This window comes from Stenotrophomonas sp. YJH_SMC_14-1 (assembly GCF_059372275.1).
Map to the genome: position 1 here is coordinate 1 of NZ_JCAFVK010000001.1, position 113369 is coordinate 113369.

Below are 113369 nucleotides of genomic sequence, written 5' to 3' on the forward strand. Positions count from 1 at the left end.
GAAATGGTGATGCCGGGTGACAACGTCAAGATGGTCGTCACCCTGATCAACCCGGTGGCGATGGACGAAGGCCTGCGCTTCGCCATCCGCGAAGGCGGCCGCACCGTCGGCGCCGGCGTGGTCTCGAAGATCATCGAGTAATCTGGTAGTATCTGCGCCCCGATGTTGCCTGGGTAGGGCATCGGGGCGTATCAAATGGGAAAGCAGGCACAGGATGTGCCTTGTGTTCCCCGGACCAGGAAGGGTCAATGCCATTCAGGCGGCGTCAACAGGCGACTGTTGACAGCTGCCTTGTGTGCCATTATGCTTCTACGTCTGGGCAGGCCGGGAAACTGGTCTGCCTACGTTTTTGAGGTCTATGGAGTGACCTTGTCGGCCTGCAGGAGTGTGGGCCGTCCGTATTCAGGAATTTCATGGGGCAAAGCAACCCAGAGGCTTTGTCTGTCGCTCTTTTAACGAAGGAACCTACCGCCATGGCGGACCAAAAGATCCGGATCCGGCTGAAAGCGTTCGATCATCGTCTGATCGACCGTTCGGCCAGCGAGATCGTTGAAACGGCAAAGCGGACCGGCGCGCAAGTGCGTGGCCCGATCCCGCTGCCGACCAAGATCGAGCGCTACACCGTTCTCGTCTCCCCGCACGTCGACAAGGACGCGCGTGACCAGTACGAGACCCGCACGCACAAGCGCGTGCTCGATATCGTTGACCCGAATGACAAGACCGTGGACGCGCTGATGAAGCTCGAACTGGCTGCCGGCGTCGACGTTCAGATCAAGTTGACCTGAGGACTACGACCATGACGAAGAAGTATTCGTTGGGCTTCGTGGGCCGCAAGGCCGGCATGAGCCGCGTGTTCACTGAAGATGGCCGCTCCATCCCGGTGACCCTGATCGAAGCAACCCCGAACCGCATCGCGCAGATCAAGACCGTCGAAACCGACGGCTACAGCGCCGTGCAGGTGACCGTCGGCGCGCGTCGCGCTGCCCTGGTCAACAAGCCGGAAGCCGGCCACTTCGCCAAGGCGAAGGTGGAAGCGGGTCGTGGCCTGTGGGAATTCCGCGTTGAAGACGCGCAGCTCGGCGATTTCGCCGTTGGCGGCGAAGTCAAGGCGGACATCTTCGAAGTCGGCCAGATCGTCGACGTCCAGGGTGTCACCAAGGGTAAGGGCTTCCAGGGCACCATCAAGCGCCACAACTTCCGTATGGGCGATGCAACCCACGGTAACTCGCTGTCGCATCGCGCGCCGGGTTCGCTGGGTCAGCGCCAGACCCCGGGTCGCGTTTTCCCGGGCAAGAAGATGTCGGGCCACATGGGCGCGGTGCAGCAGAGCACCCAGAACCTGGAAGTGGTCAAGGTCGACGTCGAGCGCGGTCTGATCGCCGTTCGCGGCGCCGTTCCGGGCGCGGCGGGTGGCGATGTGATCGTCCGTCCGGCGAGCAAGGCATAAGGAGAGATGACGATGGAACTCGTTATCACGGGTAGCAACAACAAGGTCTCGGTCTCCGAAGCCGTGTTCGGTCGCGATTTCAGCGAAGATCTGGTCCACCAGGTCGTCGTTGCTTACCGCAACGCCGGTCGCGCCGGCACCAAGGCACAGAAGACTCGCTCCGAAGTGGCTGGTACCACCAAGAAGTCGAAGAAGCAGAAGGGCGGCGGCGCGCGTCATGGCGCACTGACGGCGCCGATCTTCGTCGGCGGCGGTGTCACCTTCGCGGCCAAGCCGCGCAGCTTCGAGCAGAAGGTCAATCGTAAGCAGTACCGTGCCGCCATGTGCGCGATCCTGTCCGAGCTGAACCGTCAGGGCCGTCTGACCATCGTGGAGTCCTTCGACGTCGAAGTGACCAACACGAAGGGTCTGGTCGCCAAGCTGGCCGGCCTGGAGGTGGGCAAGCGCCCGCTGATCGTCACCGAAGAAGCGTCCGAGCACCTGTACCTGTCCGCCCGCAATCTGCCGTACGTGCAGGTGCGTGACGTCCAGGGCCTGGATCCGGTCTCGCTGGTGGGTGCCGACACGGTCGTCATCACCGCTGACGCGGTCAAGAAGGTCGAGGAGTGGCTGGCATGAACAGCAACGAAAAAATCTTCAGCGTGCTGCGTGCCCCGCGTGTCTCCGAAAAGACCGCGCGCCTGCAGGAACTCTCCAACCAGTATGTCTTCGAAGTTTCGAACGAAGCCACCAAGGCCGATGTAAAGGCCGCGGTTGAGCAGCTGTTCGACGTCAAGGTCGAAGCTGTCAACGTGGTCAACGTCAAGGGCAAGAACAAGTCCTTCCGTAACCGTGCTGGCCGCCGCGGCGATTGGCGCAAGGCGTACGTTCGCCTGGCCGATGGCCAGTCGATCGATGTAACGGCCAAGGCCTGAGGTACATCCCATGCCATTGATGAAATTCAAGCCCACTTCCCCCGGCCGCCGTTCGGCCGTGCGCGTGGTCACTCCCGACCTGCACAAGGGTGCTCCGCACGCTGCCCTGGTCGAGTCGCAGAGCCGCTCGGGTGGTCGTAACCACCATGGCCGCATCACCGTGCGTCACGTCGGTGGTGGTGCCAAGCAGCACTACCGCATCATCGACTTCAAGCGCAACAAGCTGGGCATCCCGGCGCGCGTGGAACGCATCGAATACGATCCGAACCGCACCGCCCACATCGCCCTGCTGTGCTACGTCGACGGTGAGCGTCGCTACATCATCGCCCCGAAGGGCCTGAAGGCCGGTGATCAGGTGATCGCTGGTTCGGATGCCCCGATCAAGGCCGGCAACACCCTGCCGCTGCGCAACATCCCGGTCGGCACCACCATCCACTGCATCGAACTGAAGCCGGGCAAGGGCGCTCAGATCGCTCGCGCCGCTGGTGCGGCCGTGCAGCTGGTGGCTCGCGAAGGCATCTACGCCACCCTGCGCCTGCGCTCGGGTGAAATGCGTAAGGTTCCGGTCGAGTGCTGCGCCACCATCGGTGAAGTCGGCAACGACGAGCACAGCCTGGAAAAGCTGGGCAAGGCCGGTGCCAAGCGTTGGCGCGGCGTCCGCCCGACCGTTCGTGGTGCTGCCATGAACCCGGTTGACCACCCGCACGGTGGTGGTGAGGCCAAGGCCGGCCAGGGTAACCCGCATCCGGTCACCCCGTGGGGTGTCCCGACCAAGGGTTACAAGACGCGCCATAACAAGCGCACTCAGCAGTTCATCGTCCGCGATCGTAGGGGCTAATCGACCATGGCACGTTCACTCAAGAAGGGCCCGTTCGTCGATCACCACCTCGTCAAGAAGGTGGAGGCCGCTGCGGGCAGCAAGAAGCCGATCAAGACCTGGTCGCGCCGTTCGATGATCCTGCCTGACATGGTAGGCATCACCATTGCCGTGCATAACGGCAAGAACCACATCCCGGTTCTCGTCAACGAGAACATGGTCGGCCACAAGCTCGGCGAATTTGCCATCACCCGGACCTTCAAGGGTCACGGTGGTGACAAGAAGTCGGGCAAGTAAGGAGAGATGACAATGGAAGCGAAAGCCATCCTGCGCACTGCGCGCATCTCCCCGCAGAAGGCTCGTCTGGTCGCTGACCAGGTGCGCGGTCTGCCGGCCGAACGTGCGGTCAACCTGCTGAAGTTCTCGGACAAGAAGGCTGCCCACCTGATCAAGAAGGTGGTGGAGTCGGCTATTGCCAATGCCGAGAACAACCAGGGCGCCGACGTCGACGAGCTGAAGGTTCAGACCATCATGGTTGATGAAGGTCCGACCCTGAAGCGTTTCATGGCGCGGGCGAAAGGCCGCGGTACCCGCATCCTCAAGCGCACCAGCCACATCACTGTGGTTGTGGGCGCCGCCAAGTAAGCGGATAAGGAAAAGACCATGGGTCATAAAGTTCATCCGATTGGTATCCGCCTCGGCATTTCCAAGGACTGGAACTCCAAGTGGTACGCCAACAAGGCCGAGTTCGCCGGTTACCTGGCAGCCGACCTGAAAGTGCGCGACATGCTGCGCAAGAAGCTGGCCCAGGCCGGCATCAGCAAGATCCTGATCGAGCGTCCGGCCAAGACCGCTCGCGTGACGATCCACACCGCCCGTCCGGGCGTGGTGATCGGCAAGCGCGGTGAGGACATCGAGAAGCTGCGCAAGGAAGTGAGCGAGATGATGGGCGTCCCGGCGCACATCAACGTCACCGAAGTGCGCAAGCCGGAACTGGACGCGCAGCTCGTTGCCGAGTCGATCGCCCAGCAGCTGGAGCGTCGCATCATGTTCCGCCGTGCAATGAAGCGCTCGGTCGGCAACGCGATGCGCCTGGGTGCCCTGGGCATCAAGGTCAACGTCGGTGGCCGCCTCAACGGTGCAGAAATCGCCCGTTCGGAGTGGTACCGCGAAGGCCGCGTGCCGCTGCACACCCTGCGTGCCGACATCGACTATGGCTTCGCTGAAGCCAAGACGACCTACGGCATCATCGGCATCAAGGTCTGGATCTACAAGGGCGAGGTCTTCGATTTCTCCCAGGTTGGCCAGGAAAAGCAGGACGACACCCCGTCGCGCAACGATCGTCACGATCGCGGCGACCGTGGTGACCGTCAGCGCCCGGCCCGTGAAGCGAGGTAACGACAATGTTGCAACCCAAGCGAACCAAGTACCGCAAGGTACACAAGGGCCGTAACGATGGCCTGAGCTGGAGCGCCAACGCTGTCAGCTTCGGCGAATACGGCCTGAAGGCAACCGCACACGGTCAGCTGACCGCGCGCCAGATCGAAGCGGCCCGCCGCTCGATCAGCCGCTACGTCAAGCGCGGCGGCAAGATGTGGATCCGCGTGTTCCCCGACAAGCCCATCACCAAGAAGCCCATCGAAGTCCGAATGGGTTCGGGTAAGGGTAACGTGGAATACTGGGTGGCCCAGATCCAGCCCGGCCGCATGATCTATGAAATCGAGGGTGTTTCCGAGGAAGTGGCTCGCGAGGCGTTCCGCCTGGCCGCCGCCAAGCTCTCGGTCACCACCACTTTCGTGACCCGTACGGTGCGCTGATGGATATCAAAACTCTCCGTGAAAAGTCGGCTGACGAACTCAAGGCCCACCTGATCGACCTGCGTAAGGAACAGTTCTCTGTCCGTATGCAGCAGGTCACCGGCCAGCTGCCGAAGACCCACGACATTCGCCGGGTCCGTCGCGAGATTGCTCGCGTCAAGACCCTGCTCGGCAGCACGAAGTAAGGATGGCCGCTATGAGCGACAATACTGAAAAGAAGACGCTGCGCACGGTCGAAGGCCGTGTCGTCAGCAACAAGATGGACAAGACGGTTACCGTCCTGGTTGAGCGTCAGGTCAAGCACGCGCTGTACGGCAAGTACATCAAGCGCTCGACCAAGCTGCACGCCCACGATGCCGACAACGCCTGCAAGGAAGGCGATGTCGTCCGCGTGACCGAGATTGCTCCGATGTCCAAGACCAAGAACTGGCGCGTGGTGGAAGTCATCACGCGTGCGGCTGAATAAGGAGTCTGAATCATGATCCAGATGCAGAGCTACCTTGACGTCGCGGACAATTCGGGTGCCAAGCAGGTGATGTGCTTCAAGGTGCTGGGTGGTTCCAAGCGCCGTTACGCCGGCATCGGCGACATCATCAAGGTCACCGTGAAGGATGCGATTCCGCGCGGCAAGGTCAAGAAGGGTGAAGTGTATGACGCCGTCGTGGTGCGTACCCGCAAGGGTGTGCGTCGCGCCGACGGTTCGCTGATCCGCTTCGACGGCAACGCGGCCGTCCTGCTGAACAACAAGCAGGAGCCGATCGGTACCCGTATCTTCGGGCCGGTGACCCGTGAACTTCGTTCGGAGAAGTTCATGAAGATCGTCTCGCTCGCTCCCGAAGTGCTGTGAGCGACAGGAGATAATCATGGCTAACCGTATCAAGAAGGGCGACCAGGTTGTCGTCAACGCTGGCAAGGACAAGGGCAAGCAGGGCGAAGTCGTCCGCGTCGACGGCGACCGTGTGGTCGTCGCCAACGTGAACATCGTCAAGCGCCACACCAAGCCGAACCCGCAGGCAGGTGTTGCCGGCGGCGTGGTCGAGCGCGAAGCTTCGATCCATATCTCCAACGTGAACGTGCTGAACCCGGCTTCGGGCAAGGGCGAACGCGTTGGCTTCAAGGTGCTGGAGGATGGACGCAAACTGCGTGTGTTCCGCTCCAGCGGTGAGGCGCTCGACGCCTGAGGAATGTGAAGATGACTTCCCGTCTCGAAAAGATCTACAAGGAAGAAGTGGTGCCGGCGCTGATGAAGCAGTTCGGCTACACCAATCCGATGGAAGTACCGAAGCTCGTCAAGGTCACCCTGAACATGGGTGTCGGCGAGGCTGCCACCAACAAGAAGATCCTGGAAAACGCCGTCGCGGACATGACCAAGATTTCCGGCCAGAAGCCGGTTGTCACCAAGTCGCGTATCTCGGTCGCGTCGTTCAAGATCCGTGATGGTTGGCCGATCGGCTGCAAGACCACGCTGCGTCGCCACAAGATGTACGAGTTCCTGGACCGCCTGATCAACATCTCGCTGCCGCGCGTGCGCGACTTCCGTGGTGTTTCCGGCCGTTCCTTCGACGGCCGCGGCAACTTCAACATGGGTGTGAAGGAACAGATCATCTTCCCGGAAATCGACTTCGACGCCGTCGATGCGATCCGCGGCATGGATATCGCCATCACCACCACTGCGAAGACCGATGCGGAAGCGAAGGCGCTGCTGGCAGCGTTCAAGTTCCCGTTCCGTAACTGATCTGTCGAGGAAACCGAAATGGCAAAGACCTCCATGGTCAACCGCGACATCAAGCGGGAAAAGCTGGCCAAGAAGTACGCTGAAAAGCGTGCGGCTCTGAAGAAGATCGTGTCCTCCGTGGACGCGACCTACGAAGAGAAGATCGAGGCCGCAACCAAGCTGGCCAAGCTGCCGCGCGATTCGTCGCCGAGCCGCCAGCGTAATCGTTGCGAGCTGTCGGGTCGTCCGCGTGGCGTCTACAGCAAGTTCGGCCTGGGCCGTAACAAGCTGCGTGAAGCCACCATGCGTGGCGACGTGCCGGGTCTGCGCAAGGCCAGCTGGTAACCCCAGCCGGCCCTGCGATCAGGAGCCCCTTCGGGGGTTCCTGAACCGGGCAGGGGAGGCATTCAGCTTTCCCGACGCAAAAAAACCGAGGAGCCCGGCGCAAGCCGGGCTCTTTTGGCGTATACTCCCGCGTCTTGCCCTGCGCAAACGGGGTCGTAGGAGTGGGCTTCCGGCCCGCTGCATCAAGGGACCTGGCCCGTTTCCAGGAGACAACAGATTTTCGCGAAAGCGGATATCGGTGCACTCAAAGGTACTCATATGAGCATGACTGATCCCATCGCCGACCTGCTGGTCCGCATCAAGAATGCGGCCGCGGTGGGCAAGCAGACGGTGAAAGCCCCGTCGTCCAAGATCAAGGTTGCGATCGCCCAGGTCCTGAAGGACGAGGGTTACATCGCCGACCTGCGCGTGACCCAGCTGGAAAACAACAAGTCCGAGCTGGAAATCGTGCTGAAGTATTTCGAAGGCAAGCCGGTCATCGCGACCCTGAAGCGCTTCTCGCGTTCGGGCCTGCGCCAGTACCGCGGCAAGAGCGAGCTGCCGAAGGTCATGAACGGCCTGGGTATCTCCATCATTTCCACCTCCAAGGGCATCATGACTGATGCGCAGGCGCGCCAGCTGGGCGTCGGCGGCGAAGTCCTGTGCTTCGTGGCCTAAGGCGAAAGGAGTAGAACTATGTCCCGCGTAGCCAAGAAGCCGATTACCCTGGGTAAGGTTGAACTGAACGTCCAGTCGGACAGCGTCACCGCCAAGGGCCCGAAGGGCACCCTGTCGCTGGCCAAGCCGGCCGGTATTGCCATCAACGTCGACAACGGCGTTGCCACCCTGAGCACCGAAAGCGCCGACCTGGTCGCACTGACCGGTACCGTGCGTGCGATCCTGTCCAACATGGTCAAGGGCGTGTCCGAAGGCTTCGAGCGCAAGCTGGAGCTGGTGGGCGTGGGTTACCGCGCTGCCATGCAGGGCAAGGACCTGAACCTGTCGCTGGGCTTCTCGCACCCGGTCGTGTTCGTGGCGCCGGAAGGCATCACGCTGTCGACCCCGACCCAGACCGAGATCCTGGTCCAGGGCGCTGACAAGCAGGTCGTCGGTGAAGTTGCCGCCAAGATCCGTGCGTTCCGCAAGCCGGAACCGTACAAGGGCAAGGGCGTGAAGTACTCCGACGAAGTCATCATCCGTAAGGAAGCCAAGAAGGCATAAGCGCGAGTCCCTCGCAAGAGCCCGCACATCCCTGTGCGGACTTCTCAGGGAAAAGCTCTTCCTTCAGCTTTCAAGGAATAATCAAAATGAACAAGAACATCGCCCGCCTGCGTCGCGCCAAGTCGACCCGTGCCCACATCCGTGAGCTCGGCGTCGCCCGCCTGTCGGTGCTGCGCACCGGCCAGCACCTGTACGCCCAGGTCTTCACCGCCGACGGCTCCAAGGTGCTGGCTGCTGCCAACACCACCCAGGCCGACGTCATCGAAGGCCTGAAGAACGGCAAGAACGCCGATGCTGCTGCCAAGGTTGGCCGCATCGTTGCCGAGCGCGCCAAGGCCGCCGGCATCGAGAAGGTTGCCTTCGATCGTTCGGGCTACCGCTACCACGGCCGCATCAAGGCCCTGGCAGAAGCCGCCCGCGAAGCCGGCCTGCAGTTCTAAGGGACAAAGGCAGGGGGCCATTGGCCTCCTGCCCACCTGCTCGCCAGCCTGAGTGAGGCTGGACGGCGCCGCTCTTCTGCAGCGGCCCACCGGAACGCCGCGTCACGCCACAACCATAAGCGGCTTCGAGCCGTACATACCCAAACAACCAAGGAATCAACATGGCAGAAGAGCGTCAGCAGCGGGGTCGCGATCGCGACCGTAACCGCGAAGAGAAGATCGACGACGGCATGATCGAAAAGCTGGTCGCGGTCAACCGCGTCAGCAAGACCGTCAAGGGTGGCCGCCAGTTCACCTTCACCGCCCTGACCGTCGTCGGCGACGGCGAAGGCAAGGTCGGTTTCGGCTATGGCAAGGCCCGCGAGGTGCCGGTTGCCATCCAGAAGTCGATGGAACAGGCCCGCAAGAACCTGGTCAGCGTTGACCTGAACAACGGCACCCTGTGGCACACCATCAAGGATGGTCACGGCGCAGCCCGCGTGTTCATGCAGCCGGCTTCGGAAGGTACCGGCGTGATCGCCGGCGGTGCCATGCGCGCCGTGCTGGAAGCCGTTGGCGTGAAGAACGTGCTGGCCAAGGCCACCGGTTCGCGCAACCCGATCAACCTGGTGCGTGCCACCGTGAAGGGCCTGGCTGCTGCACAGTCGCCGGCTCGCATCGCGGCCAAGCGCGGCAAGAAGGTGGAGGAACTCAACCATGGCTAATGAGTCCAACAAGACTGTCAAGGTCCGCCTGGTGCGTGGCCTGCGTGGTACCCAGTCGCGTCACCGCCTGTCGGTGCGTGCGCTGGGCCTGAACAAGCTCAACGATGTGCGTGAACTGAAGGACAGCCCGCAGGTGCGCGGCCTGATCAACAAGGTTCAGTACCTCGTCCAGGTTGAGGAGTAATCGACCATGACTCTGCGTCTCAATGAACTGAGCCCGGCACCGGGCGCCCGCACCGAGCGTACCCGCGTCGGTCGCGGTATCGGCTCGGGCCTGGGCAAGACTGCCGGCCGCGGCCACAAGGGTTCGTTCGCCCGCAAGGGTGGCGGCAAGATCAAGGCTGGCTTCGAAGGCGGCCAGACCCCCATGCAGCGTCGTCTGCCGAAGATCGGCTTCCGTTCGCCGATCGCCAAGGACACCGCTGAAGTGCTGCTGTACGCGCTGGACAAGCTGCCGGCCGGTGAGATCGACTTCGCCGCCCTGCGTGCTGCCAAGCTGGTCCCGAGCACTGCCAAGAAGGCCAAGGTCGTCGTCAAGGGCGAAGTGACCAAGGCGTTCACCCTGAAGGGTATTGCTGCCACGGCGGGTGCCAAGGCCGCGATCGAAGCTGCCGGCGGCAGCGTAACGGAGTAAGAAAATCATGGCGCAAGCTGGCATCGGTAACCTCGCGGGCGGAATGGGCAAGTTCACTGAACTTCGCCAACGTTTGCTGTTCGTCGTCGGGGCTTTGATCGTCTATCGCATCGGCTGCTACGTGCCGGTGCCGGGCGTCAATCCCGATGCCATGCTTGCCATGATGCAACAGCAGGGCGGCGGCATCGTGGACATGTTCAACATGTTCTCGGGCGGCGCCCTGCACCGTTTCAGCATCTTCGCGCTGAACGTGATGCCGTACATCTCGGCATCGATCGTGATGCAGCTGGCCGTGCACATCTTCCCCGCCCTGAAGGCGATGCAGAAGGAAGGTGAGTCCGGCCGCCGCAAGATCACCCAGTATTCGCGCATCGGCGCCGTGCTGCTGGCAGTGGTGCAGGGCGGCTCGATCGCGCTGGCCCTGCAGGGCCAGGTCTCGCCGTCGGGCGCTCCGGTCGTGTACGCGCCGGGCATGGGCTTCGTGCTCACCGCCGTGGTCGCGCTGACCGCCGGCACCATGTTCCTGATGTGGGTCGGTGAGCAGGTCACCGAACGCGGCATCGGCAACGGTGTGTCGCTGATCATCTTCGCCGGTATCGTCGCAGGCCTGCCGGGTGCGATCATCCACACCTTCGACGCCTACCGCGACGGCAACATCCAGTTCATCCAGCTGCTGCTGATCGCCATCGTCGTGCTCGCCTTCACCTTCTTCGTGGTGTTCGTCGAACGTGGCCAGCGCCGGATCACGGTCAACTACGCGCGCCGCCAGGGCGGTCGCAACGCGTACATGAACCAGACCTCGTTCCTGCCGCTGAAGCTCAACATGGCCGGCGTCATCCCGGCGATCTTCGCCTCGAGCCTGCTGGCGTTCCCGGCCACCCTGGCCATGTGGTCCGGCCAGGCTGCCAATCAGAGCAGCTTCGGCCAGGTCCTGCAGAAGGTCGCCAATGCCCTCGGCCCGGGCGAGCCGCTGCACATGATCGTGTTCGCTGCGCTGATCACCGGTTTCGCGTTCTTCTATACCGCGCTGGTGTTCAACTCGCAGGAAACCGCCGACAACCTGAAGAAGTCGGGCGCGCTGATTCCGGGCATCCGCCCGGGCAAGGCCACCGCCGATTACATCGACGGCGTGCTGACCCGCCTGACCGCAGCCGGCTCGGCCTACCTGGTGATCGTCTGCCTGCTGCCGGAACTGATGCGCACGCAGCTGAACGCCTCGTTCTACTTCGGTGGTACTTCGCTGCTGATCGTGGTGGTGGTGGTGATGGACTTCATCGCCCAGGTGCAGGCGCACCTGATGTCCCACCAGTACGAGAGCCTGCTGAAGAAGGCCAACCTGAAGGGCGGCAACCGCGGCGGTTTTGCCCGCGGCTGATTGGCCTGTTATACTTTCGTCTTCCTGACGTGATGGTCCCTCCGCTTCGCGGACTCCGGCCACACAAACGAAGGGCGGCCCCCGCAGCGGTTCCGGGTGGGGGTGTGATGAGGTGGTCCCGCGCTGGAGTAGCGCGGGCGGCCCCGGGGGGAACCCCAGGTCCAACCCCATCCGGCGCCGGAGCCTGGGCACACTCCCCAGGCCGGGTTCATGAAACCAATGGTTTCACGGGCTTCCATGTAAACCGGAACCTTGTTAGTATCGCTAGTTCACTTTTTTGATCCATCCCGCCGGATTGGCGTGCCCGAGGCGCGCTGTCGGCCATCACTCAGCTGGAGAACCGCGTCATGGCGCGTATTGCAGGCGTCAACCTGCCAGCCCAGAAGCATGTCTGGGTCGGGTTGCAAAGCATTTACGGCATCGGCCGTACCCGTTCGAAGAAGGTCTGCGAAGTCGCAGGCGTTGCTTCGACCACCAAGATCCGCGATCTGTCGGAGCCGGAAATCGAGCGCCTGCGCGCCGAAGTCGGCAAGTACATCGTGGAAGGCGATCTGCGCCGTGAGATCGGCATCGCGATCAAGCGCCTGATGGACCTGGGCTGCTACCGCGGCCTGCGTCACCGTCGTGGCCTCCCGCTGCGTGGCCAGCGCACCCGTACCAACGCCCGCACCCGCAAGGGTCCGCGCAAGGCGATCAAGAAGTAAGGGACTGAGAAATGGCTAAGCCCGCTGCTAAGACCAAGAAGAAGATCAAGCGCGTCGTCACCGACGGCGTTGCCCACGTCCACGCTTCGTTCAACAACACCATCGTCACCATCACCGACCGCCAGGGCAACGCTCTGTCGTGGGCGACCTCCGGTGGCGCTGGCTTCCGCGGTTCGCGCAAGTCGACCCCGTTCGCTGCCCAGGTGGCCGCTGAAAAGGCCGGTCGTGCTGCGCTGGACTACGGCGTGAAGTCGCTGGAAGTCCGCATCAAGGGCCCGGGTCCGGGCCGTGAGTCGGCCGTGCGTTCGTTGAACAACGTCGGCTACAAGATCACCAACATCATCGACGTGACGCCTATCCCGCACAACGGGTGCCGTCCGCCGAAGAAGCGTCGCGTCTAAAGGGAGCGATAAGAAATGGCTCGTTATATCGGTCCTACCTGTAAGCTCGCCCGCCGCGAAGGCGCCGACCTGTCCCTGAAGAGCCCGGCGCGTGCGCTGGACTCGAAGTGCAAGCTGGAGCAGAAGCCCGGCCAGCACGGCGCCACTGCCCGCAAGGGCAAGCTGTCCGACTACGCCACCCAGCTGCGTGAAAAGCAGAAGGTCAAGCGTATCTACGGCCTGCTGGAGCGTCAGTTCCGCAACTACTACAAGAAGGCCTCGACCAAGAAGGGCAACACCGGCGAGAACCTGCTGCAGCTGCTGGAAACCCGCCTGGACAACGTCGTCTACCGCATGGGCTTCGCCGTGACCCGTCCGGCTGCCCGTCAGCTGGTGTCGCACCGCGGCGTCACCGTGAATGGCAAGTCGGTCAACCTGGCTTCGTACCAGGTCAAGGCTGGCGACGCCATCGCTCTGTCTGAAAAGGCTGCCAAGCAGCTGCGCGTCCAGGAAGCCCTGACCGTCGCCGCCCAGCATGACCTGAGCCCGTCGTGGGTTGAAGTGGATTCCGGCAAGTTCACCGGCATCTTCAAGGCTGTTCCGGATCGTTCGGATCTGCCTGCGGACATCAACGAAGCGCTGATCGTCGAGCTGTATTCGAAGTAATTCACATTGGAGAGCCCCCGGCGACGGCCGGGGGTTCACTAGGAGAACCCGCAACATGACGGTTACCGCCAACCAGGTTCTGCGTCCTCGCGGTCCGCAGATCGAACGCCTTACCGACACCCGTGCAAAGGTCGTTATCGAACCTTTGGAGCGGGGTTACGGGCATACGCTGGGTAATGCCCTGCGTCGCGTGCTGCTGTCGTCCATCCCGGGCTTCGCCATCACGGAAGTCGAAATCGACGGCGTGTTGCATGAGTACACCACGGTCGAAGGTCTGCAGGAGGACGTGCTCGAAGTCCTGCTGAACCTCAAGGACGTGGCCATCCGTATGCACTCCGGCGACAGCGCCACCCTGTCCCTGTCCAAGCAGGGCCCGGGCGTTGTCACCGCTGCCGACATCAAGGTCGACCACAATGTGGAGATCCTGAACGGCGACCATGTGATCTGCCACCTGACCAAGGACACGGCAATCAACATGCGTCTGAAGATCGAACGTGGTTTCGGCTACCAGCCGGCTGCCGCGCGTCGTCGTCCGGACGAAGAAACCCGTGCCATCGGCCGCCTGGTCCTGGATGCCTCGTTCTCGCCGGTCCGCCGCGTCGCCTATGCCGTGGAAGCGGCCCGCGTCGAACAGCGTACCGACCTGGACAAGCTGGTCATCGATATCGAGACCAACGGCACCATCGACGCCGAGGAAGCCGTGCGCACCGCCGCCGACATCCTCAGTGACCAGCTGTCGGTGTTCGGTGACTTCACCCACCGCGACCGCGGTGCGGCCAAGCCGGCAAACAACGGCGTGGATCCGGTGCTGCTGCGCCCGATCGACGATCTGGAGCTGACCGTGCGTTCGGCCAACTGCCTGAAGGCTGAAAGCATCTACTACATCGGCGATCTGATCCAGAAGACCGAAGTGGAGCTGCTGAAGACCCCGAACCTGGGCAAGAAGTCGCTCACCGAGATCAAGGAAGTGCTGGCTCAGCGCGGCCTGTCGCTCGGCATGAAGCTGGAGAACTGGCCGCCGGCCGGTGTCGCCAGCCACGGCATGCTGGGCTGATATCGGTAATGCCTGAAGGCTCCACCGTTCGCGGTGGGGCCTTCAATGCAACACACCATGCCATGACGAACCGCAGGTTCGCGCGGCAGGTCGTCCAGGACGGGCGGCCAGGACCATCCGCAGTCCGCGCAGCAACGCCAGGATGGCGACAACGATCTACACAGCCACATCATTAACCAAGGAATATCACCATGCGTCACCAGAAGTCTGGCCGTAAGTTCAGCCGCACCAGCGCCCACCGCGAAGCGATGTTCAAGAACATGGCCGCCTCGCTGTTCAAGCACGAGCTGATCAAGACCACCCTGCCGAAGGCCAAGGAACTGCGCCGCGTTGCCGAGCCGCTGATCACCCTGGCCAAGGTCGACTCCGTCGCCAACCGCCGTCTGGCCTTCGCCCGCCTGCGCGACAACGAAGCCGTGGGCAACCTGTTCACCATCCTGGGCCCGCGCTACGCGAACCGTCCGGGCGGCTACCTGCGCCTGCTGAAGTGCGGCTTCCGCGCCGGCGACAACGCGCCGATGGCCTACGTTGAGCTGGTTGACCGTCCGGTCGTGGCCGAGGAAGTGGCCGAGTAATCGGACCGCTCCAACGCGACACAGCGAAAGCCCGGCCTCTGCCGGGCTTTTGCGTTTCCAGGGCTCGGATCCCTTTCCGCAGGAAAGGGCCCTGACCCCGGGCAGGCAGCACCGCAGGCCAGAGCCCTTTGCATTCGCACTGGGATCTGACCCGCACCGTTCCGACAGGCGTCACCTGTGGCGGTTCGAATGGCACGCACTCTCGGTTACGCTTGGCGCCTGATCCATTTGAGCGTTGACGATGAATCCACTGCGCTGGCCCTTCCGCGCCCAGTTCTTGCTGGGCTTCCTGATCTGCGCGGGCCTGCTTGGCTACGCGATCTTCCTGCAGTTGAAGATGGGCCTGGAGCCGTGTCCGCTGTGCATCTTCCAGCGCCTGGCCTTTGCCGCGCTCGGCCTGCTGTTCCTGATCGGTGCGCTGCACGGGCCCTCCAACCGCCCGGGACGCGCGACCTATGGCGTGCTGGCGTTCATTGCCGCCGCAGTGGGTGCCGGCATCGCCGCGCGCCACGTCTACGTGCAGATGCTGCCGCCGGAAATGGGCTCCACCTGTGGCCCGCCGCTGGCGTTCCTGAGCGAGACCATGGGACCGCTGGAAGTATTCCGCACGGTACTGACCGGTACCGGCAACTGCGGCAACATCGACTGGACCTTCCTGGGCCTGACCATGCCGATGTGGTCGGGCGTGTGGTTCGTGCTGCTGGCGTTGTGGGCGCTCGTGGTGTCGCTGGGCAAGGTCAAGCGCTGAAAGCGAAACGGGGTCGGGTCCCTTGGCATCGCAAAGGGCTCTGACCCCAATCGTTGACGAAGGGTAGTGCCGGCCGCTGGCCGGCACACCGTGAGGATGCCGGCCAGCGGCCGGCACTACCTCAGAAGTCCTGCTGCAGGCTCAGGTAAGCACCTCGGCGCGGTCCCCACTGCGGGGCGAAGACGCCGACACCGCCACCGTCGCGCAGCTGGTAGCTGCGATCCAGTGCGTTGATCACGGCCAGTTGGACGTGCAACGGATGGCCGCTGTCGGCATTGAAGTCGTGCCCGGCGCTGAGGTTCACCTGCAGGTACGACGGCAGCTCGCCGCCGTTGGGTACGCCCTCGATGTCCGAACGCAGGCCGCTGCCGAACACGTAGTTGGCACCGATCCGGTTGTGTCCGGCAAAGGCGTAGCTGAAGCCACCCGATGAGGTCAGTTTCTGGTCGTGGTCGAGGTGGATCCAGTGGTCGGCCACATAGGCCAGCGCGTCCGGATCGAGGTTGTACTGGCTGGTGATCACCTGGGTGCCGATGGCCTTGTTGTACGCCGCGTTGAAGTAGGCGCTGAACGGGCCGTTGCTGTAGTCGGCACTGAACTCCAGTCCACGGATGTGGCCACGGCGATAGTTGAACGTCGAGTAGATGTAGGCGGCGCCGAACTGGCCTTCGTCCTGCAGGCGTGCGACGCGTCGGTCATACGCGTCCAGGCCCAGGGTCAGGTGCTCGCCCAGTTGCTGCGAGACGCCGATGTCGTAGTAGTCGCTGCGCTCGGCCAGCGGCGTGTTGTTGCCGCCGCTGGGCTGCTGGTTGGTGGTGCCGTCGTACAGCGCGATGTCGCTGCTGGCAATCAACTCGCTGGCCGGTGGCGTGAAGTAGCGCGAATAGCCGGCGTGCACGGTGGTGCTGTCGCTGGCATTCCAGACCACGCCCACGCGCGGGCTGAGCTGGCCTTCGGTGCGGCCGAAGGCCTTGTAGCGGTCGCCACGCAGGCCGTAGTTCACGGTCCAGTCGTCGCCGATCTTCCACTCGTCCTGTACGTACAGTGCCAGCGTACTGGCGTGGAACGCGCTGCGGTCGGGGATCAACAGCGGTGTCGTGCCGGACTGCTGGCCGCCGTCATCAACCGGGAACACCCAGCTGTTGCTGCTGGCCCGCGCGTTCTCGTAATTGCCGTACAGGCCATAGCGCAGCGTGTGGTCGTTGCCCAACGGCGTTGAGAAGTCGGCCTGCAGGGTGTTGGCGCGGTTGCTGCGCTGGACCTGCGAGGCGACGCCACTGAACACCAGGTCGCCCACCACGTCCGGGTTGAACGCCACGTCGCTGTAGCGCTGTCCGGCCGATAGCTGGTACGCGGTGCCGCCCAGCGTGCCCTGCAGCACCAGCATGCCGAAGCGGGTGGTCTCGCGCTGGGTCTCATCCAGCTGGCTGGAGTCGAAGGTGGTGGTGTCCAGATAACCGAACTGTGGGGTCTGCCCGGGGTTGACCGGGATCTGGAAGCGGTTGTTGGCGAAACCGGCGAACACGCTCAGGCGGGTGTTGTCATTGACCAGGTAGGTCAGGTCGGCGAAGGCCTTGCCCTGGTGGGTGTCGTCGTGCAGCGGCTTGCGTGAGTTGGTGGGGTTCTCCAGGCCGACCTCGTTCTGGTCGTAATTGCCGGTCAGGAACCAGCTCCAGCGCCCCTGGCTGCCCCACCACGAGGCGTTCGGATTGATCTTGCCGAACGAGCCGGTGGTCAGCCCCGCGCTGCCGCCATTGCCCAGCCCGGCACCGTTGCGGGTGGTGATGTCGACCACCGCTGCGGTGCGCTCGCCGAACTGCGCCGGCAGTGCGCCGTCCATCAGGCGGATGCTCTTGATGGTGCGCGCGTCCAGGGTCTGGCCGAAGCCGGAGATCGATTCGGGCAGCAGCACGCCGTTGATGCGGTACTGCAGGTTGGCGTGGTCGCCACGCACATGCACGCCGCCATAGGAGTCCTGGACCATGCCAGGGGCCTGCAGCAGTACCTGGCTGAGTGGCGCGGAGGCACCCAGCGGCTGCTTCTGGATGTCCTCGGCGGTGATCTGGTACTGGCTGCTGCCGATGTCCGGCGACAGCGTGTTGCGGGCCTGGTCGAGCTGGGCGTGGACGGTGACCGCATCCAGATCCTTGACGGACGAAGCGGGGGCGTCGGCTGCCGAGGCGAAGGCGGGCAGGCTGGCCAGAGCCAGGGCGAAGGTGATGCCGGTAGCGAGGGGCGAGGGCTTCATGGTGGGAGAGGTGGCGGCTGGATGTGGAAGGGGCCGGTCCATGACATTGAAGTGTTACTCCGTAACAAATCATGCGCCTGTCCCGGGCGGCTGACCATGCAGGATCTGGCCGCTGGCGTCGGCCTTTCTCTGCCGTTCAGGCGAGCCGGTAGGCCGGACCGGCCCTTTGCGTCAGCGGCCGGCTCTGCGACCATGACCGCCCCCCATCCCGGAAGTCTGCAATGAGCCTGTCCGCCGTTCCGCCTGTGCCCGATCCCGCCGCGACCGCCGCTGCCTGGTCGCCGGAGAGCTGGCGGGGCAAGACCGCGCTGCAGATGCCGACCTATCCCGACCCGGTAGCCCTGGAGGCGGCCCTGCACGAGCTTAAGCGGCTGCCACCGCTGGTCACCTCATGGGAGATCCTGGCGCTGAAGCAGCAGCTGGCCGAGGCCCAGGAAGGCAAGCGCTTCCTGCTGCAGGGCGGCGACTGCGCCGAGAACTTCAGCGACTGCGAATCGGGCACCATCTCCAACCGGCTGAAGGTCCTGCTGCAGATGAGCCTGGTGCTGGTGCACGGCCTGCGCCAGCCGGTGATCCGCGTTGGCCGCTTTGCCGGCCAGTACGCCAAGCCGCGTTCGGCCGATACCGAGACCCGCGACGGCGTGACCCTGCCGAGCTACCGCGGCGATGTGATCAACGCCCCCGCTTTCACTGAAGCAGCGCGTCTGCCGGACCCGAAGCGGATGCTGCAGGCCCACGCGCATTCGGCGATGACGATGAACTTCGTGCGTGCGCTGATCGACGGTGGTTTCGCTGACCTGCACCACCCCGAATACTGGAACCTGGAGTGGGTAAGCCACTCGCCGCTGGCGGCCGAGTACCAGAAGATGGTGGCCTCGATCGGCGATGCGGTGCACTTCATGGAGACCCTGGCCGGGGCCCGCGTGCACAACCTCAACCGCATCGACTTCTACACCTCGCATGAAGCGCTGCTGCTGCCCTACGAGCAGGCGCTGACCCGCCAGGTGCCGCGCCAGCAGGGCTGGTTGAACCTGAGCACGCATTACCCGTGGATCGGCATGCGCACGGCTGCGCTCGATGGCGCGCACGTGGAATACCTGCGTGGCGTGCGCAATCCGATTGCGATCAAGGTCGGCCCGTCGGTGACGCCGGACCAGCTGCTGCGCCTGATCGATGTGCTCAACCCGCACGACGAACCGGGTCGACTGAGCTTCATCCATCGCATGGGTGCGGCGCAGATCGCCGAGAAGCTGCCGCCGCTGCTGGATGCCGTCAAGCGTGATGGCCGCCGCGTGCTGTGGGTGTGCGATGCGATGCATGGCAACACCGAAAGCACTGCCAATGGCTTCAAGACGCGTCGCTTCGACAACGTGCGTGGCGAAGTGGAGATGTCGTTTGATCTGCATGCGGCCGCGGGCACGCGCCTGGGTGGCGTGCACCTGGAGCTGACCGGCGAGGACGTGACCGAATGCACCGGTGGTGCGCGCGAACTGACCGAGCGTGACCTGGAGCGTGCGTATCGCTCAACGGTGGACCCGCGGTTGAATTATGAGCAGTCGCTGGAGATCGCGATGGCGATCGTGCGCAAGCAGGAGCAGGTGCGGTAAGGGGTTTTCGGCAGGGCTTGCAGCCCTGCACCTGCTGCAATCAACGTCAACGGCAAAAGCCGAAGCCGAAGCAGCGGCAACAGCATGCATTCCATGGGCTGGCGGGGCGGGGTCGGAGTGCGGGGTCGCTGGACGTACCTCCCTGTAAGCTTGGCAGCCCCATCCATGCGGCTGACACCCCGCACTCCGACACCGCCCTACCTTCGACAGGTTCGGGTCGCTATTGGTGGGTGCCGACCGTTGGTCGGCACATCTGTCAGATGTCGAATGAATCATCCACGCATGGCGTGGATCTACTGGTAACTGCGGCGATTGGCATGCGCGCCTGTTGGTAGGTGTCGACCGTTGGTCGACACGATTTTTCTGTCAGATAGCAGTATTCAAAATGGGCTCCGACCCCGTGCCGACCAACGCTCGGCACCCACCATCAGCAGCAGGTTCCGACAGATCGCAGAAAACTGTCGAAGGCGGGGTGGGTCCGGTTGCGGGGGCGTGAGCCGCATTGGCCCGAGGCATGCCTCGGGCGGGTTGGGCAGGACGCCCAACCCCGGTCTTGCCGTGTGCGCAGGACTGCGCACACGAGCAAGCGGCGACCGAGCTTACATGGGTGAGGGCGCTTTGCTTGCGAAGCACCGCTTCGCAAGCGCCCGAACGCACAGCCGCCGGCGGCTGGGCCGAGCCCCGGAGGGGACTTGCAGCGCCCCCCGCAACCGGACCCACCCCGCCATCCCACAGGAAACCCGCTTCTGCTTCGGCTGTTGCTGTTGCCGCAGCACGCAGCAGGTGCAGGGCTGCAAGCCCTCCCGACCAACACCCTGCTTACGAACGGCTGACGTGACGCTCATGCGCCATGCGCGAGGCTGTCCACCTGGTTGTTCGACTGGAGGTGGCAACGGTGCACTGGCAGAGCGCACAGGCCTACGCATGGCCGTTGGGATTGGCCGTAGTGGTGGGCGGCATAGGCGCGTGGCTGATCCTGTGGATCTATCACCGGCTGAAAGGGCGTGATCGCCGACGTGCGCGTATCGGTCGAGTACTCGGGTTGCCGCTGGCTACCGCGTGGCCGCTGCTGCTGCTGATTCCCGCCTTGCAGGCGACGCCGCTGCAGGATCCGTTGCTGGGCCATCTGCAGCACGGACTCCACATTGCATTGATGGCCTGCTTCGTCTGGCTGCTGGTACGCGCGGTGGCGGCGGGCGAGCGTGCGATCCTGCGCAGCCATCCCATCGATGTCTCCGACAACCTGGAGGCACGCCGCATCCAGACCCAGACGCGCGTGCTCAGCAGGGTGTTGATGGGCGGCATCATCGTGCTCGGTGCGTCGCTGGTGCTGTTGACCTTCCCGATGGTGCAGAAGATCGGCACGGCGCTGCTGGCGTCGGCAGGCCTGATCGGGCTGGTGGCGGGCATCGCCGCCAAACCGGTGTTCGGCAACCTCATCGCCGGCCTGCAGATCGCACTGACGCAGCCGATCCGCCTGGACGACGTGGTGATCGTCGAAGGCGAGTGGGGACGCATCGAGGAGATCGGCAGCAGCTACGTGGTGGTGCGGATCTGGGATGAGCGGCGGATGGTGGTGCCCTTGACCTGGTTCATCGAGAACCCGTTCCAGAACTGGACGCGGCGCAGTGCCGATCTGCTCGGCACTGCGTTTCTGTGGCTGGACTATCGGGCACCGATCGCGGCGATCCGGGCCGAGCTGGAGCGCATCTGCCATGGCCAGGCGCTATGGGATGGGCGCGTCTGCGTAACCCAGGTGACCGAAACCAACGAGCGCGCGATCCAGGTGCGCCTGCTGGTCAGCGCGCGCAGTTCCGGTGATGCCTTTGATCTTCGCTGCCTGGTGCGCGAACGCATGCTCGATTTCCTCGCACGTGAGCATCCGCAGTCGTTGCCGCAGGTGCGTGCGCGGCTGCAACACGAAGACGAGCTGGATATGCCGCGTGGTCCACGTGCACGCACCTCGGATGTGCGTTCGCCAGGTGCTGAAGATGGTGAGGCCGCGATCGTGCCGGTGGAGCCACAGGATCGGTAGTGCCGGCCGCTGGCCGGCAACGCCGGAGCGATCGAGCTGCCGGCCAGCGGCCGGCACTACCGGAAGCAAGATGTCGCGGCGTCACCGGAGCTCAGGGCTCGCCGGCGTCGATCAGCGCATCGGTATCAAAGTGTGGCGGCCGCCGCGCACGGGTGCGCTGCTCGTAGGCGTAGGCCATTTCGATCAGCTTCGGCTCGCTCCAGGCGGTACCCATGAACAGCAGGCCGACGGGAAGGCCGTTGATCTGGCCCATCGGCACGGTCAGGCTGGGGTAACCGGCCACGGCAGCGGCGCTGTAGCTCTCGCCGGGGAAGTCGTCGCCATCGCTGCGGATCGGCCACGCCACACCGGTGGTCGGCGCCACCAGCGCATCGAGCTGATGGGCGGCGAGGGCTGCATCGATGCCTTCCGGACCGGCCAACCGGCGCGCATCACTGCGCGCGCGGATGTAGGCAGGGTCTGCCAGGCCGGTGGTGGCATCGGCCTCCACCAGCAGCTCCTGGCCGAACAGGCCCAGTTCCTGCTTGCTGTGCGCCTGGTTGAAGGCGATCAGTTCGGCCAGGCTGCGCAGTGGCGCGCGGTGGGTGCTGAAGTAGCGCTCCAGCCCGGCCTTGAATTCGTACAGCAGCAGCGTGCGCTCAGCCTCGGCCCACGCGCCCTGGTTGGGCAGCTCCACCGGCACCACCACGGCGCCGGCGCGACGCAGCTCGGTCGCTGCCTGATCGATCAGCGGCGGCATGCCGCGGTACTTCAGCAGCGGCGTCTGCAGCAGACCGATGCGTTTGCCGCGCAGACCCTGCGGGTCCAGGCGCGCGGTGTAGTCGTAGACCGCACGGCCGGGCATGGTCGCGGTGGCGGGATCGGCGTCATCGCGGCCGGCGATCGCAGTCAGCACGGCGGCAGCATCGGCGACGCTGCGGGTCATCGGGCCGGCGGTGTCCTGGCTGAAGGAGATCGGCACGATGCCATCGCGACTGACCAGCCCGACCGTCGGCTTCAGACCGACCACGCCGTTGATCGCGGCCGGGCAGACGATGCTGCCGTCGGTTTCGGTGCCGATCGCCACGCTGGCCAGGTTGGCGGCCACGGCCACCGCGCTGCCGCTGCTGGAACCGCACGGTGAATGGCTGATGCGGTAGGGGTTGCGGGTCTGGCCGCCGCGAGCGCTCCAGCCGGAGATGGAGTCATTGCCGCGGAAGTTGGCCCACTCGCTGAGGTTGGTCTTGCCCAGCACTACGGCGCCAGCCTCGCGCAGCCGGCGTACCAGGTAGGCATCGTCCGGACGGAAGCCCTGCAGGGCCAGCGAGCCGGCACTGGTGACCATCGGTGCGGCGTTGATGTTGTCCTTCAGCAGCAGGGGGATGCCATGCAGCGGCCCACGCAGGCGTCCTTCGCGGCGCTCGCGGTCGCGTGCGGCGGCTTCCTTCAGCGCGTCGGGGTTGAGCTCGATCACCGCGCGCAGGCGGGGCCCGGTGCGGTCCAGGGCGGCGATACGCTGCAGGTAGGCCTGGGTCAGGGTGGTGCTGTCCAGATCTCCGGCAGTCATCCGCGCCTGCAGGTCGGCGACATCGGTTTCGGCGTACGGGAACGGCACGTTGCGGCTCGCAGGTTCGGCCGCATGCGCGCTGGGCGTGGCCGGGCTGCAGCCAGCCGAAAGCAGCGCCGGCAGCGCGGCGAGCAGGCAGGTCAGCAGAGGCGGCAAGGACGGGCGCATGGGGCGGCTTGGTCGGCTCCAATCCCCAGTGTAGCCGGTGCTCAGCGGTGGCGCTTGCGCAGGTCGCGGGCGAGGACGTAGACCACGATCAGGTTGATCGCCAGGATCGTCCATGACGGCCAGCCGGGATGGCGGATGATCGCGAAGATGTCGAAAGGCAGGTACAGGGCGGCGGTCAGGCAGCCCAGCCAGGACGCCCAGGCCTTGGCCCGCCACAGGCCCCAGGCTTCGACCAGGTGCAGCAGGCCGTAGCCGATCATCCCCGCCGCGGCCAGGTGGACCGCGTCGGGACTGATCATGTGCAGCAGCGAGGGCAGGGTGCCATGGTCCGGATCGAGGCTGAAACGCCGGATCAGGGCCATGATGCCGTGCCGCAGCGGCTGCGGTCCGAGCACTTCCAGCCCGGTGGCGGCCAACAGCGCCAGCATCGCCTTGCTCGCTTCGAGCAGGGCGATGACGTGCAGACCCGGATGCCGGTGTGGATCCGGGTTGTAGCCGCTCTGGTTCACGGGGTGCTGGCTCAGCCGCCGCGCGAAGCCTTCTTGCGATCGCTCTCGGTCAGGAACTTCTTGCGCAGGCGGATCTCCTTCGGAGTGATCTCGACCAGCTCGTCGTCTTCGATGAAGTCCAGGGCCTGTTCCAGCGAGTACTTGATCGCCGGGGTCAGCTGGATCGCATCGTCCTTGCCCGAAGCGCGCATGTTGGTCAGCGGCTTGGTCTTGATCGCGTTGACGGTCAGGTCGTTGTCCTTGGAGTGGATGCCGACCAGCTGACCTTCATACACGTTGTCGCCTTCAGCAGCGAACAGCTTGCCGCGCTCCTGCAGCGGGCCCAGCGAGTAGGCCGGCGTGGTGCCCGGTGCATTGGCGATCATCACGCCGTTGATGCGCTTGGCAATCGCGCCCTGTTCCTTCGGACCGTAGTGGTCGAACACGTGGAACAGCAGGCCCGAACCCTGGGTCAGGGTCTTGAACTCGTTCTGGAAGCCGATCAGGCCACGGGCCGGGATCTGGTACTCCAGGCGCACGCGGCCCTTGCCGTCCGATTCCATGTTCTTCAGCTGGCCCTTGCGGGTGCCCAGCTTTTCCATCACGCCGCCCTGGTGGATTTCTTCGATGTCCACCACCAGCTGCTCGATCGGCTCCATCAGCTGGCCGTCGATTTCCTTGATGATCACTTCCGGGCGCGACACGGCCAGCTCGTAGCCTTCGCGGCGCATGTTCTCGATCAGCACCGACAGGTGCAGTTCGCCACGGCCGGAGACCAGGAACTTGTCGGCGTCTTCCAGCTGCTCGACCTTCAGGGCCACGTTGTGGACCTTTTCACGGTCCAGGCGGTCCTTGATCTGGCGGCTGGTCAGGAACTTGCCACCGGACAGGTCCTTGTTGCCGGCGAACGGCGAGTTGTTGACCTGGAAGGTCATCGAGATGGTCGGCTCGTCGACGGTCAGCGCCGGCAGCGCTTCCGGGAAGTCCGGTGCGCAGATGGTGTCGGAGATGGTCAGCTCCTGGATGCCGGAGATGGCCACGATGTCGCCGGCCTCGGCCGAATCCTGCTCGATGCGCTCCAGGCCCATGAAGCCCAGCACCTGCAGCACCTTGCCGTTGCGCTTCTTGCCTTCACGGTCGATGACCGCGACCTGCATGTTCTTCTTCAGGGTGCCGCGCTGGATGCGGCCGATGCCGATCACGCCCACGAAGTTGTTGTAGTCCAGCTGGCTGATGCGCATCTGGAACGGGCCTTCCGGATCCACTTCCGGCTTCGGCGCGTGCTGCATGATCGCTTCGTACAGCGGGGTCATGTCGCCGTCGCGCACGGTGTCTTCCAGGCCGGCATAGCCGTTCAGGCCCGAGGCGTAGACGATCGGGAAGTCCAGCTGCTCGTTGGTGGCGCCGAGCTTGTCGAACAGGTCGAAGACCTGGTCGATCACCCATTCCGGACGGGCGCCCGGACGGTCGACCTTGTTGACCACGACGATCGGCTTGAAGCCCATCGCGAAGGCCTTCTGGGTCACGAAGCGGGTCTGCGGCATCGGGCCGTCCATCGCGTCGACCAGGATCAGCACGGTATCGACCATCGACAGCACGCGCTCGACCTCACCACCGAAGTCGGCGTGGCCGGGGGTGTCGACGATGTTGATCCGGTTCTTGATGCCGGTCTTCTTGTCTTCCCAGGTGATGGCGGTGTTCTTGGCCAGGATGGTGATGCCGCGTTCCTTTTCCTGGTCGTTGCTGTCCATCACGCGCTCGGCGAGGACGGTGCGCTCGGACAGGGTGCCGGACTGCTTCAGCAGCTGGTCGACCAGGGTGGTCTTGCCATGGTCGACGTGGGCGACGATGGCGATGTTGCGAAGATTTTCGATGGACATACGAAAGGGGGCCAGTCGGCGCCGGATTTGGAAAAAGAAGTCCAACATTATACGTCGAACTTGACGATTCGCGAAAAGGTGGATTTCACATCCGTCGCGGGGCCCATTCAGCTGGCTGTCCGCCGCGTCGGCCGGGGCCGCCAGCGCCCGGAGACGCGGCTTCCCGTCCATGGGCTGAAGCCGGGTTCTTCACCGATGGTCGAAGCCGCCGCCGCCACGAGGCAGGTGTAAACTAGGTGGCTAGACGCGTTCCCCTCTGCATCAAGGATCTTCATGTCCCTCATCGCCACTTTCGACACCACCCAGGGCCCGATCAAGGTCGAGCTGTTCGCCGACAAGGCGCCGCTGACCGTGGCCAACTTCGTGAACCTGGTCAAGCACGGCTTCTATGACGGCCTGATCTTCCACCGCGTGATCGCCGACTTCATGATCCAGGGCGGCTGCCCGCAGGGTCGTGGCACCGGCGGCCCGGGCTACAAGTTCGAAGACGAGAAGAACGGCGTGAAGCACGAGGTCGGCTCGCTGTCGATGGCCAACGCCGGCCCGAACACCAACGGCAGCCAGTTCTTCATCACCCACATCAAGACCGACTGGCTGGACGGCCGCCACACCGTCTTCGGCAAGGTCCTGGAAGGCCAGGCCATCGTTGATTCGGTCAAGCAGGGCGACGTGATCCATTCGATCACCCTGGAAGGCGACGTCGACGCCGTGCTGGCCGCCCAGGCCGACCGCGTCGCGGAGTGGAACAAGCACCTCGCCGCCTGATCCCCCTTCGAAACGGCCACCCATGGGTGGCCGTTTCCCTGTTCCCCGCCGCCCGCCTGGCCTGCGTGGCTCTGCCCGCGGCGTCCCATCAAACGCTTGCAAGCAAGAGGAAACCCCCATGAAAGCACCCGTTCGTGTTGCCGTGACCGGCGCCGCCGGCCAGATCGGTTATGCCCTGCTGTTCCGCATCGCCTCCGGCGAAATGCTGGGCAAGGACCAGCCGGTCATCCTGCAGCTGCTGGAACTGCCGGTGGACAAGGCCCAGGCCGCCCTGAAGGGCGTGATGATGGAGCTGGAAGACTGTGCCTTCCCGCTGCTGGCCGGCATGGTCGGCACCGATGACGCCGAAGTCGCGTTCAAGGACGCCGACATCGCCCTGCTGGTCGGCGCACGTCCGCGCGGCCCGGGCATGGAGCGCAAGGACCTGCTGCTGGAGAACGCCAAGATCTTCACCGCCCAGGGTGCAGCGCTGAACAAGGTCGCCAGCCGTGACGTGAAGGTGCTGGTGGTCGGCAACCCGGCCAACACCAACGCCTACATCGCGATGAAGTCGGCCCCGGACCTGAAGCCGGAAAACTTCACCGCCATGCTGCGCCTGGACCACAACCGCGCGCTGAGCCAGCTGTCGACCAAGCTCGGCAAGCCGGTCGGTGGCATGGAGAAGCTGGTGGTGTGGGGCAACCACAGCCCGACCATGTACCCGGACTACCGTTTCGCCACCGCCGATGGTGCGTCGATCGCCGATGCGATCAACGACCAGGAGTGGAACGCCAACACCTTCATCCCGACCGTCGGCAAGCGCGGCGCGGCGATCATCGAAGCCCGTGGCTCGTCCTCGGCTGCTTCGGCCGCCAACGCAGCGATCGACCACGTGCGTGACTGGGTGCTGGGCAGCAACGGCAAGTGGGTCACCATGGGCGTGCCGTCCGACGGTTCCTACGGCATTCCGGAAGGCGTGATCTTCGGCTTCGCGGTGACCACCGAGAACGGCAAGTACACCCTGGTCAAGGATCTGCCGATCGACGACTTCAGCCAGAAGTACATCGACAAGACCCTGGCCGAGCTGGAAGAAGAGCGCGCCGGCGTCGCCCACCTGCTGGGCTGATGCAGGCGGTACCGGCTCCGGCCGGTACGTCTTCCATCAAGGTAGGTACCGACCGTTGGTTGGTACGCAGAAAACGGGGAGGCTTCGGCTTCCCCGTTTTCATTTGGAGCTCCTGGAACCGCATGATCCACCTGCACTACATCGATGACGCACTGCTGGTGGCCGAGAAGCCGGCTGGCCTGTTGTCCGTACCCGGCCGCAGCGCCGAGAACCAGGACTGCGTGGTCGCGCGCCTGCAGGCGCTGTATCCGGATGCGTTGACCGTGCACCGGCTGGACCAGGTGACCTCCGGCCTGCTGCTGCATGCGCGTGGCAAGGACATGCAGGCGACGTTGTCGATGCAGTTCGAGCAGCGCCAGGTTGGCAAGCGGTATGAAGCGGTGGTGCAGGGGCTGCTCGAGGGTGATTCCGGTGAAGTGGACCTGCCGTTGATCGTTGACTGGCCGAACCGGCCGAAGCAGATGGTCGATCACGAATGCGGCAAGCCGGCGTTGACCCGCTGGCGCGTGCTGGTGCGCGATGTTGAAGCGCGGCGCACGCGCGTGGCGTTGGAACCGATCACTGGCCGCAGCCATCAGCTGCGGTTGCACATGGCCACTATTGGCCATCCGATTGTTGGCGACGTGCTGTATGACGCGGCACCGGCGCACCGCGTGCATCTGCATGCGTGCAGCCTGCGGTTCACGCATCCGCTGACGGGCGAGGCGCTCGCGTTCGAGTCCGCGGCTCCGTTCTAGGGGGTCGGCAGGGCTTGCAGCCCTGCACCTGCAGAATCAACGTCAACATCAACGTCAAAAGCGGGCTGTCCGTGGGTTGGCGGGGAGGTATGGGTGGGCAGGACACGCCGTAAACCCATCCATGGGGGCTCGATGGCGCCATCCATGGCGCCAACGGTCCTGCCCACCCACACCGCCCCGCCTCTGACAGATTCCCGCGGCTGTTGGTAACTGCGGCCGTTGTTCCGCACGGCTGTTGGTAGATGTCGACCTTGGTCGACACGATTTTTCTTTCAGATATCGAATGAGTCATCCACGCATTGCGTGGATCTACCGTGTCGACCAAGGTCGACACCTACCAGCGCAATCCGCCGTTCCGACAGATGGCAGGAAACTGTCGAAGGCGGGGTGGGTCCGGTGGCGGGAGTGTCCGCGGCATGGATGCCGTGGCCAAGCCCCCATGGACGGGTTTACGGCGTCTCCCGCCACCGGATCCACCCCGCCATCCCCCAGTAAGCCAGCTTCTGCTGTTGCTTTGGCTTTGGCTTCGGCTTCTGCAGGTGCAGGGCTGCAAGCCCTGCATAACAAACCCCACCCCCTACCAAGGTAGGGCGGCCCGCGCGGCAGCACCGGACTATCCTCGAACCCATGACTTTGTCTGGGAGGGCTGCGTCATGAACTACGAGGAAACCTACCGTCGCTCGATCGACGAGCCGGAGGCCTTCTGGGGCGAGGAAGCCAAGCGCATCCATTGGCATAAACCGCCGCAGCAGGTGCTCGACTACAGCAACCCGCCGTTCCGGCGCTGGTTCGTCGGCGGCGAAACCAATCTCTGCTACAACGCCGTCGACCGCCACCTGGCCGAGCGCGCCGACCAGCTCGCGCTGGTCGCCATCTCCACCGAAACCAACAGCACACGCGAGATCACCTATCGCCAGCTGTACCGCGAAGTGAACGACTTCGCCGCGGTACTCAAGCACCTCGGTGTCGGCCACGGTGACCGCGTGGTGATCTACATGCCGAACATGGCCGAGGCGGTGTTTGCGATGCTGGCCTGCGCGCGCATCGGTGCGGTGCACTCGGTGGTGTTCGGTGGCTTCGCCGCGCACAACCTGGCGCTGCGCATCGACGATGCCAAGCCCAAGCTGCTGATCGCGGCCGACGCCGGTATGCGCGGTGGCAAGCTGATTCCGTACAAGCCGATGGTCGACGCCGCCTGCGCCGAAGCGGCGTCGCCGCCACCGCATGTGCTGATCGTGTCGCGCGGGCTGGATGCCGCCGAACCCCGCGTGCCGGGCCGTGATGTGGACTACGCCACGCTGCATGCACAGATCGGGGAAGTGGATGTGCCGGTGCAGTGGCTGGAAGCGAGCGAACCGAGCTACCTGCTGTACACCTCCGGCACCACCGGCAAGCCGAAGGGCGTGCAGCGCGATGTGGGCGGCTATGCAGTGGCGATGGCGCAGTCGATGGAGACCGTGTTCGACTGCAAGCCGGGCCAGGTGATGTTCTCCACCTCCGATGTCGGCTGGGCGGTGGGCCACTCCTACAATGTGTACGGCCCGCTGATCGGTGGCTGCACCTCGCTGCTGTACGAAGGCCTGCCGACCAATCCGGATCCCGGCATCTGGTGGGCGCTGTGCGAGCAGTACAACGTGCGCACGATGTTCTCCTCGCCCACCGCCATCCGCGTGCTGAAGAAGCACGACGCGGACTTCATCCATCGCCACGACCTGCGTGCGCTGAAGTACCTGTTCCTGGCCGGCGAGCCGCTCGACGAGCCGACCGCGCACTGGATCAGCGAAGCGCTCGGCAAGCCGATCATCGACAACTACTGGCAGACCGAAACCGGCTGGCCGGCACTGACCCTGCTGCCGGGCCTGGAGATGAAGCCGGTGCGTTTCGGCTCGCCCGGGTTCCCCAATCTCGGCTATCGGATGAAGGTGATCGACGAGAACACTGGCGAGGAAGTCGCACCGGGGCAGAAGGGCGTGCTGGTGGTGTCGCCACCGCTGCCGCCGGGTTGCATGAGCACCGTGTGGAATGATGACAGCCGCTTCCTGCAGAGCTACTTCAGCCACTTCAAGGAACTGCTGTACAGCTCGCTGGACTGGGCGATCCGCGACGACGATGGCTACACCTTCATCCTCGGTCGCACCGATGATGTCATCAATGTAGCCGGGCACCGTCTGGGCACGCGCGAGATCGAGGAGGCCATTTCCAGCCATCCGCGGGTGGCCGAGGCCGCCGTGATCGGGGTCAAGGATGAACTGAAGGGGCAGGTGCCGCTGGTGTTCGTCACCCTCAAGCAGGGCCTGGATGGCGAGGATCCGGCGCCGGTGGTGGCCGAGATGATGGCGACGGTGACCACCTCGCTCGGCGCGGTCGCACGCCCGGCGCACGTACACGTGGTCAATGCACTGCCCAAGACCCGCTCCGGCAAGCTGCTGCGGCGCTCGCTGCAGGCGCTGGCCGAACAGCGCGACCCGGGTGACCTGTCGACGCTGGACGACCCCAGCGCGCTGGAGGAGATCCGCCGCGCGCTGGGCCGTTGATCCGGTAGTGCCGGCTACTGGCCGGCCCCCCCCCTCAATCCCGAGGTTGCCGGCCAGCGGCCGGCACTACCCGCGGCACTTGCGCTAAGCTCGGCCTGTCATCGACCTGCAATACGCGGCGCGCGCCGGGGAAGGCGCGTGCCGTCCGGGGATGGCACACAGGGGGGCGTGCCCGTCAGGGCGCGCCGGCATTGTGCATCGAGGGAGGGGGAGGCAATGGTATTGCTGCACGCCAAGACGGCTGCTGGCCGTCAGGAAATCGAAGACCGTGGCCGGCGCCTGCCGGCGGCACTGCGTTCGATCCTGCTGATGGTCGACGGCCATCGCGATGACACCGAACTGCGTGGCCTGTTCGAAGGCCTGCGCGCGCCGGCCGATGCACTGGAGCAGCTGGAAGCGCAGGGCCTGATCGAAGTGATCGGTGGCAATGCCGAGCTGGCACCGGTACGTGGCATCAGCACCGGCCGCGAACAGGATCCGGCGTTGTACCAGCAGCTGTACGACGCGATGAGCGAGGCGGTGCGGCGCCACCTGGGCCTGAAGGGCTACTTCATGCAGTTGAAGATTGAACGCTGCACCGATGCACTTGCACTGGAACGCCTGTGCCCGGAACTGCTGGCGGCGGTGGGCAAGGCGCGCAGCCCGGCGCTGGCGCAGCGCTGGTGGCAGGAAACCCAGGCCGCCGTGGTCAATGGTGGCGGCGAGGTCGTGCAGGCATGAGCCACCGCGTAAAGTGATCGGTTCACTTCCCCACAAGGAGTCCCGCGTGCAGGACGACCACGACGACAGCGACACCCCAGGCTGGGACGCGATCAATGCGGCGCTGGCGCCGCTGTATGCCGGCCAGGAACCCCGTCACTACGGTACGGCGTTGCCGTACACGCTGGGTGGCCAGGATCCACTGGATGGCATCAGCGTGTACTGGGTGGATGCACCGGTACCGCATTGGCACTACATCACCTACGGCTTCTCCGAGCTGTACACCAAGGAGAGCAGCGATGCCGCCGCCAGCGGCTATGGTTTCGAGCTGACCTTCCGCCTGGCTGCTGAAGCCGGTGAGCACGCCGGCAGCAACCCGCCGGTGTGGCCGATGAACCTGCTGCAGAACCTGGCGCGCTACGTGTTTGGCAGCGGCAACGTGTTCGAGGATGGTCACCATCTGAACGCCAACGGCCCGATCGCGCTGGAGACCGGCACGCGCCTGTGCCACCTGGCCTTCATCGCCGATCCGCAGTTGCCTGCGCGCGACACCGCCAATGGCCACCTGCAGTTCCTGCAGCTGGTCGGGCTGACCGATGAGGAGATGGAAGCGGTCAAGCGTTGGTCGACGCGCGGCGTGCTGCAGGCGCTGCAACCGGCGATGCCGCTGTGGATCAGCGACCTGCATCGCGGCAACCTGTTGGAGGATCCGACACTCGCCGCACAGGTGCGGGCCGGCAGCGAGCGCGAGGGCTCCAGCACCGGCATGTTGTTCATCGAGACACTGGATTGGCGGCAGGAGGCGGGGGTCACCACCCTGGTGCTCGGCGCCGGGCAGGTGGCCAGTGTGTGCGAGCTGCTGCCATTGCGCCTGCGCCACGGCAGATCGCTGGAACTGGCCAGCCGCGAGCGGCAGTGGGAGTTCATTCCGGCAGCGCGCGGTGAAACCGGCGAGGTATCGGCCGACAGCGCGCGCTGGGCGCTGGACGAGACGGGGCTGCAGGCCCTGGCGGGCGTGCGTGCCGAACGTGGCATCTACCCGGTGGCGGGAGCGCTGCGCATCGAAGTGGTTCCGACCTACCTGCGCGATGCCAACGGTGAAGTGATCCGCCAGATCGGCTGAGTGTGGTGATGGCGCCGGTGGGGTCAGAGCCGCCTGCTGTGCAGACGGATCCGACCCCGGGTCAGGCTCAGGCCAGGCCTTCGGCCTTCAGTGCGGCCTGCACGCCGGCATCGGCGTCCATGCGTGCCTTGTAGGCGGCCAGGTTGTCCAGGCCCGACAGGTCGACCTTGGTGCCGGCGGCCCAACGCAGGGTGATGTAGAAGTACGGGTCGGCGAAACTGCGGAAGCCGGCCAGCCAGGGCTTGTCGGCCAGCTGCCTGTCAGCGGTCTCGAACAGGCCACGCAGGCGCTTGTGTGCGGCGGCGCGGATCGCATCGAACTGGCTTTCGTCGGCGATGAACTTGCCCGGTGCGAACAGCGGCGAGAAGGCCGGATGCACGTCGGAATTGACGAAGGCCAGCCAGCGGGTAGCTTCGGCACGCTGGCGCGCGCTGCCATCGCCGCCGAGGCCGGCCTGCGGGTAGGTGTCGGCGATATAGCCCATGATCGCGGCGTTCTGCAGCAGCACGAAGTCGCCATCGACCAGCGCGGGAACGGCGCCGGCCGGATTGATCTTGAGGAATTCCGGACCCTTGAGGGTGTCCTTGTTCAGCAGTTCGACCTCGAACGGCTGGCCGGTCCACTGCAGGGCGATGTGGTCGGCGGTGGAACAGGCACCGGGCTTGCTGTACAGCTTCATGGGAACTCCAGGTGATGCGGGCGGGAAACGCCCACTATCCCAGAGCCTGCCAGCGGGCGGCAACGCTGCCGCCAGCACGGATCGTTACGACTGCCGCGGCTTGAGGTTCTGCACCTTATAGAAGGTGTGATCGCCGATGGTGGCCACCTGGTAGGCGTTGCGCCAGTTCGGGCTGGCGATGGACAACGCGGCGAAGTGGCTGGCACCGGGCACGATCTCGCGGCGCTCGCCGGCCGGCAGCGCCCAGTTGCGCTCGGCGTCGAAGGCCACGTTCATTGCCTCGCTCCAGGCCGCGTCATTGCCCAGCTGGGTGCCGGGGGAGACGATGGTCGGCGCGAACTGCTTGCGCGCGGTGACCACCTGGCACATCGAGTCGCCCCACAGGCCACTGTCGAGGCGGCGCAGGGCGACCTCGGCAACGGCTTGCTGGCCGCGCAGGGTCTGGTCGCGGGCTTCCAGATAAACGGTGGTGCTCAGACACAGTGAATCAGCGGCCGGCTGCGGCAACAACTGCGACAGCCAGAGAATCCAGGCCAGTTTCATATAACTCCTTGCTCCGTATGGGCCGCACTCTCCGCTTCCAGTCGCGGGGGCGACAGGATGCGGGGTACGACTTGGCGTCATGGGGAGGCGGCCATCGGGGCCGCCCCGTGGGCAGCCCCAAAAGAAACGACCAGTACCGATCGTGGGGGCTGCGCCGGCTCACCGGAAACTGGCTGGTGAGCGGAAAGATGGCGCAAGGTAGGGGGGCGTAGCCGAACGCATCGTGAACCGGCCGGCTTGACATTCAGGTTCCGGAGGGGTGACGGAAATCACATTCCGTCCCCCATTCATGCGCTCATCAGAGCGCGGCGGCCACCCGGCTGCCCTGGTCGATGGCCCGCTTGGCGTCCAGTTCGGCCGCTACATCGGCACCGCCGATCAGCTGCGCGTTGATGCCGGCGGCCTGCAGCTCGGCCTGCAATGCGCGGTTCGGTTCCTGCCCGGCGCAGATCACCACATGATCGACCGGCAGCAGCTGTTCGCTGCCTTCCACGCGGATGCGCAGGCCTTCGTCGTCCACGCCCAGGTACTCGACGCCGCCGAGCATGCGCACGCCCTTGGCCTTCAGCGTGGCGCGGTGGATCCAGCCGGTGGTCTTGCCCAGCCGCGCGCCGGGCTTGCCCGGGCTGCGCTGCAGCAGCCACAGCCGCCGCGGCGATGCCTCGGGCTGCGGCCTGGCCAGCGAGCCGCGGGCCTCGAACGTGCTGTCCACGCCCCATTCGGCCATCCAGCGCTGTGGGTCCAGCGAGGGGGACTCACCAGCGTGGCTGAGGAACTCGCCGACATCGAAGCCGATGCCGCCGGCGCCGATGATCGCCGCACTGGCGCCCACTTCGACCCGGCCCAGCAGCACGTCCAGGTAGCTGACCACCTTGGCGTGGTTGGCGCCGGGGAAGTCGACCTTGCGCGGCGTGATGCCGGTGGCCAGCACCACCTCGTCGAAGCCGGCCAGGCTGGCCGCGTCTGCTCGCGTGCCCAGGCGTAGCTGCACGCCGGTTTCAGCCAGCTTGTGGCGGAAATAGCGCAGGGTCTCGTGGAACTCTTCCTTGCCGGGGATGCGCTTGGCCACGTTGAACTGGCCACCGATCTCGTCGTTGGCATCGAACAGGGTGACCTGGTGGCCGCGCTCGGCGGCCACCGTGGCGCAAGCCAGGCCGGCCGGACCGGCGCCGACCACCGCCACCTTTTTCGGCGTGGCAGCCGGGCGGTAGACCAGCTCGGTCTCGTGTGCGGCACGCGGATTGACCAGGCAGCTGGCCAGCTTGTTCTCGAACACGTGGTCCAGGCAGGCCTGGTTGCAGGCGATGCAGGTGTTGATCGCCTCGGCGCGGCCGGCGCGGGCCTTGTTGGGCCATCGCGGGTCGGCCAGCAGCGGGCGCGCCAGCGACACCATGTCGGCGCCGCCGCTGGCGAGGATGTGCTCGGCGACGTCGGGCATGTTGATGCGGTTGGTCGCCACCAGCGGCACCGTTACATGCGGCTTGAGCTTGGCGGTGACACCGGCGAAGGCGGCGCGCGGCACCGAGGTGGCAATGGTCGGGATGCGCGCTTCGTGCCAGCCGATGCCGGAATTGATGATCGTCGCGCCAGCCGCCTCGATGGCCTGGGCCTGCTGCACGATCTCTTCCCAGTTGCTGCCGTCGTCAACCAGATCCACCAGCGACAGGCGGTAGATGATGATGAAGTCCGGGCCGCAGGCCTCGCGGATGCGGCGCACGATCTCCACTGCAAAACGCATGCGTTGGTTGGCGTCGCCACCCCAGCGGTCGGAGCGCTTGTTGGTGCGCGGGGCGATGAACTCGTTGATGAGGTAGCCCTCCGAGCCCATCACTTCGACGCCATCGTAGCCGGCTTCACGGGCCAGCTTTGCGCTGCGTGCGTAGTCGGCGATATGCCGCTCGACGCCGCTGGCCGACAGCGCACGGGGGGTGAACGGGTTGATCGGCGCCTTCAGCTTCGACGGTGCCACCGACAGGGGATGGTAGGCATAGCGGCCGGCATGCAGCAGCTGCAGGCAGATCTTCGCGCCGTGCTGGTGCGCGGCGGCGGTGAGCTGCCGGTGCGGGCGTACTTCCCAGGGCCAGGACAGCTTTCCGCCAAAGGGCTTCAGCCAGCCGACCACGTTCGGCGCGAAGCCACCGGTGACGATCAGGCCGACGCCACCTTCGGCGCGTTCGGCGAAGTAGGCGGCCAGGCGCGGGAAGTCGCGGGCGCGATCTTCCAGGCCGGTGTGCATCGAACCCATCAGCACGCGGTTGCGCAGCTGGGTGAAGCCCAGGTCCAGCGGGGCGAACAGGTGGGGATAGGCGCTTTCGTTGGCTGGCGACATGATCGATACGCTTGCGTACGGAAGCGCGAAGCGTGCCGGGAAACGGCGGCTGGGGCAAGGGGCGCGGGCGGTAGTGCCGGCCGCTGGCCGGGTACGCTCGGCACATGCGTGCTGTCGCTCCCGCATTTCGCTGCGCGAACCGCGGGCCCCACTTATCGGCCTCTACCCCCCGCGCCTGCGGCGCTGCCCCCGAACTCCGGGCGCGGTAGTGCCGGCCGCTGGCCGGCATCCCGATCAGCTCAGGGTGATTGCGGTTGCCGGCCAGCGGCCGGCACTACCGGGGGACGCCCAATCCCAAACCAGCCCAGCGTTACCCCGCACAGTGGGCCGATCAGCAGGGCGAAGGCGAGGGTGCCGACACCGACATTGCCGCCGAGCCACCAGCCCAGCAGTAGCACGCTGCCCTCGATCAGGCTGCGCACCTTCCAGATCGGCCAGCCGGTGCGGGCATGCAGGCCGGTCATCAGGCCGTCGCGCGGGCCGGGCCCGAGCTTGGCGCCGATGTACAGGCCGGTGGCCAGGGCGACCAGCAGCATGCCGGCGCAGAACATCGCCAGCTGCCAGCCAAGGCCGACCGCCGGGGGAAGCAACCACAGCCCGAACTGCGCGGATGGACCGATCAACATCACGTTGAGCACGGTGCCGACGCCCGGCTTCTGTCGCAATGGCCACCACAGCAGCAGCACCAGCGCACCGATCACATTGGTGGCCAGGCCGAACGATAGCGGCGTCTGTGCGGCGATGCCCTGCGACAACACGTCCCAGGGGGCCACGCCGATCGCTGCACGGATCATCAGCGAGGCGCCGAAGCCGTACAGGAACAGGCCGATGATCAGTTGCAGCAGACGCAGGGGCAGGGCGGTGGGCATGGCGGCGCTCGGGGAGAGGGGAGGGATCTGTTTCCACCGTAATCCCGATTCAGTCACTCCCATAGATACAGATGACGGCCGATCCGCCGCTACAGGAGTCGTCGATCCTGCGTATGGGACGTTCTGTGGAGCTGGGCCATGCTCGGCTGCTTTGCCTGGCACCGCCAGCCGAACATGGCCCGGCACTGCACCGGCGTTCCAGCCTGGCTCAGTCGCTCCAGCCGGCCAGCGCCAGCTTGCCCACCGTGCGCCCGCTGGCCAAGCGCTGATGCGCGATGTCCAGATTCGCCGCATTGATCGCGCCCAGCGTCTCGCTGAGGGTGCCGCGCAGCTGGCCAGCGTCGATCATGCTGGCCGCGCGGCTGAGGATGCGGTGCTGTTCGATGCGGTCCGCCGTGGCGAAGCGCGAACGCGCGAACATGAACTCCCAGTGGATGCCGATGCACTTGGCCTTGTAGGGATCACCGATGCGCAGCGCGCCGCGCGGTTCGACGATGAGGCCGACATGGCCCTGTGGCGCCAGCAGTTGACCCAACGCATCCCAGTAATGGTCGGTGTCGGCCAGGTTGAGCGCGACCTGTACTGCGTCGATGCCCGATGCCTGCAGCTGGGGCAGCAGCGGCTGCCGGTGGTCGATTACATGCTGGGCACCCATCTGCCGGCACCAGTCGATCGACGACTCACGCGAGGCGGTGGCGATCACCTCGAATCCGGCGTGCCGGCCCAGCTGGATCGCCATCGATCCAACACCGCCTGCTCCGCCGATCACCAGCAGGTGCTGGCCGGCATGGCGGCGATCATCCAGCTGCAATGGCATGCGCTGGAACAGCAGTTCCCATGCGGTGAGCGTGGTCAGTGGCAGTGCGGCCGCTTCGGCGAAGTCGAGCGTGGTCGGCTTGCGCGCTACCAGCCGTTCGTCCACAAGATGGAACTGCGCATTGCAGCCCGGCCGGGTGACATCACCGGCGTAGTAGACCTCGTCGCCGGACGCGAACAGGCTGGCGTCCTCGCCGATCGCTTCGACCACCCCGGCGGCGTCCCAGCCGAGTACGCGGGGTGCTTCGAGCGTGGCCGGATCGGTGGCCGCCCGCTGCTTGCCGTCGACCGGGTTCACCGAGACGGCCTCGACCCGGATCAGCAGGTCGCGGCCACCCGGAGGCAGCGGCGGGGGGAGGTGGATATCGCAGAGGGCGGGGGCGGATTCACGACTCAGGGCGACGGCTTTCATCTCGGCTCCGGCTGGGTACGTGGCTCCATCATAGAGTTCCTCACGTTTCAGCAGATACGCTGAATCGGGTGGAGCAAGCTGTTGCGCAATATGTGGTATTCCGCACTTAAACCCCGTCAAACCCTTGCAGCGTGAGGGTCTTGCGGATTTTCATCATCCTGTATAGGGTTTCAACGTCGGACCGGTGGAGGGTCGGGCGCGATACTTCACATGTTACGGGACTGTTAACATGACCTTCACCCGCCTGAGCATAATGTTCGCGGCGGTGGCGTGCTGAATCGGCTGTCGAACATCGACGCACTAGTGCTGGCCCATGCCTCTACCGGTTTCATACCCCCGAAATAGGAGCTGTACTCAATGAACAAGAAGATCCTTACTGCCGCGCTGCTGGGTGGTCTGGCTTTCGCCCAGGCTGCGTCCGCGCAGGAGTTCGATGACCGCTGGTACCTGACCGGTTCGGCCGGCTTCAACTTCCAGGACAGCGACCGCCTGACCAATGACGCTCCGTTCGTCACCCTGGGCCTGGGCAAGTTCATCAGCCCGAACTGGTCGCTGGACGGTGAGCTGAACTACCAGAACCCGAACTTCGACGCCAACAAGGACATGAACTGGTCGCAGTACGGCGTCTCGCTGGACCTGCGTCGCCACTTCATCAAGGAAGGCCGCGGCTGGAACCCGTACCTGCTGGCCGGCCTGGGCTACCAGAAGTCGGAAGAAGAGTACAACCCGATCAGCGGTGGCCTGGCTGACCGCAAGGACGGCAACTTTGCCGCCAAGGTCGGCGTCGGTCTGCAGACCACCTTCGAGAAGCGCGTCGCTGTCCGTGCCGAGGTCGCCTACCGCGCTGATTTCGACGACCAGAGCGTGAACCCGAAGCGTGCCGGCAACGATGAAAGCTGGTTCGGCGACGTGCTGGCTTCGGTCGGCGTCGTGATCCCGCTGGGCCCGGCTCCGGTCGCGGCTGCTCCGGCTCCGGCTCCGGTTGCCCCGAGCTGCGCCGACCTGGATGACGACGGTGACGGCGTCAACAACTGCGACGACAAGTGCCCGAACTCGCAGCCGGGTCAGACCATCGGTCCGGACGGTTGCCCGGTGCCGGTCTCCATCGACCTGAAGGGCGTCAACTTCGACTTCGACAAGTCGAACCTGCGTCCGGACGCCGTGGCGATCCTGAGCGAAGCCACCGAGATCCTGAAGCGTTACCCGGATCTGCGCGTTGAAGTCGCCGGTCACACCGACTCGAAGGGTACCGACGCTTACAACCAGAAGCTGTCGGAGCGTCGTGCTACCGCCGTGTACAACTACCTGACCAAGAACGGCGTTGACGCCGGTCGCCTGGTCGGCCCGATCGGCTACGGCGAGAGCCGTCCGATTGCTCCGAACACCAACCCGGATGGTTCGGACAACCCGGAAGGTCGCGCCAAGAACCGTCGTACCGAGCTGAACGTCCAGAACTAAGTTCTGACGCTCTGCCAGTAGGACACAGCAGGACCCGGCTTCGGCCGGGTCTTGTTGTTTCTGCGGCCCGGAATCCGTTGCCTGCCGGTCCGGGGGTAACCGTTCATCGGATTTTTGTCCGTAAAACCAATGGGTTGCCGTATTCATTGAAAGTGGCGCTTGAAAGCTGTCGCGGCATTGCTAAACTCGCCGCGTCACTTCCTTTCCTGGATGCCCTTCATGCTGCGCTCTGCATCGGCCGCCGTCCTGGCGCTGGCCCTGGTTCCCGCCGCCCACGCTGCGGTCGATTGCTCGGTCAACACCAGCGCCTCGCCGCTGCCGTTGCCGGCCACGACCATCGCGCCGGTGGCCGACGAGCTCTACATCCGTGGCAACCAGCTGGGCATGCCGGCCGGCGTGCTGAGCAGCAACTACGATCCGTCGCAGTCGCTGGACCAGGTGCTGCAGCGCCTGCGCATCGATGGCTGCCAGAACATCGCCAAGGCCATTCCGAGCGCACCGGCGGTGAAGCCGAACGATCCGGCGGCCTACAAGCCGCAGACCGAATTCGACAACACGCCCTGGCGCTTCGACATGAGCCAGAACGGCAAGCGCATGACCGCCGAAGAGTTCGACGCCTGGATGAAGGCGCGTGGCGTGCGTGTGGTCAAGGCGCGTCCGGCTCCGGCCGCCACTCCGGCCCCGGCCGAAGCACCGGCTGAGACCAAGCCGGTCGACAAGAAGTAAGCGCCGCGGGGAGCAGAGGCTTGCGCACGCGCCGCCCACCTGCCGCCCCCGCCGCCCGCTCCCACGCATCGCGTGGGCGTGCGACTCCCGCTGCCACAGCCGCCGGTGTCCGTCATGGCCTGGCGCGCGTGCTGTCCAAGGCCGGCGTCTGCTCGCGCAGCGAGGCCGCGCGCTGGATTGCCGAGGGCCGCGTACGCGTCTCCGGCCGCATCGTGCGGGATCCCGAGTTCCCGATTGGCCAGCCGGCGCCGCCGATCGAGGTCGATGGCCAGCCGATGGGCGCGCCGCAGCGCCTGTACCTGATGCTCAACAAGCCACGCGGGGTGGTGACCACCGCGCAGGACGAGCGTGGCCGCGACACCGTCTACCGCTGTTTCGATGGTGCAGGGCTGCCGTGGATAGCGCCGGTCGGGCGCCTGGACAAGGCCAGTGAAGGGCTGTTGCTGTTCAGCAACGATCCGCAGTGGGCCGCGCGCCTGACCGATCCGGAAACGGGTCCGCAGAAGACGTACCACGTGCAGGTCGACCGCCTGCCCGATGACGCCACGCTGGCGGCCCTGCAGGCCGGCGTGGAGGACGAGGGCGAGTTCCTCGTGGCCCAGGCCGTGCGCGTGCTGCGCAGCGGCGACAAGACCGCGTGGCTGGAGGTGGTCCTCGACGAGGGCCGCAACCGCCACATCCGCCGCCTGCTGGCGGCCTTCGACCTGCAGGTGCTGCGCCTGGTCCGGGTTGCGATCGGCGGGCTGCAGCTCGGCGATCTCGGCAAGGGCCAGTGGCGGATGCTGGAGGTCAATGATCAGCGGCGGCTGGGGGCCGCTGCACCGGGCTGATCATCGCCCGCGGCCGGCGGTTGCCGGCCACCGTTCCAGGCGTAGGGGGCGCCTGGTTGCTGAACTTCCCGAACGGAGCCTGCCCATGTACCACCCGACCCTCAACCAAACCCTGCGCTGCGCAGGCCTGCTGCTGCCGATGGTGCTGCTGACCGCCTGTGGTGGCCACAAGAAGGTGGCCAAGGCAGAAGCGCCGGCCGAAACCCCGGTGGTGGAAGTGAAGACCCCGGAGCTGGATGGCCGCGGCAGCTACCGCTTCCTGATGAGCAACGGCGACAAGAAGATGACCGCCGATGAGTTCGATGCCTGGATGAAGGCCAACGGCATCCGCGTTGCCAAGGGCAACGGCCAGGACGCTGCCGCCAAGCCGGTGGTGGTGGCCAGCAAGGACGAGCCGAAGGGCAAGAAGAAAAAGAAGTGATGCTGGGAAGGTGCCGACCTCGGTCGGCACGCCCTCAAGCTCTGGTAGGTGCCGACCTTGGTCGGCACGCTTTGACCGCTGGGATCAACCCTTGATCACGCCCAGCTCGACACCGATGCGGGTGAACGCATCGATCGCGCGGTCCAGCTGCTCGCGGCTGTGCGCAGCGCTGATCTGGGTGCGGATGCGGGCCTGGCCCTTGGGCACCACCGGGAAGAAGAAGCCGATCGCGTAGATGCCTTCTTCGAGCAGGCGCTCGGCGAACTTCTGCGCCAGCGGTGCGTCGTACAGCATCACCGGGCTGATCGGGTGTACGCCCGGCTTCACGTCGAAACCGGCGGCGACCATCTTTTCGCGGAAGTAGCGGGTGTTCTCCACCAGGGTGTCGCGCAGGTCGTCAGCGGCGGCCAGCATCTCGAACGCCTTGATGCCGGCGGCCACCACATGCGGCGGCAGCGAGTTGGAGAACAGGTACGGCCGCGAACGCTGGCGCAGCAGCTCGATCACCTCGGCGCTGGCGCAGGTGAAGCCGCCCAGTGCACCGCCCATGGCCTTGCCCAGGGTGCCGGTGATGATGTCGATCTTCTCCAGCACGCCCTTCACTTCGGCCGAGCCGCGGCCGGTGGCACCGAGGAAGCCGGTGGCGTGGCATTCGTCGATGTGCACCAGCGCGTTGTACTTCTTCGCCAGCGCGGTGATCTCGTCCAGCGGAGCAATGAAGCCGTCCATCGAGAACACGCCGTCGGTGGTGATCAGCTTGGTCTTGCAGCCGGCGGCATCGGCGGCCTGCAGCTGGGCTTCCAGGTCGGCCATGTCGCAGTTGGCGTAGCGGAAGCGCTTGGCCTTGCACAGGCGCACGCCGTCGATGATCGAGGCGTGGTTCAGTGCATCGGAAATGATCGCGTCGTTCTCACCGAGCAGCGGTTCGAACAGGCCGCCGTTGGCGTCGAAACAGGCCGCGTACAGGATGGTGTCCTGCTTGCCGAAGAAGTCGGCGATCTGCTTCTCCAGCTGCTTGTGCAGGTCCTGGGTACCGCAGATGAAGCGCACCGAGGCCATGCCGAAGCCGTGGGTATCCAGCGCATCCTTGGCGGCCTGGATCAGGTCCGGATGGTCGGCCAGGCCCAGGTAGTTGTTGGCACAGAAGTTCAGCACCTTGCGGCCATCCTCGAGGGTGATCTCGGCCGACTGCGGGCTGGTGATGATCCGCTCGGACTTGAACAGGCCCTGGGCGCGGATGGCGTCCAGTTCCTCGGCGTAGTGGCGGGTCAGGGCGGAGGAGGCGTCGGTCATGGCGTGGGCACGGCTCTGAACGGGGAAACCGTTGATTCTACCGGGCTACGACGGCCTTCGACCGGGCCGGGCAGGGCACCGCCACGGGTGGCACATGTTGCATCGCAATAGCAAACGGGTTAAAAATTCGTGAACCGCGCCTGTCTGGCGCCGGTTGCCCGCTCCCCCTTCCCGCCCCCGCCACCCTCGGAGACGCCCATGAAGCACGCCCGTGCCTGCCTCGCCATTGCCGCTGCCCTGACCCTGGCCGCCCCGTTCGCCGCCAGCGCCCAGGAAAACGAATCGCCGTACAGCTGGAACGTCACCGCTGTTTCCGATTACCTGTTCCGTGGTGTGTCGCAGACCGACGAGGATCCGACCCTGCAGGCCGGTTTCACCTACACCAGCCCGGTTGGCCTGTACGCAGGCGTATGGGGCTCGGGCGTGGATTTTGGTGCGGGTGACCCGAAGACCGAGGTCGACTACCTGATCGGCTACGGCGTGGACGTCACCGAGCGCGTCAACTTCGACGTGCTGCTGAACCGCTACACCTACCTGAAGTCCAGCCACCAGAACTACAACGAGCTGATCACCACCACCACGCTGGATGACACCTACAAGCTGACGGTGGCCTACACCAACGATGTCTGGAACAGCAGCACCGATGGCTGGTACTTCGGCCTGGGCGGCAGCTGGGGCCTGCCGAAGGACTTCACCCTGAATGCCAACGTCGGTCGCAGCACCTTCGAGGACGGCATCGCCAAGGACTACACCGACTGGAACGTCGGCGTCGCGCGCCAGTTCGGCCTGTTCAACGTCGGCCTGGGCTACTACGGCACCGACGGCAACGGCCGTGACAATTCCGGCAAGCTGGCCCACAGCCGGGTGATGCTGAGCGTCGCCGTCGGCAAGTAACGCCGCAGGCGTTACGGGTAGTGCCGGCCGCTGGCCGGCAACACCAAAGAAAAAGGCGCCCATCGGGCGCCTTTTTCAATTTCAAGGTGTGCCGAGCAAGCTCGGCACCCACCCATCGCGCACGGCGAAGGGTCAATTCCAGCTCAAAACAACCTTGCCGGCCTTGCCTTCTTCCATCAGGTCGAAGCCCTTCTGGAAGTCGTCGATCGGCAGCTGGTGGGTCATCACCTTGCCGAGCGGGAAGCCGGACAGCACCAGCTGGGTCATCTTGTACCAGGTCTCGTACATCTTGCGGCCGTAGATGCCCTGCACGGTCAGGCCCTTGAAGATGATCTTGTCCCAGTCGCAGCCGGCGCCCTTGGGCATGATGCCGAGCATGGCGATCTTGCCGCCGTGGTACATGCAGTCGAGCATGTCGTTGAACGCACGCGGGTTGCCGCTCATTTCCAGGCCCACGTCGAAGCCCTCCATGTGCAGTTCCTTCATCACGTCCTTCAGCGACTGGTTGGCCACGTTGACCACGCGGGTGGCGCCCATGTCGGCGGCCAGCTTCAGGCGGAAATCATTGACGTCGGTCACCACCACGTTGCGCGCACCGATGTGCTTGCAGATGCCGGCGGCGATGATGCCGATCGGGCCGGCACCGGTGATCAGCACGTCCTCGCCGATCACGTTGAACTCCAGCGCACAGTGCGCGGCATTGCCGTACGGGTCGAAGAACGCAGCCAGCTCCGACGGGATCTGGTCCGGGATCGGCCACAGGTTGCTGGCCGGCATCACCATGTATTCGGCGAAGGCGCCGTTGACGTTGACGCCGATGCCGACGGTGTTCGGGCACAGGTGCGGGCGGCCGCCACGGCAGTTGCGGCAGTGGCCGCAGACGATGTGGCCTTCGGCCGAGACGCGCTGGCCGATTTCATAGCCGGTCACGGCCGAGCCGAGTGCGGCGACGCGACCGACGAATTCGTGGCCGATGGTCAGGCCCGGCTTGATGGTGCGCTGACTCCACTCGTCCCACAGGTAGATGTGCAGGTCGGTGCCGCAGATCGCGGTCTTCTCCAGCTTGATCAGGACCTCGTTCGGGCCCGGGGTCGGCACCGGAACTTCTTCCAGCCAGATGCCCTTGGCCGCTTCGCGCTTGACCAGGGCCTTCATCGTTTGCTGCGCCATCGGGGTGGAACTCATCAGGGGGAAAGCGCGGATTATAGGGTGCCGCGCGGATTTCCCATGTTGCGCTGCGGGTGCATTGGCGGAACGAAAGGCGTGCGCCGGCGGGCGTTTCGAACGTGCCGCAAACAGCAGCGCCTCCTTGATTCCGGGGGAGGGGGCGTGGTCACCCTGGCCGGGACACGCAAAAGCCCATCCATGGTGCTCGATGGCGCCTTGCTCGTGCGCGCTGTCCTGCGCACACGGCAAGACCGGGGTTGGGCGTCCTGCCCAACCCGCCAGTCGCATGCGCCCGGCCCATGGCGCCAACGGTCCCGGCCAGGGTGACCACGCCCCCTCTGGACCATTCCATGTGCGCGGCCGACGTGCGCATGGCAGCGCGAGAAGCAGGCCCATGACTTCCGGGGTTCGGGCCGGGGCGGGGCGGCGGGCTACAATCGAGGGTTCCACTACCAGGGGCCGCTCCATGCGCTCGAACCTGCTTGCATTCTCCATCGTCGCCAGCCTCGGGCTGGCCCAGGTCGCCCATGCCGCTGAAGGCATGTGGGTGCCGCAGCAGCTGCCGGAAATCGCCGGCCCGCTGCAGAAGGCCGGCCTGAAGCTGTCCCCGGAACAGCTGTCCAACCTGACCGGCGACCCGATGGGCGCGGTCGTCGCCCTCGGCGGCTGCACCGCCAGCTTCGTCTCGCCGCAGGGCCTGGTGGTCACCAACCACCACTGCGCTTATGGCGCCATCCAGCTGAATTCGACCGCGCAGAAGAACCTGATCAAGGACGGCTTCAACGCGCCGACCCTGAAGGACGAACTGAGCGCTGGCCCGAACGCCCGCGTGTTCGTGCTCGACCAGATCACCGACGTCACCACCCAGGCCAAGGCCGCCATCGCTGCCGCCGGCAACGACCCGCTGGCCCGCAGCCGCGCGCTGGACGCCTTCGACAAGGCCCAGGTCGCCGCCTGTGAAGCCGATGCCGGCTTCCGCTGCCGCCTGTACAGCTTCTCCGGAGGCAACACCTACCGCCTGTTCCGCAACATGGAAATCAAGGACGTGCGCCTGGTCTACGCGCCCCCGGGCAGCGTCGGCAAGTTCGGCGGCGACGTCGACAACTGGATGTGGCCGCGCCACACCGGCGATTTCTCGTTCTACCGCGCCTACGTCGGCAAGGACGGCAAGCCGGCCGCCTTCGCCGCCGACAACGTGCCGTACCAGCCCAAGCACTTCCTGAAGTTCGCCGACCAGCCGCTGGGTGCCGACGACTTCGTGATGGTGGCGGGCTACCCGGGCCGCACCAACCGCTATGCCCTGGCCGGTGAATTCAACGAAACCGCCAGCTTCACCTACCCGACCATCGCCAAGCACTACAACGCCGTGCTGAAGATGATCGCCGACGCCGGCAAGGCCGACGCCGACGTCAAGGTGAAGTACGCCGCCACCGCCGCCAGCATGAACAACGTGGCCAAGAACTACCTGGGCCAGCTGGAAGGCTTCAAGCGCATCGACGCCGCTGGCCAGAAGCAGGCTGAAGAAGCCGCCGTGCTGGCGTGGCTGAAGAAGCAGGGCGCTGCCGGCAAGCCGGCCCTGGCGGCACACGCGCAGCTGCTCAAGCATCTGGATACCAGCAAGTCGACCCGCGAACGCGACCTGTTCGTCGGTCAGTTCAACAACACCTCGGCCGTTGGCGCGGCGATCACCCTGTACCGCCTGTCGATCGAGCGCAGCAAGCCGGATGCCGAACGCGAAGCCGGTTACCAGGAACGCGACCTGACCACCATCGAAGGTGGCCTGAAGCAGATGGACCGCCGCTACGTGGCGAAGATGGACCAGCAGCTGCAGGCCTACTGGCTGGACCAGTACGTGGCCCTGCCGGCCGCACAGCGCGACAACGAAGTGCTGAACAAGTGGCTGGCCGGCAGCGATGCCGCTGCGGTGAAATCGCTGGTGGGCAAGCTGTCGGGCACCGAGCTGGGCAGCCTGGATGCACGCCTGAAATGGTTCAAGGCCGACCGCGCCGCGTTTGAGGCCAGCAACGATCCGGCCATCCAGTACGCCGTGGCCGTCATGCCGGCACTGCTGAAGCAGGAAGAGCAGAAGAAGATCCGCGAAGGCGAATCGCTGACCGCGCGCCCGCTGTACCTGCAGGCCGTGGCCGACTACAAGAAGAGCCAGGGTGAGTTCGTCTACCCGGACGCCAACCTGTCGCTGCGCATCACCTTCGGGAACGTCATGGGCTATGGCAAGGACGGCGTGAAGTACACCCCGTTCACCACCCTGGAAGGCGTGGCGGCGAAGGAAACCGGTGAGGATCCGTTCGATTCGCCGAAGGCGCTGCTCGATGCGGTCAAGGCCAAGCGTTACGGCGGCCTGGAAGACAAGCGCATTGGTTCGGTGCCGGTGAACTTCCTGTCCAACCTGGACATCACCGGTGGCAACTCGGGTTCGCCGGTGCTGGACGCCAACGGCAAGCTGGTCGGCCTGGCCTTCGATGGCAACTGGGAATCGGTCAGCTCCAACTGGGTGTTCGACCCGGTGATGACCCGCATGATCGCCGTCGACAGCCGCTACATGCAGTGGATCATGCAGGAAGTGGCGCCGGCGCCGCAGCTGCTGAAGGAACTGAACCTGGCGAAGTGAGGTAGTGCCGGCCGCTGGCCGGCAACCTCGACCAGACAGCCGGAGTTTCCGAAACCCCGCGACCCACGTCGCGGGGTTTTTTCATGCCCGGCCCGGCCCGGTGCGCCGAACAGGTATCATCCCTGTTCCGCGTACTTCACAGGATGTGAACGAAACGCGGAAACCTCCTCCCCCCAGGACCCCTTGCACGCATGCGCATCCTGCTTGCCCGCCACGGCGAAACGCCGTGGAACGCCGAAGGCCGCTACCAGGGCCAGATCGATATTCCGCTTTCGCCGATCGGTGAAGCCCAGGCCCAGGCACTGGGTGCCCGCCTCGCCTCGGTGGACGTCACCCGTGCCGTCGCCTCGCCGCTGTCGCGCGCGCAGCGCACCGCGCAGCTGGCGCTTGGCGCCGCCCGCGCCGACATGCTGCTGACCGAGCCGGAGCTGCAGGAAATCGCCCACGGTGAATGGGAAGGGTTGCTCGCCAGCGAGATCCACGAGAAGGATCCGTCGCGCCTGCAGGCCTGGCGCGAGGAGCCGGATACGGTGTTGATGCCCGGCGGCGAATCGCTGCGCCTGGTGCTGGAGCGCAGTTGGCGCGGGCTGGCCCGCGCCACCGAAGGCCTCGGCGAGCACGACACTCTGCTGGTGGTTGCGCACGATGCGGTCAACCGCGTGATCCTGTGCAAGGTGCTGGGCCTGCCGCTTTCCCGCCTGTGGACTTTCCGCCAGGCACCGACCACGCTCAACCTGCTCGAAGGCGCCGACCTGGACAGCCTGGAAGTGGTGCGCCTGAACGACTGCGCCCACCACACGCCGTTCTTCGGCGAAGCCAAGCACCGCGCTCTCTGATCCATCCCCCGCATCAACTGCTTCTGCTGGAACCGCTGCCGTGACGAACACCCCGACCACCCTGGCCGACTGGCTGGACTACATTGAACGCCAGCACCCGGCGAGCATCGACATGGGCCTGGAGCGCGTGCGCGCCGTGGCCGCGGCGATGGGCCTGGGCGCGCCGGCCAAGCGCACCATCGTGGTCGGTGGCACCAACGGCAAGGGCTCAACCGTGGCTTTCATCGAAGCCATTGCACGCGCCGCCGGCTGGAAGGTCGGTGCCTACACCTCGCCGCACCTGCTGCGCTACAACGAGCGCGTGCGCATCGACGGCCAGGACGTGGACGATGCCGCGCTGGTCGCCGCGTTCAATACGATCGAAGCCGTGCGTGGCGAGATCACGCTGACCTATTTCGAGTACGGCACGCTGGCCGCGCTGCAGCTGTTCGCCGACGCCGGGCTGGACCTGGCGGTACTGGAAGTGGGCCTGGGCGGCCGCCTCGATGCGGTCAACATCGTCGATGCTGACGTGGCGGTGATCACGACCGTGGACATCGACCATGCCGAGTGGCTGGGCGAGGATCGCGAGGCGATCGGGACCGAGAAGGCCGGCATCATCCGCGGCTGGAAGCCGGTGATCCTGGGCGAGACCGATCCGCCGTCGAGCGTGCTGCGCCGTGCCTACCTGGTTGGCGCCAATGCGATCCGTGGTGGCAGCGACTATTTCTACGAGCCGATCGATGCGCAGCGTTGGCGCTGGCGCGATGTCGGCCTGCGCATGGAACTGCCGACCCCGGCGCTGGCCGGCCCGATCCAGCTGGCCAATGCGGGTGCCGCCATCGCCGCGCTGCGCGCGCTGGACAAGCCGGTGCCGCGTGCGGCGTGGGCCGCCGGTGTCGCAGCGGCGCGCATTTCCGGCCGGCTGCAGGCATTCGAGCGCGATGGCGTGCAGATCCGCGTCGACGTCGGCCACAACCCGCAGGCGGCGGGCCAGCTGGCGCGTGCGCTGAAGGCCGAGGTCTCTGCCGGGCGCACCCTGGCGGTGTACGCCGCGCTGCAGGACAAGGACGCAGCGGGGGTGGTGCAGGCGCTGGAGGACGTAGTGGGCGAGTGGACCCTGGCCGGGCTGGAAGGCCCGCGCGGGCAGAGCGCCGTCCAGCTGCAGGCACGCCTGGCCGGCACCGCCGCCGCCACGGCGCTGCTGGCTGACAGCGTCGAACAGGCACTGGCGCAGGTGCTGGCCCAGGCCGAGCGCGGTGACCGCGTGCTGGTGTTCGGCTCCTTCCATACCGCTGCCGCCGCCCTGCAATGGCTGCAGGGCGATGCCTGATACGCGTTCAGCCAACGCCGACGCCGTCCGGTCCGGCACCCGTATAATCGATGCCAATCTCCGGACAGTTGCCTGCCTCACGTGGATACGCCTCTGAAACAGCGTCTGATTGGTGCCATCGTGCTGGTGGCACTGGCCGTGATTTTCCTGCCGATGCTGGTCAAGGGACCCGCACCGGACAGCGGCGTGGCCAATGTGCCGATCGCCGCGCCGGATGCACCGGCCGATGGCCAGTTCGAAACCCGTGAGCTGCCCCTGGTCGCCCCGGCCGGTGGTGCCACCGGTCTGCAGACCGGGCAGGCCAAGCCGCTGCAGGACGCCGCCACGCCGGCCACTCCGCCGACCGTGGATACCTCGCCGACGGTCGCCGCCGGCAACTATGCGGTTACCTTCGGTGCCTACGGCAGCAAGGCCGACGCCGATGCGGTGATCGCCTACCTGAAGCGCTCGCAGCTGCCGGGCTTCGCCGAAACGGCGACCATCAACGGCCGCCAGGCATGGCGCGTGCGCGTGGGGCCGTACGCCGACCGTGCACAGGCCGAGGCCGCCCGCCTGCAGGCGGTGAAGATCCGTGCCGATGTGAAGGCCGAAGTGATCACCCTGGATGCCGCAGCGGACAGCAGCGCCCCGGTGGCAGCCACCCCGGCACCGGCTACGCCGAGCGCCAGTACCCCATCCGCCGCCACCGCGCCGTCGGCCACCAGCAACCCGGTGCGCAGTGAAAACCTGCCGCCGAGTACGCCGACTGCAACGACCACTCCGGCGGCCAAGCCCGAGCCGCCGAAGCCGGCGCCGAAGCCCGAAACCCCGAAGCCCGAGCCGAAGCCGGAGGCCACTGCCAGCAAGCCGGCAACGGCCCCGGCCACGCCGGCAGCACCAGCCGCCAGCGGCGTCGGCTTTGCCGTGCAGCTGGGCGCGTTCGGCCAGGCCAACGATGCCAACGCCCTGCGCGACAAGGTCCGCGCCGCCGGCTTCAGTGCTTTTGTCGAGCAGGTGCGCACCGAAAAGGGCACCCTGCATCGCGTCCGCGTCGGGCCGGTGGCCAACCGTGGCGATGCCGAGCAGCTGAAGGCGCAGGTTGCCGCCAAGGTCGGCGTGGCCGGCATGGTCCGACCGCACCCATGACCCACGCGCAGCCTCGTTGCCAGCGCCGCCGAAGGAGCGGGGCGCCATGATCGACGTGGTGCTGCTGATCGTGATCGCCGCCTCCACCCTGCTGGGGATGCTGCGCGGCTTCGTGGGAATCGTCATCGGCACCCTGTCGTGGCTGCTGGCCGCGTGGGCGGCCTTCGCCTTCGGCAATGACGCCGCCCATTGGTGGGCCGCCCCGGCGGCCCCCGGTGGCGAACACTTCGTCGGTGGCTACCTGGGGGTCGGCATCGGCGTGATGATCGGGGTTGCGGTGATCGGCATGGTCATCAAGGCTCTGGTCCAGCGCAGCATGCTGACCAGCCTGGACCGCCTGCTGGGCGGGGTGCTGGGCGCCGTGCGGGGCGGCCTGATCGCCGCGATCCTGCTCCTGCTGGGCAGTTTCACCCCGCTGACCGCCGAGCCCTCCTGGCAGCGCTCGGCGGTGCGGCCACTGCTGAACCCCACCGTTGCCTGGATGAACAGCAAGCTGCCGCACTGGGAGGTTCCCGGGGCCGATCTGCTGCCCAAGGCCTTGCCGACCGACGGGCTGTCCCCATCTGCATTGATGGAGTTGGGCAAGAACGCGGGCGCCGGGTTGGGAAAGCCGGGCGCGGCAGGCGATAATGGCATCCTCAACCAGGTAGTGGCAGGCAGCGGATGGCTGCGGCCTGCGAAAGCGGAACAGGGCGATTCCTACGATCCGGCCGAAGTGCGTCCGGACGCCCCAGCACTGCCGGACAGTATCGAGCCGGGCGATCCGGCCAATGTCGACCGCAGGCGCGGCGACCACCGCGGCCAGGTACGGCCACCTTCCTTGTAACTGGGCACAGCCCAGCGGAGACCTCGCACCATGTGTGGCATCGTCGGAATCGTCGGCAACCAGAACGTCGCCGGGCAGTTGTATGACGGCTTGACCGTCCTCCAGCACCGTGGCCAGGACGCGGCGGGCATCGCCACCGCCAACGGCAGCCGCCTGCGCGTGCAGAAGGCCACCGGCCTGGTCCGCGATGTGTTCGATGCCCGCACCATGTCCACCCTGGAAGGCAGCGTCGGCATCGCCCACGTGCGTTACCCGACCGCCGGTTCGGAAGGCATGGACGAGGCGCAGCCGTTCTACGTCAATTCGCCGTACGGCATCGCGCTGGCCCACAACGGCAACCTGATCAATACCGAGGCGCTGCGCCAGCAGGTGTTCGAACAGGACCGCCGCAACGTCAACACCGATTCGGACAGCGAAGTGCTGCTGAACGTGTTCGCCTACGAACTGGAACAGCAGCGCCAGCTCAGCCCGGAAGCGGCCATCCGCGCGGTGGCCGGCGTGCACCGCCGCTGCAAGGGTGGCTATGCAGTGGTCAGCGTGGTGCTGGGCCTGGGCCTGGTCGCCTTCCGCGACCCGCATGGCATCCGTCCGCTGGTGCTGGGCAAGCGCAGCCATGCCGAGGGCGACGAGTACATCGTGGCGTCCGAGTCGGCCGCGCTGGACGTGCTGGGCTTCCAGCGCGTGCGCGATGTGCAGCCGGGCGAAGCGCTGGTGATCACCGCGCGCGGCGAGCTGTTCTCGGAAATCTGCGCCGAGCCGGCCGAGCACACCCCGTGCATCTTCGAATACGTGTATTTCGCACGCCCGGATTCGATGATCGACAACGTGTCGGTGCACAAGGCGCGCATGCGCATGGGCATCAAGCTGGGCGAGAAGATCCTGCGCCTGCGCCCGGACCACGACATCGACACCATCATCCCGATCCCGGATACCTCGCGCGACGCTGCGCTTGAGATCTCCAACGTGCTCGGCGTGAAGTATCGCGAAGGCTTCATCAAGAACCGCTACATCGGCCGTACCTTCATCATGCCGGGGCAGGGCGAACGCGTGAAGTCGGTGCGTCGCAAGCTCAACCCGATCCACCTGGAGTTCCGCAACCGCGTGGTGCTGCTGGTGGACGATTCGATCGTGCGTGGCACCACCAGCCAGCAGATCGTGCAGATGGCCCGTGACGCGGGCGCGCGCAAGGTCTACCTGGCCAGCGCCGCGCCGCCGGTGCGCTACCCGAACATCTACGGCATCGACATGCCGGCGGCCGAGGAACTGGTCGCGCACAACCGCACCGTGGAAGAGATCGAAGCCCACCTGGGCTGCGACTGGCTGATCTACCAGGACCTGGAAGACATGGAAGCGGCAGTGAGCGAGGGCAATCCGGCGCTGCGCAACTTCGATTCGTCCTGCTTCAACGGCCACTACCCGACCGGCATTGAACCGGGCTACTTCGAGCGCATCCAGCAGCTGCGGTCGGACGACGCCAAGCACAAGCGCCGCGCCTGAGGACCAGGCGTGGTTGACGTGCCCGATGTTGCTGGCGACCTGCTGCGCGCAGCGCAGCAGTGCCTGGCCGAAGCCGACCCGCTGCGCAAGGTTGCGCTGACCCAGGCCTACGCCGCTGCGTTCCGTGCCGGCCGCCTGAAGGTGGCTGCCGACGCGCCACCGCCAGAGCCGATCCGCATGCCGGGCCGGCCGGCGCAGCTGGTGCTGGTGCACCCGCGCGAAGTGCCGCGGCGCGGACTGGGCGGTGTGGAAGGACGGGCCGCCTTCATCCACGCCATCGCGCATATCGAACTCAACGCGATCGACCTGGCCTGGGACGCGGTGTACCGCTTCCGCGGCCTGCCGCCGGCGTTCCATGCCGACTGGGTCAGCTGTGCCGACGACGAATCGAGGCACTTCATGCTGCTGCGGGAGCGCCTGCAGGTGCATGGCCACGACTACGCCGACTTCCCTGCGCACAACGGCCTGTGGGAAATGTGCGAAAAGACCGCGCACGATGGCCTGGCACGCATGGCGCTGGTGCCGCGCGTGCTGGAAGCGCGCGGCCTGGACGTGACGCCCGGCATGATCGGGAAACTGCGCAATGTCGGCGATGGCGAGACCGCCGATGTGCTGGAAGTGATCCTGCGCGAGGAAGTGGCACATGTGGCTGCCGGTTCGCGCTGGTACCGCTGGTACTGCGACCGCGCCGGCGTCGAACCGCGTGCACGTTTCAAGGAACTGCTGGTGGAGTACGCCGGCGGCTACCTGCACGGACCGTTCAACATGGAAGCGCGCCTGCTGGCCGGTTTCGACGCGGATGAGCTCGCCAACCTGGTCGAACAGGCCGGTTGAAGAAAAGGGGACGGAGGGGATCAAGTCGTTTGTGCCACAAACGACTTGATCCCCTCCGTCCCCTATTTTCAGGCGTTCGGCAACACCACGCGCTTGCCATCCACCGTCGGCCGGTTGATGTAGAACAGGCCGGGACCCGGCCGGTAGGGCAGTTCGCTGACGCCGGCATCGGCCGCGTAGGTCAGTGCGGTGTCGCCCAGTGCATCGAAGTTCCAGTGCGCCGATTGCATCAGGTAACGCCGGCGCAGCAGCGCCTCCTGTGTCTGCGTCAGCGGCTGTCCGGCCACCAGGCGCCGTGCGATCGGCTGCAGGGCGGACGGCAGCTCCCAGCCAGGAACCTCGGCGGCATTGGCGGTCCATTGCACGCCGGCGTCGATGGCCTGCTGCTGCATCACCTGCAGTGCAATTAGCTGGTAGCGCCAGTCGATGCGCCGACGCAGCACCACCGCGGCGGTCACATACAGCACCGGTGACAACAGCACGCTGCGGCTGCCGGCGCGACGCTGCTGCTGCCACTGGTGCCAGACATCCACCCAGACCTCCTTCTCACCCACGCCCAGCTGCTGGCGCCAGCGTTCGGCATCGGCCTGTGCTTCGGCGTAGGCCGTGGTGGCCTGCAGCAACGCCAGTGGAGGGACCTGGTAGTCGGCAACCGCGGGGCGGCGCAACTGTTGCCGGCGCGGGCGGCTGAGCAGCTTGGGACCTTCTTCCAGCTGGTTGTAGCCACCGCCGATATTCGCGTGTACGCCGGGTAGGGCGATCTCGGCAAACGGCGGTGCCACGCTGGTCAACGGATAGTGCTGTCGATGTTCATCGCGTGCAGTGAGCTGCACGACGCGACCGGCGATGCCGCCGTGCAGGGCCAGCTGCGGCCGCTCATCGGCGCGGCCGCCATTGACTGCAACAACGGTGTCGAACAGTCCGATGAAGCGCAGCGCCGGCGTGGCCGGGGCGAAGTTCGCAGTGCAGGGCAGGCCGGCGGCCTGCAGCAGCTGGCGCCAGCGCACGCCGTCCCAGCCCTGCAGTTGGTTGGCGATGTCACGTGCGGCAGCAGCACCGCGTGAATAACCGAACAGGTCCAGCTGCACGCCATGCAGCGGTCGCTGCCAGCGTGCGGATAGTCCCGACAGTGCGGCCGGAAGCAGCACCTGCAGCGCGCGCTGTACTTTCGCGCGAACGCCACTGGCACCGATGCCGAAGGCCAGCCCGATCAGATCGTCGTCGGCATCATCGCGGGTACCCACGCCTTCGACATAGATCGACAGCGAGGGAGCGGCCATCGCATCACGGCGGCTGTCCGGATACAGCTGCTGCAGGCGCGCGATGTTGGTCAGGCCGTTGTCGTAGCTGCTGGTCAGCCGGCTCTGGTAGGTCGAATCATCGTCCGCGCGCAGCTGCGCCGGTCGAGGCTGCGGAACCTGCGGACGGCCGCGCGCCAGGTTGTGTGCGTTGTTGCGGGTGCCGTCGAAGAACAGGCCGATCCGCAGCAAGCCGACATCTTCGTCCGTGTCATTCGCTGGTGCCATGTGCATTCCCCGTCGTGGCCGCGTCACGGTAGCGCGAAAGCGGTGTATTGGCGAAGTGTAGTGACGCTTTTGACCTTACTTAACGCAGATGCGGTCGATCACAGTTCCTGATTTTCATTCCCATCTTCTATTGAATTCACACGACCCGCGCAGGCCATATGGCCAAACCCGGCAAACCCGGGCGTGCTGCATCAACGCTGTTCACATCATTCAAGGAGCGACACAATGTTGTCCAGATCGATTGGCAAAGCGGCAGGTGGCCTGGTGTTGGGTTTGTCGGTGGCGGCAGCCGCGCATGCGGCACCGTTGTTCGAACCGGTGACGGTCATCAGCCGGGCATCGGCCAACAGCGAGCCTGCACTCGGCAAGCTGCTGGCCACCCCGTCCACGGCGACGGTGCAGGAAGTGCGTGTCGACGCGGCGGCTACGGCGCAGCCGCAGCTGGAATTCGAGCTGCTCGGCAAACGGGTGCAGGCGGTGCGCAGCAAGGTCGAGGCGCTGCCCGATGGTGGCAGCATCTGGTACGGCCAGTTCCGTTCGCCGTCCGACCGGTTGACCGCCGCCACCTCCAGCGGCCAGGACGATCCGGGCAATTCGTTGATCCTGGTACGTTCGGGCGACACCATCACCGGTTCGATCCGCAAGGACGGCAAGCTTTATCGCCTGCGTCCACTGGGTAACCGCCACGTGCTGGTCGAAGTCGACGAATCGAGGATGCCAGCCGATCATCCGGCTGACTACAACCAGCTGCCGAAGATCCCGATGGGCAACAACGACCGCATCGGCATCGCGCAGGCCTCGTCCGGTAGCCCGGCCACCATCCGCGTGCTGGTGGTGGCGACCAATGCAGCGGTAGCGGCTTATGGCGGCAACATGCAGTCGCTGGTGCAGCTGGCGGTGGCCGAATCCAACCAGGGTTATGTCAACAGCAACGTCGGCATCACCATGGAACTGGCCCGCTACGAGACCACCAGTTACACCGAATCGGGCAGCTTCGATACTGATCTCGCGCGCTTCCGCGGCACCAGCGACGGCTACATGGACAGCATCCACACCAGTCGAAACACCTACACGGCGGACGTGGGCGTGCTGCTGATCAACAACACGGCGTACTGCGGCCTGGCGTCGGGGATCGGCTCGACGGCGTCGACGGCGTTCGCTGCGGTGTACTGGGATTGCGCAACCGGCTACTACTCGTTCGCGCACGAGATCGGCCATCTGCAGAGCGCGCGGCATGACATCGCCACCGACTCGAGCACCTCGCCCTACGCCTATGGCCACGGCTATCGCTACGAGCCAGCCACCGGCACCGGATGGCGCACGATCATGGCCTACAACTGCACCCGCAGCTGCCCGCGCCTGAACTACTGGTCGAACCCGAACATCAGCTACAACGGCATCCCGATGGGCAATGCCAGTACCGCCGACAACCAGCGCGTGCTGGTCAATACCAAGGCCACCATCGCGGCCTTCCGCTGAGGCCAGGCGCCGACCAGGCGCGGCGTCTACCCGGGCACGTGCACCTGCCCGGGTAGATGCCAACCTTGGTTGGCACCTTCGGACCCATCATTCGCGCGCGAGCGTATCCAGCGACCAGCCGCCGGCATCCACGCGCAGCACCGATCCCTGCTCGTACCAGTCACCCAGCACGATGCGGGTGCAGGCACGGCCACCGGCCTGCAGCGAATGGATCGCCGGGCGGTGGGTGTGGCCATGGATCATGGTGTCCACGCCATGGCGCGCGAACGTGGCATCGACTTCGGACGGCGCCACGTCGGTGACGGTCTCGAACTGCGCGCGATCACCCTGCTTCATTTCCGACTGGCGGGCCTGGCTGGCTTCGCGCGCCTTCTGCGCGAACGCGATACGCGCTGCCAGCGGCTGTGACAGGAACTGTGCCTGGAACGCCGGGTCACGCGTCTGTGCACGGAACTGCTGGTAGGGAATGTCATCGGTGCACAGCAGGTCACCGTGCTGCAGCAGCACCGGGCGACCGTAGAGGTCGATCACGCATGGGTCGGGCAGGATGCGCAGGCCGGCACGGCGCGCATAGTCTTCACCGAGCAGGAAGTCGCGGTTGCCGCGGATGAAGTACACCGGCACGCCGCTGTCGGAGAGTACCTTCAGTGCATCGGCCACCGCATCGGCGGCAGGCGAGGGCGTGTCGTCGCCGATCCAGGCTTCGAACAGGTCGCCGAGGATGTACAGCGCATCGGCGCCGGGCGCCTGCTCGCGCAGGAAGCGCAGGAACAGGTCGGTGATCTCCGGACGGCTGGGGTCCAGGTGCAGGTCGGAAATGAACAACGTGGTCATGCGGGCATTCTAGGGCATCAACGATGACGGTAGCGCCGCCGGCATCGTGGGGTTCAGATCCCTCTTCGAAGGAAAACGGATCTGACCCAGGGGGCTACACCGGCAACGGCAACCAGGCCAGGCTGGCCGAAGCCAGCCCGATGGCGATGCCGGTGGCGGCCAGCACATCGGACGGGTAGTGCAGGCCGAGTACCACCCGCGACAGCGCCACGCCCGCAGTGAACGGCACCAGCAGTGGCGCCAGCCACGGGTAATAGGCCAGCGCCACGATGGTGAACGACACCGCGTGCAGGGTATGCCCGGAGGGGAAGCTGAACTCGTCCAGCGGTGCCACCCAGGCACGGATGCGCAGGTCGGCGGCATACGGACGCGGGCGCCGGGTCCAGCGCTTGAGGCCCTTGTACAGCAACAGCGCGGCCAGGCCGGTGGCGGCCATGTGCACCGATGCGCGCAGGCCGTCGAAGCCATCAAGCAGCACCAGGGCGCCCATCAGCACATACCAGAACACGCCGTCACCGAGCCGGCTGATGACCGCGAACAGGCGGCGCACGCGGCGGCGGCGGCAGTAGTGGTTGGCCCGCCGGCACAGGCGCGCTTCGCGGTCGGCCAGCAGTTCAAGCCGCGTTGTGCGCATGGCCGGTCCTCCGCGACTGGGCCAGTTCGGCCAGCAGGGCGTCGAATTCCGCCACCACCTGCTGCGGATGCAGGCGCTTCATGGCGCGTGCGGCGTTGCTGCCCAGCATGTGGCGCTGCGCGTCATTCGCGGCCAGTTGCACGGCCGCGTCGATGAACTGCTCGTCGTTGTCCACTGCGGCGCCATTCTCGCCATTGCGCAGGTACTCGCGCGCCGCGCCGTAGTCGAAGGCCACCGTTGCCACGCCGCTGGCCATGCTTTCAAGGGTCACGTTGCCGAAGGTCTCGCTGCGGCTGGGGAACAGGAACAGATCGCCGCTGGCAAAATGACGTGCAAGCGCATCGCCACGCTGGACGCCGCAGAAGATGAAGTCGGGATTTTCATGCGCCAGCTTTTCGCGGGCCGGGCCATCGCCCACCCACACGAAGCGGGCCTTCGGACGGATCTGCTGCAACCGACGGAAGGCCTTCACCGCCAGCCCGAGGTTCTTCTCCGCGGCGATGCGGCCAACGTAGATCGCCACCAGGCCGTTGCCGTCCACGCCCCACTCTTCGCGCAGGGCAGGGTCACGACGGTTCGGATCGAACTGCTGGCTGTCGACCGCGCGCGCCAGCAGGCGTACGCGTTCGAAGCCCTGTTCGCCGAGGAACTGCTGCAGTTCGCGGGTGGGTACCAGGGTTGCATCGGCCTGGTTGTGGAAGCGGCGCATCCAGCGCATCGCGGCGGCCTGTAGCCAGGCCACGCCGTAGTCGGGCAGGTACTCGTCGAAGCGGGTGTGGAAGCCACTGGCCACCGGGATGCCGAGGCGCCGTGCGGTGCGCACCGCCGACCAACCCAGTGGGCCTTCGGTGGCGACATAGACGGCATCCGGGCGTTGCTGCTGCCAATGGCGACCGAGCCGGATCGGTGCCGGCATGCCGAAGCGCAGGCCGGGGTAGCGCGGCAGGGCGGCGCCGGGAACCAACAGGGTGCCCGGTGCGGAGTCCAGCGCTTCGTTGGCCTGGCGGGGCCGGATCAGGTCGATCTCATGGCCGGAATTGCGCAGTCCCTGCTCCAGCCCCTGCACGGTGAGGGCAACGCCGTTCACTTCCGGCGGATAGGTCTCGGTGACGATGGCATAGCGCATGGCGGGCCTCCGGGTTTCCGGCATGCTCGGGCCTGGCGATGTAGCCGATGTGACCGCTTTGCGACCGGCAGATGACGCGGCCGGAAGCGTACGCCACCACGGCCCCGAAGGGCCGTGGTGGGCACCGTGCGTGGTGCGTGGATCAGAAGCGCTGCTGGTATTTCATGTAGATGAAACGGCCGATGTCGAAGCCACCGTAGTAGGAGAAGTTGGCACTCGGCTGGCTGTACATGGCCGGGCCCTGGCGGCCGAACACGTTGTTGGCGCCGATTGAAACGGTGGCGTCCCACGGCAGTCTGTAGCGCGCCTGCACGTCATGGAAGGTGACCGATCCACGACGGTTGTAGTCGCGCGTACCGCTGAACCACGGCGCGCGCTGGTCGGGGTGGGAACACTCGTTCGGATAATCCTCCGCACCCAGGCAGCGTTCCTTGACGGCGGAGAAGTAACGCAGGCCCCAGGTCAGGCCGAGGTTGCCATGCTCCCAGCCCAGCGACGCGTTGGAGCGCACGCGGAAGCCGATGCCGCCATTGCCGGCGATGCCATTGCTGGGGATGGCCGGTACGCCGGCTTCGTTGGTGGTCTTCTCTTCGGCGTTGACCACATAGGTGGACTTCCAGTCGGCGCTCAACCTGCCCCAGCGGGTTTCGACCTTGTGGCCGATCTCCAGGTCGTAGCCTTCTGCGTGGCGGAAGCCGCTGTTGCGGTTGCCGAAGTTGAGTTTGTTGACGATGCCCAGCTCCGGGTCGCGGGTGAAGCTGCTGCAGCGCTCGGCAATACCCAGCTCGTAGCAGTCGCGAAGGATGTCGTTGGGATGGTCGGAGACGATGGTGTTGTCGATGCGGATCTTCCACCAGTCCAGTGCGATGTGAAGCCCTTCGGCGAACGTCGGGCTCCAGACCAGGCCCAGAGTGCGGCTGGTCGAAGTTTCCGGCTGCAGGTCGGGATTGGAGCCGTTGGTGAAGGGCAGGGGCGTCTGCCCACTGCTGCCGGTGATGGGTTCATTGCCCTGGCCGAGCTGGCGGTAGGTGTCGGCGTTGGCGATGTCGGCAGCACATCGCGCGCGGACCTCGGCACTGCTTGCGGCTGCGCCATGGACCGTATCGCAGGGATCGCGGAAGCCGGTGGTGAACGTCTCCGAGCCGCCGCCGTACAGGTTGGCGATGGTCGGCGCACGGAAGCCCTGTGCCCAAGTGCCGCGGACCAGCAGCTGATCGATCGGCTTCCAGGTGAAGCCGAACTTGCTGTTGAGGGTTCCGCCGAAGGTGGAGTAGTCCGAGTACCGTGTCGCCGCGCTGAGGGTCAGTTCGCGGGCACCGGCGAGGTCGCGCAGCACCGGCACGCTCAGTTCCAGGTAGGCCTCGTCGACACGGTAGCCGCCACCGGTGGGGCCTGCCGCGAGGTTGGTGGTGGCACCGGTCTGCGCAAGCGCATCAGGGATGAAGCGGCCGTCCTCGCGGCGGCTCTCGGCCCCAACGGCGAAGGCCAGCTCGCCGGCGGGCAGGCTGGCAAGGCTGCCGCTGAGGTTGGCGAACAGGTTGCGGGTGGTGGTGCGGCCGCGGGTGAGTTCTTCCGGGAACAGCCAGTCCTGTAGCTCCGTGTTGCCGGTCAGGCCATAGGGATCGTCCTGGCCATACGGAACCAGCGGGTTCCAGGGTTTGCAGCCTGCGATCGGCGCATCCGGCGTTCCGCATTCGACCTTGCCGGTTGCCGGGTTGTAGAACGAAGGACCGGTGGCATCGGCCACGCGCTGCTTGTGCAGGTTGCCGGTGGCACGTTGGGTCAGCTCACTGCGGTTGTACTGGTAACCCGCTTCCCAGTCGAAGTCGCGACCGCCGAATTCGAAGTTGCCCTCGAGTGCCGCGACGGCCTGCCAGGTGGTCAGATCGCTGGTGCTGACGCGAGGAATCTCCCAGGTACGACGGTTCCAGTGCACATCGCTGGGCGTGTCGTAGCCGTGATGGCTGCCGAACGGGTTGAACCAGCTGTCGGCCGACATCGGGGTGATGCCGGCTGGGCCGGACTGGAAGGGATAGCCGGCAATCTGGCGCGTGGTGGTGCGCCGGTTGTAGGCCAGCTGGGTGTTGAAACGGACCTGGTCGTTCAGCTCCACGCGCGCATCGACGAAGATCGAATCGCGCTTGATCGGCGTCTGCAGATGCATCTGCTCGTTGCTGTTGCTGACATCACCGGTGAACGGTGTGTTGTCGCTGAGGTGGAAGCTGTCTGGCCCACCTGGCTGGCGGCCACGGTCGAGCGAGTAGCTGCAGCCCCGGCTGTTGCTGCAGCCGGGGCCCTTGAAGCCGGTGATGCGACCCCACTGGCCGACCGTGGTCCAGCCGTCATCCGCGTGGCCGTCGGTATAGGTATAGGCACTGAAGCCGCGGTCCCTGGCCCAGACGCCCTTTTCTTCGACATGCTCGGCAGCAACGCTGATGGAAGCACGGTCATTGGACCAGCCGGCAACCACGTCGTACTGGGTACGGGCACCGTCGCCTTCACTGTATTGGCCGTGATAGACGTTGGCGGTTACACCCTGAACGTTGCGCCGGGTGATGATGTTCACCACGCCGGCCATCGCGTCGGACCCGTAGATGGCCGAGGCACCGTCCTTGAGCACTTCCATGCGTTCCACCGCAGCGGCAGGAATGCTGGAGATGTCCTGAAAACCCGAAGTGGTCATGCCCAGCCGCTTGCCGTTGACCAGCACCAGGGTGCGCTGCGCACCGAGGCCACGCATGTTCACGTAGCTGCCGCCGGCGGCTTCGCCGGCGCTCAACGGGCTGGCGCGGCTCAATGCCGGGCTGCCGGTCGCGGTCAGGTTCTGCAGGATGTCGGCAACGGAGTTGAAGCCCTGTCGCTCGATGTCGGCGCGGCTGACGGTCAGCACCGGCTGTGCGGTTTCCAGGTCGACCTGGCGGATGCGTGAGCCGGTGATTTCGATGCGGTCCAGCGTGGTGGCTTCCGGTGCCTGCTGCGCGAGCGCTGGAACGGCCAGGGTTGTGGTGGCCGTGATTGCAAGCGCACGACGGATCGCCAGCCCCAGTGCGGGAATACGGATGGTCATGGGTGTCTCTCTCTCAGTCTTCGAAGTCTTCGGTGCGCAGCCAAGCGGGCCGCGCCAACGCCACCGCAGGCGGTGGTTGTTCGAACCTAGTGAAGGAGGAGAGGGAGAGGTATGGGGAAAGGACGAAATCGCCATGGAGCGGCATGACGCTTCCGCACAAACCGGAAGTGAATCAATCGATTGATCTGATCGACGGCGGAGCGATGGACGATGCACCCTCGCCCCGACTCTGGACCGAAAGCGTCATGGCAATTGCAGGCAGCGACAACCTGCGCGGAAACAGTAAAGACCATCGCTCCGAAGGGTCGTGGTCGTAGAGCTTCAACAGTTTGTCGAACACGCGCGGAACAGGCCTTTGGCGACGCGTCATGACGTGCCGCCCTGGCCGTAGGGATCAGGCCACGAACGGCCGGAACTGGATGCCCAGCCCGGCGATGCCGTCGGTCTCGCCGATCAGGTCGGCGCGGAGCAGTGGACGCGCATCGATGAAGGCCTGCGGCACGATCAGCGACAGGCGGTTGTCGTCCGCGGTCAATTCCAATGCCGGCAGCGGATCGTCCTCGTGGGCGCGGTTGAGCAGTACCGCCAGGCGCAGCAGGGCGGCCAACCGGCGTGCGGTCAGCAGCAGGCGCTCGGGCAGGGCGTCGAACGCGGTCTTGGTCACGCTGCGGCGATGGCTGCGTACCAGTGCGGCCAGCATCTGCTGCTCCTGCCGCGAGAAGCCGGCGATGTCCGAGTGTTCCAGCACGTAGCTGCCATGCACGTGGTAGCCGCTGTGGGCAATCATCAGGCCCAGCTCGTGCAGGCGCGCGGCCCAGCCGAGCATGCGTGCGTCGTCGGCATCGAGTTTCCAGCGCTCCTGCACCTGCTCCAGCAGCGACAGCGCGGTGTCCTGCACACGGTCGGCCTGTACCGTATCGATGCCGTAGCGCTGGCTGAGCGCGGCCACCGATTCGTCGCGCAGGTCGTTCTCACCGGCACGGCCGACGATGTCGTACAGGATGCCTTCGCGCATCGCCGCCTTGCTGACCAGCAGCTTCTGCAGGCCCAGGGCCTGGAAGGCGGCCTCCAGCACCAGGATGCCGCCGGCGATGATCGGGCGGCGGTCGCTGGACAGGCCCGGCAACTGGATGTCGTCGATCTTCTTGGCCTTCAGCAGCTCGTCGCGCAGCTGGGGCAGGGCCTCAGCGGTGATCGCGCCCTTGCTCAGCTTCATCGTCGCGCAGATCTCGCTGATTGCCTTGTGCGTGCCCGAAGATCCGAGCGCTTCCTGCCAGCCCAGTGCGCGGTACTTGCTGGCAAAGGGCTGGAACTCGCGGCCGATCTCGGCCAGCGCGTCCTTCCAGCGCTTCTTGCTCAGCTTGCCGCCGGGGAAGAAGCGGCGGGTGCTGGCGATGCAGCCGGCCTGCAGGCTTTCACGCTCCAGGGTCTGCATGCCCATGCCGATGATGAATTCGGTGGAGCCGCCGCCGATGTCGATGACCAGCCGGCGCTGGCCGGGCTTGGGCGGTTGCGCGTGGGCCACGCCGAGGTAGATCAGGCGCGCTTCTTCGCGGCCACTGACCACTTCGATGGCATGCCCCAGCGCGGTTTCGGCCGGGACCAGGAACGACTGCGGCGAGCGCAGCTGGCGTACGGTGTTGGTGGCCAGCGCGCGTACCCGGTGCGGCGGCACATTGCGGATGCGCTGGCCGAAGCGGGCCAGGCATTCCAGCGCGCGCTGCCGTGCGGCGGAAGAGAGCCCACCTTTGCCATCCAGGCCATCGGCCATGCGCACGGTTTCGCGCAGGCGGTCGATCACCCGCAGCTGGCCGAGCGTGTAGCGCGCGATGACCATGTGGAAACTATTGGAGCCAAGGTCGATGGCGGCCAGCAGGTCGCCATCCTGCAATGCGGGCGGAGTCGTAGTGGTATGCGGCATGGGCGAATGTTAGCCGAAGGGACGGTGTGCTCGTCACCGCGCGGCCTTCACATTTTGGAAGAGGGGAGTGCGGCAGGGCTGCGCCCTGCACCCGCAGAGGCAACGTCAACGTCAACGTCAAAAGCGGGGTATCCGTGGGATGGCGGACCCACCCCGCCTTCGACAGATTTCTGCGATCTGATGGTGGGTGCCGACCGTTGGTCGGCACTGATCCTATCCCGCCCCAAATCGGTGCCTACTGCTCTTGGTAGGTGTCGACCTTGGTCGACACACCGGGTCAGAGCCCCTGCATCAATGCCATCTGCGCAGAATGCGGGGCTTCGTCGTGGGCCGGGGCACGCTTGTGGTAGATGCCGTCGGCATCCAGTTCCCAGGCGTTGAGGTTGTCGTCCAGGTAGTTCTGCAGCACCTCGCGGTAGACCCGCTTGGCCAGCTCCGGGTCGAGAATCGGGAAGCAGGTCTCGACCCGGCGCAGCAGGTTGCGCTCCAGCCAGTCGGCGCTGGCGCAGTACATCTCCGGTGCGCCGTCGTTGCCGAACCAGTAGACGCGGCTGTGCTCCAGGAAGCGGCCGACGATCGAGCGCACGCGGATGTTGTCCGAGATGCCCGGCACACCCGGGCGCAGGGTGCAGGCGCCGCGGATGATCAGGTCGATCTGCACGCCGGCCTGCGAGGCGGCGTACAGCGCGCGCACCACTTGCGGTTCGTTCAACGCGTTCATCTTGGCGATGATCCGCGCGGGGCGGCCGGCGGCGGCGATGCGCGTTTCGCGCTCGATGCGGCCGAGGATGCCGGTGTGCAGGGTGAAGGGCGACTGCAGCAGGCGCTTGAGCTTCATCTTCGAGGCCAGCCCGGACAGCTGCTGGAACAGCAGGTGCACGTCGTTGCCGATGTCCGCATCGGCGGTGATCAGGCTGATGTCGGTGTACGCGCGGGCGGTGCCGCTGTGGTAGTTGCCGGTGCCCAGGTGTACATAGCGGCGCAGCTTGCGGCCCTCGCGGCGCACGATCAGCAGCATCTTGGCGTGGGTCTTGTAGCCGACCACGCCGTACACCACCTGCACGCCGGCTTCCTGCAGGCGATCGGCCAGGCCCAGGTTTGCCTCTTCGTCGAAGCGTGCGCGCAGTTCAACGACCACGGTCACGTCCTTGCCGTTGCGCGCGGCCTGGATCAGCGCATCGACAATCAGCGAATCCTTGCCGGTGCGGTACAGGGTCTGCTTGATCGCCAGCACGTTGGGGTCGATCGCCGCCTGCCGGATCAGGTCCAGCACCGCGGTGAAAGCATCGAACGGGTGGTGCAGCAGCAGGTCCTGGCGCGCCGCGGTCTCGAAGATGCCGTCGCTGTCGCGCAGCGTGCGCGGGGTCATTGGCGGGTACTTCAGGTCCGGCTGTGCGATCAGGTCGTACAACTGGATGATGCGGTTGAGGTTGACCGGGCCGTCGATGCGGTACACCGCGTTCTCGGTCAGGCCGAAGTTCTGCAGCAGGGTGCGCACGATCTCGCGCGGCATGTCCTGCGCGATTTCCAGCCGCACCGCCGGCCGGTAGCCGCGATCGACCAGTTCGTCGCGCAGTGCCAGCGCCAGGTTCTCCACCTCCTCCTCGTCCACCACCAGCTCGGAGTTGCGGGTGACGCGGAACTGGTAGGCCCCCTGGACTTCCATGCCCGGGAACAGCTCATCGACGAAGGTGGACAGCACCGAGGACAGGAACACGAAATTCTGCGACCCGCCGAGCTTCTCCGGCAGCTGGATGATGCGCGGCAGCGAGCGCGGCGCACGCACGATGGCCAGATGGCCGGCGCGGCCGAACGCGTCGGTACCCTTCAGCACCACCACGATGTTCAGCGACTTGTTGAGGATCTTCGGGAACGGGTGCACCGGGTCCAGGCCCAGCGGCGACAGCACCGGCATGATCTCGTTGCGGAAATAGGCGCGCAGCCAGCGCCTCTGCCGATCGGTCCAGGAGTGGCGGCCGAGCACGCCGATGCCGGCCTCCATCAGCGCCGGGCGCAGCGTCTCGTTCCAGCAGCGGTACTGTTGGTCGACCAGTTGTGCCGCGCGGTCGTGGATGGCGTTGAGGATCGCCTGCGGGCTCATCCCGTCCGGTGCCGGTGGCAGGCCGAATTCCTGCGCGTGGCGGACGGCGGCGGCGCGGATCTCGAAGAACTCGTCCAGGTTGGTGCAGGAGATGCACATGAAGCGCAGGCGCTCCAGCAGCGGCACCTGCGGATCCATCGCCTGCGCCAGCACGCGGAAGTTGAAATCCAGCTGCGACAGCTCGCGGTTGATGTAGAGCGCCGGGTCGCGCAACGGATCGTTGTCCGGGCTCACGGGGAGGGGGAGGGATCCGAGGCTGCTCATGGCGTCATTCTTCGATGGAAGTCAGGGGGGCGGACTCGCGCGGGCGCACGTGGTCGGCATCGAAATGGCAGGAAAACACCGAGCCCTTGCCGACCTCGCTTTCAATCTCCAGCCGCGCGTGGTGCAGGCCGAGGATGTGCTTGACGATGGACAGGCCCAGGCCGGTACCGCCGCTTTCGCGGGAGCGGCTGCTGGAGACACGGTAGAAACGTTCGGTCAGGCGTGGCAGGTGGGAAGCCGGGATGCCGTAACCGGAATCGCGCACTGCCAGCACCGCGCCATCGCCTTCGCGGCGGAACTCCACGGCGATGCGGCCACCGGCCGGCGTATAGCGCACCGCATTGGTGACCAGGTTGGAGAAGGCGCTATGCAGCTCCTTGGTGGAACCCTGCAGGTCGACGCCGGCCAGATCGTCGATGCTGATCTGGTGGCGGCCCTGGCTGTGCGCTTCGGCCTCGCGGCGTAGTGTGGCCAGCATCGGCTGCATGGCGACGGTCTCTTCCTCGCTGTGCTCCTGCGATTCCAGCCGCGACAGGGTCAGCAGGTCTTCCACCAGCTGGGCCATGCGCTGGCTCTGCTTGCGCATTTCTTCCAGCATCGGACCGGTGCCCGGGAAATCCTCCGGGTCCATCATGTCCAGGTAACCGTGGACCACGGTGAGCGGCGTGCGCAGTTCGTGTGAAACGTTGGCGACGAAGTCGCGGCGCACCTGTTCCAGGCGCAGCAGCTTGCTGACGTCGCGGGCGATCAGCAGCCAGTAGTCCGAAGAATACGGAATCAGTCGCAGGTTCAGGCGGATCGCAGGATCGACCGGTGAGGGCACGTCCAGGATCGGCTCGGCGTTGCGGCCGCCGGCCAACCAGTGCGCCAGCGGCATCGGCTGCAGGCGTTCGACCAGCGCCTCGCCGAGGTCGCCCGGATGATGCAGGCCAAGCAGGGCGGTGGCCGCTTCGTTGAACCACTGCACGCGCTGGCTGTTGCGGTCCAGCACCACCACGGCATCGGGCAGCGCGGCGGCAGCGGCGCGGTAGCTGCGCAGCATGTCGAGCAGGCGGCGCTTGCGAACGCGCATTTCCACCTGGTTGCGGTACAGCAGGCGGTCCAGCTCGTTCCAGACGCCGGTGCCTTCCTCGGCGGTGTCCCAGCGCTGGCGCGCGGTCAGCCGGCGCAGCACGCTGCGCAGCCGCCAGTAATGCCAGGCCAGGGTGGCCAGCGCGCCCAGTGCGATGCACAGCCACAGGTGACCCGTGAACCACCCCACCAGTCCGGAGAACAGCAGTACCGCGGCAACGGTGGCCAGGGTCTTCAACCAGGCAGAGCGGATGTGGCGGGGCATTGCGATCTCGTCGTTGAAGTGCGGCGGTTCACTGGGGTGAACCGAGGGTTATAGCAGAGTTGCCGGCGCCGGCACCCGCGGGTGCGCGGCGTCGGCACGACGAGACTCAGGTCGCGGTGGAGAAGCGGTAGCCGGCGCCGCGCACGGTCTGCACCATGTTCTCGGCGTTGAACGGTTCCAGCGTCTTGCGCAGGCGGCGGATGTGCACGTCGATGGTGCGCTCCTCCACGTACACGCTGCCGCCCCACACATGGTCCAGCAGCTGGGCGCGGGTGTAGACGCGCTCGGGGTGGGTCATGAAGAAGTGCAGCAGGCGGTACTCGGTCGGGCCGATCGGCACCGGCTGGTCGTTGGCGAACACGCGATGGGCGGCGCCGTCGATGCGGATCGGGCCGACGGCCACGCTGCCGTCCTCGTCGTCCTCGCGGGCGCGGCGCATGACCGCACGGATGCGGGCCAGCAGTTCGCGCGCCGAGAACGGCTTGACCACATAGTCGTCGACGCCGGCTTCAAGGCCACCTACGCGGTCGTTCTCTTCACCGCGGGCGGTCAGCATGATGATCGGCACTTCGCGGGTCAGCGTTTCCTTGCGCCAGCGGCGGGCCAGGTCCAGGCCGCTGGTGCCGGGCAGCATCCAGTCCAGCAGGATCAGGTCGGGGACGCGATCGGCGATGGCGGTCTGGGCCTCACGGGCATCGCCGGCGTGGACCGGTTCGTAATCGCCCTTGCGCAGGGCGAAGGCGACCATTTCACGGATCGCGGGCTCGTCATCGACGATCAGGATGCGTTTCTGCACGAGGACACCGTAGGGCTCGGTTACTGGAGTGGTGCCAGTAGACTACGGTTTGATGACATGTTTGTGACTACCTGGCCGGAACCGGTCGGGATTGCCATCGACCGGTCACGCAGCACTCAGCGGCGGTCCAGGTCCGGGTCCTGCACGCCCTGGCGGCGCAGCTCCAGCACGGTGGGGGTGATCGCCTCGATGCGCGCATCCACCCGCGCCCGGCCCACGTAGTCCAGCGCCGGGTTGCGCTTGAGGGCCTGCAGCTGCATCAGCGATTGCTCCGGGCGGCCGCTGAGGAAGGCGGCCTCGGCATAGGCCTCGCTGGCGCGCACGCTGTCACCGGCCAGCTCGCTGGCGCGGGCGTATCGCTGCTGGAAGACCGGATCGTTACCACTTTGCGACAGCAGGGGCCGCAGCATGGCCTGCGCGCGCTGGCCCGCCTCGCGGGTGCCCTGTTCGTTCAGGATCTCGGCGTAGGTCAGGGCCACGGGCCGGCTGTTGGGGTGCTCGCGCAGCAGCTGCTCGAAACGGGTGTTGGCCTGCGCGCCCAGTCCGGCACGCGATTCGGCCTCGCCCAGCCCCAGTGCCAGCCACAGGTTGTCCGGGCGGGTCTGTAGCAGGCTGGCCAGGGTCTGCCGGGCCTGCGTGGCACCGCTGCGGCCGCCGCGCATGACCGCCAGCGCCTGGCCATAGCGCTGGGCGTCGTTGAGACCGTCCTTCTGCCGCTTGGCCATGTCCGCGTATTCGCGCTCCAGCTCGGCGGTGGAATCGGCGCTCAGCACGCGCAGGCGCTCGCGCGCCCACTCGAAGTCGCCACTGGCGCCACGGGCCAGCTGGCCGACCGGAACGCGCAGCACGCTGCTGGGAAGCAACGGGTTGTTTCCGCGCAGCAGCGGCTCGGCCAGGCCCGGATCGGCTGGATTCACCCGCTCCTTGCGCTCGCCGCTGGGGGTGCTGGTGGTCAGCAGCACCGTGTCCTTCTTCATCTGCTCGGCGCGGGCCTTGGCCTCGCTGATGCGGGTGATGTTGACCGGATGGGTGCGCAGGAACTCGGGCACGCTGTAGCCGCCCTCGTTGCCGCGCATCGCCGCCGACATGCGCTCGAAGAAGCCGGCCATGGCATCCACGTCGTAGCCGCTGCGCGACAGGGTGCGGATGCCGAGGCGGTCGGCCTCCGATTCGTTGGAGCGGGTGTAGTTGATCTGCCGCTGCTGCATCAGGCCCATGCCGGAGCTGATCGCGGCCATCGTCGCGTTGCCGGAGGAGGTGCTGTTGCTGGCCTGCGCGGCCACCACCGCCGCCAGCATGCCGAGCAGGATCGGTATCTGGTCGCGCTGGGCGCGTTCGACCCCGCGCAGCACGTGCTGCTGGGTGACGTGGGCGATTTCGTGCGACAGCACTGCAGCCACCTCGTCCTCGCGCTCGGCGGTCAGCACCAGGCCGGCATTGACCCCGATATAGCCGCCCAGCGTGGCGAAGGCGTTGATCTGGCGGTCCTTCATCACGAAGAACGTGTAGGGCTGGCGCGGCTGGTCGCTGTTGGAGCCAAGCCGGGTGCCCATGGTCTGCAGCCAGTCGTTGACCAGCGGGTCATCCAGCAGGTAGCCGTAGTTGCGCAGCTCGCGCAGCATCATCGCGCCGTACTCGGCCTGGCGCGCCGGGGTCAGCAGCTCGCCGGCCGAGGAGCCGATGTCGGGCAGCTTCTCCTGGGCCTGGGCCAGCGGCATGGCCAGGGCCAGGGTAACGGCGGTAGTCAGCAGCAGGGCTCGCAAGCGGAAGGTCCTCGGGCAGGGCGCGCCAAGCCTGGCAGGGCAGGGGGCAACCATTCGTTAACCCACAGTGTTGCGGCGGTGGCGTGGAATTTCCAGCGCACCGGTACCATATGTAGACCGTCGATCCATCGTGGAGTTTCCCGTGACAGCCCAGACCGCCGGCGGCGCCCCCGCCATCACCATCTATTCCACCGCCGTCTGCCCGTACTGCGTGGCCGCCAAGAACTTCCTGAAGAGCAAGGGCCAGCAGTGGACCGAGGTCCGCATCGACCTGGACCCGGCCGAGCGCGAGAAGATGATGGCACTGACCCGCCGCACCAGCGTGCCGCAGATCTTCGTCGGCGACGTCCACGTGGGCGGCTACGACGACATGATGGCCCTGCACCGTGAAGGCAAGCTCGAGCCGCTGCTGGCCGGGCAGGGCCAGGCATGAGCGCGGCCGACGACGGCAGCAAGGACCGCATCGCCGAATTCACCGAGTTCCGCAAGCGCATGAACGAACGCATCCTGGGCGAACCGAACCAGGTGGTGCGGCGCTTCTTCGCACTGGACACGCAGACCTACCAGGCCGGCGCGCTGGACGTGAAGACCAAGGAACTGCTGGGCCTGGTGGCCTCGATGGTGCTGCGCTGCGACGACTGCATCAGCTACCACGTGGCCCAGTGCAAGGACGCCGGCGTGACCCGTGAAGAGTTCTTCGAGACCTTCTCGGTCGGCCTGGTGGTCGGCGGTTCCATCGTGATCCCGCACCTGCGCCGCGCGGTCGACTTCCTCGACCAGCTCGAAGGCGGCGCCAGCGCTCCGGCAGCGCACGAGCACTGAGGGTAGTGCCGGCCGCTGGCCGGCATCGCCTGAACTCGACCTGGCCGAGGTTGCCGGCCAGCGGCCGGCACTACCGTGCTTTTCCGCGATCCAGCCGCCAACGCGCGCGGGCACACTGCCTGAGCCGGGCACTGGGACCATGGTCTATTTGGGACCTCGGCCCCGTCTCAGGCATAATTGCCGGTGAAACTTCCTTTGCGCCGGCGTTTCCGGGCACGTCCGGACGGCGTTTTTCCCCCTGTTCGGAACATCGATCAATGACGCAGAAAATTACGGTCATCCGCGGCGACGGCATTGGCCCGGAAATCATGGACGCCACCCTGTTCGTGCTCGACCAGCTCAAGACTGGGCTGGAGTACGAAGACGCCGACGCCGGCCTGGTGGCCCTGGAAAAGCACGGCGACCTGATGCCGGCGGTGACCCTGGAATCGATCGCGCGCAACAAGGTCGCGCTGAAGAGCCCGCTGACCACCCCGGTCGGTGGTGGCTTCACCTCGATCAACGTCAGCCTGCGCCGCCATTTCGACCTGTACGCCAACGTGCGTCCGGCCCACACCTTCCCGAACACCAAGTCGCGTTTCGACAACGTCGACCTGATCACCGTTCGTGAGAACACCGAGGGTGCCTACCTGGCCGAAGGCCAGGAAGTGTCGGCCGACGGCGAGACCGCCTTCTCCGGCACCCGCATCACCCGCAAGGGCTCCGAGCGCATCGTGCGCTACGCCTTCGAGCTGGCCAAGAGCACCGGCCGCAAGAAGGTCACCGCTGTGCACAAGGCCAACATCATCAAGTCGACCTCGGGCCTGTTCCTGAACGTCGCCCGTGAAGTGGCCGCGCAGTACCCGGACATCGAGTTCCAGGAAATGATCGTCGACAACTGCTGCATGCAGCTGGTGATGCGTCCGGAACAGTTCGACGTGATTGTCACCACCAACCTGTTCGGCGACATCATCTCCGACCTGTGCGCCGGCCTGGTGGGTGGCCTGGGCCTGGCCCCGGGTGCCAACATCGGCAAGGACGCCGCGATCTTCGAAGCCGTGCACGGCACCGCGCCGGACATCGCCGGCCAGGGCAAGGCCAACCCGTGCGCGCTGCTGCTGGCAGCCGCGCAGATGCTGGACCATATCGGCCAGCCGGAAAACGCCGAGCGCCTGCGCAAGGCCATCGTGGCCACCATGGAAGCCAAGGATTCGCTGACCGGCGACCTGGGCGGTACCGGCACCACCATGAGCTTTGCCCAGGCCATCGCCAGCCGCCTGTAAGCGGCCGGGCGACCTCGGTTGAATCCACAGCGGGGCGCCTTCGGGCGCCCCGTTGCGTTGTGGGCTGACTCGTAGATCCACGCCATGCGTGGATGGCGGGGCTTTGGTCCGCAGCCACCCATGGGGGGGGCTACAGGGGTTGTCTGTGCGTATTTCGCACAGATCATGTGCTGTTGCACGGCTGGTTCGTGCGCCATCCGCTCTGCATCCTGTGCCCACTTTCCACTGCACAGGAGTCGCTCCATGAATCTCACCGCCTTCGGCCTGGCCAGCCTGATCGGCATGGCCGCCACCATTCCGGTTGTTGCCGCCGAGTCGGCTCATCCCACCATCCGCTATATGGCGGGCGCGCCGGTCGCGACCTCGCTGGATGCAGCGAGGACCGCCGTGCTGGTGATCGACTTCCAGAACGAGTACTTCGATGCCAAGGCCGCGCCGGGCTTTGCCGGTGGCCGCATGGTCATTCCCGATGGCGTGGCCGCACTGCGCCAGGCCAAGCGGGTGGTCGCGTTCGCCGATGCCCACGGCATCCGCGTGATCCACGTGCAGCACGTGTTGCCGGCCGGTGCACCGCTGTTCGCGCAGGGCAGCGTCAATGCCGACTTCCATCGCGACCTGCAGCCGCGCAAGGGCGAGACGGTCGTGCAGAAGGACAACGTCAGTGTGTTCGCTGGCAGCTCGGCCGCGGTGCTCGACACGGTGCTGAAGGATGCCGGCATCGACACCCTGATCGTCACCGGCCTGCAGACCCATGCTTGTGTGGCCGGTGCGGCGCGCGACGCGGCGGCCGCACCCCGTGGTTACCGGGTGATCGTGTCGTCCGATGCCAGCGCCAGTCGTGACCTGGACCTGGCTGGTGGCCAGCGCATCGATCATCGCGCGCTGCACGATGCCTCGCTGGCGCAGATCGAAGACGCCTTCGGTGATGTCATGAGTACCGACGCGATCCTGGCGTTGCCGGTGCGCAAGGCCGGCGACGGCGCTTGATAAGCTGGCGGGGCCCGCATGCCGTGGGCCCCGCCACATGGAGTTGCCCGCCGATGGATCACTTCGCCGCCCTGCGTGCGCTGCGCGCCATCGTTGACGCGGGCAGTTTCACCGCGGCCGCTGAACGCCTGGGGACCACTCACTCGGCGATGTCACGGCAACTGCGCCAGCTGGAAGAGCATCTGCAGGTTCGCTTGCTCGATCGCAACAGCCGCAGGCTGTCATTGACCGAGGCCGGGCGCGACTACTACCGCGAGGCGGCAACGCTGCTGGACCGCCTGCAGGAGGCGGACGACCGTGCCCGCGCCGGGCAGGCGCAACCCAGTGGCAGCGTACGCATCAGCGTGCCGCAGGTCGTGGCCAGCCAGGAGTTGCAGCATTGGTTGCCGTCGTTCCTGCAGCGTTACCCGCACGTCTCGTTGGATCTGTCGGCCGATGATCAGCTGGTCGATGTCGTCGGTGGTGGGTTTGACTTGGCCCTGCGCATCGCGCATGCGTTGCCGGACAGCCAGCTGGTCGCACGTGAACTGGCCAGCTGCTCGCGCATCCTGGTGGCCGCCCCAGCCTACCTGGCGCGTCATGGCCTGCCGCGTCAGGCATCGGATCTCGCGCAGCACACGCTGCTGGGCTTCAGTCCCACACCGTCAATGCCGCCCTGGCAGCTGCAGGGGCCGCGTGGTGCCAGCATGAACATCGAGGCTGGCCAGCGCCTGCGCGTGGATGCCACGCCGGCACTGTATGCCGCCGCGCTTGCGGGAATGGGCATCAGCCTGTTCACCGCACTGACGGTGCAGGAAGACCTACGCGCCGGTCGTTTGATCCGTGTGCTGCCTGCCTGGCACGCCGGACAGCGGCGCTACTTCGCGCTGTATTCGCATGCACGTGCGCTGGCGCCGAAAGTGCGTGCGCTGGTCGAGCACCTTGCGGCGCACTACGCTGCACAGGTGGGCGCGGCAGGGTAGTCGCGCGGCTGCAATCGAGGTGGTGATGGAGTCGGTGTATCTGCTGGTCGCACTGGGCGCGATCGTCGCCGGATTCGTGCAGGGCCTGTCCGGCTTCGCCTTTGGCATGGTGGCGATGTCGTTCTGGGCATGGGGGCTGGAGCCGCGACTGGCGGCCACGCTGTCGGTGTTCGGCGCGCTGGTCGGCCAGCTGGTCGCGGTGTTCACCGTGCGCCGCGGATTCAACCTGCGCCTGCTGCTGCCGTTCGTGCTGGGCGGGTTGGCCGGCATTCCGCTGGGCGTGATGGTGTTGCCGCAGCTGGACATGGACTGGTTCAAGGCGCTGTTGGGCGGCTTCCTGGCGTTGTGGTGCCCGGTGATGCTGATGGTGCGCTCGTTGCCTCCGGTCCGCGTTGGCGGCCGTATCGGTGATGCGATTGCTGGCATGGCCGGTGGCGTGCTCAGCGGCATCGGCGGCTTCGCCGGGCCGGTGCCGACGTTGTGGAGCACGCTGCGCGGCTTCGGCAAGGACGAGCAGCGCGCGGTCATCCAGAACTTCAATCTGGCCATGCTGGCGGTGACCATGGCCACCTATGTCGGCAGTGGCCTGGTGAGCCGGCAGATGCTCCCGTACTTCGCCATCGTGGCGCCAGCCATGCTGGTGCCGACCCTGCTGGGCGCGCGCGTCTACATCGGCATCAGCGAGCTGCGCTTCAGGCAGGTCGTACTGGGCCTGCTGACCGCATCAGGCATTGCGTTGGTGGCCTCGTCGCTGCCGACGCTGCTGGCGCGCTGAGGGAGGAACGAAAAAGGGCGCCACGAGAGGCGCCCTTTGTCATCTATGGCATGTTCCGATTCAGCGCTGCTGGATCTTCGACAGCAGGCGCAGGAACTCCACATACAGCCAGACCAGGGTCACCATCAGGCCGAATGCGCCATACCACTCCATGTACTTCGGCGCGCGCTGGGCCACGCCGGTCTCGATGAAGTCGAAGTCCAGTACAAGGTTCAATGCAGCCACGACCACCACGAACAGGCTGAAAGCGATACCCAGCCAGCTGGAGTCATGGATCACCGGCACGTTGATGTTGAAAAAGCCCAGCACGAACGATGCCAGGTAGAGCAGGGCAATGCCGCCGGTGGCGGCGACCACGCCCATCTTGAAGTTCTCGGTGGCCTTGATCACGCCGCTGCGGTATGCGACCAGGAGGGCGGCCAGGGTGCCGAAGGTCAGCAGTACGGCCTGGAACACGATACCCGGGTACTTCATGTTGAACAGCGCCGACACGGCGCCCAGGAACAGGCCTTCGACCAGCGCGTACATCGGCGCGGTGACCGGCGACCATTCCTTCTTGAAGATGGTGATCAACGCCAGCACCAGGCCGCCGATCGCCCCACCGATGGCGTACAGGCTCGCGCTGCCGGAAATCTGGCCGTACTCGTCGACCGCCTGGCTCCAGGCGAACGCCGCGGTCAGCACGGTCAACAACAGCAGGATGCCGGTCTTGTTGGCGGTGCCGTTGAGAGTCATCACCTGGTCGGGGCTGGTCACCACCGAGCCGCTGGCGAGGTCGAGGAAGGTCGACTCGGAAAGAGCCGGGTTGCCGCTGCGCATGCGTGTTCTCCGTGCGGATGAGGGGCTGGACGGCCATCCGGCCGATGACCGGGAGCATAGCTGATGGCTGCACGTGGTGCCGTGCCAGGCGACGCGTTCGAGTCGCCCGCGTTGACAGTTCATGATGCGCTTGGCCACAATGACCAGCTCCCCGGGCCTGGCCCGAGGGGATTGCAAGACCGGGGTATAGCGCAGTCTGGTAGCGCGCCTGCTTTGGGAGCAGGATGTCGGGGGTTCGAATCCCTCTACCCCGACCAATCCCACATCACGTCGGATTGGACACCGTTCCGGTCCGGGCGCCCGTAGCTCAACTGGATAGAGCACCGGCCTTCTAAGCCGGCGGTTACAGGTTCGATTCCTGTCGGGCGCGCCATTTCACCCATCTCCTGCAGGTCCTGTTGTTACCGGCCTCTGCCTGGTCCTGCGCTGTGTTGGCGCGCATTCAATCTGGTCCGTCGTGGCCGATGCATAGTCGGCCTGCCCCATGCCGGGGTGACTGCGCTGAGCCATCCCTTGATGAACACCGTTGCGCGATCGCGCTGTCTGCTGCTGGCGATGGGCCTGGGGCTTGCCGTGCAGGCGTCCGCCAACGCCCCAGTGATTGCGGTCTACCGCGGCGAGGCCGGTTGCCCAGGGTGTTCGGAGGCCGTCGAACAGGCCATCCATCGTTCGCGTCCGGACTATCACGTGGTGTTCGTCGGCCCGGGCGAGGCCGTCGATGTCGATTCGCTGGCTACGTCGCGCTACCGGGCCTATGTGCAGCCGGGGGGCGGGCAGGACATCGACGCCGCGATGGCGGCGGTGGGCGAAGAGGGGGCGGCAGTCATCCGTCGTTTCGTCGATGCAGGTGGAACCTACATCGGCCTGTGCATGGGGGCCTACCTGGCCGGTGCATCGCATCTGGGCCTGTTGGCGCAGGACCTGGACGCCGAGGCCGGCAGGCCGGGATTCCCGGTGCAGGATGAAGACGATGCCGTGATTCCCGTCGTCTGGGACGGGCGCCGCCAGACGGTGTACTTCCAGGACGGTCCCTACCTGCCCAAGGCGCCACGCGACCAAGGGTTCAAGGTGATTTCCCGCTACACCAATGGCGACATTGCGGCTGCGTCGTATCGCCACGGGAAGGGCAGGGTGGTGCTGTCGGGACCCCATCCGGAAGCGCCGACGCAGTGGTTCAAGATGGCGGAAATCCCGCTTTCGCAGATGCCGTCGGCCGATCTGTTCAAGTCACTGCTGGATGAGGATCGGCGCTGAGGCGGGCGCGTGCGCAGCGCGACGCGGGGCGGAATGGCGACCGGCACATCAATGTGAAGAAATGCTTGCAATTCCTTCGCGACTCCCGGAAAATGCCGGACTCGCTTCAGGGGACGGCCTTCTGGTCCCACCCGGTCGCAACGCATCAGGTTCCACTGCTGGCAGCATCGGCAGGGGAGCAGAAGTTTCAGTGGTGGCTGTAGCTCAGTTGGTTAGAGTACCGGATTGTGATTCCGGTGGTCGGGGGTTCGAATCCCCTCAGCCACCCCACTGTTTCAACCGTATCGGCGCCGCCGGAGCGGTATTGCAATAAACAGAATGCACGCTACAATGTGTGTCTGAGTTTCACGGGCCGTTAGCTCAGTTGGTAGAGCAGTTGACTCTTAATCAATAGGTCCAAGGTTCGAATCCTTGACGGCCCACCAAGACAGAAGCCACCTGGTACGCCAGGTGGCTTTTTTCTTATAAGTGTGAACCCGTCATTTCGATGGATCACGCGCTGAAGCGCTCCGCCTGGCGGGGTTCTGCAGCGGCAGCGGGACTGCAGCGCTTGTTTCAACGATGTTGAAAAAAGTGCTTGCACCCACCGAGCGGATCGGGTCATAATTCGCGCCCCGATTTCGGGCTGTTAGCTCAGTTGGTAGAGCAGTTGACTCTTAATCAATAGGTCCAAGGTTCGAATCCTTGACAGCCCACCAGACGAAAGCCACTTGGTTCGCCAAGTGGCTTTTTTCTTGCCTGTTTGCCGGGTTGCGCTTCATCCACGCATGGCGTGGATCTACTGAAGCGGTGCTGAAACCAGGGGCATGTGCGTCATCAGTGTTCTCAATGCTGTGCGCTGCTTCTCACCGCATTGCCTCTTTCATCGCACCCAATGGATCTTCCGCGCCGAGGGCGCATGTGAGAAGGAAGAAGCTGATGACCGATATCAACCGACTGTGCCGGATGGCGTGGGTTCCTTTCGCGTTGCTGGCGCTGATGGCCTGCGCACCTGGCAGTGACCCGGCGAAGACGGTCGAGCGCGATGCGGGCACCGGGGCCGTTCCGGCGCGCCCGATCGCAGGAGTCGCGCAGCCGGCATCGCTGGCGGAGGGTGGGGCCGCCAGCGAGGCTGTGGACCTGCGTCGCACCGATGATGGTGGCGTGGACATCCGCAAGGTGGATGCGGCTGGGCAGGGCGCTGACGCATCTGCGCCCCCTGCCGCGGCGAAACACTGAGTGGCTGCCGTCCCGAACGGTCGCCTGACTTTCGGGACGGCCTTTGGCGCGGACGATGTGCCCGCCTGTCATGTTCAGTTTTGTGCAGGCCTTCCGATTCCAGCCGGCGCCTGCGACAATGAACGCCTGTGCCGGCCACGCGAAAGTGGCGGAATTGGTAGACGCCCTGGATTTAGGTTCCCCTCCGGTTCCTTAATTTTCAATGCCTTAGCGGCCCTCCCGAGACACAATCTTGGCACACGGGCCACGCACTGCCACACGATCTCCCCCTAAATGCCATCCCTGTGCCACGGCGTTGGCACATGTGTGTCCGCCTGTGGTTTTGCTTGATTAAAAATGTTTTTGGAACGCTATGTTTCCCCAGTGTGATTTATGTAGAATGGCTGCGCACGATGTGTGCGGTCCCTATAGGTAATCTGATTGATCATTGTTGACGCCACGCGCCCCCCTAAGCTTTACCGATACTCGCAGCGAGTCTTTCTAGAAAAATCCCTCGCTCGCGGAGAGTTCAGGCTCATGCCTGCGTCCTACTATGGAACCCTTGAGGGGGACGCTGCACGCCAAGACAACGAGCTATGTCGCACTAGGGTTGTGGGTGGTGAGGAGATATCCATCACTGGCGTTGATGGTCGCGTCATTCGCCCATTGGGCGACGTAACCTTCACCTCACAGTTGGAGCGGGACTACTGGGTCGCCTGCTTCTCAAGTCGCTGGAACCCTGAAGTCGGTGGTGGCTTTGACAGCGCGGACGCCTGCCTAGTAGTTCATGATCCCGAGGCGTTGCTCGAAAGAATGCATGCTGAGATTGAGCGCGTACTCCCAGGAGCCATTACTGCAGACGCCTCAGTAAGCTACGGAAAGCCTCATGGACTTGGAGTTTGCTATTCGAAGCCAGTCTCTTACGCAGATCAATGCGAGTACCGTCTCACGGCACTGGCTCCAGATGCACGTCAGCTTTCGCCCTGGACAATTTCCATCGGCAGCATCGAAGACATAGCTGAGATTGTTCCCTCTCTTCCTATGGCTTAAGAGGGGCCGCCAAGAGATTGAGATAGTTCTATGGTGCCGGTGACAGGACTCGAACCTGCACGCCAAAGGCGAACGGACCTAAACCGTTTGCGTCTACCAATTCCACCACACCGGCATGGGCAGTCGGAGTCTACCTGACTGAAATTGATCTGGCGAAGGAATTGCATCGAACCGGTGATGTAGTTCTGGCTGTGGAGGTGCTATCTGATGCCTGTGGCACACTAAACTGGCCAAAATCCAGTTGCGTCAAGACTTTAAGTCAATCTGCATTGGATAGAGGTTCCAGTGCCGCAAGGCGTGGGGGTTCGAGTCCCCCCTTTCGCACCAGTGCCGGCCTGTCCCCCGCCCTGATCGGGCCCCGCTGCCCCCTTGACCGGCACGCGCTGGCAGTGCAGGCCGAATTGGGCGAAACTAAAGGGCTGCGGCAAGCAGGCGCGTCCCAGACGTCGTGTCCTTACAACCGTTTCATCCCAATCATCGAGCCGGGGGCCTGCGCCACCGGTGGCAGGAGTCAACATGCAAGCTTCGATCGAATCCACCGGCAACCTGGAACGCCGCCTGAGCTTCTCGCTGCCGGAAGCCCGTCTGCAGAGCCACATCGCCGGCCGCCTGGGCGAAATCGCCCGTACCACCCGCATCAAGGGTTTCCGTCCGGGCAAGGTGCCGGCCAAGGTGATCGAGCAGCGCTTCGGCGCGCAGGTCCGTGGCGAGGCGCTGGACGGCCTGCTGCGCGAAACCTTCGACGCGGCCGTGCGCGAGCACGATCTGCGCATCGTCGGCAGCCCGCGCATCGACAAGGGCGACGAGGGTGAATTCTCCTTCGTGGCCACCGTGGAAGTGGTGCCGGACTTCGGCGACATCGACGTCAGCAAGCTGACTGTCGTGCGCCACACCGCCGAGATCACCGACGCCGACATCGACCAGATGATCGAGAACCTGCAGAACCAGCGTCGTACCTGGGCCCCGGTCAGCCGTGGCGCGCAGGACGGTGACCTGGTCGCGGTGGAAACCTGGTCGCAGGCCGGTGAAGAGCGCCTGCCGGCCGAAGGCACCGAGAAGGGTTCGATCGTGCTCGGACAGGGCATGATGTTCGAGACCATTGAAAAGGGCCTGGTCGGCCTGGCCAAGGGCGAAGAGAAGACCCTGGACGTCGAGTTCCCGGCGGACTGGCGTGTGCCGGTGCTGGCCGGCAAGACCGTGCAGGTCACCGTCAAGGTCGCCGAAGTGTCCGAGCCGGTCGTGCCGGCGGTCGACGAAGCCTTCATCAAGAGCTTCGGCGTGAAGGGTGGCGATGTGGAGCAGTTCCGCAGCGACATCCGCGCCAACCTGGAGCGCGAGCTGAAGGGCGCCCTGATGAACCGCCTGCGCCGCGAAGTGGGCGAGCAGCTGATCGCCGCCTATTCCTCGGTGGAAATGCCGCCGCGCCTGGTCGAGAACGAAGCCCGTGCCATGCTGGCCCAGCAGGTCGAGCAGATCCGCCGCAACGGCCAGAACGTCGGCGAGATCCCGGCCGATGCCCACGAAGGCTTCAAGGAAGCGGCCGCCAAGCGCGTGCTGGTCGGCCTGCTGGTCGGTGAAGTGGCCCGCATCAACGACCTGCGCCTGGAAGCCAAGCGCCTGAACGAAACGATGCGTCTGATCGCTTCGACCTACGAAGAGCCGGAGCAGGTCATTGAGATGTACCGCAACGACCCCCAGCTGATGTCTGGCCTGCAGAACCGTGTGATGGAAGAGCAGGTGATCGACTGGATCGCCGAGCGTGCCCAGCACACCGAAGAGAAGCTGTCGTTCCAGGACGCGATCCGCCAGTAAGCCCGGGCGGATCACCGGATGCCCCGCGCCTTTGCCGGCGCGGGGTTGTTGCCCCCCAAGATAGGTACCTCACGTAATGGACAACCGAACCAAAGCCCTGAACCTGGTTCCGATGGTGGTCGAGCAGACCAGCCGCGGCGAGCGTGCCTACGACATCTATTCGCGCCTGTTGAAGGAGCGCCTGATCTTCCTCGTGGGCCCGATCGACGATCACATGGCCAACGTGGTGGTGGCGCAGTTGCTGTTCCTGGAATCGGAAAACCCGGAAAAGGACATCAACATCTACATCAACTCGCCGGGTGGCGTGGTCACCGCCGGCATGGCGATCTACGACACCATGCAGTACATCAAGCCGAATGTGAGCACCACCTGCATCGGCCAGGCTGCCTCGATGGGTGCCCTGCTGCTGGCCGCGGGCGAAGCCGGCAAGCGCTATGCGCTGCCGAACTCGCGCGTGATGATCCACCAGCCGCTGGGCGGCTACCAGGGCCAGGCCACCGACATCGACATCCACGCGCGTGAGATCCTGACCCTGCGTTCGCGCCTGAACGAGGTGCTGGCCAAGCACACCGGCCAGTCGCTGGAGACGATCGCCCGCGACACCGAGCGCGACAACTTCAAGAGCGCCTTCGAGGCGCAGGCCTACGGTCTGGTCGACCAGGTCCTGGAGCGTCGTCCGGATGAGTCGATCCAGGCCGGTTGACCGGCCTTCACGGGGCCATGGAGGCCTCGTTCCTGCAGGGTCGGGCGGGACTGGTGTCCCCTCGGCCCTGTGCTATTCTCGAATCGAACCCCCGTTCAGCGGGTGGGGTAACTGGGTAAGCGAAGCATGAGCGAAGACCGCCAAGGTCGTTCCACGGACACCGGCAAGATCCTCTACTGCTCTTTCTGCGGCAAGAGCCAGCATGAAGTGCGCAAGCTGATTGCGGGTCCGAGCGTGTTCATCTGTGATGAATGCGTGGAGCTGTGCAACGACATCATCCGCGAGGAGCTTGAGGAAAAGGCGCAGTCGGCGCGCAGTTCGCTGCCGAAGCCGCGCGAGATCCTCGAGGTGCTCGACCAGTACGTGATCGGCCAGAACCGCGCCAAGCGCACCCTGGCCGTGGCCGTGTACAACCACTACAAGCGCATCGAGAGCCGGCAGAAGAACGACGACGTCGAACTGGCGAAGTCGAACATCCTGCTGGTCGGCCCGACCGGTTCGGGCAAGACCCTGCTGGCCGAGACCCTGGCCCGCCTGCTCAACGTGCCGTTCACCATGGCCGACGCCACTACGCTGACCGAAGCCGGTTACGTGGGCGAGGACGTGGAGAACATCATCCAGAAACTGCTGCAGAAGTGCGACTACGACGTCGAGAAGGCGCAGCAGGGCATCGTCTACATCGATGAAATCGACAAGATCTCGCGCAAGAGCGAGAACCCGTCGATCACCCGCGATGTGTCCGGCGAAGGCGTGCAGCAGGCCCTGCTGAAGCTGATCGAAGGCACCGTGGCCAGCGTTCCGCCGCAGGGCGGCCGCAAGCACCCGCAGCAGGAATTCCTGCAGGTGGACACCAAGAACATCCTGTTCATCTGCGGCGGCGCGTTCGCCGGGCTGGACAAGGTGATCCAGGCCCGTTCCACCGACGTCGGCAGCATCGGCTTCGGCGCCAAGGTGAAGAGCAGCGAGCGCAAGCAGGAAGTGGGCAAGGTGCTGGCCGAAGTCGAGCCGGAAGACCTGATCAAGTTCGGCCTGATTCCCGAGTTCGTCGGCCGCCTGCCGGTGGTGGCGACCCTGGAGGAGCTGGACGAGCCGGCCCTGATCAAGATCCTGACCGAGCCGAAGAACGCCATCACCAAGCAGTTCAAGAAGCTGTTCGAGATGGAGAACGTCGAGCTGGAGTTCCGCCCGGACGCGTTGTCGGCCATTGCCCGCAAGGCGCTCAAGCGCAAGACCGGTGCCCGCGGCCTGCGTACCATCGTCGAATCGGTCCTGCTGGACACCATGTACGACCTGCCGTCGCAGGAAAACGTCAGCAAGGTGGTGGTGGACGAGTCGGTGATCGAGCACAAGTCCGAGCCGTACCTGATCTACCAGACCCCGGCGGCCCCTGAACAGAAGGCCGCAGGCGCCGAGTGATCCTTCCAGGTTGTTGATTGGAAAGGATTTTCAAGGAATGCCTTGCATCTGAAAGCCGATGGCCCCATAACGGGGCCATCGGCTTTTTTTGTCTCCGGAAGATGCCCTCCCGGAGGCGGTTTTCCCCCTTCCCTGGAGCCCCCATGGCCCGTTCCCCAAGTGAAACCCTCGACCTGCCGGTCCTGCCGCTGCGCGACGTAGTGGTGTTCCCGCACATGGTCATCCCGCTGTTCGTCGGCCGTGACAAGTCCATGCACGCGCTCGAACAGGCAATGGAGGCGGACAAGCGCATCCTGCTGCTGGCGCAGAAGTCGGCCGAAACCGACGACCCGCATGCGGCCGACCTCTACCAGGTCGGTACGCTGGCGCAGGTGCTGCAGCTGCTGAAGCTGCCCGACGGCACCATCAAGGTGCTGGTCGAAGGACTGTCGCGCGTGCAGGTCACCCACGTCGACGAGCGCAACGGCTCGCTGCACGGCCAGGCGGTGGAGATCGACGCCACTGACGAGCGCGAAGCGCGCGAGGTCGAGGCCATCGCCCGCTCGCTGATGTCGCTGTTCGAGCAGTACGTCAAGACCAACCGCAAGCTGCCGCCGGAGCTGTTGCAGACGTTGTCGGGCATCGATGAGCCGGCGCGCCTGGCCGACACCATCGCCGCGCACATCAGCGTGCGCCTGGCCGACAAGCAGCGCCTGCTGGAAACGCTGGCCGTGGGCGACCGCCTGGAAATGCTGGTCGGCCTGGTCGACGGCGAGATCGACGTGCAGCAGATGGAGAAGCGCATCCGCGGCCGCGTGAAGTCGCAGATGGAGAAGAGCCAGCGCGAGTACTACCTCAACGAACAGATGAAGGCCATCCAGAAGGAACTGGGTGACCTGGACGACGCACCGGGGGAGCTGGAAGAACTGGCCCGCAAGATCGCCGAAGCCGGCATGCCGAAGGCCGTTGAAGCCAAGGCGCGCAACGAACTGAACAAGCTCAAGCAGATGTCGCCGATGTCGGCCGAAGCCGCGGTGGTGCGCAACTACCTGGAGTGGCTGCTGGGCGTGCCGTGGAAGAAGCGCAGCAAGGTGCGCAAGGACCTGAAGGCTGCGCAGGACACCCTCGACGCCGATCACTACGGCCTGGAGAAGGTCAAGGAACGCATCCTTGAATACCTGGCGGTACAGTCGCGCGTGAAGCAGATGAAGGGCCCGATCCTGTGCCTGGTCGGGCCGCCGGGCGTGGGCAAGACCTCGCTGGGCCAGTCCATCGCCAAGGCCACCAACCGCAAGTTCGTGCGCATGTCGCTGGGCGGCGTGCGCGACGAGGCCGAGATCCGTGGCCACCGTCGTACCTACGTCGGTTCGATGCCGGGCCGCATCGTGCAGAACCTCAACAAGGTCGGCAGCAAGAACCCGCTGTTCGTGCTCGACGAGATCGACAAGATGTCGATGGACTTCCGTGGCGATCCGTCTTCGGCGCTGCTGGAAGTGCTCGACCCGGAGCAGAACAACGCGTTCAACGACCATTACCTGGAAGTGGACCTGGACCTGTCCGAAGTGATGTTCGTGGCCACCTCGAACTCGCTCAACATTCCCGGCCCGCTGCTGGACCGCATGGAAGTGATCCGCATCCCCGGCTACACCGAGGATGAGAAGCTCAACATCGCCACCCGCTACCTGGTGCCCAAGCAGGTCAAGGCCAACGGCCTGCAGCCGGAAGAGCTGGAGATCGGCAGCGATGCCATCCAGGACATCGTGCGCTACTACACGCGCGAATCGGGCGTGCGCAACCTGGAACGCGAGATCGCCAAGATCTGCCGCAAGGTGGTGAAGGAGATCGCGCTGGCCGGCCCGCAGCCGGCCAAGGCGAAGAAGGGCGCGAAGAAGAAGGCGCTGGTGAGCGTGTCCAGCAAGAACCTGGACAAGTACCTGGGCGTCCGTCGCTTCGACTTCGGCCGTGCCGAGGAAGAGAACGAGATCGGCCTGGTCACCGGCCTGGCCTGGACCGAGGTGGGCGGCGATCTGCTGCAGATCGAATCGACGCTGGTGCCGGGCAAGGGCCAGCTGATCCTGACCGGCCAGCTCGGCAACGTGATGAAGGAATCGGCTTCAGCGGCGCTGTCGGTGGTGCGTTCGCGCGCGGTCGGCTTCGGCATCGACAGCGACTTCCTGCAGAAGCACGACGTGCACCTGCACGTGCCCGATGGCGCCACCCCGAAGGACGGCCCGAGCGCCGGTGCGGCAATGGTCACCTCGCTGGTGTCGATGCTGACCAAGGTGCCGGTGCGTGCCGATGTGGCGATGACCGGCGAGATCACCCTGCGGGGTCGCGTCACCGCCATCGGTGGCCTGAAGGAAAAGCTGCTGGCGGCACTGCGTGGCGGCATCCGCACGGTCATCATCCCGGAAGAGAACCGCAAGGACCTGGCCGACATTCCGGCCAACGTCACCCGCGATCTGAAGATCGTCCCGGTGAAGTACATCGAAGAGGTCCTGGACCTGGCGCTGGAGCGTCCGTTGGCACCGAAGAAGGCGCGCAAGAGTGCGCAGCGTGTCACGGTGCGCAGCAAGGCCAAACCGAGTGGAAGCGCGCGCGTCAAGCATTGACGCGCGCTGTCCAATGGCCCGAAACCCGCGTCATTGCTGGCTTTCCAGCTTGCGTGGGGGTAGGGCCACTGGTATAAAAGCAGCACTCGCGAATGAGTGATCGCTGCCAGCGATGACTGAATCGGCGAACCGTTTCCACATGGTGGCCGCATGCAGAAGGCATGCGGTTGCTTCCCTGTCGAATAAGCGGAACCCACCGCCAAAGGAGTTGTAGAGAATGAACAAGACCGAATTGATCGATGCCGTTGCTGAAGCTGCCGACCTGACCAAGGCCGAGTCCAGCCGCGCTGTCGATGCCGTCGTTGCTGCCATCACCAAGGCGCTGAAGGACGGCGATGCGGTCACCCTGGTTGGCTTCGGTACCTTCCAGGTCCGCGACCGTGCTGCACGCACCGGCCGCAACCCGAAGACCGGCGACACCATCAAGATCGCTGCTTCGAAGAATCCGTCGTTCAAGGCTGGCAAGGCCCTGAAGGATGCTGTAAACTAAGCGGCTCGCTGGGGTGCTTAGCTCAGCGGTAGAGCGTCTCCTTTACACGGAGAGGGTCGGGGGTTCGAAACCCTCAGCACCCACCACAGCACCGCGGTAAAAGTTTGAGTGTGGAGCGGTAGTTCAGCTGGTTAGAATGCTGGCCTGTCACGCCGGAGGTCGCGGGTTCGAGTCCCGTCCGCTCCGCCATTCAACGAGGCCTCCGGCCAAAAGCTGGAGGCTTTGTTTTCTTCCCGGTCCAGGCCGGCTGGAAAGCAAAAAAGCAACAATGCGGAGCGGTAGTTCAGCTGGTTAGAATGCTGGCCTGTCACGCCGGAGGTCGCGGGTTCGAGTCCCGTCCGCTCCGCCACTACATCGAGGCCCCCGGCCTGAAGCCGGGGGCCTTGTCTTCTCCCCGGAAGGCTCGGGAAGAAGGCGAAAGGTTTTTGCAAGAACGGAGCGGTAGTTCAGCTGGTTAGAATGCTGGCCTGTCACGCCGGAGGTCGCGGGTTCGAGTCCCGTCCGCTCCGCCATTGCAGAATTCTTAAGTCCCTGTGAAAAAACTTTGAAAAAAGTGTTCATCGGGCTGGGTTTCCAAGGAGTCTTCGGATATACTGGGCACCTGCAAAGTTTCAGCGCGGAGCGGTAGTTCAGCTGGTTAGAATGCTGGCCTGTCACGCCGGAGGTCGCGGGTTCGAGTCCCGTCCGCTCCGCCAACTCTAAAAGCCCTCGGCGCAAGCCGGGGGCTTTTTCTTTGTGCCGTCGGAAGCGGTGCGCAGGCCACGCCAGCGCTGCTTTTGGTCCCTGCGACGAAGCGGGTTACACTGCCGGGCTCGCCAATCAGGCCTTGTGATTCCTCACCATGCTGCAGAAACTCCGCGACAAGACCTCAGGCTGGATCGTCACCGTGATCCTGGGGCTGCTGATGATTCCGTTCCTGTTCGTGATCGACAACAGCTACCTCGGTGGCGTTGGCGCACAGAACGTGGCCAAGGTTTCCGCGCCGCCGACCTGGTGGCGTTCGGCACCGTCGTGGTGGCCGGTGCGCATGCTGTGGCAGCACCATGAGATCAGCGCGCAGGATTTCCGCACCCGCTTCGAGCAGGAGCGCATGCGTGAGCGCCAGCAGCAGGGCGAGAATTTCGACCCGCGCGCGTTTGAAAGCACCGAAAACAAGCTGGCCGTGCTCGATCAGCTGATCGACGAACAGGTCGTGCGCCTGGTTGGCGAGCAGGCCGGTGTCGTGATCGGCGATGGCGCGGTGCGCGAGTACATCGCCACCATCCCGGCCTTCCTCGATTCGAACGGCAAGTTCAACGAGAACAACTACCGCCTGGCGCTTGCCGGTGGCAATCCGCCGCGCACGCCGACCCAGTTCCAGGAACTGGTGCGTGAGAGCCTGCAGCAGTCGGTGATTCCGTCGGGCCTGCAGAACTCGGGCTTCGTTACCCAGTCCGAGACCGAGCGCCTGCTGAAGCTGCTGGGCGAGACCCGCGATGTCGAACTGGCCGCGTTGCCGGAAGTGCCGGCCGATACCGCGCCGGTGACCGACGCGCAGATCAAGCAGTGGTACGACAGCCATGGCAAGGACTTCCGCCAGGCCGAGAGCGTTTCGCTCGAGTACGTCGAGATCAATGGTGCGAACCTGCCGGCACCGACCGCCGCCGACGAAGCCACCCTGCGCAAGCGCTATGAAGACGAGAAGGCGAAGTTCACCACGCCGGAGCAGCGCCAGGCCTCGCATATCCTGATCGCCGGCGACGGTGCCGAAGCCATGGCGAACAAGATTGCCGCCGAAGCCAAGGCTGCCGGCGCCGACTTCGCTGCACTGGCCAAGGCCAACTCGGAAGACCCGGGTTCGAAGGGCCAGGGGGGTGACCTGGGTTGGGTCGAACGCGGCGCGATGGTCAAGCCGTTCGAAGATGCGCTGTTCGCTGCCAAGGCCGGTGACGTGATTGGTCCGGTCAAGACCGAGTTCGGCTATCACATCATCAAGGTTGCTGCGGTCCGTGGCGGCCAGGGCAAGTCCTTCGAGGAAGTGCGTGACACGCTGGCTGCCGAGCAGCTGAAGGCCGACGGCGAGCGCGGCTTCAACGAACTGGCCGGCCGTCTGGTCGACGCCATCAACAAGAGCCCGAGCGATCTGGCTGCCGCGGCCAAGGAAGTGAACCTGCCGCTGCAGACGCTGGGCCCGATCACCCGTGCCACCGCCAGTGGCATCGCCGCTGACCCGGGCGTGCTGCGTGCCGCCTTCTCCGACGTGCTGGTGCAGGACGGGACCGCCAGCGACCCGATTGCGCTGGGCGGCGCGACCAACCACAGTGTGGTCATCCGCGTGGCCGCGCACACCCCGGAACAGGCCATGCCGCTGGACAAGGCGCGCGAGCAGGTGATCGCCGCGATCCGTGCCGACCGTCAGCGCCAGGCCAGCGACAAAGCGGCCGATGCCGTGCTGGCCAAGCTGAAGGCGGGCGCCACCCTGCAGTCGCTGGCGGCCAGCGAGAAGCTGCAGCTGAGCCCGATGCCCGGCCTGCCGCGCAGCCAGCCGGTGCCGACCCCGGAAATCAACCGCGCGATCTTCAGCGCGCCGGTGCCGGCCGATGGCAAGCCGAGCTACGGCAAGGTCGATGTCAACGGCCATGCGTTGCTGTTCGCGGTGAACAAGGTGAACCCGGGCGACGTGAAGGAAGTGACCGCCGAGCAGCAGAAGCAGCTGAAGGACCAGCTGAGCCAGATCGATGGCATGGCTGCGGCCAAGGCCTATGTCGAGGCGATGCGCAAGAAGTTCGTGATCCAGACCACCGAAGCGAACCTGTAAGCCTCGCGGCGGGCAGAATCGAAGAAGGCCCGGCAATGCCGGGCCTTTTTTTGTCTTCGCGTCGTTTGTGGCGCGCTTGGCCTCTGGTAGTGGTCGAGCTTGCTCGACCGCCTCTTGTAAAGTCGAGCCGTGCTCGACTGCATCCGCTGGGCGCAGGCATGAAAAAGCCGAGCATGGGCTCGGCTCTATACGGGAGGCGCTTGGCCTGTGCGTCAATCCTCGACGCGCAGCACCGCGCCAGGCTTCAGCACGCTGCTGCCGCTCAGGCCGTTCAGCGACAGCAGGGCCTTCACCGGCATGCCGTAGCGGCGGGCGATGGTCCAGGCCGACTCGCCATCACGCACGGTGTGGCGGCGGCTGCGCGGACGGTCGGCGATCGCGGCGACGGTTCTGGTGACCTGCGGCGTCGGTACAGCGGCCGCCACCGGTGCGGTGGTGGCGACCAGCGCGGTCGCTGCCTCCGCTACCGTCGCATTTGCGGCCGAGACCGGCGCCAGCACGCGGGTGGTACCCGAGGGGCGGCCACCGGAGGCCAAGGCCGGGTTGAGGCGGGCGATCCTGGCAGGGTCCAGGGCGCGCTGTGCGGCCCACTGCTGCACGCTGGTGCCCGCAGGCAGGGTGTGGTCCTTCAGCACCGGCACGGTGCGGTCCAGCGAGGCCATCACGCCAGGCTGGTCTTCCACGTCTTCCAGCACGCAGGCCAGGGCATGCAGCTTCTCGACGTAGGCATGGGTGACCGGCGACAGGCCGGGCAGCGCCGAAGGCTTGGCGTTCTGCGCGTTCATGCCAGCCTTGCGCATGGACTGCAGCACGCGGTACTCGCCGGCGTTGTAGGCCATCGTGGCCAGGCGCCAGTCGCCGCCGAACATGCCGTGCAGGGTCTTCAGGTAGCGCACTGCGGCCTGGGTCGAATCGACCGCCGACAGGCGGCCGTCATAGCCGTTGGTCATCGGCACGCGATGGTTGCGCGCGGTGGTGGCGATGAACTGCCACAGGCCGGTCGGGCCGCTGCCATTGCGGGCATTGGGCCGGTAGCCGCTTTCCACGAAGGGAATCAGCGCGAACTCGGTGGGCAGGTCGGCCTTGCGCAGCTCTTCGACCACGTAGCCGAACAGCACCAGCGCATCGTCATCCTGGTTGGCCAGGCGCGAGGGGGCGTGGGCGAACTGCTTCTGCCAGCGTGGGCTGGTGGCCTCGGCGTCGCAGCTGGGTTCGGCCAGGCCGTCGCGGAAGCTGGTGAAGATCTCCTGGCCGTTGCGCACCGAAGCGGCGGGCAGCGCGGACGGATCCAGCGGCAGGGCCGCGGCAGCGGTCAGGTTCTGGCTGATGCCGGCGCCCAGCGACTGTGCGCCCGCGGTTCCGGCCAGCCCCAGGACAAGGCCCAGGGCCAGCGGCAGACTTCGGCGCATCATGCGCGGAAGCCGTCTTTCCAGTGCCGGAGACCGGCCATCACGTCGACGTCGTCAACGACGTCACGGCCCAGGTGTGCCGAGACCGACGCACGGATCGGCGCCGCGTGCACACGCAGGAAGGGATTGCAGTCGAATTCGTTGGCCAGGGTTACCGGCAGGGTGGAACGGTCATCGCGGCGCATGGCCAAAGCCTCCTCTTGGCGCTGCCACAGGGCAGCGTTGGCGGGGTCGACATGCCGCGCGAAGACGGCATTTGACACGGTGTACTCGTGGGCGCAACAAAGCAGCAGTTGCGCGGGCAAGGTACCCAGCTTGCGCATCGATGCCAGCAGCTGGGACGGCGTACCTTCGAACAGACGTCCACAGCCCAGGCTGAACAACGAATCTCCGCTGAAAAGATGTTCAGCAGTGTGAAACGCGATGTGGCTGCAGGTATGCCCGGGCACGGATAGTACGTGGAACGTCCGGCCCAGTGCCTGAACGCGTTCACCTTCGCCGACCCGCTCGGTGGCCGTGGGGATGCGCTCTTCGACCGGCGCGATGACCCGTACACCGGGAAAACGAGCCTGCAGTGCGGGCACGCCACCGATGTGGTCGTCGTGGTGGTGGGTGAGCAGGATCGTGTCCACGCGCAGGCCCTGATCGGCCAGTGCGAGCACTGGCGCGGCATCGCCGGGGTCGACGACCACGGCAGTGCCATCGTCGGCGATCAGCGTCCAGATGTAGTTATCCGCAAATGCGGGCAGGGCAGTCAGTCGCATAGAATTGGACCATGCCCGCGCTGCAGAGCACCCGTCAAGCGAGCCAGACCCCGTGGTTCGACAGTGAGCCGGCGGCGGCGCTGCGCGTTCTGGAACGGCAGTTGCTGCTTCCGCAGCTGTCGGCACTGCCCGCGCAGCCCTGGCTGTGGATCGCGCCGAGTGCGGCCTGGCTGGAGGATGCGCAGCTGGGTGGGCGCGGCCTGCGCCTGTTCCGGCAGGGGTCGGGGCCGGGCTATGACGGCGATACCCGCTGCGGGCTGCCCTTGCCCCTGGCCAACGAGAGCGTCAATGCGATCGTGCTGCAGCATGTCACCACCGGCGATGCCGATCTGCTGCTCGACGAGTGCGAGCGCGTATTGATGCCGGGCGGCCATTTGTGGCTGAGCAGCCTCAATCCGTTCAGCCCCTACCGCACGCACTGGCGGCAGCATGGGCTGGTGGTGCGTACGCCGCAGCGGATCCGCCTGCTGCTCGGCCGCCATGGCCTGGAGTGCGACGATATGCGCTACCTCGGCCCGCTCTGGCGCGGTGCCGGCGGACGTCGCCCGGGGGGCTGGGCGCCATTGCGCGCGGCCTGCCTGTTCCATGCGGAGAAACGCACGCTGGCCCTGCCCGGGCCGAAACCGCTGCCGGTGCGCTGGCACGGCACCGTTGCTACCTGATTCTGGAGCTGTATTGAAAACCATCGAAATCCACACCGACGGATCCTGCCTCGGCAATCCCGGCCCCGGCGGCTGGGCTGCGTTGCTGCGCTACAAGGGCCACGAGCGCGAGCTCAGTGGCGGTGAAGCGCACACCACCAACAACCGGATGGAGCTGATGGCGGCCATTTCCGGGCTGGAGACGCTGACCGAGCCGTGCAACATCGTGCTCTACACCGACTCGCAGTACGTGCGGCAGGGCCTGACCCAGTGGATGCCCGGCTGGATCCGCAAGAACTGGAAGACCGCTGGCGGTGATCCGGTGAAGAACCGCGAGCTGTGGGAGCGCCTGCACGCGGCCACGCTGCGGCACCAGATCGACTGGCGTTGGGTGAAGGGCCACTCCGGCGACCCGGACAATGAGCGGGTGGATACCCTGGCCCGCAACGCGGCGATCCAGATCCGCGACGCCAGCCCGGTAAACTGAGCCCATGCGTCAGATCATCCTCGATACCGAAACCACCGGCCTGGAGTGGAAGAAGGGCAACCGCATCGTCGAAATCGGCTGCGTGGAGCTGTTCAAGCGCCGCCCGACCGGCAACAACTACCACCAGTACATCAAGCCGGACTGCGAGTTCGAACAGGGCGCGCAGGAAGTCACCGGCCTGACCCTGGAGTTCCTCGATGACAAGCCTGAATTCGCGCAGATCGCCGATGAGTTCCTGGCGTTCATCGATGGCGCCGAGCTGATCATCCACAACGCGGCGTTCGACCTTGGCTTCCTCGACAACGAGTTGTCGCTGCTGGGGCCGCAGTACGGGAAGATCACCGACCGCTGCACGGTCATCGATACCCTGGCGATGGCGCGTGAGCGCTTCCCGGGCCAGCGCAACTCGCTGGATGCGCTGTGCAAGCGGCTGGGCGTGGACAACTCGCACCGTGCGCTGCATGGCGGCCTGCTCGATGCGCAGATCCTTGGCGATGTCTATATCGCACTGACCTCGGGCCAGGAAGAGATCGGCTTCGGCCTGGGCGATGACGACGGCGGCGGTGCCGGCGCGGCGTTGCAGGCTTTCGATACCAGCAAGCTGCTGCCGCGTCCGCGCGTGGTGGCTACGCCGTCGGAACTGGAAGCGCACGCTGCGCGGCTGGAACGGCTGCGCAAGAAGGCCGGCCACGCACTGTGGGATGGCCCGAAGGTGGAAGAGCCCGCCAGCGCGTAATGCCTGGAATGAGGTAGTGCCGGCCGCTGGCCGGCATCGTCCTGATACGAGGTTCCCCGGGTGAGCCGGCCAGCGGCCGGCACTACCGCCTCCACGCATGGCGTGGCTCTACCGGTTAATGGCAGCGCACCAGGATCACGCTGATGTTGTCACGGCCACCGCCATCGAGTGCGGCGGCGACCAGCGTATCCACGCATTCCTGCGCGCTGGCATCTTCGAATGCCAGGGTGCGGGCGATGCCGCGGTCATCCACTTCCTCGGTGAGACCGTCGCTGCACAGCAGCAGCTGCATGCCCGGACGCAGCTCACCACTGGTGGTGGCCACGTTCAGGTGGGCTGGATCGGTCACGCCCAGTGCCTGGGTGACCACGTTGCGATGCGGATGCGCGCGTGCCTGTTCGGCGGTCAGGTTGCCCTGCGCGACCAGTTCCTGCACCACGCTGTGGTCCTGGCTGAGCTGCGCCAGCTGGCCGTCGCGCCACAGGTAGGCGCGGCTGTCGCCGACCCAGGCCACTTCATAGCGGTTGCCCTGCACACGCGCGGCGACTACGGTGGTGCCCATCGGCAACGTGTCGTTGCGCCGGCGCGAGGCGCGGATGATCTCTTCGTCGGCAGTGCGGATGGCCTGTGCCAGCGGTGCGCCGCGGCGGATCTCGCGCACGATGGTTTCGCGTGCCAGTGCACTGGCCACTTCGCCGCAGGCATGCCCGCCCATGCCGTCGGCCACCAGCCACAGGGCCAGCTCGCTGTCACCGTAGTAGGTGTCCTCGTTGAGCTCGCGGCGCATGCCGGGGTGGGTGAGGTGTCCGAATTCGATCATGGTAGGCAGGGCGGGGTATTGCCGGGGGAGACAGGCATCATCGGGTGGCCGCAGGCATCCGGCAAGGCATGCGCCCAAGAAATTTTCAGTTCGTTGGCCGTAATGACTTGTCGTCGGCCTCACTTCCTCGTATGATGCGCGTCCCCGGTCCGCCGGGGACCACCCGGAGAGGTGGCAGAGTGGTTGAATGTACCTGACTCGAAATCAGGCAGGCGTTTATAGCGCCTCGGGGGTTCGAATCCCCCCCTCTCCGCCAGATAAAAGAAAAGGGCTGCCGAAAGGCAGCCCTTTTCTTTTATCTGGCGCGGGACACGACGCGCGTTTCGCGCGTCGCCCCACACGTTGCGTGGCAACGCGTGGGCCCCTCCCTTTGCCTGCCTCTCCCCGCCCCTGTCGGGGCAGCCCCTCAACAGAGGGGCTTGCTTCTCCAGATGGTTCCGGGCGTAGATGCGGCATTGATGATTTCCTTGTCTCTGCGGGAATAGAAGAGGGCTGCCGAAAGGCAGCCCTTTTCTTTTATCTGGCGCGGGACACGACGCGCGTTTCGCGCGTCGCCCCACACGTTGCGCCGCTCGTTGCCCGCTGGGTGCATCCACGCACGGCGTGGAAGGCAAGGCCATTCGCACAGAGCGGGGACCGATGCCCTGTGCGAATGGCGTGTGCTCAGAACGTGTAGCCCAGCCCCAGCTGGATGCCGTTCTGGGTCTGGCCGTCGCGCCGCTCGCCCACGTAATCAACCATCACCGACAGGCGCTTGCTGGCACGGCTGGTCACGCCCAGGTTCCAGGCCAGGACCTGCTCACCGACGGGCTGGCTGCTGGCACTGAACAGCAGGTCCGGGGCGGCGGCGAAGCCGTTGCTGTAGCGGGCCTGGGTATCGCCCAGCTCCTTCTGCCAGACCACGCGGGCCCGCGGGGTGATGCGCTCGCCGTTGTTGCCGTCGAAGGTCTTGAACAACTGCAGGCCGGCGCCTGCGCGGATGCTCTCCAGGCTGCCACTGCGGCCGATGAGTGCGGCTGCGTCCTGGCCTTCGTTGAAGTGCGTGGCCGAGGTGCGCATGTAGTCGATCACCGGCAGCAGCGGCTGTATCACCACGCCGTTGCCGGTGGTGAACGAGAACGCATGCTCCACGCGCGCAGAGATCGCGTCGTTGCTGTACTTCGCGCGCAGCGGTGCCTGCAGGCCCTCGATCCCCTCGATGCTGCGACGGGTGTCGTGGCGAAGATCGGTGTAGCGGACGGCGGCGGACAGGTAGCCACGTGAATAGAGCGCGTCCACGTAGCCGCCGATATCCAGCGCGCGGACATCGCCGCTGAATCCTGCACCTTCGCTGGACCGGGTCGACATGTCGGCCGCGGCAAGGCTCACGCCCAGTGTCACGCGGTCGTCTGCCAGACGGGTATCGGCACCAAGCGCGATGCCGCCGATGGTGTGGTTCAGGCCGGCGACGCCCGCACCACCCTCGATACGGCCATGGCTGCCGAACCCGCGCGCCCAGAAGCTGCGGTTGTGTCCGGCGTCGCCCGCATCACTGCCTGCATCTGCCGGTGCGACCAGGTGCATCGCCAGCTGGTTGAACAGGCGACTGCCGGTCGTTGCCGATTGCGCCGAGGCGGTCTGCGCGGCCTGTGCTGCCAGGCCGTCCGCATCGCCACCGCTGCGCGATGCTGCCTGGTGCTGCTGCACGACGTTGCCGATGCTGCCGACCAGTGCGGTATCGGCCAGGCGCAGGCTGGCATGCGCGTCGCCGCGCAATGCTCCCGCCTGGCGCGCGATGTCATCGCGGTCAGCGAACTGCAGGGCACCCAGCAGTCCGCTCATCGAGGAGGTGCGCTGCGCAGCGGCCTGTTGCAATGCGATGCCCAGACCGTCGCCGGATGCGGCGTTGCCGAACAGGCGTGTGTCGTCGAAGGAGGGATTGGCGGTCAGCCACAGGCCGCTGCCGGTCTGGTTGACGGTGAAGCTGAGCAGTGAATTGTGGCGAGGGCGGAATACGGCGCCGGGAGCGGTGAGGTCCACCGCGCTGCCGGCCTCGCCACTGCGCTCGACGTACTGGAAGCGCCCTTCGATGAAGTCCGACACCGGTGCTGCGCGGGTCAGGGTATCGGGCGTAGCGGTGCGGCACCACAGGCCAGCGTACTCACCGTTCGACGCGCTGCAGGGGGCGATGGGCAGCTGCAGGGCGCTGGCATCCACCTGGGTTCCCACCAGGTGGTTCTGCTGCCCGGCCGGGAAGAACGCCTGCTTGACGTCCAGCGTCAGCCTGGCGGCGGGGGCAATGCTCAGCACGGCGCGGTTGATGTTGCCGAACAGGTTGTAGTCCCCCGCCTGCCGGTCCTCATCGACCAGGAAGTAGCGGGCTTCTTCCAGCGTCAGTGCCGGTGCAGTGCGCTGGCTGTCGACCTGGAAGGCCAGGTTCGCACCGTCATTGAGGTTGATGTAGCGACCCTTGCCGATCCGGAAGCGCTCGCTGGTGAACACGTCGTCGCCACCCGGTGCGAGTGCTTCCAGCGAGTAGGGGCGCATGACGATGCCGGACGGCGCGAGCGTTCCGCCCTCGTTGATGTCGATCGTGGCATTCAATGAACCGTGCCCGGTCAGCACGCCGCCGCGTTCGATCACGGTCAGGCTGCGCAGTGCGCCCTGCTGCAGTTCGATGCGCCCGCCATTGCGGGCGCCGATGGCTTCGGCGTGGTGGATCCAGCCATTCTGCTGCAGGCGCAGGGTGCCGCCATCGGCGACCACATACTGGGCGGCGGAAGCGGTATCCAGCGACCAGACCCCGCCCTTGCCGATACGGATCATACCGAAGGCGTCGTCCAGCCGGATGTCCGGGGCCGACTGCTGGAAGTAGCGCAGGTTGGCCAGCGCATTGGTGTAGCGCCCGCGCACGGCCAGGTTCGGATTGAGGTCTCCGCTCACGTCCTTGTCGACGGAAAGCACGTCGCCGGTCTGGACGTAACCGGCTTCGGTGACGACGCGATCACTGTAGAAGGTCACACCGGGATACGCGGTGCAGTTGCCTGCCGCGCTCTGGTCGCGGGTCGGGCAGAAGCGCGTGGCCACGGCCGCCACGTTCGGGTCGAAGTAGCGCAGGAAGCCCGACTGCTGGGTCAGTTCATAGTGCGCCTGGACGATGCGCGCTTCGATGACCGCGAAGTCGGTCGGGCCGAACATGTCCCGGTAGTACTTGATGTACTTGTCCTGCCCCGGGTAGGGGGTAGGACCGTTCGGGCCGGATTCGCCATGGATGCCCAGCACCGTCTCCGTGTAGTTGCCGTGCGCCGGCAGCAGGCCGAACTGCGTGACCTTGCGCTTCACGCCGGCAACGAAGGCGTCGGCGCAGGCCGAGTAGCAGCCGCCGTCCAGTACGGTATCCAGCCCGTGCTGGCGGATGACGGCACCCATGCCCACGCCACCGGAGGCGGCCCCGCCCGGCGAGTTGCGGAACACCACCTGGCGGAGCGGCGTACCCCGGGCCTGCGCGGCCAGGATGTAGGCCTCCAGCGTCTGCGGATCGGTCGCCAGTACATTGCCGGTGTAGTAGAGCGTGTCTCCATTCACGTGGAAGGCACTGGCATGGGCCTGCGGTGAGGCAGCGATGCCGAGAAGTGCTGCAACAAGGGCACTGCCGAGGACGGTGGCGCGACGGGTGGGGAGGGCGGGATATCGATGCATGCGGAGTTCCACGGAAAGGAGTGAAGTGCGGATGCCGCCCCTTTTTCGCTGCATGAACACGCTGATGCGGCGTGTTTTCAACACGTTGCAGCGTGGGCAGGGCGGGTCGCGCGCGCTCGGCCGTTGGACTGGCCGGGCGAGGAGGCGACAGGCCGCCTCTCCAGACCGCTAACGCAGCTGCGGGGGGATCTCCCCCAGTCATCGCGCTCGGCTGACCCTGCAGGCGCCGGGGCGCAGCGTTTGCGCCGCGCGGGTTACCATGTATGCATCACCTGCTGGAGCCTTCCCCCATGAGCGCTGAAATCCTTGTCCCCGTGTCCTTCGGCGAGCTGCTGGACAAGATCTCGATCCTGCAGATCAAGTCCGAGCGCATCAGCGACGAGGGCAAGCTGGCCAACGTGCGCAGGGAGCTGTCGGCGCTGGAGCAGACCTGGATGGCGCACCCGGCGGCGGTGAAGGACATCGCCAAGCTGCGTGCCGAGCTGAAGGCGGTCAACGAGCAGCTGTGGGACATCGAGGACGACATCCGCCTGAAGGAAAAGGCGCAGGCGTTCGACCAGGGCTTCATCGACCTGGCGCGCAGCGTCTACCTGCGCAACGACGAGCGTGCGCGCATCAAGAAGGCGATCAACCTGGCGCTGGGCTCGGCGTACGTGGAAGAGAAGTCCTACCAGGATTACGCGCCGCGCGCGTAATCCCGGCGGCCAAAAGAGGGAGGTCCACGCCACGCGTGGATGAAACCGCTGGGCGCAGGCCAACGTTCGGCCGGCCAATCACCCCAGATGATCGGCCACGTAACGCTCGAAAGCCGCGATGCCGTCTTCGACAGTGATCAGTTCCATCACATCGTCGAACTCGATCTTGGTGCCCCATTTCAGATCGGCAGCCTGCTTGGCCAGGTACTTGCGTGCGGCGTCGTCGTAGCGGTCCACGCAGTAGCGGCGGTCCGAGTACGGTCCGCTGCGGTTCGGGTTGCTGGCCGCATGCAGGCCCAGCACCTTGGCGCCCATCGCGTTGGCGATGTGCATCGGGCCCGAGTCCGGAGTCATCACCAGGTTGGCACGGGCAAGCAGGGCAGGCAGCTGCTTCAAGGTGTCCTTCCCGACCAGGTCCAGCGCCGGCGTGAGCAGTTGTGCCTGGATGGCATCGGCCATGCTGCGCTCCAGTTCGCTGCGGCCACCGCACAGCACCACCTGCCAACCACGCTGCGCGGCGTGGTTGGCCACGGCTGCATAGCGGTCTGCATACCAGTTGCGGCGCACGTGGCTGGAACAGGGCGAGATCATCAGCACCGGGCGCCCATCGTCCTGCCATTGCGCGGCGGCCCAGTCATATGCGGACTGGGGCACGGCCAGGTCCCAGCTGACCTCGGTCTGGCGCAGGCCCAGCGGCTCGCAGAAGCTGCCGATGGCATCCAGCACATGGACGCCGGGGCGGTCGGGAATGCGCTCGTTGATGAAGAGCCCGTGCAGGTCCTTGGAACGGCTGCGGTCGTAGCCGATGCGTCGCTCGGCGGGAATGAACGCCGACAGCAGGTTGGCGCGGAACGCCACCTGCATCTGCAGCAGCGCTTCAAAACGCCCCGGTGGCAGCTGTTTGCGCAGCTCCTTGACCCCTGCCATGCCGCTCTTCTTGTCGTAGGCGTGGAAGGTGACGCCGGGCAGGCCATCGAGCAGTTTGTGGCCGACCTTGTCGATGATCCAGTGGATCGGCGTGTCCGGACGCGCAGCCTGCAGGGTGCGCACCAGGGGCACCACGTGGGTGACATCGCCGAGTGCGGACAGGCGCAGGAGGCACAAGGAGGAGGACGCTGATGCCATGTGTTGTTAGACTCAATGAAATGGTCGCATTCGACGCCAATGAAGCGCTGACGCCATGCCGCGAGGGTCGCGGCATCGGGGCCATTCTGTTCGACCGCGAGCGGCTGCGGCAAGCCGAGGTTGGCCTGTTCTCGCCCCAGCACTGGGGCAGCAAGGCCCGGCCGGTCGGCGAGGGCGGCCGCGGCAGCGCCTGGTTCATCGATGCGCCGTTCGGCGCCAGCGTGCTGCGCCACTACCTGCGCGGCGGCCTGGCAGCGAAGATCAGCCATGACCAGTACCTCTGGCGCGGGTCGGACCGGACCCGGAGCTTTGCCGAATTCCGCCTGATGCGCGCCCTGCGCGAGAAGAAGCTGCCGGTGCCCCGGCCGATCGCCGCGTACTACATGCGCGAAGGCCTGCGCTACCGGGCGGCAATCCTGATGGAGCGGATCGAGGGCGTGCGCTCGCTGGCCGACCGTGCGCTGGTCGCCGGACGGGGCGCGCCCTGGGAAGAGACCGGGCGGCTGATCGCCCGCTTCCACCGTGCCGGCCTGGACCATGCCGACCTCAACGCGCACAACATCCTGTTCGATGGCAACGGCCATGGCTGGCTGATCGACTTCGACCGCGGGGTGATCCGCATTCCGGCCACCGCCTGGCGCGAACGCAACCTCAAGCGCCTGCTGCGCTCGCTGATCAAGCTGCGCGGCGAGCGCAGCGTGGAGGACGTGCAGAAGGACTACGCGCGGCTGAGGCGCGCCTATGACATGGCCTGGAACCGGGGCACCTGATGGGCTGGTCGTTGCGTTTCCTCGGCGTCGGCAACGCGTCGGCGGTCGAGCTGGGGTCGCCGATGTCGGTGATCGAGCGGGACGGGCGGCCATGGCTGACGATCGACTGCGGCGGCGAAGGCCTGACCGCGTTCAAGGCGCACTACGGGCACATGCCGCAGGCACTGTTCGTCACCCATGTGCACCTGGATCACGTGGCCGGTTTCGAGCGGCTGTTCGTCGATACCTTCTTCAGCACGCAGCGCCGCGGCAAGGTGCGCCTGTATGTGCCTGCCACCGTGGTGCCGCTGCTGCACAAGCGCATCGGTGACTACCCGAACGTGCTGGCCGAGGGCGGTGCCAACTTCTGGGATGCCTTCCAGTTGATCGTGGTGGGCGAAGCGTTCTGGCACGAGGGCGTGCGCCTGGAAGTATTCCCGGTACGCCACCACTGGCCGGAGACGGCGTACGGCCTGCGCCTGCAGGGCGCGCTGACCTGGAGTGGTGATACCCGGCCGATTCCGGAGATGCTGGCCCGCTTCGCCAATGACAACGAACTGATCGCCCACGACTGCGGCCTGCACGGTAATCCGTCGCATACCGGTGTGGACGACCTGGAGCGCGAGTACAGCTCGGAACTGCAGGCGCGGATGATGCTCTACCACTACGCCAGCGTGGCTGATGGCGTGGCGCTGGCCGCGCGCGGCCACCGCGTGGCGCAGCCGGGGCAGTGCGTGGCGCTGGCGACCCCCACTGCACCGCACGTGCTGGCGCAGGATCCGCCGTGAGCGGTGCCGGCCAGCCCGCCGACGCGGCGCTGGCCGCCGGACTGGAGGTGCTGGAGCGCGCGCTGCATGCGCCTGCGGTGCGGGCCGATCCTGAGCGCCTTGACGCATTGCTGGACGAGGATTTCAGCGAGATCGGCAGTTCCGGGCAATGCTACGGCCGTGATGCAGCCTTGCAGGAGATCCCGTTGGAGCGCGCGCAGGTGCTGATCGAATCGGAACAGTACGCGGCGTGGTTGCTGGCCGACGGTCTGGCCCAGGTGCGTTATCGCAGCCGCCATTACCTCGACGGCCAGCCGCAAGGCTGGGTGCTGCGCAGCTCGCTGTGGCGCCGGCACGGGGATGGATGGCGCATGCTGTTCCACCAGGGCACGCCCGAGGCACGGTAGGACCGGGCCATGTCCGGCGAAGGGCGCCAACCAGGGTTGGCACCTGCCAGGGGCGGGGCGTCGCCGGAAAAGGCGATGGCCCCGCCGGCTGACCTCGGCGCCCGCGTCGATCGATACCGTTGCTGCCTTCCGGCCCTGGCGGGGTTTTCGACCTAGCGTCGCGAGGGGCCGACGGGGCCACCATAGAGACGTCGGCCGCCCGGAGGGCAGCCAGTTCACGGACCAGGGGAAGCAGCGCGCGATGCGCCAGAGACCACAGCCGGACTGCGCATCGGCTGGCCGATGGCAGACGCGTAGTCTAGCGCAGGCAGGTGCATCGACGCCAGCTTCACGCGCTGAATCCGCTGTAACCCGTTCCCGCCCATGGCGGCCCGGGCCACCCGCCGTTGCTAGAATGCCGGCCAGGAGGAACGGCCTCCCCCACATCGGGAATCAAAGACCAGGACGGCCTGGCCCTACCAAGAGGAGGGCCGTCATGGCCTGGATCTATCTGTTGTTCGCCGGCCTGCTGGAAATCGTCTGGGCCGTGTCCATGAAGCAGTCCGAAGGCTTCACCAAGCTCACCCCCACCGTGGTCACGATCGTCGGCATGATCGCCAGCTTCTGGTTGCTGGCGGTGGCCATGCGCAGCCTGCCGCTGGGCACCGCCTATACGATCTGGACCGGCATCGGCGCGGTCGGTGCGTTCGTGGTTGGCATCGTGTTCCTCGGCGAGCAGGTCAGCCCGATGCGGATCGGTGCAGCGGTGCTGATCGTTTCCGGCCTGGTGCTGATGAAACTCTCGAGCAGCTGAATGATTTACTTATGGCGGGGAAAGGAATCTCCGCTTCCAGCAGGTATATGCATTTTCGGCAAGACCATTTTGTCCGCCCGTTTTATTTGACGTACGTCATGAAAATAACGAGCGTGATTCACATGCCGCTGGCACCGGCGGTCGCACAGTGCCGCCATTCGTCGGGCGAAACCGGGGAGTTTTCGCCTTGAGGGACACGCTGTCGTACCTGTCACCGGGTGCGACCGCGTGAAGATGTGAAGATTTTCAGGAGTTAATGCCTTCAAACCTTGTTTCCGTATCGGGAGCCGGGGTGGGCCGCATTGTCTCCAAAAAAACCTGCCAGCTGTGCCATCCGGTCTTTTCATGGAGATTTACCGATGAACCGCATTTACCGTCTGGTTTTCAATCGTGCCCTTGGGGTAATGCAGGTTGCTTCGGAGGTCGCCCGGAATCCCGGCGGAAGCGCGGTCAGCGCAGGGCGGGTGCCGCGATTGCGGGCGCACCAGCTGGCGGTGGCTTTGGCCGCCACACTGGCCAGCGGATCGGCGTTTGCGGCCTGCACTACCGCAGGTACGACGGTGACCTGCGCCACCGGCTCCAATACCAATTCGCTGACCAACAGCATCAACGGCGTGACGCTGAATATCCAGACCGGCGCCGAGCTCAGCGTGCTGCCGGTCGTTGGCGGAAGTGCAGTGAATTTGAGTGGTAATGGCATCACCGTGAACAACCAGGGCACGGTCGATCCCACGATCAACGGTGGCCTGAGCCTGGCGGCGTCGGGCATGGTGCTGGGCAACAACACCGTCGGTGGAAACACCATCAGCGTCAACAATCAGGCAGGCGGGGCGATCAAAGGCCTGGTCAACATCGGCTCCATCTTCGGTTTCGGCGGACAGGCGCTGGTGGTGCAGAATGCTTCCGGCGGTGTCAGCAACATCGTCAACGCCGGTAATGTGGACATGTCGATTTTTGGTGCAGGCCTGTTGACCACGGCCGATGCGGCATCGATCGTCAGCTACGGTGGTGCGCAGACCACTCTCGACAACACCGGCACCATTACCGGCCGCATAGGGTTCCAAGGTTCGGCCACGGCGGGGGCCGGCAATACCTTCCTCAACGCAGGAACCATCAACGGCAGTGTGAACCTGGGCAGTTCGGTCACCGGGAACACCTTCACCGCCGTGTCTGGTTCCAGCGTCAATACCGCCGGTATCGGCGTGGCCGGGCAGGTCGGCGCGCTTGCGGTGAATCTGGCCGCGGCCGGCATCGTCGACGGTGGTTCGGCGTCCAACAACAGCCTGGTGCTGCAGAACAGCGCCACCGGCCCGGGCAGCGGTACCGGTGGGGTGGTGACCACGCTGGGCTGGAACCAGTACATCAACTTCCAGAGGCTCACCGTCAACAGCGGTACCTGGAACCTGCAGGGTGCGTGGGCTGGTGCGGGCACGACCACGCTCAACGATGGCCTGGTCAATTTCAATAATGCCGGTTCCTTCGGCACAGGGCTGTTCACCGCCAACGGCGGTGCCATCGCCTCCTCCACGGCCGGTCTGAATCTGGCCAACGCTTTCAGCCTTGGTGGCAATCTGTCACTCGCGGGGACCAATGCGTTCAGCCTGGGTGGCGTGCTGTCCGGTACTGGCGGGCTGACGGTCAACAACACCGGCATCGTTACTCTCGGCGGCGCAAACCTGTTCTCCGGCGGCGTCAACCTCAATGCCGGCGGCCTGGTACTGGGGAATGCCGGTGCACTGGGCAGCGGCAACCTGACCGTGGGTGGCAGCGCTTCACTGGATACGACGTCGGGCTTCACCCTGGGCAACAATCTGGTGATCAATGGCGGGGGCTCGCTGAACCTGCTGGGCAGCAATGCGTTGTCATTGAACGGTTCGATCTCCGGTGCCGGCGACCTGACCAAGAACGGCGCCGGCACTCTCACCCTGAACGGCGCCAATGCGCTAACCGGCAGTTTCAATCTGGCCGGAGGCGCGTTGGCGCTGGGCGCGGGCGGCAGCCTGTCGCCCACCGGTGCGATCACGGTCGGCGTCGGTACCACCCTGGACCTGTCGGCGGCCGCCAACCAGACCATCGGTTCGCTTGCGGGCCTCGGCGGCTCGGTCAACCTGGGCAGCCACACGCTCACCCTCGCCGGGCTGGGCGATACCAGCTACAGCGGTACGTTCGCCGCAGGCACGGGTGGCCTGATCAAGCTGGGCACCGGCGTGCAGACCTTGTCGGGCGTGAACAACCTCAGTGGCGGCGTGGCACTCAACGCCGGTGGCCTGCTGCTGGGCAACGCTGCTGCGCTGGGCAGCGGTGCGCTCAGTGTCGGTGGCAACGTGACGCTCGATGGAACCACGGGGGCGCTTGCACTGGCCAACGCGGTCAACCTCGGGTCGGGCGCCAGCCTGAATCTGCTTGGCGGACAGGCGCTCACGTTCAACGGCGTGATCGGTGGCGGCGGTGGCTTGGTCAAGAGCGGTGCGTCGTCGCTGACGCTCAATGGCGCCAATACCTTCGACGGCGGCGTGGTGTTCAATGCCGGCAGCCTGGTGCTGGGCAACGGCGGTGCACTGGGAACCGGGGCGCTGAACGTCGGCGGTGCGGTATCGCTCGACGCCAGCGCCGGCCTCACCGTGGGCAATGGCATCACGCTTGGCGCCGGTGGTTCGCTCGATGTGCTGGGCTCGAATGCGCTGACGCTGGGCGGTGTCATCGGCGGGAGCGGCAGCCTGGTCAAGAACGGCGCCTCCACGCTGACGCTGGGCGGCGCGAACACGTTCACCGGTGGGCTGGCGGTGAATGCCGGAACGGTGTCATTGGCCAGTGGTGGCAGCCTGGCGGCGACCGGCGCGGTCAGCCTGGCCGGCGCTGGCAGCGCACTGGATATCTCGCTGGGTGGCAACCAGACCATCGGTGCGTTGTCCGGCGTGGCTGGCAGCACCCTGTCGCTGGGCAGCAGCACGCTGACCTTTGGTGATGCCACCAACCAGACCTTCGCCGGCGTGATCGGCGGCACCGGTGGCCTGATCAAGCAGGGCACCGGCGTGCAGACGCTGACCAGCGCCAGCACCTTCAGCGGTGGGGTGAATCTTGCCGCCGGTGGCCTGGTGCTGGGCAACGCCGGTGCGCTGGGAAGCGGTGCGCTGACCGTCAGTGGCAACGGTTCGCTGGACGCCACTGCTGCGCTGAACCTGGGCAATGCGATCAACCTCGGCGCGGCGTTGACCCTGCCGGGCAGCCAGAACCTGGCCCTGGCCGGCAACATCACCGGCACCGGCAGCCTGGTCAAGAATGGCGCGTCGACACTGACCTTGAACGGTACCAACACCTTCAGCGGTGGACTGAGCGCAAACGCCGGCAGTCTGCTGCTGGGCAACAGTGGCGCACTCGGCACCGGGACGCTGGGCATTGGCGGCAGCGTCTCGCTCGATGGCGGCGTCTCGCTGAACCTGCTCAACAATGTGTCCCTGGGCGCGGGTGCCGCGCTGTCGCTGCCGGGCTCGCAGGCGATCACGCTGGGTGGCGTGGTGTCCGGTGCCGGCAGGCTGGTGAAGAATGGTGCCACCACCTTGACCCTCAACGGCGCCAACAGCTTCGGTGGTGGGCTCACCGTCAACGGCGGCGGCGTGCTGCTGGGCAATGCCGGCGCACTGGGTACCGGTGCGCTGTCGGTGGGCGCCAATGCCACGCTGGACAGTTCGGTAGCGCTGAACCTCGCCAACAACCTCAACCTCGGCGCCGGCGCGGCGCTGGATCTGCTGGGTAGCCAGAACGTGTCGCTGGGCGGTCTCATCAGTGGTACTGGCAGCCTGGTCAAGAACGGTACGGCGACGCTGGCGTTGAACGGCGCCAATACGTTCAGCGGGGGCGTCGGCCTCAACGCGGGTCTGCTGCAGCTGGGCAATGCGCAGGCGCTGGGTGCCGGCCAGCTGGACTTGGGCGGCAACGCTTCGCTGGAGGCCACAACGGCGCTGGCGCTGGGCAACAACATCGGTCTCGCTGCCGGTGCCAACCTTTCCGTGCTGGGCAGCAATGACCTGACGCTGGCCGGTCCGGTATTCGGTGCCGGTGGGCTGATCAAGGACGGCACGGCGCGGTTGACGTTGTCGGGCGCCAATACCTACAACGGCGGCACCACCATCAACGCCGGCACGCTGGCGCTGGGCGCAGGCGGCAGTCTCGCCGCAGCCGGTACGGTGAATCTCGCCGTTGCGGGCGCGACACTGGACATCTCCGCCGCCGGTGCGGCACAGACTATCGGCGCGTTGAATGGCGTGGCGGGCAGCCAGCTGGCGCTGGGCGCGCAGTCGCTGACCTTTGGCGGTGCCAGCAATGGCAGCTTTGCCGGTGTGATCGGTGGTACCGGTGGCTTGGTCAAGACCGGCACGGGCGTGCAGACGCTGTCCGGTGCAAACACGTTCAGTGGTGGCCTTGCGCTCAACGCGGGCGGGTTGGTGCTGGGCGATGCAGGTGCGCTTGGTACCGGTGCACTGGGTATTGGCGGCACCACCACGCTGGACAGCACGGTGGCATTGAATCTGGCCAACGCGGTGAACTTCGGTGCCGGCAGCCAGCTCGCCCTGGGCGGAACCAGTGACGTTGCATTCGGAGGCGTGCTGAGCGGCAACGGCAGCCTGGTCAAGAATGGTGCGGGCCTGCTGACCCTCAACAACACCAATACCTTCGGTGGCGGCCTGACCTTGAACGGTGGTGGCCTGGTGGTCGGCGCGAATGGTGCGCTCGGTACCGGTGCGCTGGCGGTCAATGCCAGCACCACGCTGGATGCGGGCACTGCACTGACACTCGGCAATGCGGTCACGCTGGGCTCGGGCGTCGCACTCACGCTGCCCGGCAGCAATGCGCTGACGCTGTCCGGCGTGGTCGGCGGCAATGGCAGCCTGATCAAGAATGGCGGCACCACGCTGACGCTGTCCGGTGCCAACACCTACACCGGCGGTACCACCATCAACGCCGGCACGCTCGCGTTGGGTACGGGTGGCAGTCTCGCCGCAGTCGGTGATGTCACGCTGGGCGCAGGCGCTGGCTTCGATATCTCCGGCGCCGGCAGCAACCAGACCATCGGTGCACTCAACGGAGCGGGGGGAAGCACGCTGACGCTGGGCGGCAATTCGCTCACCTTCGGTACGGCCGGCAACGCCGCGTTCGATGGCGTGATCAGCGGCGGTGGTGGCCTGGTCAAGGTGGGCGCGGGCGTACAGACCTTGTCCGGCGCCAATACCTTCGGTGGCGGCGTGACGCTCAATGCAGGCGGACTGGTGCTCGGCAATGACGCAGCGCTGGGCACGGGCGCATTGACCGTCGGTGGTGCTGCCACGCTGGATACCACCGGCCTGGCAACGCTGACCAACAACATTGCGCTCAATGCCGGGTTGACCGTAATCGGGACCAATGCACTGACGCTCAACGGCGTCCTTTCCGGTACCGGCAGCCTCACCAAGAATGGCAGCGCGACGCTGACGTTGAATGGCGCCAACACCTACACCGGTGGCACCAACATCAACGCCGGCACGCTGGCGCTGGGGGCCGGTGCCAGCCTGGCCGCGAGCGGTACCGTCAATCTTGCCACCGGCGCCACGCTGGACCTGTCGGCCGGCAGTGGCACGCAGCAGTTCGGCACGCTGGTCGGCAACGGTACGGTGAACCTCGGTGCCAACTCGATCGAAGTGGGCGGCGCCACCGATGGCACCTTCAGTGGCTCGATCGCAGGCACCGGTGGCCTGACCAAGGTCGGTGCCGGCATCGAGACGCTGACCGGTGCCAACACCTACACCGGCGGCACGTTCATCAACGCCGGTACCCTGGCGATCGGCCCCGGCGGCAGTCTGGCCGCGACCGGTGCGGTGACGCTCACTGCGGCAGGCACAGGCTTCGATATCTCCACTGCCGGCGCCAACCAGACCCTCGGGGCGTTGAACGGCGTGGCGGGTTCGACGGTGAGCCTGGGGGCACAGACACTGACCCTGGGCGGCGTTGGCAACAGCATCTTCGATGGCGCGATCTCCGGCACCGGCGGCCTGGTCAAGAACGGCGCCGGCAGCCTCACGCTGGGCGGTGCCAACCTGTTCAGCGGTGGCGTCGCGCTCAATGGCGGCGCATTGGTGGTCGGCAACAACGCTGCGCTCGGCAGCGGTGCGCTGACGGTGGGAAGCAACGCGACGCTGGATGCATCCACCGGCGTGAGCCTGGCCAACAACATCAACCTCGCATCGGGTGCCAACCTCGATCTGCTCGGCAGCCAGGCACTGACCCTGGGCGGCGTGATCTCCGGCACGGGCGGGCTGATCAAGGACGGTGCGGCCACGGTGACCCTGAGCGGCGCCAACACCTACACCGGTGGCACCACCATCAACAGCGGCACGCTGGCGATCGGCGCTGGTGGCAGCCTCGCCGCGGCCGGCGCAGTGAACCTGGCCGGTGCCGGCACGTTCGACATTTCGGCGGGCAACCAGGCCATCGGTTCGCTGGCCGGCGTCGCCGGCAGTACGGTGGCGCTGGGCGGCAGCACGCTGACCCTGGGCGGCACCGTGGACAGCACCTTCAGCGGTGCGATCAGTGGCAACGGCGGCCTGGTCAAGAACGGCGCAGGCGTGCAGGCGCTCAACGGCGCCAGCACCTTCAGCGGCGGCGTAGCGCTCAACGCCGGTGGCCTGGTGGTCGGCAACAATGCTGCGTTGGGCACCGGTGCGGTGACGGTCGGAGGCGCTGCGACGCTCGATTCGAACACGGCGGTCACCCTCGCCAACAACTTCACCCTCAACAACGCGTTGACCGTCCTCGGCAGCAACAACCTCACCCTCAACGGCATCCTCAGTGGTACCGGCTCACTGACCAAGGAGGGGGCCGCGACGCTGACCTTGAATGGTGCCAACACCTATACCGGCGGTACTTTCATCAACGCCGGCACTCTGGCACTGGGTGCTGGCGCCAGCCTGGCCTCCTCAGGCACCGTCAACCTGGCCACGGGGGCGACTTTCGATCTGTCAGCAGGCAGCGGCACGCAGCAGTTCGGTACCCTGATCGGCAGCGGTACAGTGAATCTGGGCGCCAACACGCTGACGATCGGAGGCCCTGTCAATGGCACCTTCAGTGGTTCGGTGGCCGGCTCCGGTGGCCTGATCAAGGAAGGTGCGGGCACCCAGACGTTGACCGGCACCAACACCTTCACCGGTGGCACCACCATCAACGCCGGCACGCTGGCGATCGGTGCCGGCGGCAGCCTCGCGGCGACTGGTGCGGTGAACCTGGCCAATGCCGGTACCGCCTTTGACATCAGCGCAGGTGGTGCGCAGGCGATCGGTTCGCTGGCAGGCGTGGCGGGTTCGACAGTGGCGCTGGGCGGCAACACGCTGACCCTCAATGGCGTGGGCAATACCACGTTCGCCGGCACCATCGGAGGGGCCGGTGGCCTGGTAAAGAACGGCGCAGGCATCCAGGGCTTGACGGGCGTCAACGTCTTCACGGGCGGCGTGGCCCTCAATGCCGGTGGCCTGCTGCTGGGCAACGGCGGTTCGCTGGGCATCGGCGCGCTGACCGTAGGCGGCAACGCCAGCCTGGACGGCACCAGTGCGCTGACGCTGGCCAACACCGTGCAGCTGGCCAGCGGCACGCTGACTCTGGCCGGCAGCAACGCGCTGACCTTGAACGGACCGATCAGCGGTGCCGGTGGCCTGCTGAAGGATGGCGCGGCGACGGTCACCCTGGGCGGTGCCAGCAGCTATACCGGCACCACCACCATCAACAGCGGCATGCTGGCGGTAGCAGCCGGCGGCAGCCTGTCCGGTGCCAGCACGGTCAACCTGGCCGGTGCTGGCACGCTGGATATCAGCGCCGGTGGCAACCAGAGCATCGGCGGCCTGGCCGGTGTGGCCGGCAGCACGGTGGCGCTGGGAGGCGCAACGCTGACTACTGGCGGCAACAACGCCAGCACCGTGTTCGCTGGCGTCCTCAGTGGCACCGGCGGCCTGGTGCAGGGAGGTACCGGTACGCTGACCCTGAGCGGCGACAACACCTATACCGGCGGTACCACCATCAACGGTGGCAGCACCCTGCAGATCGGCAACGGTGGCAGCACCGGTTCGGTGCTGGGCGACATCACCAACAATGGCAGCCTGGTCTACAACCTCGGCACCACGGCAACCGTGGGTGCGGTGGTCAGTGGCAATGGCGGTTTGACCCAGGCCGGCAGCGGCACGCTGGTGCTGACCGGCAACAACACCTACACCGGAGGGACCACCATCAATGCCGGCGGCACGCTGCAGATCGGCAACGGTGGTGCGACCGGTGCGATCGTCGGCGACATCACAAACAACGGCGCGCTGGTGTCCAACGTGGCCGGCAACACCACGCTCGGTGGCACCATCAGCGGCAGTGGCGGCCTGACCCAGGCCGGCAGCGGTACGCTGGTGCTGACCGGCAACAACACCTATACCGGCGGCACCACCGTCAATGCCGGTGGCACCCTGCAGGTGGGCAATGGCGGTGCGACCGGTGCGATCACCGGCAACGTTGCCAACAACGGCAGCCTGGTATTCAACGTGGGCGGCAACACCACGGTCGGTGGCGCGATCAGCGGCAGCGGTGGCCTGACCCAGGCCGGCAGCGGCGTGCTGACCCTGGTCGGCAACAACACCTATACCGGTGGCACCACGATCAATACCGGCGGTACGCTGCAGGTCGGCAACGGCGGGGCAACCGGCGCCATCGCTGGAGACATCACCAACAATGGCGCGTTGATCTCCAACGTGGCCGGCAACACGCAGCTGGGCGGCACCATCAGCGGTACGGGTGGCCTGACCCAGGCGGGCAGTGGGTCGCTGGTGCTGACCGGCACCAACACCTACACCGGGGGTACCACCATCAACGCCGGCGGCACGCTGCAGCTGGGCAATGGCGGCGCGACGGGTTCGATCGTCGGTGACATCACCAACAACGGCTCGCTGGTGTCCAACGTAGCCGGCAACACCACGCTGGGCGGCACCATCAGTGGCAGCGGCGGCCTGACCCAGGCTGGCAGCGGCACACTGACCGTGACCGGCAACAACACCTATACCGGGCCGACCACGATCAATGCAGGCGGCACGCTGCAGGTCGGCAACGGCGGTGCGACCGGCGCGATCGGTGGCAACGTCACCAACAACGGCAACCTGGTGTTCAACGTGGCCGGCAATACCACGGTCGGTGGCGCCATCAGCGGCAGCGGTGGCCTGACCCAGGCCGGCAGCGGCACGTTGATCCTGGGCGGCAACAACACCTATACCGGTGGTACCACCATCAACACCGGCGGCACGTTGCAGGTCGGCAATGGCGGCGCCAGCGGTGCGATCGCCGGCAACGTCAGCAACAACGGCAGCCTGGTGTTCAACGTGGGCGGCAACACCACCGTCGGAGGCACCATCAGCGGCAGTGGTGGCCTGACCCAGGCCGGCACCGGAACGGTCACCCTGACCGGCAACAACACCTACACCGGCGGCACCACCATCAATGCCGGCGGCACCGTGCAGGTCGGCAATGGCGGCGCCAGCGGCTCGATCACCGGCAATATCACCAACAACGGTGGCCTGGTCATCAACACCGGCGGCACCACCACGCTGGGCGGCACCATCAGCGGTGGTGGCAGCATCGTGCAGGCGGGCCCGGGCGGCCTGAACCTGGGCGGCAACAGCGGTGGCTTCAGCGGCACCGGCCAGGTCACCGGCGGTGGCCTGAATGTCACCGGCAACATCGGTGGCCAGTGGACCATCGGCAGCGGTACCACGCTGTCCGGTACCGGGACCATCGGTGGCACCGGTGGCGGCGTGACGGTGTCCAGCGGCGGCGTGCTGTCGCCGGGCAATGGCCCGGGCAACGGCAGTGGTGCGGGCAATGGCACCGGCACGATCACGGTGGGCGGCAACCTGACGTTGTCGCCGGGCAGCACGCTGGGCGTCGATCTGGGTGCCACCGGCAGCGATACGGTACAGGTGGGCGGCAGCGCCAACGTGGGTGGCAGCATCGTCAAGGTGAATACCATCTCGCCGAACACCAGCTACCAGCAGGGCCAGCAGTACACCGTGATCAACGCGGGTGGTGGCGTCAGCGGGCAGTTCGCTTCGGCGACCTCGCCGTCGGCCTTCCTGACCATCACCCCGGTCTATACCGCCAACACGGCCAACCTGCAGATCGACGTAGCGCAGACCGCGGCATTCACCACGGCGGCGAAGACGCGCAACCAGTACAACACCGCTGCAGCGCTGGACAGCCTGCCGCAGAGTGGTCCGGCACTGGGCCTGTACAACACGCTGCTGATGTATGACGCGGGTACCGCGCGTGCGGCGTTCGACCAGTTGTCCGGCGAGGTGCATGCGGCCAGCCGTGCGGTGCTGCTGTACGACAACTACCTGGAAGAGGGCATCCGCCAGCGTCTCGGCAGCGAACTGCCGACCGTGCGTGGCGAGCGTGCCTCGGCCTGGCTGGCCGGCAGCGGCAAGGTGTTCCGCCAGGACGGTGACGGCAACGGCGACGACATCCGCTCCAACCGCAATGCACTGATGGCGGGCGTGGA

The 113369-nt window shown here is 65.9% G+C and carries 101 protein-coding genes, 12 tRNA genes and 1 other RNA gene (1 of these 114 running past the window's edge); 85 read left to right on the forward strand and 29 right to left on the reverse strand.

What is annotated here, in order from left to right:
- From AC5P9P_RS00005 to AC5P9P_RS00145, 29 genes are all read left to right on the forward strand, one after another.
- The coding region (locus tag AC5P9P_RS00005; RefSeq protein ID WP_487247787.1) for an EF-Tu C-terminal domain-related protein at nucleotides 1–141 on the forward strand (141 nt) is incomplete at its 5' end.
- Between the two features lie 332 nt (nucleotides 142–473).
- Nucleotides 474–785: a 30S ribosomal protein S10 gene (rpsJ, locus tag AC5P9P_RS00010; protein ID WP_005408208.1), complete on the forward strand. Its 312-nt coding sequence runs from the start codon at nucleotides 474–476 to the stop codon at nucleotides 783–785.
- Nucleotides 786–796: 11 nt separating this feature from the next.
- Complete coding sequence (gene rplC / locus AC5P9P_RS00015; RefSeq protein ID WP_004145336.1) at nucleotides 797–1447, forward strand: 50S ribosomal protein L3; 651 nt, start codon at nucleotides 797–799, stop codon at nucleotides 1445–1447.
- 12 nt (nucleotides 1448–1459) lie between these two features.
- The gene (rplD, locus tag AC5P9P_RS00020; RefSeq protein WP_019659578.1) at nucleotides 1460–2065 is read left to right on the forward strand and encodes a 50S ribosomal protein L4; all 606 of its coding nucleotides are present in this window, start codon (nucleotides 1460–1462) and stop codon (nucleotides 2063–2065) included.
- The gene (gene rplW, locus AC5P9P_RS00025) at nucleotides 2062–2361 is read left to right on the forward strand and encodes a 50S ribosomal protein L23 (protein ID WP_004145338.1); all 300 of its coding nucleotides are present in this window, start codon (nucleotides 2062–2064) and stop codon (nucleotides 2359–2361) included. The genes rplD and rplW overlap by 4 nt, the downstream gene beginning before the upstream one ends.
- A gap of 10 nt (nucleotides 2362–2371) precedes the next feature.
- Nucleotides 2372–3199, forward strand: coding sequence for a 50S ribosomal protein L2 (gene rplB / locus AC5P9P_RS00030; protein WP_004145339.1), 828 nt, complete (start codon nucleotides 2372–2374; stop codon nucleotides 3197–3199).
- Nucleotides 3200–3205: 6 nt separating this feature from the next.
- A complete protein-coding gene (gene rpsS, locus AC5P9P_RS00035) occupies nucleotides 3206–3475 on the forward strand; it encodes a 30S ribosomal protein S19 (RefSeq protein ID WP_005415413.1) in 270 nt (89 codons plus the stop codon).
- 12 nt (nucleotides 3476–3487) lie between these two features.
- Complete coding sequence (rplV, locus tag AC5P9P_RS00040; RefSeq protein WP_004145348.1) at nucleotides 3488–3823, forward strand: 50S ribosomal protein L22; 336 nt, start codon at nucleotides 3488–3490, stop codon at nucleotides 3821–3823.
- A gap of 18 nt (nucleotides 3824–3841) precedes the next feature.
- On the forward strand, nucleotides 3842–4576 hold the full coding sequence (gene rpsC / locus AC5P9P_RS00045; protein ID WP_005415414.1) for a 30S ribosomal protein S3: 735 nt from the start codon (nucleotides 3842–3844) through the stop codon (nucleotides 4574–4576).
- Nucleotides 4577–4581: 5 nt separating this feature from the next.
- Nucleotides 4582–4995 carry a 50S ribosomal protein L16 gene (gene rplP / locus AC5P9P_RS00050; protein WP_004154486.1) on the forward strand — a complete coding sequence of 138 codons (414 nt, stop codon included), beginning with the start codon at nucleotides 4582–4584 and terminating at the stop codon, nucleotides 4993–4995.
- On the forward strand, nucleotides 4995–5180 hold the full coding sequence (gene rpmC, locus AC5P9P_RS00055) for a 50S ribosomal protein L29 (protein ID WP_004154487.1): 186 nt from the start codon (nucleotides 4995–4997) through the stop codon (nucleotides 5178–5180). The genes rplP and rpmC overlap by 1 nt, the downstream gene beginning before the upstream one ends.
- 11 nt (nucleotides 5181–5191) lie before the next feature.
- Nucleotides 5192–5461: a 30S ribosomal protein S17 gene (gene rpsQ / locus AC5P9P_RS00060; RefSeq protein ID WP_004154489.1), complete on the forward strand. Its 270-nt coding sequence runs from the start codon at nucleotides 5192–5194 to the stop codon at nucleotides 5459–5461.
- A gap of 12 nt (nucleotides 5462–5473) precedes the next feature.
- Nucleotides 5474–5842: a 50S ribosomal protein L14 gene (gene rplN, locus AC5P9P_RS00065; protein WP_010483978.1), complete on the forward strand. Its 369-nt coding sequence runs from the start codon at nucleotides 5474–5476 to the stop codon at nucleotides 5840–5842.
- 16 nt (nucleotides 5843–5858) lie between these two features.
- Entirely contained in the window at nucleotides 5859–6176 is a 318-nt protein-coding gene (gene rplX / locus AC5P9P_RS00070; RefSeq protein ID WP_004154490.1) for a 50S ribosomal protein L24, read from the forward strand.
- Between the two features lie 11 nt (nucleotides 6177–6187).
- Nucleotides 6188–6730, forward strand: coding sequence for a 50S ribosomal protein L5 (rplE, locus tag AC5P9P_RS00075; RefSeq protein ID WP_005415416.1), 543 nt, complete (start codon nucleotides 6188–6190; stop codon nucleotides 6728–6730).
- An 18-nt stretch (nucleotides 6731–6748) separates the two neighbouring features.
- Nucleotides 6749–7054 carry a 30S ribosomal protein S14 gene (rpsN, locus tag AC5P9P_RS00080; RefSeq protein WP_019659577.1) on the forward strand — a complete coding sequence of 102 codons (306 nt, stop codon included), beginning with the start codon at nucleotides 6749–6751 and terminating at the stop codon, nucleotides 7052–7054.
- Nucleotides 7055–7312: 258 nt separating this feature from the next.
- Nucleotides 7313–7711, forward strand: coding sequence for a 30S ribosomal protein S8 (gene rpsH / locus AC5P9P_RS00085; RefSeq protein WP_021204581.1), 399 nt, complete (start codon nucleotides 7313–7315; stop codon nucleotides 7709–7711).
- 18 nt (nucleotides 7712–7729) lie between these two features.
- Nucleotides 7730–8254 carry a 50S ribosomal protein L6 gene (gene rplF / locus AC5P9P_RS00090; RefSeq protein WP_019659576.1) on the forward strand — a complete coding sequence of 175 codons (525 nt, stop codon included), beginning with the start codon at nucleotides 7730–7732 and terminating at the stop codon, nucleotides 8252–8254.
- Nucleotides 8255–8334: 80 nt separating this feature from the next.
- On the forward strand, nucleotides 8335–8694 hold the full coding sequence (gene rplR / locus AC5P9P_RS00095; RefSeq protein ID WP_026346969.1) for a 50S ribosomal protein L18: 360 nt from the start codon (nucleotides 8335–8337) through the stop codon (nucleotides 8692–8694).
- 161 nt (nucleotides 8695–8855) lie between these two features.
- Nucleotides 8856–9398 carry a 30S ribosomal protein S5 gene (gene rpsE / locus AC5P9P_RS00100; protein ID WP_004154496.1) on the forward strand — a complete coding sequence of 181 codons (543 nt, stop codon included), beginning with the start codon at nucleotides 8856–8858 and terminating at the stop codon, nucleotides 9396–9398.
- Nucleotides 9391–9582, forward strand: coding sequence for a 50S ribosomal protein L30 (gene rpmD, locus AC5P9P_RS00105; protein WP_005408214.1), 192 nt, complete (start codon nucleotides 9391–9393; stop codon nucleotides 9580–9582). Before rpsE ends, rpmD begins: the two co-directional genes overlap by 8 nt.
- Nucleotides 9583–9588: 6 nt before the next feature.
- Nucleotides 9589–10032: a 50S ribosomal protein L15 gene (gene rplO / locus AC5P9P_RS00110; RefSeq protein ID WP_004154498.1), complete on the forward strand. Its 444-nt coding sequence runs from the start codon at nucleotides 9589–9591 to the stop codon at nucleotides 10030–10032.
- A 7-nt stretch (nucleotides 10033–10039) separates the two neighbouring features.
- A complete protein-coding gene (gene secY, locus AC5P9P_RS00115; protein WP_005408215.1) occupies nucleotides 10040–11407 on the forward strand; it encodes a preprotein translocase subunit SecY in 1368 nt (455 codons plus the stop codon).
- A gap of 347 nt (nucleotides 11408–11754) precedes the next feature.
- A complete protein-coding gene (rpsM, locus tag AC5P9P_RS00120; RefSeq protein WP_004154500.1) occupies nucleotides 11755–12111 on the forward strand; it encodes a 30S ribosomal protein S13 in 357 nt (118 codons plus the stop codon).
- Between the two features lie 11 nt (nucleotides 12112–12122).
- Nucleotides 12123–12512 carry a 30S ribosomal protein S11 gene (gene rpsK, locus AC5P9P_RS00125; RefSeq protein ID WP_004145443.1) on the forward strand — a complete coding sequence of 130 codons (390 nt, stop codon included), beginning with the start codon at nucleotides 12123–12125 and terminating at the stop codon, nucleotides 12510–12512.
- Between the two features lie 15 nt (nucleotides 12513–12527).
- Nucleotides 12528–13157: a 30S ribosomal protein S4 gene (gene rpsD, locus AC5P9P_RS00130; RefSeq protein ID WP_004145446.1), complete on the forward strand. Its 630-nt coding sequence runs from the start codon at nucleotides 12528–12530 to the stop codon at nucleotides 13155–13157.
- A 55-nt stretch (nucleotides 13158–13212) separates the two neighbouring features.
- On the forward strand, nucleotides 13213–14211 hold the full coding sequence (locus AC5P9P_RS00135; protein WP_005408216.1) for a DNA-directed RNA polymerase subunit alpha: 999 nt from the start codon (nucleotides 13213–13215) through the stop codon (nucleotides 14209–14211).
- 191 nt (nucleotides 14212–14402) lie between these two features.
- Nucleotides 14403–14786, forward strand: a complete 384-nt coding sequence (gene rplQ / locus AC5P9P_RS00140; RefSeq protein WP_005408217.1) for a 50S ribosomal protein L17 — start codon at nucleotides 14403–14405, stop codon at nucleotides 14784–14786.
- Nucleotides 14787–15027: 241 nt separating this feature from the next.
- Nucleotides 15028–15534 carry a disulfide bond formation protein B gene (locus tag AC5P9P_RS00145; protein WP_005412342.1) on the forward strand — a complete coding sequence of 169 codons (507 nt, stop codon included), beginning with the start codon at nucleotides 15028–15030 and terminating at the stop codon, nucleotides 15532–15534.
- Nucleotides 15535–15655: 121 nt separating this feature from the next.
- Here the strand turns inward: AC5P9P_RS00145 and AC5P9P_RS00150 are convergent, their stop codons facing one another.
- On the reverse strand, nucleotides 15656–17782 hold the full coding sequence (locus AC5P9P_RS00150; RefSeq protein ID WP_049403831.1) for a TonB-dependent receptor: 2127 nt from the start codon (nucleotides 17780–17782) through the stop codon (nucleotides 15656–15658).
- A gap of 221 nt (nucleotides 17783–18003) precedes the next feature.
- Here AC5P9P_RS00150 and AC5P9P_RS00155 point away from each other — a divergent pair, with 221 nt between their 5' ends.
- Nucleotides 18004–19389, forward strand: coding sequence for a class II 3-deoxy-7-phosphoheptulonate synthase (locus tag AC5P9P_RS00155; RefSeq protein WP_033835443.1), 1386 nt, complete (start codon nucleotides 18004–18006; stop codon nucleotides 19387–19389).
- Between the two features lie 850 nt (nucleotides 19390–20239).
- Complete coding sequence (locus AC5P9P_RS00160; protein WP_032966454.1) at nucleotides 20240–21424, forward strand: mechanosensitive ion channel family protein; 1185 nt, start codon at nucleotides 20240–20242, stop codon at nucleotides 21422–21424.
- Between the two features lie 91 nt (nucleotides 21425–21515).
- Here AC5P9P_RS00160 and AC5P9P_RS00165 read toward each other — a convergent pair whose 3' ends face one another.
- The 3 genes from AC5P9P_RS00165 to typA are packed head-to-tail and all read right to left on the reverse strand — an operon-like array spanning nucleotide 21516 to nucleotide 25506.
- The gene (locus AC5P9P_RS00165) at nucleotides 21516–23138 is read right to left on the reverse strand and encodes an amidase (protein WP_049403833.1); all 1623 of its coding nucleotides are present in this window, start codon (nucleotides 23136–23138) and stop codon (nucleotides 21516–21518) included.
- Nucleotides 23139–23179: 41 nt separating this feature from the next.
- A complete protein-coding gene (locus tag AC5P9P_RS00170; protein ID WP_005408223.1) occupies nucleotides 23180–23647 on the reverse strand; it encodes a DUF2127 domain-containing protein in 468 nt (155 codons plus the stop codon).
- An 11-nt stretch (nucleotides 23648–23658) separates the two neighbouring features.
- Nucleotides 23659–25506 (reverse strand): translational GTPase TypA, encoded by a 1848-nt coding sequence (typA, locus tag AC5P9P_RS00175; protein ID WP_005412346.1) that lies wholly within the window; start codon nucleotides 25504–25506, stop codon nucleotides 23659–23661.
- Nucleotides 25507–25779: 273 nt separating this feature from the next.
- On the opposite strand from typA, the gene AC5P9P_RS00180 reads away from it, so the two are divergent.
- The 6 genes from AC5P9P_RS00180 to AC5P9P_RS00205 all read left to right on the forward strand — a co-directional run bounded on the left by AC5P9P_RS00180 (nucleotide 25780) and on the right by AC5P9P_RS00205 (nucleotide 32469).
- The gene (locus AC5P9P_RS00180; RefSeq protein WP_005408225.1) at nucleotides 25780–26271 is read left to right on the forward strand and encodes a peptidylprolyl isomerase; all 492 of its coding nucleotides are present in this window, start codon (nucleotides 25780–25782) and stop codon (nucleotides 26269–26271) included.
- Between the two features lie 118 nt (nucleotides 26272–26389).
- Nucleotides 26390–27376: a malate dehydrogenase gene (locus AC5P9P_RS00185; RefSeq protein ID WP_004153634.1), complete on the forward strand. Its 987-nt coding sequence runs from the start codon at nucleotides 26390–26392 to the stop codon at nucleotides 27374–27376.
- A gap of 122 nt (nucleotides 27377–27498) precedes the next feature.
- The gene (locus AC5P9P_RS00190; protein ID WP_445949992.1) at nucleotides 27499–28113 is read left to right on the forward strand and encodes an RluA family pseudouridine synthase; all 615 of its coding nucleotides are present in this window, start codon (nucleotides 27499–27501) and stop codon (nucleotides 28111–28113) included.
- 653 nt (nucleotides 28114–28766) lie between these two features.
- On the forward strand, nucleotides 28767–30647 hold the full coding sequence (gene prpE / locus AC5P9P_RS00195; protein ID WP_005408227.1) for a propionate--CoA ligase: 1881 nt from the start codon (nucleotides 28767–28769) through the stop codon (nucleotides 30645–30647).
- 216 nt (nucleotides 30648–30863) lie between these two features.
- Nucleotides 30864–31367 carry a hypothetical protein gene (locus tag AC5P9P_RS00200; protein WP_495232552.1) on the forward strand — a complete coding sequence of 168 codons (504 nt, stop codon included), beginning with the start codon at nucleotides 30864–30866 and terminating at the stop codon, nucleotides 31365–31367.
- A 46-nt stretch (nucleotides 31368–31413) separates the two neighbouring features.
- Nucleotides 31414–32469, forward strand: a complete 1056-nt coding sequence (locus AC5P9P_RS00205; protein ID WP_049403835.1) for a suppressor of fused domain protein — start codon at nucleotides 31414–31416, stop codon at nucleotides 32467–32469.
- Between the two features lie 67 nt (nucleotides 32470–32536).
- Here the strand turns inward: AC5P9P_RS00205 and AC5P9P_RS00210 are convergent, their stop codons facing one another.
- The 5 genes from AC5P9P_RS00210 to AC5P9P_RS00230 all read right to left on the reverse strand — a co-directional run bounded on the left by AC5P9P_RS00210 (nucleotide 32537) and on the right by AC5P9P_RS00230 (nucleotide 38117).
- Nucleotides 32537–33148 (reverse strand): glutathione S-transferase N-terminal domain-containing protein, encoded by a 612-nt coding sequence (locus tag AC5P9P_RS00210; RefSeq protein WP_005408230.1) that lies wholly within the window; start codon nucleotides 33146–33148, stop codon nucleotides 32537–32539.
- A gap of 84 nt (nucleotides 33149–33232) precedes the next feature.
- A complete protein-coding gene (locus AC5P9P_RS00215; protein WP_004154513.1) occupies nucleotides 33233–33691 on the reverse strand; it encodes a cell wall hydrolase in 459 nt (152 codons plus the stop codon).
- 298 nt (nucleotides 33692–33989) lie between these two features.
- The gene (locus AC5P9P_RS00220) at nucleotides 33990–36020 is read right to left on the reverse strand and encodes an NADPH-dependent 2,4-dienoyl-CoA reductase (RefSeq protein ID WP_049433058.1); all 2031 of its coding nucleotides are present in this window, start codon (nucleotides 36018–36020) and stop codon (nucleotides 33990–33992) included.
- A gap of 239 nt (nucleotides 36021–36259) precedes the next feature.
- Nucleotides 36260–36889: a membrane protein YczE gene (yczE, locus tag AC5P9P_RS00225; protein ID WP_005408232.1), complete on the reverse strand. Its 630-nt coding sequence runs from the start codon at nucleotides 36887–36889 to the stop codon at nucleotides 36260–36262.
- Nucleotides 36890–37097: 208 nt separating this feature from the next.
- Nucleotides 37098–38117, reverse strand: coding sequence for a zinc-binding alcohol dehydrogenase family protein (locus AC5P9P_RS00230; protein WP_049454674.1), 1020 nt, complete (start codon nucleotides 38115–38117; stop codon nucleotides 37098–37100).
- A 357-nt stretch (nucleotides 38118–38474) separates the two neighbouring features.
- Here AC5P9P_RS00230 and AC5P9P_RS00235 point away from each other — a divergent pair, with 357 nt between their 5' ends.
- The 4 genes from AC5P9P_RS00235 to AC5P9P_RS00250 all read left to right on the forward strand — a co-directional run bounded on the left by AC5P9P_RS00235 (nucleotide 38475) and on the right by AC5P9P_RS00250 (nucleotide 41552).
- Entirely contained in the window at nucleotides 38475–39575 is a 1101-nt protein-coding gene (locus AC5P9P_RS00235; protein WP_005408234.1) for an OmpA family protein, read from the forward strand.
- Between the two features lie 219 nt (nucleotides 39576–39794).
- Entirely contained in the window at nucleotides 39795–40301 is a 507-nt protein-coding gene (locus AC5P9P_RS00240) for a hypothetical protein (protein WP_005408235.1), read from the forward strand.
- A gap of 20 nt (nucleotides 40302–40321) precedes the next feature.
- A complete protein-coding gene (locus AC5P9P_RS00245) occupies nucleotides 40322–41131 on the forward strand; it encodes a pseudouridine synthase (protein WP_329771619.1) in 810 nt (269 codons plus the stop codon).
- An 85-nt stretch (nucleotides 41132–41216) separates the two neighbouring features.
- A complete protein-coding gene (locus tag AC5P9P_RS00250) occupies nucleotides 41217–41552 on the forward strand; it encodes a hypothetical protein (protein WP_049454677.1) in 336 nt (111 codons plus the stop codon).
- Nucleotides 41553–41636: 84 nt separating this feature from the next.
- Here the strand turns inward: AC5P9P_RS00250 and kbl are convergent, their stop codons facing one another.
- A complete protein-coding gene (gene kbl, locus AC5P9P_RS00255) occupies nucleotides 41637–42845 on the reverse strand; it encodes a glycine C-acetyltransferase (protein ID WP_049403840.1) in 1209 nt (402 codons plus the stop codon).
- Nucleotides 42846–43043: 198 nt separating this feature from the next.
- Here kbl and AC5P9P_RS00260 point away from each other — a divergent pair, with 198 nt between their 5' ends.
- The gene (locus tag AC5P9P_RS00260) at nucleotides 43044–43739 is read left to right on the forward strand and encodes a TorF family putative porin (RefSeq protein WP_005412357.1); all 696 of its coding nucleotides are present in this window, start codon (nucleotides 43044–43046) and stop codon (nucleotides 43737–43739) included.
- Nucleotides 43740–43871: 132 nt separating this feature from the next.
- Here AC5P9P_RS00260 and tdh read toward each other — a convergent pair whose 3' ends face one another.
- Nucleotides 43872–44894 (reverse strand): L-threonine 3-dehydrogenase, encoded by a 1023-nt coding sequence (gene tdh / locus AC5P9P_RS00265; protein WP_010483949.1) that lies wholly within the window; start codon nucleotides 44892–44894, stop codon nucleotides 43872–43874.
- 478 nt (nucleotides 44895–45372) lie between these two features.
- Between tdh and AC5P9P_RS00270 the strand changes: the two genes are divergently transcribed.
- The 7 genes from AC5P9P_RS00270 (at nucleotide 45373) to AC5P9P_RS00300 (ending at nucleotide 53965) form a co-directional block, all read left to right on the forward strand.
- Nucleotides 45373–47535 (forward strand): S46 family peptidase, encoded by a 2163-nt coding sequence (locus tag AC5P9P_RS00270; protein WP_005412359.1) that lies wholly within the window; start codon nucleotides 45373–45375, stop codon nucleotides 47533–47535.
- A gap of 191 nt (nucleotides 47536–47726) precedes the next feature.
- Nucleotides 47727–48371: a histidine phosphatase family protein gene (locus AC5P9P_RS00275; RefSeq protein ID WP_049403843.1), complete on the forward strand. Its 645-nt coding sequence runs from the start codon at nucleotides 47727–47729 to the stop codon at nucleotides 48369–48371.
- A gap of 40 nt (nucleotides 48372–48411) precedes the next feature.
- Complete coding sequence (gene folC / locus AC5P9P_RS00280) at nucleotides 48412–49683, forward strand: bifunctional tetrahydrofolate synthase/dihydrofolate synthase (protein ID WP_049403845.1); 1272 nt, start codon at nucleotides 48412–48414, stop codon at nucleotides 49681–49683.
- An 81-nt stretch (nucleotides 49684–49764) separates the two neighbouring features.
- Complete coding sequence (locus tag AC5P9P_RS00285) at nucleotides 49765–50808, forward strand: SPOR domain-containing protein (RefSeq protein WP_049403846.1); 1044 nt, start codon at nucleotides 49765–49767, stop codon at nucleotides 50806–50808.
- A gap of 46 nt (nucleotides 50809–50854) precedes the next feature.
- Entirely contained in the window at nucleotides 50855–51634 is a 780-nt protein-coding gene (locus tag AC5P9P_RS00290) for a CvpA family protein (RefSeq protein WP_049403848.1), read from the forward strand.
- 30 nt (nucleotides 51635–51664) lie between these two features.
- Nucleotides 51665–53131: an amidophosphoribosyltransferase gene (gene purF / locus AC5P9P_RS00295; protein ID WP_005408246.1), complete on the forward strand. Its 1467-nt coding sequence runs from the start codon at nucleotides 51665–51667 to the stop codon at nucleotides 53129–53131.
- Between the two features lie 9 nt (nucleotides 53132–53140).
- The gene (locus AC5P9P_RS00300; RefSeq protein ID WP_049403849.1) at nucleotides 53141–53965 is read left to right on the forward strand and encodes a ferritin-like domain-containing protein; all 825 of its coding nucleotides are present in this window, start codon (nucleotides 53141–53143) and stop codon (nucleotides 53963–53965) included.
- Nucleotides 53966–54033: 68 nt separating this feature from the next.
- Here the strand turns inward: AC5P9P_RS00300 and AC5P9P_RS00305 are convergent, their stop codons facing one another.
- Nucleotides 54034–55491, reverse strand: a complete 1458-nt coding sequence (locus tag AC5P9P_RS00305) for a T6SS phospholipase effector Tle1-like catalytic domain-containing protein (protein ID WP_111188646.1) — start codon at nucleotides 55489–55491, stop codon at nucleotides 54034–54036.
- 225 nt (nucleotides 55492–55716) lie between these two features.
- Here AC5P9P_RS00305 and AC5P9P_RS00310 point away from each other — a divergent pair, with 225 nt between their 5' ends.
- A complete protein-coding gene (locus AC5P9P_RS00310) occupies nucleotides 55717–56970 on the forward strand; it encodes a M12 family metallo-peptidase (RefSeq protein WP_033835456.1) in 1254 nt (417 codons plus the stop codon).
- 87 nt (nucleotides 56971–57057) lie between these two features.
- Here the strand turns inward: AC5P9P_RS00310 and lpxH are convergent, their stop codons facing one another.
- From lpxH to AC5P9P_RS00330, 4 genes are all read right to left on the reverse strand, one after another.
- Nucleotides 57058–57804: a UDP-2,3-diacylglucosamine diphosphatase gene (lpxH, locus tag AC5P9P_RS00315; RefSeq protein ID WP_033835457.1), complete on the reverse strand. Its 747-nt coding sequence runs from the start codon at nucleotides 57802–57804 to the stop codon at nucleotides 57058–57060.
- A 94-nt stretch (nucleotides 57805–57898) separates the two neighbouring features.
- Nucleotides 57899–58438: a phosphatase PAP2 family protein gene (locus tag AC5P9P_RS00320; RefSeq protein WP_005408251.1), complete on the reverse strand. Its 540-nt coding sequence runs from the start codon at nucleotides 58436–58438 to the stop codon at nucleotides 57899–57901.
- Nucleotides 58419–59564 (reverse strand): glycosyltransferase family 4 protein, encoded by a 1146-nt coding sequence (locus tag AC5P9P_RS00325; protein ID WP_049403851.1) that lies wholly within the window; start codon nucleotides 59562–59564, stop codon nucleotides 58419–58421. The genes AC5P9P_RS00320 and AC5P9P_RS00325 overlap by 20 nt, the downstream gene beginning before the upstream one ends.
- A gap of 142 nt (nucleotides 59565–59706) precedes the next feature.
- The gene (locus AC5P9P_RS00330) at nucleotides 59707–62631 is read right to left on the reverse strand and encodes a TonB-dependent receptor plug domain-containing protein (protein ID WP_111188645.1); all 2925 of its coding nucleotides are present in this window, start codon (nucleotides 62629–62631) and stop codon (nucleotides 59707–59709) included.
- Between the two features lie 143 nt (nucleotides 62632–62774).
- On the opposite strand from AC5P9P_RS00330, the gene AC5P9P_RS00335 reads away from it, so the two are divergent.
- Nucleotides 62775–62948, forward strand: coding sequence for a hypothetical protein (locus tag AC5P9P_RS00335; protein ID WP_160314648.1), 174 nt, complete (start codon nucleotides 62775–62777; stop codon nucleotides 62946–62948).
- 77 nt (nucleotides 62949–63025) lie between these two features.
- Here the strand turns inward: AC5P9P_RS00335 and ppx are convergent, their stop codons facing one another.
- The 5 genes from ppx to AC5P9P_RS00360 all read right to left on the reverse strand — a co-directional run bounded on the left by ppx (nucleotide 63026) and on the right by AC5P9P_RS00360 (nucleotide 70812).
- Nucleotides 63026–64552 (reverse strand): exopolyphosphatase, encoded by a 1527-nt coding sequence (gene ppx / locus AC5P9P_RS00340; protein ID WP_005408255.1) that lies wholly within the window; start codon nucleotides 64550–64552, stop codon nucleotides 63026–63028.
- 277 nt (nucleotides 64553–64829) lie between these two features.
- Nucleotides 64830–66917, reverse strand: a complete 2088-nt coding sequence (gene ppk1 / locus AC5P9P_RS00345; protein ID WP_005408256.1) for a polyphosphate kinase 1 — start codon at nucleotides 66915–66917, stop codon at nucleotides 64830–64832.
- 4 nt (nucleotides 66918–66921) lie between these two features.
- Nucleotides 66922–68253, reverse strand: coding sequence for a phosphate regulon sensor histidine kinase PhoR (phoR, locus tag AC5P9P_RS00350; RefSeq protein ID WP_005412369.1), 1332 nt, complete (start codon nucleotides 68251–68253; stop codon nucleotides 66922–66924).
- Between the two features lie 106 nt (nucleotides 68254–68359).
- Entirely contained in the window at nucleotides 68360–69049 is a 690-nt protein-coding gene (phoB, locus tag AC5P9P_RS00355) for a phosphate regulon transcriptional regulator PhoB (protein ID WP_005408258.1), read from the reverse strand.
- A gap of 116 nt (nucleotides 69050–69165) precedes the next feature.
- Entirely contained in the window at nucleotides 69166–70812 is a 1647-nt protein-coding gene (locus tag AC5P9P_RS00360; protein ID WP_043033734.1) for a M48 family metalloprotease, read from the reverse strand.
- Between the two features lie 142 nt (nucleotides 70813–70954).
- On the opposite strand from AC5P9P_RS00360, the gene grxC reads away from it, so the two are divergent.
- The 6 genes from grxC (at nucleotide 70955) to AC5P9P_RS00390 (ending at nucleotide 75620) form a co-directional block, all read left to right on the forward strand.
- Entirely contained in the window at nucleotides 70955–71245 is a 291-nt protein-coding gene (grxC, locus tag AC5P9P_RS00365) for a glutaredoxin 3 (protein ID WP_004154541.1), read from the forward strand.
- Nucleotides 71242–71634, forward strand: coding sequence for a carboxymuconolactone decarboxylase family protein (locus tag AC5P9P_RS00370; RefSeq protein ID WP_049433210.1), 393 nt, complete (start codon nucleotides 71242–71244; stop codon nucleotides 71632–71634). Before grxC ends, AC5P9P_RS00370 begins: the two co-directional genes overlap by 4 nt.
- A 257-nt stretch (nucleotides 71635–71891) precedes the next feature.
- Nucleotides 71892–72896, forward strand: coding sequence for an isocitrate dehydrogenase (locus tag AC5P9P_RS00375; RefSeq protein WP_033835461.1), 1005 nt, complete (start codon nucleotides 71892–71894; stop codon nucleotides 72894–72896).
- Between the two features lie 243 nt (nucleotides 72897–73139).
- Nucleotides 73140–73883: a cysteine hydrolase family protein gene (locus AC5P9P_RS00380; RefSeq protein WP_049403860.1), complete on the forward strand. Its 744-nt coding sequence runs from the start codon at nucleotides 73140–73142 to the stop codon at nucleotides 73881–73883.
- 53 nt (nucleotides 73884–73936) lie between these two features.
- Nucleotides 73937–74845, forward strand: a complete 909-nt coding sequence (locus AC5P9P_RS00385; protein WP_495232553.1) for a LysR family transcriptional regulator — start codon at nucleotides 73937–73939, stop codon at nucleotides 74843–74845.
- Nucleotides 74846–74870: 25 nt separating this feature from the next.
- Complete coding sequence (locus AC5P9P_RS00390) at nucleotides 74871–75620, forward strand: sulfite exporter TauE/SafE family protein (RefSeq protein ID WP_164207826.1); 750 nt, start codon at nucleotides 74871–74873, stop codon at nucleotides 75618–75620.
- A 60-nt stretch (nucleotides 75621–75680) separates the two neighbouring features.
- Here AC5P9P_RS00390 and AC5P9P_RS00395 read toward each other — a convergent pair whose 3' ends face one another.
- A complete protein-coding gene (locus tag AC5P9P_RS00395; protein ID WP_005408265.1) occupies nucleotides 75681–76439 on the reverse strand; it encodes a Bax inhibitor-1/YccA family protein in 759 nt (252 codons plus the stop codon).
- A gap of 180 nt (nucleotides 76440–76619) precedes the next feature.
- Here AC5P9P_RS00395 and AC5P9P_RS00400 point away from each other — a divergent pair.
- The 7 genes from AC5P9P_RS00400 to AC5P9P_RS00430 all read left to right on the forward strand — a co-directional run bounded on the left by AC5P9P_RS00400 (nucleotide 76620) and on the right by AC5P9P_RS00430 (nucleotide 78911).
- A tRNA-Pro gene (locus tag AC5P9P_RS00400) sits at nucleotides 76620–76696 on the forward strand.
- 39 nt (nucleotides 76697–76735) lie between these two features.
- A tRNA-Arg gene (locus AC5P9P_RS00405) sits at nucleotides 76736–76812 on the forward strand.
- 143 nt (nucleotides 76813–76955) lie between these two features.
- Nucleotides 76956–77693, forward strand: coding sequence for a BPL-N domain-containing protein (locus AC5P9P_RS00410; RefSeq protein ID WP_005408266.1), 738 nt, complete (start codon nucleotides 76956–76958; stop codon nucleotides 77691–77693).
- 193 nt (nucleotides 77694–77886) lie between these two features.
- Nucleotides 77887–77963, forward strand: a tRNA-His gene (locus AC5P9P_RS00415).
- 79 nt (nucleotides 77964–78042) lie between these two features.
- A tRNA-Lys gene (locus AC5P9P_RS00420) sits at nucleotides 78043–78118 on the forward strand.
- A 197-nt stretch (nucleotides 78119–78315) separates the two neighbouring features.
- Nucleotides 78316–78391 (forward strand) — tRNA-Lys (locus tag AC5P9P_RS00425).
- Between the two features lie 220 nt (nucleotides 78392–78611).
- A complete protein-coding gene (locus tag AC5P9P_RS00430) occupies nucleotides 78612–78911 on the forward strand; it encodes a hypothetical protein (RefSeq protein WP_049433212.1) in 300 nt (99 codons plus the stop codon).
- Between the two features lie 1060 nt (nucleotides 78912–79971).
- Here AC5P9P_RS00430 and AC5P9P_RS00435 read toward each other — a convergent pair.
- A tRNA-Leu gene (locus AC5P9P_RS00435) sits at nucleotides 79972–80055 on the reverse strand.
- 401 nt (nucleotides 80056–80456) lie between these two features.
- Between AC5P9P_RS00435 and tig the strand changes: the two genes are divergently transcribed.
- The 11 genes from tig to AC5P9P_RS00490 all read left to right on the forward strand — a co-directional run bounded on the left by tig (nucleotide 80457) and on the right by AC5P9P_RS00490 (nucleotide 89749).
- Nucleotides 80457–81752, forward strand: coding sequence for a trigger factor (gene tig, locus AC5P9P_RS00440; RefSeq protein WP_495232554.1), 1296 nt, complete (start codon nucleotides 80457–80459; stop codon nucleotides 81750–81752).
- 76 nt (nucleotides 81753–81828) lie between these two features.
- Nucleotides 81829–82455, forward strand: coding sequence for an ATP-dependent Clp endopeptidase proteolytic subunit ClpP (gene clpP / locus AC5P9P_RS00445; RefSeq protein WP_004146318.1), 627 nt, complete (start codon nucleotides 81829–81831; stop codon nucleotides 82453–82455).
- Nucleotides 82456–82581: 126 nt separating this feature from the next.
- Complete coding sequence (clpX, locus tag AC5P9P_RS00450) at nucleotides 82582–83871, forward strand: ATP-dependent Clp protease ATP-binding subunit ClpX (protein WP_004154600.1); 1290 nt, start codon at nucleotides 82582–82584, stop codon at nucleotides 83869–83871.
- A 143-nt stretch (nucleotides 83872–84014) separates the two neighbouring features.
- Nucleotides 84015–86462: an endopeptidase La gene (gene lon / locus AC5P9P_RS00455; protein ID WP_033835467.1), complete on the forward strand. Its 2448-nt coding sequence runs from the start codon at nucleotides 84015–84017 to the stop codon at nucleotides 86460–86462.
- A gap of 217 nt (nucleotides 86463–86679) precedes the next feature.
- Nucleotides 86680–86952, forward strand: coding sequence for an HU family DNA-binding protein (locus AC5P9P_RS00460; RefSeq protein WP_005408270.1), 273 nt, complete (start codon nucleotides 86680–86682; stop codon nucleotides 86950–86952).
- Between the two features lie 11 nt (nucleotides 86953–86963).
- Nucleotides 86964–87038 (forward strand) — tRNA-Val (locus AC5P9P_RS00465).
- Nucleotides 87039–87064: 26 nt separating this feature from the next.
- Nucleotides 87065–87141, forward strand: a tRNA-Asp gene (locus AC5P9P_RS00470).
- An 83-nt stretch (nucleotides 87142–87224) separates the two neighbouring features.
- A tRNA-Asp gene (locus tag AC5P9P_RS00475) sits at nucleotides 87225–87301 on the forward strand.
- A gap of 86 nt (nucleotides 87302–87387) precedes the next feature.
- Nucleotides 87388–87464: transfer RNA gene (locus AC5P9P_RS00480), tRNA-Asp, on the forward strand.
- A 106-nt stretch (nucleotides 87465–87570) separates the two neighbouring features.
- Nucleotides 87571–87647: transfer RNA gene (locus AC5P9P_RS00485), tRNA-Asp, on the forward strand.
- A 146-nt stretch (nucleotides 87648–87793) separates the two neighbouring features.
- A complete protein-coding gene (locus AC5P9P_RS00490; protein ID WP_495232555.1) occupies nucleotides 87794–89749 on the forward strand; it encodes a peptidyl-prolyl cis-trans isomerase in 1956 nt (651 codons plus the stop codon).
- 212 nt (nucleotides 89750–89961) lie between these two features.
- Here AC5P9P_RS00490 and AC5P9P_RS00495 read toward each other — a convergent pair whose 3' ends face one another.
- On the reverse strand, nucleotides 89962–91161 hold the full coding sequence (locus AC5P9P_RS00495) for a lytic transglycosylase domain-containing protein (RefSeq protein ID WP_005408272.1): 1200 nt from the start codon (nucleotides 91159–91161) through the stop codon (nucleotides 89962–89964).
- Nucleotides 91158–91922, reverse strand: coding sequence for a hydroxyacylglutathione hydrolase (gene gloB / locus AC5P9P_RS00500; RefSeq protein WP_049432357.1), 765 nt, complete (start codon nucleotides 91920–91922; stop codon nucleotides 91158–91160). The genes AC5P9P_RS00495 and gloB overlap by 4 nt, the downstream gene beginning before the upstream one ends.
- An 11-nt stretch (nucleotides 91923–91933) precedes the next feature.
- Here gloB and AC5P9P_RS00505 point away from each other — a divergent pair, with 11 nt between their 5' ends.
- From AC5P9P_RS00505 to dnaQ, 3 genes are read left to right on the forward strand one after another with little or no spacing between them, the layout of a single operon-like run.
- Nucleotides 91934–92584 (forward strand): class I SAM-dependent methyltransferase, encoded by a 651-nt coding sequence (locus AC5P9P_RS00505; protein WP_049432361.1) that lies wholly within the window; start codon nucleotides 91934–91936, stop codon nucleotides 92582–92584.
- A 13-nt stretch (nucleotides 92585–92597) separates the two neighbouring features.
- Nucleotides 92598–93050 (forward strand): ribonuclease HI, encoded by a 453-nt coding sequence (rnhA, locus tag AC5P9P_RS00510; RefSeq protein WP_005408275.1) that lies wholly within the window; start codon nucleotides 92598–92600, stop codon nucleotides 93048–93050.
- 4 nt (nucleotides 93051–93054) lie between these two features.
- Nucleotides 93055–93786, forward strand: a complete 732-nt coding sequence (gene dnaQ / locus AC5P9P_RS00515; RefSeq protein ID WP_012479272.1) for a DNA polymerase III subunit epsilon — start codon at nucleotides 93055–93057, stop codon at nucleotides 93784–93786.
- A gap of 115 nt (nucleotides 93787–93901) precedes the next feature.
- Here dnaQ and AC5P9P_RS00520 read toward each other — a convergent pair whose 3' ends face one another.
- The gene (locus AC5P9P_RS00520; protein WP_005408277.1) at nucleotides 93902–94606 is read right to left on the reverse strand and encodes a PP2C family protein-serine/threonine phosphatase; all 705 of its coding nucleotides are present in this window, start codon (nucleotides 94604–94606) and stop codon (nucleotides 93902–93904) included.
- Nucleotides 94607–94771: 165 nt separating this feature from the next.
- Between AC5P9P_RS00520 and AC5P9P_RS00525 the strand changes: the two genes are divergently transcribed.
- Nucleotides 94772–94862: transfer RNA gene (locus AC5P9P_RS00525), tRNA-Ser, on the forward strand.
- Between the two features lie 407 nt (nucleotides 94863–95269).
- Here AC5P9P_RS00525 and AC5P9P_RS00530 read toward each other — a convergent pair.
- A complete protein-coding gene (locus tag AC5P9P_RS00530; protein ID WP_495232556.1) occupies nucleotides 95270–98284 on the reverse strand; it encodes an autotransporter outer membrane beta-barrel domain-containing protein in 3015 nt (1004 codons plus the stop codon).
- A 290-nt stretch (nucleotides 98285–98574) separates the two neighbouring features.
- On the opposite strand from AC5P9P_RS00530, the gene AC5P9P_RS00535 reads away from it, so the two are divergent.
- Nucleotides 98575–98979 (forward strand): DUF6165 family protein, encoded by a 405-nt coding sequence (locus AC5P9P_RS00535; protein WP_445950338.1) that lies wholly within the window; start codon nucleotides 98575–98577, stop codon nucleotides 98977–98979.
- 78 nt (nucleotides 98980–99057) lie between these two features.
- Here AC5P9P_RS00535 and AC5P9P_RS00540 read toward each other — a convergent pair whose 3' ends face one another.
- The gene (locus AC5P9P_RS00540) at nucleotides 99058–100104 is read right to left on the reverse strand and encodes a glycosyltransferase family 9 protein (RefSeq protein WP_012479274.1); all 1047 of its coding nucleotides are present in this window, start codon (nucleotides 100102–100104) and stop codon (nucleotides 99058–99060) included.
- A 20-nt stretch (nucleotides 100105–100124) separates the two neighbouring features.
- Between AC5P9P_RS00540 and AC5P9P_RS00545 the strand changes: the two genes are divergently transcribed.
- Genes AC5P9P_RS00545 through AC5P9P_RS00555 form a run of 3 tightly spaced genes read left to right on the forward strand, consistent with a single transcriptional unit; the run spans nucleotide 100125 to nucleotide 102027 of the window.
- A complete protein-coding gene (locus tag AC5P9P_RS00545; RefSeq protein ID WP_012479275.1) occupies nucleotides 100125–100874 on the forward strand; it encodes a 3-deoxy-D-manno-octulosonic acid kinase in 750 nt (249 codons plus the stop codon).
- A complete protein-coding gene (locus tag AC5P9P_RS00550) occupies nucleotides 100874–101641 on the forward strand; it encodes an MBL fold metallo-hydrolase (RefSeq protein WP_049402793.1) in 768 nt (255 codons plus the stop codon). The genes AC5P9P_RS00545 and AC5P9P_RS00550 overlap by 1 nt, the downstream gene beginning before the upstream one ends.
- Nucleotides 101638–102027 carry a nuclear transport factor 2 family protein gene (locus AC5P9P_RS00555; RefSeq protein ID WP_049402792.1) on the forward strand — a complete coding sequence of 130 codons (390 nt, stop codon included), beginning with the start codon at nucleotides 101638–101640 and terminating at the stop codon, nucleotides 102025–102027. The genes AC5P9P_RS00550 and AC5P9P_RS00555 overlap by 4 nt, the downstream gene beginning before the upstream one ends.
- Before the next feature lie 78 nt (nucleotides 102028–102105).
- Here the strand turns inward: AC5P9P_RS00555 and ffs are convergent.
- Nucleotides 102106–102202, reverse strand: an RNA gene (ffs, locus tag AC5P9P_RS00560) — signal recognition particle sRNA small type.
- Between the two features lie 300 nt (nucleotides 102203–102502).
- Here ffs and AC5P9P_RS00565 point away from each other — a divergent pair.
- Nucleotides 102503–102820, forward strand: a complete 318-nt coding sequence (locus AC5P9P_RS00565; RefSeq protein ID WP_005408286.1) for a DMT family transporter — start codon at nucleotides 102503–102505, stop codon at nucleotides 102818–102820.
- Between the two features lie 359 nt (nucleotides 102821–103179).
- On the forward strand, nucleotides 103180–113369 hold the 5' portion of the coding sequence (locus tag AC5P9P_RS00570) for an autotransporter-associated beta strand repeat-containing protein (RefSeq protein WP_495232557.1). It continues 718 nt past the right edge of the window; 10190 of the gene's 10908 nt are visible here — the first part of the coding sequence; its start codon is at nucleotides 103180–103182; the stop codon falls past the right edge of the window.

Bases quoted from the DNA above. Each gene is read 5' to 3' on its own strand.
- rpsJ (WP_005408208.1), top strand. From the start codon at position 474: ATGGCGGACCAAAAGATCCGGATCCGGCTGAAAGCGTTCGATCATCGT.
- rplC (WP_004145336.1), top strand. From the start codon at position 797: ATGACGAAGAAGTATTCGTTGGGCTTCGTGGGCCGCAAGGCCGGCATG.
- rplD (WP_019659578.1), top strand. From the start codon at position 1,460: ATGGAACTCGTTATCACGGGTAGCAACAACAAGGTCTCGGTCTCCGAA.
- rplW (WP_004145338.1), top strand. From the start codon at position 2,062: ATGAACAGCAACGAAAAAATCTTCAGCGTGCTGCGTGCCCCGCGTGTC.
- rplB (WP_004145339.1), top strand. From the start codon at position 2,372: ATGCCATTGATGAAATTCAAGCCCACTTCCCCCGGCCGCCGTTCGGCC.
- rpsS (WP_005415413.1), top strand. From the start codon at position 3,206: ATGGCACGTTCACTCAAGAAGGGCCCGTTCGTCGATCACCACCTCGTC.
- rplV (WP_004145348.1), top strand. From the start codon at position 3,488: ATGGAAGCGAAAGCCATCCTGCGCACTGCGCGCATCTCCCCGCAGAAG.
- rpsC (WP_005415414.1), top strand. From the start codon at position 3,842: ATGGGTCATAAAGTTCATCCGATTGGTATCCGCCTCGGCATTTCCAAG.
- rplP (WP_004154486.1), top strand. From the start codon at position 4,582: ATGTTGCAACCCAAGCGAACCAAGTACCGCAAGGTACACAAGGGCCGT.
- rpmC (WP_004154487.1), top strand. From the start codon at position 4,995: ATGGATATCAAAACTCTCCGTGAAAAGTCGGCTGACGAACTCAAGGCC.
- rpsQ (WP_004154489.1), top strand. From the start codon at position 5,192: ATGAGCGACAATACTGAAAAGAAGACGCTGCGCACGGTCGAAGGCCGT.
- rplN (WP_010483978.1), top strand. From the start codon at position 5,474: ATGATCCAGATGCAGAGCTACCTTGACGTCGCGGACAATTCGGGTGCC.
- rplX (WP_004154490.1), top strand. From the start codon at position 5,859: ATGGCTAACCGTATCAAGAAGGGCGACCAGGTTGTCGTCAACGCTGGC.
- rplE (WP_005415416.1), top strand. From the start codon at position 6,188: ATGACTTCCCGTCTCGAAAAGATCTACAAGGAAGAAGTGGTGCCGGCG.
- rpsN (WP_019659577.1), top strand. From the start codon at position 6,749: ATGGCAAAGACCTCCATGGTCAACCGCGACATCAAGCGGGAAAAGCTG.
- rpsH (WP_021204581.1), top strand. From the start codon at position 7,313: ATGAGCATGACTGATCCCATCGCCGACCTGCTGGTCCGCATCAAGAAT.
- rplF (WP_019659576.1), top strand. From the start codon at position 7,730: ATGTCCCGCGTAGCCAAGAAGCCGATTACCCTGGGTAAGGTTGAACTG.
- rpsE (WP_004154496.1), top strand. From the start codon at position 8,856: ATGGCAGAAGAGCGTCAGCAGCGGGGTCGCGATCGCGACCGTAACCGC.
- rpmD (WP_005408214.1), top strand. From the start codon at position 9,391: ATGGCTAATGAGTCCAACAAGACTGTCAAGGTCCGCCTGGTGCGTGGC.
- rplO (WP_004154498.1), top strand. From the start codon at position 9,589: ATGACTCTGCGTCTCAATGAACTGAGCCCGGCACCGGGCGCCCGCACC.
- secY (WP_005408215.1), top strand. From the start codon at position 10,040: ATGGCGCAAGCTGGCATCGGTAACCTCGCGGGCGGAATGGGCAAGTTC.
- rpsM (WP_004154500.1), top strand. From the start codon at position 11,755: ATGGCGCGTATTGCAGGCGTCAACCTGCCAGCCCAGAAGCATGTCTGG.
- rpsK (WP_004145443.1), top strand. From the start codon at position 12,123: ATGGCTAAGCCCGCTGCTAAGACCAAGAAGAAGATCAAGCGCGTCGTC.
- rpsD (WP_004145446.1), top strand. From the start codon at position 12,528: ATGGCTCGTTATATCGGTCCTACCTGTAAGCTCGCCCGCCGCGAAGGC.
- AC5P9P_RS00135 (WP_005408216.1), top strand. From the start codon at position 13,213: ATGACGGTTACCGCCAACCAGGTTCTGCGTCCTCGCGGTCCGCAGATC.
- rplQ (WP_005408217.1), top strand. From the start codon at position 14,403: ATGCGTCACCAGAAGTCTGGCCGTAAGTTCAGCCGCACCAGCGCCCAC.
- AC5P9P_RS00145 (WP_005412342.1), top strand. From the start codon at position 15,028: ATGAATCCACTGCGCTGGCCCTTCCGCGCCCAGTTCTTGCTGGGCTTC.
- AC5P9P_RS00150 (WP_049403831.1), bottom strand. From the start codon at position 17,782: ATGAAGCCCTCGCCCCTCGCTACCGGCATCACCTTCGCCCTGGCTCTG.
- AC5P9P_RS00155 (WP_033835443.1), top strand. From the start codon at position 18,004: ATGAGCCTGTCCGCCGTTCCGCCTGTGCCCGATCCCGCCGCGACCGCC.
- AC5P9P_RS00160 (WP_032966454.1), top strand. From the start codon at position 20,240: ATGCGCGAGGCTGTCCACCTGGTTGTTCGACTGGAGGTGGCAACGGTG.
- AC5P9P_RS00165 (WP_049403833.1), bottom strand. From the start codon at position 23,138: ATGCGCCCGTCCTTGCCGCCTCTGCTGACCTGCCTGCTCGCCGCGCTG.
- typA (WP_005412346.1), bottom strand. From the start codon at position 25,506: ATGTCCATCGAAAATCTTCGCAACATCGCCATCGTCGCCCACGTCGAC.
- AC5P9P_RS00180 (WP_005408225.1), top strand. From the start codon at position 25,780: ATGTCCCTCATCGCCACTTTCGACACCACCCAGGGCCCGATCAAGGTC.
- AC5P9P_RS00185 (WP_004153634.1), top strand. From the start codon at position 26,390: ATGAAAGCACCCGTTCGTGTTGCCGTGACCGGCGCCGCCGGCCAGATC.
- AC5P9P_RS00190 (WP_445949992.1), top strand. From the start codon at position 27,499: ATGATCCACCTGCACTACATCGATGACGCACTGCTGGTGGCCGAGAAG.
- prpE (WP_005408227.1), top strand. From the start codon at position 28,767: ATGAACTACGAGGAAACCTACCGTCGCTCGATCGACGAGCCGGAGGCC.
- AC5P9P_RS00200 (WP_495232552.1), top strand. From the start codon at position 30,864: ATGGTATTGCTGCACGCCAAGACGGCTGCTGGCCGTCAGGAAATCGAA.
- AC5P9P_RS00210 (WP_005408230.1), bottom strand. From the start codon at position 33,148: ATGAAGCTGTACAGCAAGCCCGGTGCCTGTTCCACCGCCGACCACATC.
- AC5P9P_RS00215 (WP_004154513.1), bottom strand. From the start codon at position 33,691: ATGAAACTGGCCTGGATTCTCTGGCTGTCGCAGTTGTTGCCGCAGCCG.
- AC5P9P_RS00220 (WP_049433058.1), bottom strand. From the start codon at position 36,020: ATGTCGCCAGCCAACGAAAGCGCCTATCCCCACCTGTTCGCCCCGCTG.
- yczE (WP_005408232.1), bottom strand. From the start codon at position 36,889: ATGCCCACCGCCCTGCCCCTGCGTCTGCTGCAACTGATCATCGGCCTG.
- AC5P9P_RS00230 (WP_049454674.1), bottom strand. From the start codon at position 38,117: ATGAAAGCCGTCGCCCTGAGTCGTGAATCCGCCCCCGCCCTCTGCGAT.
- AC5P9P_RS00235 (WP_005408234.1), top strand. From the start codon at position 38,475: ATGAACAAGAAGATCCTTACTGCCGCGCTGCTGGGTGGTCTGGCTTTC.
- AC5P9P_RS00240 (WP_005408235.1), top strand. From the start codon at position 39,795: ATGCTGCGCTCTGCATCGGCCGCCGTCCTGGCGCTGGCCCTGGTTCCC.
- AC5P9P_RS00250 (WP_049454677.1), top strand. From the start codon at position 41,217: ATGTACCACCCGACCCTCAACCAAACCCTGCGCTGCGCAGGCCTGCTG.
- kbl (WP_049403840.1), bottom strand. From the start codon at position 42,845: ATGACCGACGCCTCCTCCGCCCTGACCCGCCACTACGCCGAGGAACTG.
- AC5P9P_RS00260 (WP_005412357.1), top strand. From the start codon at position 43,044: ATGAAGCACGCCCGTGCCTGCCTCGCCATTGCCGCTGCCCTGACCCTG.
- tdh (WP_010483949.1), bottom strand. From the start codon at position 44,894: ATGAAGGCCCTGGTCAAGCGCGAAGCGGCCAAGGGCATCTGGCTGGAA.
- AC5P9P_RS00270 (WP_005412359.1), top strand. From the start codon at position 45,373: ATGCGCTCGAACCTGCTTGCATTCTCCATCGTCGCCAGCCTCGGGCTG.
- AC5P9P_RS00275 (WP_049403843.1), top strand. From the start codon at position 47,727: ATGCGCATCCTGCTTGCCCGCCACGGCGAAACGCCGTGGAACGCCGAA.
- AC5P9P_RS00290 (WP_049403848.1), top strand. From the start codon at position 50,855: ATGATCGACGTGGTGCTGCTGATCGTGATCGCCGCCTCCACCCTGCTG.
- purF (WP_005408246.1), top strand. From the start codon at position 51,665: ATGTGTGGCATCGTCGGAATCGTCGGCAACCAGAACGTCGCCGGGCAG.
- AC5P9P_RS00305 (WP_111188646.1), bottom strand. From the start codon at position 55,491: ATGGCACCAGCGAATGACACGGACGAAGATGTCGGCTTGCTGCGGATC.
- AC5P9P_RS00310 (WP_033835456.1), top strand. From the start codon at position 55,717: ATGTTGTCCAGATCGATTGGCAAAGCGGCAGGTGGCCTGGTGTTGGGT.
- lpxH (WP_033835457.1), bottom strand. From the start codon at position 57,804: ATGACCACGTTGTTCATTTCCGACCTGCACCTGGACCCCAGCCGTCCG.
- AC5P9P_RS00320 (WP_005408251.1), bottom strand. From the start codon at position 58,438: ATGCGCACAACGCGGCTTGAACTGCTGGCCGACCGCGAAGCGCGCCTG.
- AC5P9P_RS00325 (WP_049403851.1), bottom strand. From the start codon at position 59,564: ATGCGCTATGCCATCGTCACCGAGACCTATCCGCCGGAAGTGAACGGC.
- AC5P9P_RS00330 (WP_111188645.1), bottom strand. From the start codon at position 62,631: ATGACCATCCGTATTCCCGCACTGGGGCTGGCGATCCGTCGTGCGCTT.
- AC5P9P_RS00335 (WP_160314648.1), top strand. From the start codon at position 62,775: ATGACGCTTCCGCACAAACCGGAAGTGAATCAATCGATTGATCTGATC.
- ppx (WP_005408255.1), bottom strand. From the start codon at position 64,552: ATGCCGCATACCACTACGACTCCGCCCGCATTGCAGGATGGCGACCTG.
- ppk1 (WP_005408256.1), bottom strand. From the start codon at position 66,917: ATGAGCAGCCTCGGATCCCTCCCCCTCCCCGTGAGCCCGGACAACGAT.
- phoR (WP_005412369.1), bottom strand. From the start codon at position 68,253: ATGCCCCGCCACATCCGCTCTGCCTGGTTGAAGACCCTGGCCACCGTT.
- AC5P9P_RS00370 (WP_049433210.1), top strand. From the start codon at position 71,242: ATGAGCGCGGCCGACGACGGCAGCAAGGACCGCATCGCCGAATTCACC.
- AC5P9P_RS00375 (WP_033835461.1), top strand. From the start codon at position 71,892: ATGACGCAGAAAATTACGGTCATCCGCGGCGACGGCATTGGCCCGGAA.
- AC5P9P_RS00380 (WP_049403860.1), top strand. From the start codon at position 73,140: ATGAATCTCACCGCCTTCGGCCTGGCCAGCCTGATCGGCATGGCCGCC.
- AC5P9P_RS00385 (WP_495232553.1), top strand. From the start codon at position 73,937: ATGGATCACTTCGCCGCCCTGCGTGCGCTGCGCGCCATCGTTGACGCG.
- AC5P9P_RS00390 (WP_164207826.1), top strand. From the start codon at position 74,871: ATGGAGTCGGTGTATCTGCTGGTCGCACTGGGCGCGATCGTCGCCGGA.
- AC5P9P_RS00395 (WP_005408265.1), bottom strand. From the start codon at position 76,439: ATGCGCAGCGGCAACCCGGCTCTTTCCGAGTCGACCTTCCTCGACCTC.
- AC5P9P_RS00410 (WP_005408266.1), top strand. From the start codon at position 76,956: ATGAACACCGTTGCGCGATCGCGCTGTCTGCTGCTGGCGATGGGCCTG.
- AC5P9P_RS00430 (WP_049433212.1), top strand. From the start codon at position 78,612: ATGACCGATATCAACCGACTGTGCCGGATGGCGTGGGTTCCTTTCGCG.
- tig (WP_495232554.1), top strand. From the start codon at position 80,457: ATGCAAGCTTCGATCGAATCCACCGGCAACCTGGAACGCCGCCTGAGC.
- clpP (WP_004146318.1), top strand. From the start codon at position 81,829: ATGGACAACCGAACCAAAGCCCTGAACCTGGTTCCGATGGTGGTCGAG.
- clpX (WP_004154600.1), top strand. From the start codon at position 82,582: ATGAGCGAAGACCGCCAAGGTCGTTCCACGGACACCGGCAAGATCCTC.
- lon (WP_033835467.1), top strand. From the start codon at position 84,015: ATGGCCCGTTCCCCAAGTGAAACCCTCGACCTGCCGGTCCTGCCGCTG.
- AC5P9P_RS00460 (WP_005408270.1), top strand. From the start codon at position 86,680: ATGAACAAGACCGAATTGATCGATGCCGTTGCTGAAGCTGCCGACCTG.
- AC5P9P_RS00490 (WP_495232555.1), top strand. From the start codon at position 87,794: ATGCTGCAGAAACTCCGCGACAAGACCTCAGGCTGGATCGTCACCGTG.
- AC5P9P_RS00495 (WP_005408272.1), bottom strand. From the start codon at position 91,161: ATGATGCGCCGAAGTCTGCCGCTGGCCCTGGGCCTTGTCCTGGGGCTG.
- gloB (WP_049432357.1), bottom strand. From the start codon at position 91,922: ATGCGACTGACTGCCCTGCCCGCATTTGCGGATAACTACATCTGGACG.
- AC5P9P_RS00505 (WP_049432361.1), top strand. From the start codon at position 91,934: ATGCCCGCGCTGCAGAGCACCCGTCAAGCGAGCCAGACCCCGTGGTTC.
- dnaQ (WP_012479272.1), top strand. From the start codon at position 93,055: ATGCGTCAGATCATCCTCGATACCGAAACCACCGGCCTGGAGTGGAAG.
- AC5P9P_RS00520 (WP_005408277.1), bottom strand. From the start codon at position 94,606: ATGATCGAATTCGGACACCTCACCCACCCCGGCATGCGCCGCGAGCTC.
- AC5P9P_RS00530 (WP_495232556.1), bottom strand. From the start codon at position 98,284: ATGCATCGATATCCCGCCCTCCCCACCCGTCGCGCCACCGTCCTCGGC.
- AC5P9P_RS00535 (WP_445950338.1), top strand. From the start codon at position 98,575: ATGAGCGCTGAAATCCTTGTCCCCGTGTCCTTCGGCGAGCTGCTGGAC.
- AC5P9P_RS00540 (WP_012479274.1), bottom strand. From the start codon at position 100,104: ATGGCATCAGCGTCCTCCTCCTTGTGCCTCCTGCGCCTGTCCGCACTC.
- AC5P9P_RS00545 (WP_012479275.1), top strand. From the start codon at position 100,125: ATGGTCGCATTCGACGCCAATGAAGCGCTGACGCCATGCCGCGAGGGT.
- AC5P9P_RS00550 (WP_049402793.1), top strand. From the start codon at position 100,874: ATGGGCTGGTCGTTGCGTTTCCTCGGCGTCGGCAACGCGTCGGCGGTC.
- AC5P9P_RS00565 (WP_005408286.1), top strand. From the start codon at position 102,503: ATGGCCTGGATCTATCTGTTGTTCGCCGGCCTGCTGGAAATCGTCTGG.